General features: G+C 73.6%; 106 protein-coding genes and 2 pseudogenes (1 of these 108 only partly in view). 53 read left to right on the forward strand and 55 right to left on the reverse strand.

What is annotated here, in order from left to right; all coding sequences use genetic code 11:
* Together ligA and ACIQFX_RS19965 are read right to left on the reverse strand one after the other, a co-directional pair.
* On the reverse strand, window positions 1-478 hold the 5' portion of the coding sequence (gene ligA, locus ACIQFX_RS19960; protein WP_402464855.1) for an NAD-dependent DNA ligase LigA. Its footprint begins 1598 nt before the window's first position; the window shows 478 of its 2076 coding nt (coding positions 1-478); its start codon is at window positions 476-478; the stop codon falls past the left edge of the window.
* A 51-nt stretch (window positions 479-529) separates the two neighbouring features.
* Window positions 530-1528, reverse strand: coding sequence for a TSUP family transporter (locus ACIQFX_RS19965; protein ID WP_402465618.1), 999 nt, complete (start codon window positions 1526-1528; stop codon window positions 530-532).
* A gap of 91 nt (window positions 1529-1619) precedes the next feature.
* On the opposite strand from ACIQFX_RS19965, the gene ACIQFX_RS19970 reads away from it, so the two are divergent.
* Window positions 1620-2402 (forward strand): AraC family transcriptional regulator, encoded by a 783-nt coding sequence (locus ACIQFX_RS19970; protein WP_402464858.1) that lies wholly within the window; start codon window positions 1620-1622, stop codon window positions 2400-2402.
* A 14-nt stretch (window positions 2403-2416) separates the two neighbouring features.
* Here ACIQFX_RS19970 and ACIQFX_RS19975 read toward each other — a convergent pair whose 3' ends face one another.
* Window positions 2417-3085, reverse strand: coding sequence for a maleylpyruvate isomerase family mycothiol-dependent enzyme (locus ACIQFX_RS19975; RefSeq protein ID WP_402464861.1), 669 nt, complete (start codon window positions 3083-3085; stop codon window positions 2417-2419).
* A gap of 70 nt (window positions 3086-3155) precedes the next feature.
* Between ACIQFX_RS19975 and ACIQFX_RS19980 the strand changes: the two genes are divergently transcribed.
* Window positions 3156-4118, forward strand: coding sequence for a LysR family transcriptional regulator (locus ACIQFX_RS19980; RefSeq protein WP_402464865.1), 963 nt, complete (start codon window positions 3156-3158; stop codon window positions 4116-4118).
* A 15-nt stretch (window positions 4119-4133) separates the two neighbouring features.
* On the opposite strand, the gene ACIQFX_RS19985 is transcribed toward ACIQFX_RS19980, so the two are convergent.
* Both ACIQFX_RS19985 and ACIQFX_RS19990 read right to left on the reverse strand, forming a co-directional pair.
* Window positions 4134-4601, reverse strand: coding sequence for a DUF6004 family protein (locus ACIQFX_RS19985; RefSeq protein ID WP_402464868.1), 468 nt, complete (start codon window positions 4599-4601; stop codon window positions 4134-4136).
* A gap of 134 nt (window positions 4602-4735) precedes the next feature.
* Window positions 4736-4996, reverse strand: a complete 261-nt coding sequence (locus ACIQFX_RS19990; protein WP_402464871.1) for a hypothetical protein — start codon at window positions 4994-4996, stop codon at window positions 4736-4738.
* A 237-nt stretch (window positions 4997-5233) separates the two neighbouring features.
* On the opposite strand from ACIQFX_RS19990, the gene tpx reads away from it, so the two are divergent.
* Window positions 5234-5734 carry a thiol peroxidase gene (gene tpx, locus ACIQFX_RS19995; RefSeq protein WP_376490871.1) on the forward strand — a complete coding sequence of 167 codons (501 nt, stop codon included), beginning with the start codon at window positions 5234-5236 and terminating at the stop codon, window positions 5732-5734.
* 131 nt (window positions 5735-5865) lie between these two features.
* Here tpx and ACIQFX_RS20000 read toward each other — a convergent pair whose 3' ends face one another.
* Window positions 5866-6276, reverse strand: a complete 411-nt coding sequence (locus tag ACIQFX_RS20000) for a Fur family transcriptional regulator (RefSeq protein ID WP_402464873.1) — start codon at window positions 6274-6276, stop codon at window positions 5866-5868.
* A gap of 268 nt (window positions 6277-6544) precedes the next feature.
* Here ACIQFX_RS20000 and katG point away from each other — a divergent pair, with 268 nt between their 5' ends.
* Both katG and thpR read left to right on the forward strand, forming a co-directional pair.
* Window positions 6545-8779: a catalase/peroxidase HPI gene (gene katG, locus ACIQFX_RS20005; protein ID WP_402464876.1), complete on the forward strand. Its 2235-nt coding sequence runs from the start codon at window positions 6545-6547 to the stop codon at window positions 8777-8779.
* Window positions 8780-8950: 171 nt separating this feature from the next.
* A complete protein-coding gene (gene thpR / locus ACIQFX_RS20010; RefSeq protein WP_402464878.1) occupies window positions 8951-9679 on the forward strand; it encodes an RNA 2',3'-cyclic phosphodiesterase in 729 nt (242 codons plus the stop codon).
* Between the two features lie 127 nt (window positions 9680-9806).
* Here the strand turns inward: thpR and ACIQFX_RS20015 are convergent, their stop codons facing one another.
* Together ACIQFX_RS20015 and ACIQFX_RS20020 are read right to left on the reverse strand one after the other, a co-directional pair.
* Window positions 9807-10424: a hypothetical protein gene (locus ACIQFX_RS20015; RefSeq protein ID WP_402464881.1), complete on the reverse strand. Its 618-nt coding sequence runs from the start codon at window positions 10422-10424 to the stop codon at window positions 9807-9809.
* 36 nt (window positions 10425-10460) lie between these two features.
* The gene (locus tag ACIQFX_RS20020) at window positions 10461-11030 is read right to left on the reverse strand and encodes a DinB family protein (RefSeq protein WP_402464883.1); all 570 of its coding nucleotides are present in this window, start codon (window positions 11028-11030) and stop codon (window positions 10461-10463) included.
* A 160-nt stretch (window positions 11031-11190) separates the two neighbouring features.
* On the opposite strand from ACIQFX_RS20020, the gene ACIQFX_RS20025 reads away from it, so the two are divergent.
* Entirely contained in the window at window positions 11191-12501 is a 1311-nt protein-coding gene (locus ACIQFX_RS20025) for a hypothetical protein (RefSeq protein WP_402464885.1), read from the forward strand.
* 62 nt (window positions 12502-12563) lie between these two features.
* Here the strand turns inward: ACIQFX_RS20025 and ACIQFX_RS20030 are convergent, their stop codons facing one another.
* From ACIQFX_RS20030 to ACIQFX_RS20040, 3 genes are all read right to left on the reverse strand, one after another.
* The gene (locus ACIQFX_RS20030; RefSeq protein ID WP_402464888.1) at window positions 12564-13352 is read right to left on the reverse strand and encodes a class I SAM-dependent methyltransferase; all 789 of its coding nucleotides are present in this window, start codon (window positions 13350-13352) and stop codon (window positions 12564-12566) included.
* Between the two features lie 121 nt (window positions 13353-13473).
* Entirely contained in the window at window positions 13474-14607 is a 1134-nt protein-coding gene (locus ACIQFX_RS20035) for an FAD-dependent monooxygenase (RefSeq protein WP_402464890.1), read from the reverse strand.
* 116 nt (window positions 14608-14723) lie between these two features.
* A complete protein-coding gene (locus ACIQFX_RS20040) occupies window positions 14724-14909 on the reverse strand; it encodes a DUF4396 domain-containing protein (protein ID WP_402464893.1) in 186 nt (61 codons plus the stop codon).
* A gap of 202 nt (window positions 14910-15111) precedes the next feature.
* Between ACIQFX_RS20040 and ACIQFX_RS20045 the strand changes: the two are divergent.
* The 4 genes and pseudogenes from ACIQFX_RS20045 to ACIQFX_RS20060 all read left to right on the forward strand — a co-directional run.
* Window positions 15112-16400: pseudogene (locus ACIQFX_RS20045) on the forward strand (Na+/H+ antiporter NhaA); the annotation flags it as partial.
* A gap of 194 nt (window positions 16401-16594) precedes the next feature.
* Entirely contained in the window at window positions 16595-17488 is an 894-nt protein-coding gene (locus ACIQFX_RS20050) for an alpha/beta hydrolase family protein (protein ID WP_402464896.1), read from the forward strand.
* 99 nt (window positions 17489-17587) lie between these two features.
* Window positions 17588-20365 (forward strand): LuxR C-terminal-related transcriptional regulator, encoded by a 2778-nt coding sequence (locus tag ACIQFX_RS20055; RefSeq protein ID WP_402464898.1) that lies wholly within the window; start codon window positions 17588-17590, stop codon window positions 20363-20365.
* Between the two features lie 117 nt (window positions 20366-20482).
* Window positions 20483-21250, forward strand: coding sequence for a class I SAM-dependent methyltransferase (locus ACIQFX_RS20060; protein WP_402464901.1), 768 nt, complete (start codon window positions 20483-20485; stop codon window positions 21248-21250).
* A gap of 32 nt (window positions 21251-21282) precedes the next feature.
* Here ACIQFX_RS20060 and ACIQFX_RS20065 read toward each other — a convergent pair whose 3' ends face one another.
* From ACIQFX_RS20065 to ACIQFX_RS20075, 3 genes are all read right to left on the reverse strand, one after another.
* Window positions 21283-23382 carry a pectinesterase family protein gene (locus ACIQFX_RS20065; protein WP_402464903.1) on the reverse strand — a complete coding sequence of 700 codons (2100 nt, stop codon included), beginning with the start codon at window positions 23380-23382 and terminating at the stop codon, window positions 21283-21285.
* A gap of 168 nt (window positions 23383-23550) precedes the next feature.
* On the reverse strand, window positions 23551-25590 hold the full coding sequence (locus ACIQFX_RS20070; RefSeq protein ID WP_402464908.1) for an NAD-binding lipoprotein: 2040 nt from the start codon (window positions 25588-25590) through the stop codon (window positions 23551-23553).
* 84 nt (window positions 25591-25674) lie between these two features.
* Window positions 25675-26466 (reverse strand): NPP1 family protein, encoded by a 792-nt coding sequence (locus tag ACIQFX_RS20075; protein WP_402464911.1) that lies wholly within the window; start codon window positions 26464-26466, stop codon window positions 25675-25677.
* A gap of 87 nt (window positions 26467-26553) precedes the next feature.
* On the opposite strand from ACIQFX_RS20075, the pseudogene ACIQFX_RS20080 reads away from it, so the two are divergent.
* Both ACIQFX_RS20080 and mgt read left to right on the forward strand, forming a co-directional pair.
* Window positions 26554-26697 (forward strand): annotated as a pseudogene (locus ACIQFX_RS20080) (carbohydrate-binding protein); the annotation flags it as partial.
* Window positions 26698-26816: 119 nt separating this feature from the next.
* Window positions 26817-28049, forward strand: a complete 1233-nt coding sequence (gene mgt, locus ACIQFX_RS20085; protein ID WP_402464914.1) for a macrolide-inactivating glycosyltransferase — start codon at window positions 26817-26819, stop codon at window positions 28047-28049.
* 106 nt (window positions 28050-28155) lie between these two features.
* Here mgt and secD read toward each other — a convergent pair whose 3' ends face one another.
* On the reverse strand, window positions 28156-30453 hold the full coding sequence (secD, locus tag ACIQFX_RS20090) for a protein translocase subunit SecD (RefSeq protein WP_402464917.1): 2298 nt from the start codon (window positions 30451-30453) through the stop codon (window positions 28156-28158).
* 144 nt (window positions 30454-30597) lie between these two features.
* Entirely contained in the window at window positions 30598-31014 is a 417-nt protein-coding gene (locus ACIQFX_RS20095; protein ID WP_402464919.1) for a hypothetical protein, read from the reverse strand.
* Between the two features lie 199 nt (window positions 31015-31213).
* On the opposite strand from ACIQFX_RS20095, the gene ACIQFX_RS20100 reads away from it, so the two are divergent.
* Complete coding sequence (locus ACIQFX_RS20100) at window positions 31214-31939, forward strand: lysophospholipid acyltransferase family protein (RefSeq protein WP_402464921.1); 726 nt, start codon at window positions 31214-31216, stop codon at window positions 31937-31939.
* A gap of 145 nt (window positions 31940-32084) precedes the next feature.
* Window positions 32085-32696, forward strand: coding sequence for a TetR/AcrR family transcriptional regulator (locus ACIQFX_RS20105; protein ID WP_402464924.1), 612 nt, complete (start codon window positions 32085-32087; stop codon window positions 32694-32696).
* 40 nt (window positions 32697-32736) lie between these two features.
* Here ACIQFX_RS20105 and ACIQFX_RS20110 read toward each other — a convergent pair whose 3' ends face one another.
* The 6 genes from ACIQFX_RS20110 to ACIQFX_RS20135 all read right to left on the reverse strand — a co-directional run bounded on the left by ACIQFX_RS20110 (window position 32737) and on the right by ACIQFX_RS20135 (window position 38965).
* Window positions 32737-33660, reverse strand: coding sequence for a glutaminase (locus ACIQFX_RS20110; protein ID WP_402464926.1), 924 nt, complete (start codon window positions 33658-33660; stop codon window positions 32737-32739).
* Window positions 33657-34745, reverse strand: coding sequence for an enoyl-CoA hydratase/isomerase family protein (locus ACIQFX_RS20115; RefSeq protein ID WP_402464929.1), 1089 nt, complete (start codon window positions 34743-34745; stop codon window positions 33657-33659). The genes ACIQFX_RS20110 and ACIQFX_RS20115 overlap by 4 nt, the downstream gene beginning before the upstream one ends.
* Window positions 34746-35098: 353 nt before the next feature.
* Window positions 35099-35782 carry a GNAT family N-acetyltransferase gene (locus ACIQFX_RS20120; RefSeq protein ID WP_402464932.1) on the reverse strand — a complete coding sequence of 228 codons (684 nt, stop codon included), beginning with the start codon at window positions 35780-35782 and terminating at the stop codon, window positions 35099-35101.
* 289 nt (window positions 35783-36071) lie between these two features.
* The gene (locus ACIQFX_RS20125) at window positions 36072-36773 is read right to left on the reverse strand and encodes a ribonuclease H (RefSeq protein ID WP_402464935.1); all 702 of its coding nucleotides are present in this window, start codon (window positions 36771-36773) and stop codon (window positions 36072-36074) included.
* 66 nt (window positions 36774-36839) lie between these two features.
* Complete coding sequence (locus ACIQFX_RS20130; protein WP_402464938.1) at window positions 36840-37754, reverse strand: AAA family ATPase; 915 nt, start codon at window positions 37752-37754, stop codon at window positions 36840-36842.
* 2 nt (window positions 37755-37756) lie between these two features.
* Entirely contained in the window at window positions 37757-38965 is a 1209-nt protein-coding gene (locus ACIQFX_RS20135) for an RNA ligase (RefSeq protein ID WP_402464941.1), read from the reverse strand.
* A gap of 202 nt (window positions 38966-39167) precedes the next feature.
* Between ACIQFX_RS20135 and ACIQFX_RS20140 the strand changes: the two genes are divergently transcribed.
* The 4 genes from ACIQFX_RS20140 (at window position 39168) to ACIQFX_RS20155 (ending at window position 43126) form a co-directional block, all read left to right on the forward strand.
* Window positions 39168-39548 carry a hypothetical protein gene (locus tag ACIQFX_RS20140; RefSeq protein ID WP_402464944.1) on the forward strand — a complete coding sequence of 127 codons (381 nt, stop codon included), beginning with the start codon at window positions 39168-39170 and terminating at the stop codon, window positions 39546-39548.
* Window positions 39549-39644: 96 nt separating this feature from the next.
* Window positions 39645-40226, forward strand: a complete 582-nt coding sequence (locus ACIQFX_RS20145; RefSeq protein ID WP_402464946.1) for a dienelactone hydrolase family protein — start codon at window positions 39645-39647, stop codon at window positions 40224-40226.
* A 172-nt stretch (window positions 40227-40398) separates the two neighbouring features.
* Window positions 40399-41601: a YncE family protein gene (locus ACIQFX_RS20150; RefSeq protein WP_402464948.1), complete on the forward strand. Its 1203-nt coding sequence runs from the start codon at window positions 40399-40401 to the stop codon at window positions 41599-41601.
* A gap of 145 nt (window positions 41602-41746) precedes the next feature.
* Window positions 41747-43126: an NAD(P)/FAD-dependent oxidoreductase gene (locus ACIQFX_RS20155; protein WP_402464951.1), complete on the forward strand. Its 1380-nt coding sequence runs from the start codon at window positions 41747-41749 to the stop codon at window positions 43124-43126.
* A gap of 125 nt (window positions 43127-43251) precedes the next feature.
* Here ACIQFX_RS20155 and ACIQFX_RS20160 read toward each other — a convergent pair whose 3' ends face one another.
* Entirely contained in the window at window positions 43252-44043 is a 792-nt protein-coding gene (locus ACIQFX_RS20160; RefSeq protein WP_402464953.1) for a hypothetical protein, read from the reverse strand.
* A 188-nt stretch (window positions 44044-44231) separates the two neighbouring features.
* Between ACIQFX_RS20160 and ACIQFX_RS20165 the strand changes: the two genes are divergently transcribed.
* The 4 genes from ACIQFX_RS20165 (at window position 44232) to ACIQFX_RS20180 (ending at window position 47867) form a co-directional block, all read left to right on the forward strand.
* The gene (locus tag ACIQFX_RS20165) at window positions 44232-45644 is read left to right on the forward strand and encodes a pyridoxal phosphate-dependent decarboxylase family protein (RefSeq protein ID WP_402464956.1); all 1413 of its coding nucleotides are present in this window, start codon (window positions 44232-44234) and stop codon (window positions 45642-45644) included.
* Between the two features lie 137 nt (window positions 45645-45781).
* Window positions 45782-46222, forward strand: coding sequence for a GNAT family N-acetyltransferase (locus tag ACIQFX_RS20170; protein ID WP_402464958.1), 441 nt, complete (start codon window positions 45782-45784; stop codon window positions 46220-46222).
* Between the two features lie 80 nt (window positions 46223-46302).
* Window positions 46303-47382: a dihydrodipicolinate reductase gene (locus ACIQFX_RS20175; protein ID WP_402464961.1), complete on the forward strand. Its 1080-nt coding sequence runs from the start codon at window positions 46303-46305 to the stop codon at window positions 47380-47382.
* A complete protein-coding gene (locus ACIQFX_RS20180) occupies window positions 47379-47867 on the forward strand; it encodes a carboxymuconolactone decarboxylase family protein (RefSeq protein ID WP_376489570.1) in 489 nt (162 codons plus the stop codon). The genes ACIQFX_RS20175 and ACIQFX_RS20180 overlap by 4 nt, the downstream gene beginning before the upstream one ends.
* A 129-nt stretch (window positions 47868-47996) precedes the next feature.
* Here ACIQFX_RS20180 and ACIQFX_RS20185 read toward each other — a convergent pair whose 3' ends face one another.
* From ACIQFX_RS20185 to ACIQFX_RS20195, 3 genes are all read right to left on the reverse strand, one after another.
* Window positions 47997-49646 carry a GMC oxidoreductase gene (locus ACIQFX_RS20185; protein ID WP_402464964.1) on the reverse strand — a complete coding sequence of 550 codons (1650 nt, stop codon included), beginning with the start codon at window positions 49644-49646 and terminating at the stop codon, window positions 47997-47999.
* A gap of 171 nt (window positions 49647-49817) precedes the next feature.
* Window positions 49818-51251, reverse strand: coding sequence for an aspartate ammonia-lyase (aspA, locus tag ACIQFX_RS20190; RefSeq protein ID WP_402464967.1), 1434 nt, complete (start codon window positions 51249-51251; stop codon window positions 49818-49820).
* Window positions 51252-51587: 336 nt separating this feature from the next.
* Complete coding sequence (locus ACIQFX_RS20195; protein WP_402464969.1) at window positions 51588-52703, reverse strand: asparaginase; 1116 nt, start codon at window positions 52701-52703, stop codon at window positions 51588-51590.
* A 119-nt stretch (window positions 52704-52822) separates the two neighbouring features.
* Between ACIQFX_RS20195 and ACIQFX_RS20200 the strand changes: the two genes are divergently transcribed.
* Together ACIQFX_RS20200 and ACIQFX_RS20205 are read left to right on the forward strand one after the other, a co-directional pair.
* Window positions 52823-53287 carry an Lrp/AsnC family transcriptional regulator gene (locus ACIQFX_RS20200; RefSeq protein WP_376481277.1) on the forward strand — a complete coding sequence of 155 codons (465 nt, stop codon included), beginning with the start codon at window positions 52823-52825 and terminating at the stop codon, window positions 53285-53287.
* A gap of 187 nt (window positions 53288-53474) precedes the next feature.
* Window positions 53475-54278, forward strand: coding sequence for an endonuclease I family protein (locus tag ACIQFX_RS20205; protein ID WP_402464972.1), 804 nt, complete (start codon window positions 53475-53477; stop codon window positions 54276-54278).
* A gap of 57 nt (window positions 54279-54335) precedes the next feature.
* Here ACIQFX_RS20205 and ACIQFX_RS20210 read toward each other — a convergent pair whose 3' ends face one another.
* Window positions 54336-54791, reverse strand: a complete 456-nt coding sequence (locus ACIQFX_RS20210; RefSeq protein WP_402464974.1) for a serine hydrolase — start codon at window positions 54789-54791, stop codon at window positions 54336-54338.
* Window positions 54792-55114: 323 nt separating this feature from the next.
* Here ACIQFX_RS20210 and ectA point away from each other — a divergent pair, with 323 nt between their 5' ends.
* The 8 genes from ectA (at window position 55115) to ehuA (ending at window position 61526) form a co-directional block, all read left to right on the forward strand.
* The gene (gene ectA / locus ACIQFX_RS20215; RefSeq protein ID WP_402464977.1) at window positions 55115-55645 is read left to right on the forward strand and encodes a diaminobutyrate acetyltransferase; all 531 of its coding nucleotides are present in this window, start codon (window positions 55115-55117) and stop codon (window positions 55643-55645) included.
* Between the two features lie 100 nt (window positions 55646-55745).
* The gene (ectB, locus tag ACIQFX_RS20220; RefSeq protein ID WP_402464979.1) at window positions 55746-57029 is read left to right on the forward strand and encodes a diaminobutyrate--2-oxoglutarate transaminase; all 1284 of its coding nucleotides are present in this window, start codon (window positions 55746-55748) and stop codon (window positions 57027-57029) included.
* Window positions 57030-57089: 60 nt separating this feature from the next.
* Window positions 57090-57494 (forward strand): ectoine synthase, encoded by a 405-nt coding sequence (locus ACIQFX_RS20225; protein ID WP_402464982.1) that lies wholly within the window; start codon window positions 57090-57092, stop codon window positions 57492-57494.
* A 130-nt stretch (window positions 57495-57624) separates the two neighbouring features.
* Window positions 57625-58521: an ectoine hydroxylase gene (gene thpD, locus ACIQFX_RS20230; RefSeq protein WP_402464985.1), complete on the forward strand. Its 897-nt coding sequence runs from the start codon at window positions 57625-57627 to the stop codon at window positions 58519-58521.
* A complete protein-coding gene (gene ehuB, locus ACIQFX_RS20235) occupies window positions 58518-59435 on the forward strand; it encodes an ectoine/hydroxyectoine ABC transporter substrate-binding protein EhuB (protein ID WP_402464988.1) in 918 nt (305 codons plus the stop codon). Before thpD ends, ehuB begins: the two co-directional genes overlap by 4 nt.
* A 12-nt stretch (window positions 59436-59447) precedes the next feature.
* Window positions 59448-60122: an ectoine/hydroxyectoine ABC transporter permease subunit EhuC gene (gene ehuC, locus ACIQFX_RS20240; protein WP_402464991.1), complete on the forward strand. Its 675-nt coding sequence runs from the start codon at window positions 59448-59450 to the stop codon at window positions 60120-60122.
* Window positions 60122-60757: an ectoine/hydroxyectoine ABC transporter permease subunit EhuD gene (ehuD, locus tag ACIQFX_RS20245; RefSeq protein WP_402464994.1), complete on the forward strand. Its 636-nt coding sequence runs from the start codon at window positions 60122-60124 to the stop codon at window positions 60755-60757. The genes ehuC and ehuD overlap by 1 nt, the downstream gene beginning before the upstream one ends.
* Entirely contained in the window at window positions 60747-61526 is a 780-nt protein-coding gene (ehuA, locus tag ACIQFX_RS20250; protein ID WP_402464997.1) for an ectoine/hydroxyectoine ABC transporter ATP-binding protein EhuA, read from the forward strand. Before ehuD ends, ehuA begins: the two co-directional genes overlap by 11 nt.
* Window positions 61527-61530: 4 nt before the next feature.
* Here the strand turns inward: ehuA and ACIQFX_RS20255 are convergent, their stop codons facing one another.
* The gene (locus ACIQFX_RS20255; RefSeq protein ID WP_402465000.1) at window positions 61531-62994 is read right to left on the reverse strand and encodes a SulP family inorganic anion transporter; all 1464 of its coding nucleotides are present in this window, start codon (window positions 62992-62994) and stop codon (window positions 61531-61533) included.
* A 250-nt stretch (window positions 62995-63244) separates the two neighbouring features.
* Window positions 63245-63790 carry an HPP family protein gene (locus ACIQFX_RS20260; RefSeq protein ID WP_402465003.1) on the reverse strand — a complete coding sequence of 182 codons (546 nt, stop codon included), beginning with the start codon at window positions 63788-63790 and terminating at the stop codon, window positions 63245-63247.
* 383 nt (window positions 63791-64173) lie between these two features.
* Here ACIQFX_RS20260 and ACIQFX_RS20265 point away from each other — a divergent pair, with 383 nt between their 5' ends.
* Window positions 64174-64965 carry an N-formylglutamate amidohydrolase gene (locus ACIQFX_RS20265; RefSeq protein WP_402465006.1) on the forward strand — a complete coding sequence of 264 codons (792 nt, stop codon included), beginning with the start codon at window positions 64174-64176 and terminating at the stop codon, window positions 64963-64965.
* 137 nt (window positions 64966-65102) lie between these two features.
* Window positions 65103-65384, forward strand: a complete 282-nt coding sequence (locus ACIQFX_RS20270; protein WP_402465009.1) for a DUF6296 family protein — start codon at window positions 65103-65105, stop codon at window positions 65382-65384.
* A gap of 206 nt (window positions 65385-65590) precedes the next feature.
* On the opposite strand, the gene ACIQFX_RS20275 is transcribed toward ACIQFX_RS20270, so the two are convergent.
* Complete coding sequence (locus tag ACIQFX_RS20275) at window positions 65591-66046, reverse strand: hypothetical protein (protein ID WP_402465011.1); 456 nt, start codon at window positions 66044-66046, stop codon at window positions 65591-65593.
* Between the two features lie 609 nt (window positions 66047-66655).
* On the opposite strand from ACIQFX_RS20275, the gene ACIQFX_RS20280 reads away from it, so the two are divergent.
* Complete coding sequence (locus ACIQFX_RS20280) at window positions 66656-67372, forward strand: flavodoxin family protein (protein ID WP_402465014.1); 717 nt, start codon at window positions 66656-66658, stop codon at window positions 67370-67372.
* A gap of 100 nt (window positions 67373-67472) precedes the next feature.
* Here ACIQFX_RS20280 and ACIQFX_RS20285 read toward each other — a convergent pair whose 3' ends face one another.
* A complete protein-coding gene (locus tag ACIQFX_RS20285) occupies window positions 67473-67988 on the reverse strand; it encodes an RICIN domain-containing protein (RefSeq protein ID WP_402465017.1) in 516 nt (171 codons plus the stop codon).
* 627 nt (window positions 67989-68615) lie between these two features.
* Between ACIQFX_RS20285 and ACIQFX_RS20290 the strand changes: the two genes are divergently transcribed.
* From ACIQFX_RS20290 to ACIQFX_RS20310, 5 genes are all read left to right on the forward strand, one after another.
* Window positions 68616-69038 carry a hypothetical protein gene (locus tag ACIQFX_RS20290; RefSeq protein WP_402465021.1) on the forward strand — a complete coding sequence of 141 codons (423 nt, stop codon included), beginning with the start codon at window positions 68616-68618 and terminating at the stop codon, window positions 69036-69038.
* Window positions 69039-69123: 85 nt separating this feature from the next.
* A complete protein-coding gene (locus ACIQFX_RS20295) occupies window positions 69124-69534 on the forward strand; it encodes a hypothetical protein (protein WP_402465024.1) in 411 nt (136 codons plus the stop codon).
* Between the two features lie 123 nt (window positions 69535-69657).
* Window positions 69658-70398, forward strand: coding sequence for an ATP-binding cassette domain-containing protein (locus ACIQFX_RS20300; protein WP_402465026.1), 741 nt, complete (start codon window positions 69658-69660; stop codon window positions 70396-70398).
* A 3-nt stretch (window positions 70399-70401) separates the two neighbouring features.
* Window positions 70402-71661 carry a hypothetical protein gene (locus ACIQFX_RS20305; protein ID WP_402465029.1) on the forward strand — a complete coding sequence of 420 codons (1260 nt, stop codon included), beginning with the start codon at window positions 70402-70404 and terminating at the stop codon, window positions 71659-71661.
* The gene (locus ACIQFX_RS20310) at window positions 71658-72251 is read left to right on the forward strand and encodes a hypothetical protein (protein WP_402465032.1); all 594 of its coding nucleotides are present in this window, start codon (window positions 71658-71660) and stop codon (window positions 72249-72251) included. The genes ACIQFX_RS20305 and ACIQFX_RS20310 overlap by 4 nt, the downstream gene beginning before the upstream one ends.
* A 275-nt stretch (window positions 72252-72526) precedes the next feature.
* Here ACIQFX_RS20310 and ACIQFX_RS20315 read toward each other — a convergent pair whose 3' ends face one another.
* Both ACIQFX_RS20315 and ACIQFX_RS20320 read right to left on the reverse strand, forming a co-directional pair.
* Window positions 72527-72880 carry a hypothetical protein gene (locus ACIQFX_RS20315; protein ID WP_402465034.1) on the reverse strand — a complete coding sequence of 118 codons (354 nt, stop codon included), beginning with the start codon at window positions 72878-72880 and terminating at the stop codon, window positions 72527-72529.
* Between the two features lie 73 nt (window positions 72881-72953).
* Complete coding sequence (locus ACIQFX_RS20320; RefSeq protein WP_402465037.1) at window positions 72954-74084, reverse strand: helix-turn-helix domain-containing protein; 1131 nt, start codon at window positions 74082-74084, stop codon at window positions 72954-72956.
* Between the two features lie 414 nt (window positions 74085-74498).
* On the opposite strand from ACIQFX_RS20320, the gene ACIQFX_RS20325 reads away from it, so the two are divergent.
* Both ACIQFX_RS20325 and ACIQFX_RS20330 read left to right on the forward strand, forming a co-directional pair.
* The gene (locus ACIQFX_RS20325) at window positions 74499-75770 is read left to right on the forward strand and encodes a VWA domain-containing protein (RefSeq protein WP_402465040.1); all 1272 of its coding nucleotides are present in this window, start codon (window positions 74499-74501) and stop codon (window positions 75768-75770) included.
* Window positions 75770-76609, forward strand: a complete 840-nt coding sequence (locus tag ACIQFX_RS20330) for a hypothetical protein (protein ID WP_402465043.1) — start codon at window positions 75770-75772, stop codon at window positions 76607-76609. Before ACIQFX_RS20325 ends, ACIQFX_RS20330 begins: the two co-directional genes overlap by 1 nt.
* 269 nt (window positions 76610-76878) lie before the next feature.
* Here ACIQFX_RS20330 and ACIQFX_RS20335 read toward each other — a convergent pair whose 3' ends face one another.
* On the reverse strand, window positions 76879-78114 hold the full coding sequence (locus tag ACIQFX_RS20335; RefSeq protein WP_402465046.1) for an MFS transporter: 1236 nt from the start codon (window positions 78112-78114) through the stop codon (window positions 76879-76881).
* A 64-nt stretch (window positions 78115-78178) separates the two neighbouring features.
* Between ACIQFX_RS20335 and ACIQFX_RS20340 the strand changes: the two genes are divergently transcribed.
* Entirely contained in the window at window positions 78179-78556 is a 378-nt protein-coding gene (locus ACIQFX_RS20340; RefSeq protein WP_402465049.1) for a MerR family transcriptional regulator, read from the forward strand.
* Window positions 78557-78720: 164 nt separating this feature from the next.
* On the opposite strand, the gene ACIQFX_RS20345 is transcribed toward ACIQFX_RS20340, so the two are convergent.
* From ACIQFX_RS20345 to ACIQFX_RS20360, 4 genes are all read right to left on the reverse strand, one after another.
* Window positions 78721-79152, reverse strand: coding sequence for a MarR family winged helix-turn-helix transcriptional regulator (locus ACIQFX_RS20345; protein WP_402465621.1), 432 nt, complete (start codon window positions 79150-79152; stop codon window positions 78721-78723).
* Window positions 79153-79232: 80 nt separating this feature from the next.
* Window positions 79233-79712: a (2Fe-2S)-binding protein gene (locus tag ACIQFX_RS20350; RefSeq protein WP_402465052.1), complete on the reverse strand. Its 480-nt coding sequence runs from the start codon at window positions 79710-79712 to the stop codon at window positions 79233-79235.
* A 14-nt stretch (window positions 79713-79726) separates the two neighbouring features.
* On the reverse strand, window positions 79727-82111 hold the full coding sequence (locus ACIQFX_RS20355) for a molybdopterin cofactor-binding domain-containing protein (protein WP_402465054.1): 2385 nt from the start codon (window positions 82109-82111) through the stop codon (window positions 79727-79729).
* 58 nt (window positions 82112-82169) lie between these two features.
* Window positions 82170-82496: a hypothetical protein gene (locus ACIQFX_RS20360; protein ID WP_402465057.1), complete on the reverse strand. Its 327-nt coding sequence runs from the start codon at window positions 82494-82496 to the stop codon at window positions 82170-82172.
* A 396-nt stretch (window positions 82497-82892) separates the two neighbouring features.
* Here ACIQFX_RS20360 and ACIQFX_RS20365 point away from each other — a divergent pair, with 396 nt between their 5' ends.
* Together ACIQFX_RS20365 and ACIQFX_RS20370 are read left to right on the forward strand one after the other, a co-directional pair.
* Window positions 82893-83621 carry a type 1 glutamine amidotransferase gene (locus ACIQFX_RS20365; protein ID WP_402465060.1) on the forward strand — a complete coding sequence of 243 codons (729 nt, stop codon included), beginning with the start codon at window positions 82893-82895 and terminating at the stop codon, window positions 83619-83621.
* Window positions 83622-83722: 101 nt separating this feature from the next.
* A complete protein-coding gene (locus ACIQFX_RS20370; RefSeq protein ID WP_402465063.1) occupies window positions 83723-84160 on the forward strand; it encodes an OsmC family protein in 438 nt (145 codons plus the stop codon).
* 123 nt (window positions 84161-84283) lie between these two features.
* Here the strand turns inward: ACIQFX_RS20370 and ACIQFX_RS20375 are convergent, their stop codons facing one another.
* The 4 genes from ACIQFX_RS20375 to ACIQFX_RS20390 form a co-directional block, all read right to left on the reverse strand.
* Window positions 84284-84976, reverse strand: a complete 693-nt coding sequence (locus ACIQFX_RS20375) for an RraA family protein (RefSeq protein ID WP_402465065.1) — start codon at window positions 84974-84976, stop codon at window positions 84284-84286.
* A gap of 38 nt (window positions 84977-85014) precedes the next feature.
* A complete protein-coding gene (locus ACIQFX_RS20380; RefSeq protein WP_402465068.1) occupies window positions 85015-85281 on the reverse strand; it encodes an NPCBM/NEW2 domain-containing protein in 267 nt (88 codons plus the stop codon).
* Between the two features lie 314 nt (window positions 85282-85595).
* The gene (locus ACIQFX_RS20385) at window positions 85596-87038 is read right to left on the reverse strand and encodes a carboxylesterase/lipase family protein (RefSeq protein WP_402465070.1); all 1443 of its coding nucleotides are present in this window, start codon (window positions 87036-87038) and stop codon (window positions 85596-85598) included.
* 90 nt (window positions 87039-87128) lie between these two features.
* Entirely contained in the window at window positions 87129-88427 is a 1299-nt protein-coding gene (locus tag ACIQFX_RS20390; protein ID WP_402465073.1) for an MFS transporter, read from the reverse strand.
* Window positions 88428-88562: 135 nt separating this feature from the next.
* Between ACIQFX_RS20390 and ACIQFX_RS20395 the strand changes: the two genes are divergently transcribed.
* From ACIQFX_RS20395 to ACIQFX_RS20405, 3 genes are all read left to right on the forward strand, one after another.
* Window positions 88563-89525, forward strand: a complete 963-nt coding sequence (locus tag ACIQFX_RS20395; RefSeq protein ID WP_402465076.1) for a LysR family transcriptional regulator — start codon at window positions 88563-88565, stop codon at window positions 89523-89525.
* Window positions 89526-89766: 241 nt separating this feature from the next.
* Window positions 89767-90132, forward strand: a complete 366-nt coding sequence (locus ACIQFX_RS20400; protein ID WP_402465078.1) for a hypothetical protein — start codon at window positions 89767-89769, stop codon at window positions 90130-90132.
* A gap of 137 nt (window positions 90133-90269) precedes the next feature.
* Window positions 90270-91475, forward strand: a complete 1206-nt coding sequence (locus ACIQFX_RS20405) for a serine hydrolase domain-containing protein (protein ID WP_402465081.1) — start codon at window positions 90270-90272, stop codon at window positions 91473-91475.
* Here ACIQFX_RS20405 and ACIQFX_RS20410 read toward each other — a convergent pair.
* The 10 genes from ACIQFX_RS20410 to ACIQFX_RS20455 form a co-directional block, all read right to left on the reverse strand.
* Window positions 91472-92194 carry a GNAT family N-acetyltransferase gene (locus tag ACIQFX_RS20410; RefSeq protein ID WP_402465084.1) on the reverse strand — a complete coding sequence of 241 codons (723 nt, stop codon included), beginning with the start codon at window positions 92192-92194 and terminating at the stop codon, window positions 91472-91474. The genes ACIQFX_RS20405 and ACIQFX_RS20410 overlap by 4 nt on opposite strands.
* Window positions 92195-92197: 3 nt before the next feature.
* Window positions 92198-92620: a DUF4440 domain-containing protein gene (locus tag ACIQFX_RS20415; protein WP_402465087.1), complete on the reverse strand. Its 423-nt coding sequence runs from the start codon at window positions 92618-92620 to the stop codon at window positions 92198-92200.
* Between the two features lie 77 nt (window positions 92621-92697).
* Window positions 92698-95037: an arylsulfatase gene (locus ACIQFX_RS20420; RefSeq protein ID WP_402465090.1), complete on the reverse strand. Its 2340-nt coding sequence runs from the start codon at window positions 95035-95037 to the stop codon at window positions 92698-92700.
* Entirely contained in the window at window positions 95034-95852 is an 819-nt protein-coding gene (locus ACIQFX_RS20425) for a formylglycine-generating enzyme family protein (RefSeq protein WP_402465623.1), read from the reverse strand. Before ACIQFX_RS20425 ends, ACIQFX_RS20420 begins: the two co-directional genes overlap by 4 nt.
* A 107-nt stretch (window positions 95853-95959) precedes the next feature.
* Window positions 95960-97795, reverse strand: coding sequence for an ABC transporter ATP-binding protein (locus ACIQFX_RS20430; RefSeq protein ID WP_402465092.1), 1836 nt, complete (start codon window positions 97793-97795; stop codon window positions 95960-95962).
* Entirely contained in the window at window positions 97792-98649 is an 858-nt protein-coding gene (locus ACIQFX_RS20435; RefSeq protein ID WP_402465095.1) for an ABC transporter permease, read from the reverse strand. The genes ACIQFX_RS20430 and ACIQFX_RS20435 overlap by 4 nt, the downstream gene beginning before the upstream one ends.
* Window positions 98650-98654: 5 nt before the next feature.
* Window positions 98655-99599, reverse strand: coding sequence for an ABC transporter permease (locus ACIQFX_RS20440; RefSeq protein WP_402465098.1), 945 nt, complete (start codon window positions 99597-99599; stop codon window positions 98655-98657).
* Between the two features lies 1 nt (window position 99600).
* A complete protein-coding gene (locus tag ACIQFX_RS20445) occupies window positions 99601-101193 on the reverse strand; it encodes an ABC transporter substrate-binding protein (protein WP_402465101.1) in 1593 nt (530 codons plus the stop codon).
* 419 nt (window positions 101194-101612) lie between these two features.
* Window positions 101613-101684 carry a putative leader peptide gene (locus ACIQFX_RS20450; RefSeq protein ID WP_329625827.1) on the reverse strand — a complete coding sequence of 24 codons (72 nt, stop codon included), beginning with the start codon at window positions 101682-101684 and terminating at the stop codon, window positions 101613-101615.
* A gap of 76 nt (window positions 101685-101760) precedes the next feature.
* The gene (locus ACIQFX_RS20455) at window positions 101761-102990 is read right to left on the reverse strand and encodes an ROK family protein (protein ID WP_402465104.1); all 1230 of its coding nucleotides are present in this window, start codon (window positions 102988-102990) and stop codon (window positions 101761-101763) included.
* Window positions 102991-103494: 504 nt separating this feature from the next.
* Here ACIQFX_RS20455 and ACIQFX_RS20460 point away from each other — a divergent pair.
* Window positions 103495-104493, forward strand: coding sequence for a TauD/TfdA dioxygenase family protein (locus ACIQFX_RS20460; protein WP_402465107.1), 999 nt, complete (start codon window positions 103495-103497; stop codon window positions 104491-104493).
* Between the two features lie 187 nt (window positions 104494-104680).
* Here ACIQFX_RS20460 and ACIQFX_RS20465 read toward each other — a convergent pair whose 3' ends face one another.
* Window positions 104681-105052, reverse strand: coding sequence for a cupin domain-containing protein (locus tag ACIQFX_RS20465; RefSeq protein WP_402465109.1), 372 nt, complete (start codon window positions 105050-105052; stop codon window positions 104681-104683).
* Between the two features lie 372 nt (window positions 105053-105424).
* Here ACIQFX_RS20465 and ACIQFX_RS20470 point away from each other — a divergent pair, with 372 nt between their 5' ends.
* From ACIQFX_RS20470 to ACIQFX_RS20480, 3 genes are all read left to right on the forward strand, one after another.
* Entirely contained in the window at window positions 105425-105787 is a 363-nt protein-coding gene (locus ACIQFX_RS20470; protein WP_402465112.1) for an SPW repeat protein, read from the forward strand.
* Window positions 105788-106048: 261 nt separating this feature from the next.
* Window positions 106049-106405: a DUF805 domain-containing protein gene (locus ACIQFX_RS20475; RefSeq protein ID WP_402465115.1), complete on the forward strand. Its 357-nt coding sequence runs from the start codon at window positions 106049-106051 to the stop codon at window positions 106403-106405.
* Between the two features lie 188 nt (window positions 106406-106593).
* Window positions 106594-107883, forward strand: coding sequence for an ATP-binding protein (locus ACIQFX_RS20480; RefSeq protein WP_402465118.1), 1290 nt, complete (start codon window positions 106594-106596; stop codon window positions 107881-107883).
* Here ACIQFX_RS20480 and ACIQFX_RS20485 read toward each other — a convergent pair.
* Window positions 107861-108799, reverse strand: coding sequence for a carbohydrate kinase (locus ACIQFX_RS20485; protein ID WP_402465121.1), 939 nt, complete (start codon window positions 108797-108799; stop codon window positions 107861-107863). The two genes, ACIQFX_RS20480 and ACIQFX_RS20485, sit on opposite strands and share 23 nt — an antisense overlap.
* Before the next feature lie 283 nt (window positions 108800-109082).
* On the opposite strand from ACIQFX_RS20485, the gene ACIQFX_RS20490 reads away from it, so the two are divergent.
* A complete protein-coding gene (locus ACIQFX_RS20490; protein WP_402465627.1) occupies window positions 109083-109634 on the forward strand; it encodes a YdeI family protein in 552 nt (183 codons plus the stop codon).
* An 88-nt stretch (window positions 109635-109722) separates the two neighbouring features.
* Here ACIQFX_RS20490 and ACIQFX_RS20495 read toward each other — a convergent pair whose 3' ends face one another.
* The gene (locus ACIQFX_RS20495; protein ID WP_402465123.1) at window positions 109723-110238 is read right to left on the reverse strand and encodes a GNAT family N-acetyltransferase; all 516 of its coding nucleotides are present in this window, start codon (window positions 110236-110238) and stop codon (window positions 109723-109725) included.
* Window positions 110239-110408: the final 170 nt, after the last annotated feature.

The raw sequence follows: 110408 nt of genomic DNA on the forward strand, positions 1-110408 counted from the left end.
GGCTGACGTCCTCGCCCTGCGTGCCGTCGCCCCGGGTGATGATCTGCACGAGTCGGCCGTCGCGGTAGCGGGCGGCGACGGCCGCGCCGTCCATCTTCGGCTCGACGGTGAACCCGCCCGTCGGCTCCTGTCCGAGGCGGCGCCGGAAGGAGGCGCCCCAGGCCTCCAGTTCCCCGGGCGTGAAGACGTTGTCGAGGCTGAGCAGGCGCGTGGTGTGGGCGACGTCGCCCACCGGCGCGGCGCCGTCGGCCACGCGAGCCGTCGGCGAACCCTCGACGACGGCGTCGGGGTGCTCCGCCTCCCAGGTCCTCACCGCCACCAGCAGCCGGTCGTAGGTCGCGTCGTCCATCAGGCTGTAGCCCGCGCCGAAGTAGGTGCGGGACGCCTCCCGCAGCCGCTCGACGGCGGCCTCGTACGCGGCGGGGCTGGTGATGCCGGGCAGGCCGGAGCGCGCCTCATCGGCGGTGGTGATCGTCATGGGGATCATCCTTGCCCACCCCACTGACAACGCCCCCTGGACGGGCCCCGCTCAGTCGGCGGCGCCCGCGTGGGGCGTCAGGTCCGGCAGCAGCATCGCGAGCGCCACGACGGCGAGCAGGCCGATGTACGACCAGGCGTGGACGCGGTCCGGGATGCGGGGCGGGCGGCGGCGGAGGAGCGCGATGACGGGGACGGCGCCGAGGAGCAGCGCGCCCGCGGCGTACGGGTCGACCAGGCCCACGAGGCCGGCGTCCGTCGTCGCGGCGGCGAGGGGCGGGGAGCCCGCGAGGGAGACGAGGGCGGCCGGGAGCGCGATGGCGAGGGTGAGGGGGTTGGCCAGGGCCGTGGCGTGCCGCATGGGGTGACCCGCCCTGCGCAGGGCGGGGACGGTCATGACACTGCCTCCCACCCCGAGGAAGGCGGCGACGGCGCCGATGGGCAGTCCGGCGGTGGCGGGCAGCGCCCGACCGGCGTCCGCGTCGCCCGCCCCGGGCCGCGTCACGGAGTCCGCCCGGCCGACTCCGGATCGCATCGCGGAGACCTCCCCGCCCGCCTCGGGCCGTGTCACGGAAACCGCCTCGCCCACCCCGGATCGCATCGCGGAGACCGCCCGGCCCGCCCCCGGTCGCGTCGCCGTGTTCCCCGCGGTCGACTCGGGGCGTGCGGTGGGGCGCAGGAAGCCAGGGCGGAGCAGCAGGTCGAGGGCGGTGAGGGCAAGGTAGCCGACGAAGGCCCAGCGGGCGAGGGAGGGTGGGGCGAAGCGGGTGGCGCAGGCGCCGAGGCAGGCGCCGGCCGCGAGCAGGGGCAGGAGAGGGCCGGTGCCGCGCAGGGCGCGCAGGACGTGCCGCGGGGTGACGGCCGTGGCGAAGGCGGCGTTGACCAGCATGACCAGGGCGGAGGTGGCCGTGGCCACGCGGATCGCGTCCGTGCCGAGCGCGGTGTCCGCCCACACCACGACGGGGACGGCGACGAAGCCGCCGCCGAAGCCGAACAGCACGGTCGTCGCCCCGGTGAGGAGCCCGATCGCGATCAGCACCACCATGTTCATGTCCATGGGGCCAAGCCCATCAGCCCACCGGTCGTGCCTGCATGCGATGGTCGGCGGAGTTCCTTCGCGTCTCGGCCGGTACGGTGGGCCGGTGAGGAACATCCCGCTGGACGAGGTCGACCACGTCGACCGGGCTGTCCTGCCGATCGGCACCGACTACCCGGCCGGGCACGTCCTCGACTGGCACGAGCACCGGCGCGCGCAGTTCCTGTACGGGGCGACCGGCGTGATGGTCGTCGACACCGCCGACGGCACCTGGACCGTCCCGCCCGAGCGGGCCGTGCTCATCCCGGCCGCCACCCTCCACCGGGTGCGGATGCTGGGCGTGAGCACCCGCAGTCTGTACGTGGAGCCCGGCGCCGTTCCGTGGTGGCCGGCCCGCTGCACGGTCGTGGACGTCCCGCCGCTCCTGCGGGAACTGCTGCTCGCCGCCGCCGAGTTCCCGGCGGAGTACAGCGTCGCCGGGCGGGAGGGCGCCGTCGCGACGCTGCTGCTGCACGAGATCGCCGCGCGCTCCCCGCTGCCCTTCCACGTCGGCATCCCCGCCTCCGAGGACCTCGCGGAGCTGTGCCGCGCGTACCTCGCCGCCCCGGACGCCGCCGTCACCAACACCGACTGGGCCGCCCGTACCGCCCGGAGCGAGCGGGCCTTCACCCGGCGCTTCCGCGCGGAGACCGGCGAGAGTCCCGCCGTCTGGCGGGCCCGTGCCCGGCTCCTCGCCGCCGTCCCCCTGCTCCGTACCGCGTCGGTGACCGAGGTCGCCGGGCGCCTCGGCTACGCCTCCCCCGCCGCCTTCACGGCCGCGTTCACGCGCACCTTCGGCCTCCCCCCGTCCCGCTTCGGCGCGGGTCGCACAGCTCACCGGGGAGGGTGAGGCACGGTCGCCGTTCAGCGCCGGACGGCCTCGAAGCGGGCGTGCGGTTCGCCGTGCAGGCGCCCCGGCGGGAGGCGCCGGCCGAACGCGAGCAGGAGGAGGTCCTGCGCGGTGCCGGACAGCGGTGTTCCGCTGCCGAAGGTCCAGTCGAGGTCGTCGGCGCGGAGGGCGACACCCGCGAGGTCGACCCGGAAGAACCTGAGGCTCCTCGCGTCGACGCTCTCCAGGAGGGGGCGGAGCCGGTCCCGGGGCACCCGTCGGCCGAGGCCCAGGGCGACCGTGATGTCCAGGCCGTGCACGACGTCGTGGCCGAGCGCGGCCGTGAAACCGCCGACCGGCGGCTTCCACGGGTGGTGCGCGTGCGCGCGCAGCAGCGCGGCGAGCTCGCGCGTCGAGTGCGCGGCGGCGTCCTCGCGGGCGCACCGGTCGGTCATCCGGTGGAGGCTGCCCCGCGATCTGGCGAGTTCCCGGAGCGTCCTGGGCAGCGAGTGGCGGAACCCCATCGACATGTGGGCCGCCACCTCCCGCACCCGCCATCCCTCGCACAGGCTGGGCGCGTCCCACTCCTCGGCCGAAAGGCCGTCCAACAGGTCGGCCAGCTCCCGGCGTTCGGCCGCGATGGCCGCCCTGACCTCCGCCGTCCGTCGTCCGTGTGCCGTGTTTCCGTGTGTCGTGTCGCCCATGGGTCAAGGCTCTCGGGAGCCTTGCCATAAGTCCAAGAGATCGTGTGTCTCGGATCTAGAATCAGCGGTTATGGAACTGCGCCAGCTCCGGTACTTCGTCACGGTCGTGGAGGAAGCCAACTTCACCCGCGCCGCCGCCCGGCTGCACCTGGCGCAGCCCGGTGTCAGCGCGCAGATCAGGCAGTTGGAGAAGGAGCTCGGGCACCCGCTCCTGGACCGCTCGGGACGGTCGGTGACGCCGACGGAGGTGGGCGAGGCCGTGCTGCCGTACGCGCGGGCCGCGCTCGGCGCGGCCGAGGCCGTACGCCGGACGGCCGACGAGTTCACCGGACTCCTCCGCGGCCAGGTCACCCTCGGTCTCGTCGCCGGCGCGGGCGCGGCGGCCCAGGCGTTCGACCTGCCCGCGCTGCTGGCCGGATTCCACCGGGACCACCCCCGGGTGGAGATCTCGCTCGCGGAGGACTCCTCGGAGCGGATGCTCGCCGCCCTCCACCGCGGCGGCCTCGACATCGCCGTCATCGGGCTCTCGGAGGAGGAGCCTCCCCCCGGCGTCTCCCTCCAGGTCCTGGTCGACGCGCCCGTGGTCGCCGCCGTGGCCGCCGACGACCCGGTCCTCACTCCCCCGGACCGTACGACCGTCCCGCTGGCGGAGCTCCGCGAACGCGCCCTGATCAGCCTGCCGCGGGGGACGGGACTGCGGGGCGTCCTCGACCGCGCCTGCGCCCGCGCGGGCTTCCCTCCCCGCATCGCCTTCGAGGCCGCCGCGCCCCCGTTCCTCGCCCAACTCGCCGCGCGCGGCCTCGGCATCGCCGTACTCCCCGGCCTCCCCGGCGAGGCGGACACGGCCCACGGCCTGCGGACCCTGGAGATCGTCGAACCGAGACTGCGCGCCCGCGTCGCCCTGGCCTGGCGCTCCAGCGGCCCGTCCGGTCCGGCGGCCACCGCCCTCCTGGACCTGCTGCGGAAGCGACTCGCCGCGCCGGAGACCGACTGGAGCGGGGCGAGCGGGTCAGTCGGCGTTGACGGCCGCTAGAGCGGGGCGAGCCGATCAGTCGGTGTTGACGGTCGCCGTCTCGCCGACGGACGTGTCGCGCATGACAAGCTTCACGTCGGCGAGCCGTGCCTTGGCGGTGCCGTCCTCCGCGACCAGCGGGACGTCGCTCTCGGCGCGCAGTTCGGTGCCCTTGGACTCCAGGTCCGCCGCCCGGCCCGCGAGCGGGACCGCCGCGTCGGCGTAGAGGGCGCCGCGGGGCGTGACGAGTTCGAGGTACGTGTCGAGGTGCAGGTCCGCCGGGAAGCGGAGGCGTGCGAGGGAGTCCTCGTCGCCCTTGCCGAAGGCGCCGCCCGAGGGCCGCGCCCAGCTCGCCCGCAGCATCACGCGCCCGCCCGGTTCGGCGCACTCGTCGTCGGCCGGGTACCAGGCCTCGGGCAGGTTGGTGCCGCGCAGGACACCGGGCGCCGGAACGACCTCCGGCGCGTACCCCTGGTCGTCGACCCGGTGCTCGAAGCCGGGCATGGGCCACTTGTCGAACTGGCGACGGAGAGCCTGGCGTGCCCGGCCGCGGGTTCACGCGGACACGCCAGGCGGAGCACCGGAACGAGTGATTCGGGGGCGGGTGTTGACCGGTCGGGCCGGGGTGCGTCAGGGGGTCAACGCGTCACGGTCCACTTCTGGTTGGCGCCGCCCCCGCAGGTCCAGATCTGCCAGCGGGTGCCGTCCACGGCGGAGCCGGCCGGTCCGTCGAAGTCGTCGGAGAAGGTGACGGCGGCCGCCTCGGCGGCGGGGGCGGCCGCCCGGGCGGGGGCGGCGTCGCCTGCCGGGCCCGGGCCGAGCACCGCGACGGCGAGGGCCAGGGCGAGGGCCGTGACAGCGGTGGCCAGCGGTCGCGGGCGTGAGCGGGAGAAAGGCATGGCTCTCTCTTCCGTGGGGTGTGGGGGACGGGTGGAGCCCCTTCATCGCGTCCATGATTTAAGGAGTGAATTAAAGGGGCGTCAAGGCTTGCGACACCCCGCCGCCCCGGCGGGGTGGCACCTCTCCGTGCGCATCCGTGACTCTCCGACGGCGCCCGTTTCGTTTCCGCAGGTCCGTACGCCGTACGATTCCCCCGATTGCCACGCTGCGCTTTACACCGTCCGAAGGAGATTTCCATGGCCCAGGTCACGCTGAAGGGCAACCCGGTTCAGGTCAACGGCGCCCTGCCCGCCCCCGGCAGCCAGGCCCCCGACTTCACGCTCGTCGCCGAGGGGCTGGCGGACAAGTCGCTGAAGGACTTCGCGGGCCTGCGCAAGGTCCTCAACATCTTCCCGAGCGTCGACACCCCGACGTGCGCCTCCTCGGTCCGCGCGTTCAACGAGAAGGCCGGCGAGCTGGACAACACGGTGGTGCTCTGCATCTCCGCCGACCTGCCCTTCGCCCAGGCGCGCTTCTGCGGTGCCGAGGGCCTCGAGAACGTCAAGAACCTCTCGACCCTCCGCGGCCGCGAGTTCCACACCAACTACGGCGTGGAGATCGCGGACGGCCCGCTGGCCGGCCTGACCGCCCGCGCCGTCGTCGTCCTCGACGAGAACGACCAGGTCCTGCACGCCGAGCTGGTCGGCGAGATCGCCGAGGAGCCCAGCTACGACGCCGCCCTCGCGGTCCTGAAGTAGTCACCCGCGGCCACGGCCGCGACGCACGCGAGGAGCCCCTCCACCGGCACACGGTGGAGGGGCTCCTCGCGTCACGGAGGGGCTCCTCCCTTCACGGCGGCCCCCTCCGCCGCGGCGGGACTCCGCGCCCGTCAGACGCAGGCCGGGCACAGCCCCCGGTACGTCACGTCGGCCTTCGAGACGGCGAAGCCGAACCGCGCGGCGGGCGGCAGCGCGTCCAGCGGGTCCCCCGTCGGGTGGACGTCCCGGATGATCCCGCAGCCGGAGCAGACCAGGTGCTGGTGCGGGCGGTGCGCGTTCGGGTCGTAGCGCTTGGCGCGCCCGTCCATGGAGAGTTCGACGACCTCGCCGAGGGCGACCAGTTCACCGAGGGTGTTGTAGACGGTCGCCCGCGCGATCTCCGGGAGGCGGGCCACCGCGCGCGCGTGGACCTCGTCGGCGGTGAGGTGCACATGGTCACCGGCGAGCACCTCCGCGACGACACGCCGCTGGGACGTCATCCGCCAGCCCCGCGCGCGCAGTCGCTCCAGCAGGTCGCTCACGTCGTTCACCTCTTCGGCTCGTCGGATCCGGACAGACGTTTGGCGTGGTTCTTGACTTGGACAACGTCCATCGTAGGATCGGTTTTGTTGATGGCCAAGGGACAGGAAGACTCCAGCACGGCGGGAGACGGAGACGTGAGGGACCGATCCTGCGGAGTGGCCCCCGCCCGCGCGACGGGTCGTCCCCCCGTGTCTCGCCATACGACTGGTCCCACCCCTATGACCGGTCCCGCGTCGACGAGGCCGCGGCTGGTCCGGAAGGATTCCCATGTCTGAGAACGCTGAGAACCACGACGCGATCGTCGTAGACGCGAAGACGGAGGGCGGGGGCGGCTGCCCGGTCGCGCACGACCGCGCCGCCCATCCGACCCAGGGCGGCGGCAACAGCCAGTGGTGGCCCAACCGGCTCAATCTGAAGATCCTTGCGAAGAACCCCGCCGTGGCCAACCCGCTGGGCGAGGACTTCGACTACGCCGCGGCGTTCGAGAGCCTCGACCTCCCGGCCGTGAAGCGGGACATCGAGGAGGTCCTCACCACGTCGCAGGACTGGTGGCCCGCCGACTTCGGCCACTACGGCCCGTTCATGATCCGGATGGCCTGGCACAGCGCGGGCACGTACCGCATCAGCGACGGCCGCGGTGGAGCCGGTGCCGGCCAGCAGCGCTTCGCGCCGCTGAACAGCTGGCCGGACAACGGCAACCTGGACAAGGCCCGCCGTCTGCTGTGGCCGGTGAAGAAGAAGTACGGCCGGAACCTCTCCTGGGCCGACCTCATGATCCTCACCGGCAACGTCGCCCTGGAGTCGATGGGCTTCGAGACCTTCGGCTTCGCCGGTGGCCGCGCGGACGTGTGGGAGCCCGACGAGGACGTCTACTGGGGCCCCGAGACCACCTGGCTCGGCGACGAGCGCTACACCGGCGACCGCGAGCTGGAGAACCCGCTCGGCGCGGTCCAGATGGGCCTCATCTACGTCAACCCCGAGGGCCCGAACGGCAATCCGGACCCGATCGCCGCGGCCCGCGACATCCGCGAGACGTTCCGCCGCATGGCGATGAACGACGAGGAGACCGTCGCCCTGATCGCGGGCGGCCACACCTTCGGCAAGACCCACGGCGCCGGCCCCGCCGAGAACGTGGGCGACGACCCGGAGGCGGCGCCGCTGGAGCAGCAGGGCCTCGGCTGGAAGAGCACCTACCGCACCGGCAAGGGCCCCGACGCCATCACCAGCGGCCTGGAGGTCACCTGGACCACCACGCCGACCCAGTGGGGCAACGGCTTCTTCAAGAACCTCTTCGAGTACGAGTACGAGCTCTCCAAGAGCCCGGCGGGCGCGCACCAGTGGGTGGCGAAGAACGCCGAGGCGATCATCCCGGACGCGTACGACCCGTCCGTGAAGCACCTCCCGACGATGCTCACCACGGACCTGTCGCTGCGCTTCGACCCGGTCTACGAGCCCATCTCTCGGCGCTTCTACGAGAACCCGGCCGAGTTCGCGGACGCGTTCGCCCGCGCCTGGTACAAGCTCACCCACCGCGACATGGGCCCGGTCGCGCGCTACCTCGGCCCCGAGGTGCCGTCCGAGGAGCTCCTCTGGCAGGACCCGCTGCCGGCGCGCACGTACGGCCTCGTCGACGCCGCCGACATCGCCTCCCTCAAGGAGAAGGTCCTCGCCTCCGACCTCACGGTCACGCAGCTGGTCTCCGCGGCCTGGGCCGCGGCCTCCTCCTTCCGCGGCAGCGACAAGCGGGGCGGCGCCAACGGCGGCCGCATCCGCCTGGAGCCGCAGCGCACCTGGGAGGTCAACAACCCGGACGAGCTGGCGCAGGTGCTGCGCGTCCTCGAAGGCGTCAAGGAGTCCTTCGACTCCGCCCAGACCGGCGACAAGCGGGTCTCCCTCGCCGACCTCGTCGTCCTCGCGGGCGTCGCGGCCGTCGAGAAGGCCGCCGCGGACGCCGGCCACGCCGTCGAGGTCCCGTTCACCCCGGGCCGCGTGGACGCCGCCCAGGAGCAGACGGACGTCGAGTCCTTCGCCGCCCTGGAGCCGGCCGCGGACGGCTTCCGCAACTACCTGGGCAAGGGCAACCGCCTCCCGGCCGAGTACCTGCTCATCGACCGGGCGAACCTGCTCACCCTGAGCGCCCCCGAGCTGACGGTCCTCGTCGGCGGCCTGCGCGCCCTCGGCGTCACGCAGCAGCAGTCCTCGCTCGGTGTCCTCACCGAGACGCCCGGCAGGCTGACGAACGACTTCTTCGCCAACCTGCTCGACCTGGGCACGGAGTGGACCCCCACCTCCGAGGACCAGAGCACCTTCGAGGGCCGCGACTCCGCCACGGGCGCGGTCAAGTGGACGGGCACCCGCGCCGACCTCGTGTTCGGCTCCAACAGCGAGCTCCGCGCGGTCGCCGAGGTCTACGCGAGCGACGACGCGAAGGAGAAGTTCGTGAAGGACTTCGTGTCGGCGTGGGACAAGGTGATGAACCTGGACCGGTTCGACATCGCCTGAAGGCGCACCGGGCGCTGACACCCCGGCGCCCGCTCCGCGCATCGGCCGGCCGGCCCCGTCGGCCGGCCGATGCGCGCCCCGGCTCACGGCCCGTTCCGACCACGTCATACGCTCGCCTCATCACGGCTCACCGCACCCGGTGCCGGTGGCACCGCGAGTAGGGAACGGACGATGACCGATCTGCCGGGCAGCAGCGACGCGGAACGCCGCACGGACCTCAGCCCGGACGTCCGCCGGGACTTCCCGTCCGACGACCGCCCGGACGTCCAGCCCGATGCCCGCCGGGATCTCCGGTCCGACGACCGTCCGGACGTCCGCCCGGACGCGGACCCCCGGGCGTCGACCGTGCGCGTGTTCATCGCCCTCGCCCCGCCCGACGAGGCCAAGGACGAGCTGGCACGGGCGCTGCGCCCCGCCTACGACGCGTACCCCCGCATGCGGTGGAACCGCATCGAGGACTGGCACATCACCCTGGCGTTCCTCGGGGAGCTCCCGGTCGAGGTCGTTCCGCCGCTCCAGGCACCGCTGGCGGACCTCGCCGCGTCCCTGCCCCCGGTCGAACTGTCGCTGCGCGGCGGCGGGCACTTCGACGAGCGGGTGCTGTGGAGCGGGATCGACGGAGAGCTCGACGCACTGCACCGGCTCGCCGGCGGTGTGCGCGCCGTGGTCAGGGAGTGCGGCATCGCCCTCGAGGATCGCCCCCTGCGGCCCCACCTCACGCTGGCCCGCGCCCGCCGCGACGACCCGACCAGCGTGGTGGAGGCCGCCGCCGGTCTCTCCGCCTTCACGGGCCGCCGCTGGCCGACCGAGCGCCTCCACCTGGTCGGCAGCAACTTCGGCCGCGGGCCGGGGCCGATCCGCTACCGGGACATCCGTTCCTGGAGCTTCACCGGGGGCTGAGCACGGCGGTCCGAGGGGCCGGCCGGATCCGAGGTGCCGGCCGGATCCGAGGTACCGACGGGGTCCGAGGTACCGACGGAAGCAGCGCGGTCGAAGGGGACGGCAGGAGGCGGCGAGGTCCGAGAGGTCAGCGGCCGTACATCCCCCGGCAGAGGTCGGCGGCGCCCATGGGCGCCCGGATGCCCTCGGCCTCACGGCAGAGTCGGCGCATCTCGGGCGGCAGACCCGGCGTCCGCTGCTGGCGGCCCGAGGGAACGGTGCGGTTCCGCTTCGGTGGCCGGGGTGTGGCCGTCCGCTTCCCGGACGTTCCGGAGGCGGGCTTCCCGGCCCGGTTCGGCGCGGTGTGCGGGTGGTTCGGGGCCACCCGGCGAGCGGGCGGGCGGACGGCTGTCCCTCCGGGCGCCCGGTCGGCAGCCGGTGCCGCGGGGCGGGCGGGTCGCGTGGTCTCGCGGGCGCCGGGCCCGGATCCGGATCCGGTGGCGGCGTCCGTGTCGGCGAGGGCCTCGCGGGCGGCGGCGGGTGTGGGCACGGGCCGGGCCGGGAGGGGTGCGGGCGCGCGCTCGGCGTCCGGTGCGAGGTCGGCGTGCCGGGCCGGTGGAGCCGGTGCGGCGGGACGCGGGACGGCCACGCATCCGCTGGTGAGGAGTACGGCGAGCAGGGCTAGCGTGGTGCGACGGGGCAGCATGGCGCCCACGCTGCCCGAGTCGCCCCGCCCGTCGCGGGCGGCACGGCCCGGGTCCACCATGACGAGTGAAACCGGCCCGGCGGGTGGACGGTCCCGCTACTGGCCGACGCGGCCGTCGACGCACTCGCGGAGCAGGTCCGCGTGTCCGCAGTGGCGGGCGTACTCGTCGATCATGTGCACCATCAGCTCGCGTATCGCCATGTCGTCCTTGCCGACGCGCTCGCCCAGGTCCGGGAAGCCGGCGATCGCGGCGTCGGTGGCGGCCTGTTCGCGTGCGAGGTCGGCGTACGCGGCGTCGACGACGGCCTGTTCGGCGACGGCTCCGTGGAAGTCGGCGTCGCGCTTGCCGTACAGCTTCGGCAGCGGGTCGCCGTCGGTGATCCAGTTGCGCCAGTCGCGCTCGACCTCGGCGAGGTGGCGGAGGAGGCCGAGCAGGGACATCGTCGACGGCGGAACGGAGCGGCGGGCCAGCTGCTCCGCGTCCAGGCCCTCGCACTTGAGCCGGAGGGTGATGCGGTAGTCCGCCAGGAAGTCGAGCAGCGTGGCCCGTTCGCCGTCCGGGCTGCTGCCGTCCCTGTTGCGGGGGTCGTCGTCGGGGTCGGCCCACATGTCGGGGTACACGGTCGCCTGGGTCCAGCGTGCGGGTTCGTCATTCATGCCGTGCATGATCGTCCAGCCGTGGCGGGTCTGCCAGCGAGTTTCACACGGTCTTCCCGAACGGGCTTCACCGGGTGGGAAAGTGATCTTGCGTCGTCACGGGAGTCGTGATCGGATGACATGTCTTTCACATGATCATTACTTTTGGGGGCAAGCAATGACCGGAAGCATGGACCGGCGTTCCGTCATCCGCGGGATGGCGACGGCCGGTGCGGGGGTCGCGGCGGGGGCCGTGGTGACCGGCGGCGGGACCGCGTACGCGGCCGGCGGCGGTGACGACCCGTACAGCGTGGACGTCATCAGCAAGGGCGCGGACCCGACGGGCGCCACGGCCAGCGACGCCGCCTTCCGCGCGGCCGCCGCCGAGGTCCTCGCCTCGTACCAGCCGGACCCGATCTCGGGCGCGATCCCGAAGAAGGTCCTGGTCGTCCCGCCGGGCACGTACCTGCTGACGCAGCCCGACTCGCTGCTGCCGAACGTCAACGGCGAGGGCAACGGCGGGATCGTCGACGGCCTCTCGATCACCGGCTACGGCAAGCGCCTCTCCCGGATCGTGTACGCGCCGACCGCCGACGACACGACGCTGTGGACGAACTACCAGCGCTACAAGAACATCCGGATCTCCGGCCTGACCTTCACCAGCACCAACGCCACGTCGAGCTTCTGCTACGCGTACTCCTCGGCCACGTACGGCGTCCAGGACACCTGGTACACGGACGTGGAGTGGCGCGGCAGCTGGAAGCGCGGCATCGGCCTGGACGGTCCGGCCACGACGTCCAACCTCAACAGCGAGATGGGCTGGGACCACTGCCAGGTGGGCGGCTCCTACTCCGACGCGTTCCTCGTCATCGGCATGACCCCGACCGCGAGCCAGCAGGACCAGTTCCTCAACTACTGGTTCCGCGACTGCAAGGTGGAGTACCAGTCGGGCGTTTTCGTGAAGAACACCCGGGGCGGCTCGATGAACTTCACCGGCGGCTCCTACATCCTCACGGACACCGCGTCGACCGGCACCTTCTTCCAGCTCACCGCCGACGCCGGCACCCGCGCCGACTCCGTGATGCGCCTGTACGCGCAGGGCATCCGCTTCGAGCTGCGCGGCACGGGCCACAAGGTGATCGACTCCCGCTGGTACAAGGGCAACGTCACCTTCGTGTCCTGCGACGACACCGCCCACAGCTTCAAGTCCTGGGCCCCGAACGCCGTCACGCACGTGTACGACTTCGAGGCGAACGGCTCGCGCGGCCCGATGGTCCGCTACGTCGACTGCGCCCTCATGGGCTCGCACCAGGTGACGACGGGAGGCACCGCGACCACGTACGGCAAGGTCCTCTACGAAGGCTGCCGCTTCATGGACATGAGCACCGCGACCGGCCCCACCGGCTTCCTCCGCTGGACCGGAGCGGTCGCTCCCCGCTACGAGGTGCGCGACTGCGTCGGCGCCTCGACCTACCTCGGCGACGTGAAGAACCCCGCCTGATCCGACGGGGCCCCGGCCCTTGGTGAGCTTCCCCGGGCCCCGGTCACGGGGCCCGGGGAAGCTCACAGCCGCCGCGTCCGCAGCACAGCGGTCAGCAGGGGCAGGGTGGACTCGCCCCGCTCCGTCTCCGGTCGACCCGCGAGGAAGGCACGGATCCGGCCCAGCGCGGCCTCCCGCTCGTGCTCCGGCATGACCAGGAGGCCCGCGCGCGTCGCCAGGGTCGCGACGAGCGAGTCGGCCGTGCGGCGCTGACCGTGCGGGAACCCGGCCCGCCCGGCCGACCCGAACCGGGCCGCGCCCCCGGACCTCGGAAGGTGCATGCCGGCCGTCTCGGCGCGCCAGGCGGCGGGCGTGTCACGCGGGCCGACGACCGCGCCGCCGGCGACGCCGGCCAGCCCGGCGACCCGGTCGACGCCGTCGTCCATGACGTTCCACAGTCCGGCCAGGACACCGCCGGGCGCGAGGACCCGGGCGATCTCGGGACCCGCGACGGCCATGTCGAACCAGTGCATGGCGTTGCCGGCCACCACGGCGTCCACGGACCCGTCCGGCAGCGGGATCGCCTCCGCGCTGCCCGGGAGCGCGCGGACCGCGGGCAGCGAGCGGCGCAGCCGGGCGAGCATCTCCGGGTCCGGCTCGACCGCGACGACGTCGGCGCCCCGAGCGGCCCGCGCGGCCAGCACCGCCGTCGACTTGCCCGTTCCGGCGCCGAGGTCGAGCACGCGCGGCCCGGGTGCGGGGTCGAGCGCCCAGCGCACCGCGGCCCGCGCGTAGTCCGGGCGGTGCTCGGCGTACGCGACGGCCGCGGTGCCGAACGAGGAAGCGTGCAGCAGTCGTTCGTCGGCGTCCATCCGGGCACCGTACCGATGCCGGAGGCGGTCGCCCCCGCCTCGACGACGTCCCGGCCGCGCCCGCCACGCGCCCCCGGACGCACCCGGGAACACCGCGGGGCCCGGTGAGGCCCGGCAGAGCTCAGTACGGCTTCGCCAGCACGTGGGCCGCGCCGGGGATGCCGACCTCCAGGAGGGCGTCCTCCTCGGGGGTGGTCGGTGCGCCCATCTCCTGCTTCAGGACCGCGCGGGACATGGCCTGCACCCACATCGCCCGGGGCCTGCGGCGGGCCTCCCAGGCTTCCAGGGCGGTCGGCACCGAGTCGGCGGCGTCCAGGGACTCGGCGAGCACGAGCGCGTCCTCGACGGCCATCGCCGCGCCCTGGGCGAGGTGCGGGGTGGAGGCGTGGGCGGCGTCGCCGGCGAGGACGACCCGGCCCACGTGCCACGGCTCGTCCACCGTGACCTGGGAGATGCGGGAGTACACGACGGCCGACGGGTCGGTGACCGCGGCGAGCGCCTCCGCGACGGGGCCGGAGAACGGAGCGAGCCGCTTCGCGAGCTCCTCGTGCGCCCGCTCCGGGTCCGGACGGAAGTCCTCGGCCTCGGCGAACACGGCGCCCAGGTACATCAGTTCGTCCGTGATCGGGGTGAGCAGCGCCTTCGCCTCCTGCCCGGCCGTCGCCATCACCACACCGCGCACGTCGGGGTGTCGCGGCACGGTGGCGCGCCAGTTGGCGAAGCCGGTGTACGCGGGCGTGTACCGGTCCCCGTACAGCCGGGTGCGCAGCGGGGATCCGATGCCGTCGAAGCCGACGACCAGGTCCCAGCGCCCGGTGGATCCGTCGGAGAGCGTGACCGTGACGCCCGCTCCGTCGTCGTCGAGCTCGGTGACGGTCGTGCCGGACCGCACCCGCGCACCGGCCGCCGCGGCGGCGCCCCCGAGGATCGTCGCGAGCGCCGCCCGCGGAATGCCGTTGCTCGGCGGCGCGTCGCCCATGCGCGGCTGCGGTATCCGCGCCAGCGTGTTCCCCGCCGGGTCCGCGATCGTCAGGAACTCCCAGGCGAACCCCGCCGCAAGGCACTCGTCGAGCACCCCCAGCTCCCCCATGACGTGCAGCGCGTTCGACGGCTGGATGATGCCGACGCCGAGCGCGGTCGCCTCCGCGCGGATCTCGGCGACCTCCACGGTGTGGCCGCGCCGGGCCAGGGCGGTGGCGAGCGCGAGCCCGCCGATTCCTCCGCCGTTGATGAGGACGCGCAGGGCTGATGCCATCGGTGAGGTCTCCAAAGCGTGAACGGGGATACGGTTCCGATCACTTCATGATCACACCCCGCCCGCCCCGCCCCGTATGGGCCCGGCACCTGCACCCGTGCCCCGCGCTCACACGGTCAGGTGCCCGAAGATTCCGGTCGCGGTAGGTGCCGAACCTGCTCTTCATGAAAGAGGGCCTGGAAGACCGTCCAGCCGAAGAGGAAGCCCAGGACGTACTCGACGAGGATCTCCGTCCACAGTTGGACACCGAGGTTGTACGTGATCACGGCGGCGACGAGGAAGCCGACGCCGTCGAGCAGCACGCACGCCTCCCGGTGATCGTTTCGAACAGCCTCGCAGCCGTCCCGGGAACCGGCCACTCGGACGGGACCGGACCGACGGGGCGCATGCCCCGCATGTCTGGTCAGGTGGGGTTCGTCATGGAGGACCGGGAGGCGGACGATGCCCTTGGAGGCCACCGATCACACCGGGCGGACCGCGTGCAGCGGGAACGCGCCGCTGCGCGCCTTCCTGCGGACCGAGACCGGCAGCACCACGGTCCTGCTGGCCGCCGTCGGGAGTCGTCCGCCACCGGCGCTGCGCATGTTCACCCTCGCGATCACCGTCGTGGACGACTTCTTCTCCCTGGGGGTCATCGCGTTCGCCTACAGCGACGGCGTCGCGGTGCCGGCGCTGCTCGCCGCCGTCGGCACCCTGGCCGTTCTCGTGCTCCTGCGGAGGCTCGGCGTGCGGTACGGCGCCGGGGACGCGGTGCTGGGCGTCGTCGGATGGCTCGCGCTGCTCGAATCCGGGGTGGAGCCGGTGGTGATCGGCCTCGCCCTCGGTCTGCTCACCTCGGCGTCGCCGGCCACGCGGGCCGACCTGGAGCACGCCACCGGTCCGTTCCTGCGGTTCCGGGAGCAGCCGACGCCCGAGTCCGAGCGGAGCGTGCGGGCCGGCATCGCCTCCGCCGTATCGCCGAACGACCGTCTTCAGCGGGTGTACCACCCCTGGACGAGCTATGTGATCGTCCCGCTGTTCGCCCTGGCCAACGCGGGCATCGAGGTGAGCGGCGCGCGGCTGGCCGACGCCTTCACCTCACCGGTCACCGTGGGCGTCCTCCTCTCGTACGCCGTGGGGAAGCCGCTCGGCATCGTCGGCGGCGCCGCGCTGGTCACCCTCGCCTCCCGCGGGCGGGTCCGCCTGCCCGTCGGCTGGGGCTCCGCGGTCGCCGGCGGCACGCTGTCCGGGGGCGGGTTCACGGTGTCGCTGCTCATCGCGTCGCTCGCCCTCGACGGTCCGCGGCTGGACGAGGCCAAGATCGGCGTCCTCAGCACGCTGCTCGTCTCCCTGGCGACCTCGTGGTCGTCACCGCCGTGATCGGCACGCTGCCGCCCGGTCGGCGACGGCGGGCCCTGTTCGGCAGGGCGGAGACGATCACCGACCTCGCCGTGCCCGTCGACCCCGACCGCGACCACCTGCGCGGGCCCCGGCACGCGGCGGTGACAGTGGTGGAGTACGGCGACTACGAGTGCACCCATTGCGGGAAGGCCGAGGCGGTGGTCCGGGAGCTCCTCGCCGACTTCGGGGACGTGCGGTACGTGTGGCGCCACCTGCCGCCGGCCGACGTCCACGTCCATGCCCTGCTCGGTGCCGCCCGGGTCGCCGAGGACGTCGAGTCCGCCGATCTGAGCAGCGTGGCCGGCACGCCCACGTTCTTCGTCAACGGCCGTCTGCACCAGGGTGCCTACGACGTCGCGACCCTGTCCGCCGCCGTGCGCACCGCCCGCGAACGCGCCGAGGCGTCGGTCTGACCGCAGGGCTCCCGGTCGCTGCGGACCCCGGGCCGCACCGAGCGCCGCGACGCGACGAGCCCACGCGAACGCCGGTGGTTCTGCCGATGCCCTCGTGCCGTCCTGCCCGGACAGTGGCCGGGCCAGTTCACGGTGCGGCCCGGTGTCCGAGGTCGGGGCAAGGGCCGCCCACGACACGAGAGGACGACTCCGTCGTGACACGACACATCGGCGCGGCCGTGGCCGCTGCCTGTCTGACCCTGCTGCTCGCACCCGGCGCCCAGGCCGCCGAGACGGCTCCTGCGGGCGTTTCCGGGGCCGCGGGGAATCCGTACGAGCGCGGACCCGCGCCGACCGACGCGAGCACCGAGGCGCTGCGGGGCTCGTACGCGGTCGGCGAGACGAGCGTCTCGTCGTTGGCCGTCAGCGGGTTCGGCGGGGGCACGATCTACTACCCGACGTCGACGAGCGACGGCACGTTCGGGGCGGTGGTGATCGCGCCGGGGTTCACCGCGTACCAGTCGTCGATGGCGTGGCTCGGGCCGCGGCTCGCCTCGCAGGGCTTCGTGGTGTTCACCATCGACACGCTGACGACGCTCGACCAGCCCGACAGCCGCGGGCGGCAACTCCTGTCCGCGCTCGACTACCTGACCCAGCGGAGCTCCGTGCGGGGGCGGGTCGACGCGACCCGGCTCGGTGTGATGGGGCACTCGATGGGCGGCGGCGGGACCCTCGAAGCGGCCAAGAGCCGGCCGTCGCTCAAGGCCGCCGTCCCGCTCACCCCGTGGAACACGGACAAGACCTGGCCCGAGATCACCACGCCCACGCTCGTCATCGGTGCCGACGGCGACACGATCGCGCCCGTCGCCACCCACTCCGAGCCCTTCTACGAGAGCCTCCCCGGCACGTTGGACAAGGCGTACCTGGAGCTCAACGGCGCCACGCACTTCACCCCGAACTCGTCCGACACGACGATCGCGAAGTACAGCCTCTCGTGGCTGAAGCGCTTCATCGACGACGACACCCGCTACGAGCAGTTCCTCTGCCCGCTGCCGCGGCCGAGCCTCACGATCGAGGAGTACCGGGGCACCTGCCCGCACGGCTCCTGACGCTCTGTGCGGCGTCACAGGGCCCAGTTCCCGGTTCTGGGCCACTGCCCAGGACCGGGAACCTTCCGCCGCCCCCTACGGGTCGGTAACCTGACCGCCGTGAGCGGATCGACACCAGCCGCCGCCCCCGGCCCGCGGCTCCACGACCGTACGGCCGAACTCGCTGCCGTGGCGCGCCTGTCGGCCCGTGCCGCCGCCGGATCCCGCGCCGTCCTGTTCGTCACCGGAAGCCCCGGCGAGGGGCGCACCGCCCTCCTCGCCCACGCGGCCCGCACCTTCCCCGGCCCCGCGTACCGGGTCTCCGCGCCCCCGCACCGGGGGCCGTGGGGCGCGGCCCGCGCGCTGTTCGCGGCCCTCGCACCCACCCCGGCGGCCGGACGCCGGGCACTCCGCCGGGCGCGGGACGAGGGCGGACTCGGCCGGGCCTTGGGGACCCTCGTGGCCGAGGCGGACGCGGAGGGCACCGCCTTCGGCCGCTCCCCCGCCGGTGGGCCCGGCCCCGTACTGGTCTGCGTCGACGACCTCCACCTCTGGGACGCGCATTCCCGGGCCGCGCTCGCCGCGACCTGGCGGGAGACCGGTGGACGCGGGCCGGGTCCGCACTCCCCGGTGGGATGGCTCGTGTCGGCGGCCCGGCACCACCGGCTCCCGGACGCGCCGGGGGCGGAGACCGTACGGCTGGGCAGGCTGACCGCGGCCGGTGCGCGGGCCCTGCTGCGTGACCTGTGCCCGGAGGGCGGTGCGGCGGCGGCGGTCGAGGAGCGGTTGGTCGACGAGGCGGCCGGGCATCCGGGCCTCCTCGCCGCGACGGTCCGGCGCCTGACCCCCGCTCAGCTCGCGGGAGCGGTACCCCTGCCGCTGCCCGCCGTCGACGACGACGTCCTCTCCGAGGTGTACGGAGGACTTCTGGCCGGTCTCCCGTCGGCCTCCCGCCGTCTGCTCGCCACGGTCGCCGTGCTGACCCTCGTCGGCCGCGCCGGGGTCGGTGCGTCGAACGCGGGGGCGTACCGGGCGGATGCCGGGGCCCTCCCCTCCGGGGCCCGTGGGACGCGCACGCCGGTGGAGCCGCTGGAGGGGCTGGTCGCGGACGGGCTGCTGTGCCGCAGGGGCGGGGTGATCGGCTTCCACGACGCGTTCCTCGGGCGCGCCGCGCTCGCCTCGACCCGGCCGAGCCGGGGCGAGGAGGACGCTGTCGCGCGTACGGCGGCCTCGACGGCCGGTCCCACGCCTGGCGTGGCAGGCGGCCCGCCGGCCGACGGGGCAGACGGGGCAGACGGGGCAGACGGGGCAGACGGGGCAGACGGGGCGATCGTGGGGCGGGCTCTCACGGCGTCCGGCTCCGCGCCGGGACCTGCCCTCGCCCGTGGCGAGGGCCATCGGGTGGACCGGCTGGGGGCGTCCGCCGCCGTGCGGGCGCTGTCGCCGCTGGTTCGGGGGCGCGCGCAGTTGGTGCGGGGGCTCGCGGCGCTGGCCGGAGGGCCGGTGGGGGACGCGTACGAGGCGCTGCTCCAGGCGGCGGAGCTGTTGCGGGGGCGGGCGCCGGTGGAGGCGTCCGACGCGCGGTTCCTGGCGATGGAGGCGGCGTGGGCGGGGGGTGACGTGGCGGGGTGTCTGGAGGCCCTCGACGGCGGGGAGGACGTGCGGGGTACGGAGCGGGACTTCGCCGACGGGTTGAGCGCCGCGCTGTCGGTACGGCTCGACGAGGGGCGGACGGCGCTGGCGCGGGTGGTCGCGCGGGACGGCGCGGCGGAGGATCCGCGGCTGCTGCTGCGGGCCGGTTCGGCGGCGCTGGTCCTCGGGGACACCGCCGCGGCGGCGCGGGTGCACGCGCGGGCGCTGGCCCGGGCCAGGGCGGAGCGCCGTACGGGCCTGCTGCCGCGGGCGCTCGAGCAGCTCGCGTACGCCGAGCTGCGGGCCGGGCGGTACAGCCGGGCCGCGCGCACGGCACGGGAGGGGCTGCGGGCGGCGGAGGCGACGGGGCAGCACAATGTGGCCGCGCATCAGCACGCGGTGCTGGCCCTGGTGGCGTCGGTGGCGGGGGACGGGCCCGCGGTGGCCGAGCACGCGGGGCGGGCGCTCGCGACGGCGGGCCCGCACGGTCTGGTGCAGGCGTCGACGCTCGCCGAGTGGGCGCTGGCCCGGGCCGAGTTGGGCCGGGGTTTGGCCGACCAGGCCGCCGCACGGCTGGTGCCGCTGGTGCGGCCCGGTCCCCGTGGCGGCCACTTCGCGCTGCGCATGCTGGCGGTCCCGTGCTTCGTCGAGGCCGCCGTCGCGGCGGGCCGGAGGGCGGAGGCCCTGGAGGCGGCCGAGGAGTACGCGGCGTGGGCCGCCCTGGGCGTCGACGGCCCGGCGCCGGCCCAGCTGGCCCGCTGCCGGGCCCTGCTCGCGAAGGGCGAGGGGCCGGCGTACTGGTTCGGTGAGGCCGTGCGCCGCCACGACGGGTGCGGCAACGACTTCGAGCGGGCCCGTACCCTCCTCGCCTACGGCACGTGGCTGAGGCGCCGCCGCCGTCCGGGGGACGCGCGCGGTCCGCTGCGCGACGCCCTCGTCACCTTCGAGCGGGCGGCGGCCGGAGGCTGGGCCGAGCACGCCCGCTCCGAACTGCGCGCGACGGGCGGTGCGTCCGGCGGCGCCACGGGCCCGGGCGGGCGGTGCGCGCTCACCCCCCAGCAGCAGCGCATCGCCCGCCTCGTCGCGCGCGGCGCCACCAACCGGGAGGTCGCCGACCACCTCTCGCTCAGTCCCCGCACCGTCGACCACCACCTCCGCGGCGTCTTCGCCCGGCTCGGCATCCGCTCCCGGGTCGAACTGCCCGCCGTGGTGGGCGGGTGGGACGCGGAGGAGGACGCGCGGGCGACGGGGCCCGGCGGGAGGTAGCCCGCCGACGGGCGACACCCGCCGCGCCGCCCACTCGCCGCGCCCGCCGTGCCGCCCACCCGCCGCGCCGCGTTCAAATCGGTCGCCGACGGGGACCCCCGGGCGGATGATCGGGGAATGACACGCTCCTTCGAAGAACTCGTCGCGGAAGCCTCCGAGGCGTCGGTCGACGGCTGGGACTTCTCCTGGCTCGACGGACGCGCGACGGAGGAACGGCCCTCCTGGGGCTACCGGCGACTGCTCGGCGAGCGGCTGGCGCGGGCTTCGGCCGGTCTCGACCTCCAGACGGGCGGCGGGGAGGTCCTGGGCGGGGTCCCGGTGCTGCCGCCGACGATGGCGGCGACGGAGGCGTGGCCGCCGAACCTCGCCCGGGCCACCCGGCTGCTCCACCCGCGGGGGGTGGTCGTCGTCGCCGATCCCGACAGGCCGCCGCTGCCGTTCGGGGACGCCGCCTTCGACCTCGTCACCAGCCGGCACCCGGTGACCGTGTGGTGGGCGGAGATCGCCCGGGTGCTGCGGCCCGGCGGCACGTACCTGGCCCAGCACGTCGGGCCGGCCAGCGTGTGGGAGCTCGTCGAGCACTTCCTCGGGCCGCAGCCCGAGGCGGCCCGGGCCCGGCGTCCCGACGCCGAGGCGGCGGGGGCGCGTGCGGCCGGTCTGGACGTCGCGGACGTGCGGAGCGAGCGGCTGCGGATGGAGTTCCACGACATCGGCGCCGTCGTCTGGTTCCTGCGCAAGGTCGTCTGGATCGTGCCGGGGTTCACGGTCGAGGGGGAGCTGCCCCGGCTGCGCGAGCTGGACGCGCGGATCCGCGCGGAGGGGCCGTTCGTGGCCCACTCCGCGCGGACCCTGATCGAGGCGCGCAAGCCGGACGCCCCCGCCTAGCCGCCGGGGCGGGGTCAGGTGGTGTGCGGCCGTCAGCCGTTCGTCGGGGTCCAGCCGCCGAGCCAGTGCGCGGTGTCCTGGACGGCGGCCTGAGCGTCCGTCAGGTGGGGGCGGTCGCCGCCGGCGGGGCCCGCGCCGGGGCCGGTGTTGCGGTATTCGGCGAAGCGGTCGGACTTCCAGGAGAAGCCGCCCATGTCCGTCCACGGCGTGGTCTTCACGGCGGCGCCGAGGACGCTGTCGCGGACGGTGGTCTGGGGGTCGAGGGTCGCGTCGCCGCCGGCGTGCCAGGGGCGGCCGAGGTGGAAGCTGCGGGCGGCCACGTCACCGTTCACGGTGGAGCGGGTGATGAGGAAGCCGTTGCGGCCGGCGGCGGTGCTCGGTGCGGTGAGGTAGCCGGCAGAGGTGCCGTCCCAGCGCTTCTTGAGCGTGAGGACGGAGCGGTCGATGACGGCCGTGGCGCGGCCGAAGACGAAGTCGACGTTGCCGATGACGTAGGAGTTGGTCAGGTACACGCGGCCGATCCGGTCGCGGGCGGCGGTGTCGAGGAGGAGGGTGTCCTGGTCGCCGCTGACGATGAGGCCGTCGAGGACGATCCGGTCGCCGGCCGTCCGGAGGGCGACCGCCTGGTGGCCGTTCAGCGTCTGATGGGCCGCTTCGTCGAAGTCGTTGGAGATGCTGAGGTTGCGGGCCTGGAAGTCGTCGGCCTCGACCGCGACGGTGGCGCTGCCGCCGGTGCCGTACGTGCCCGAGCCGTCGGGCCTGGGCGTCCCCGAGGCGTGGCCCTCGACGATGAGGGTGTCCTTGCGGCTGCCTCCGGTGCCCTCGATGGTGACGTGGGGCTTGTTCGCGGGGACCTTCACGGTCTCGCGGTAGATGCCGGGGGCGACGCGGATCACGACCCGGGAGGTGTTGCCCGCCGGGACGGCGTCGACGGCCTTCTGGACGCTCGTGAAGCGGCCGCTGCCGTCCTTGGCGACGGTCAGGGTGGTGGTCGCGGCGGCCGCCGCCGTGGTCGTCGCCGCAGGCGTGGTCGCCGCCGGTGCCTTCGCCGTGGTGCCGAGGGAGGTACGGGGTCCCGCACCGGACTTGACCAGCGCGGGAACGTCGGCCGCCGGGTCGGCGGTGTAAGGGTAGAAGGTCCTCGGGTCGAAGGCGGTGCCGCCGCTCTCGTTGCGGCCGGTGGTGCCGGAGAAGAGGTTGCCGCGCTGGACGAGGCCGGCCGTCGCGTCCTTGATCACCGGGTTGTTCACGCCCTGGAAGTAGCTGTTCTCCAGCAGCATCCGGGTCCTCCCGCGGGCGTAGTTGCCGTAGGCCGAGGCGATCGCCGTGCCGGCGTCGTCCTGGAGGAGGTTGTTGTAGAGGTGCGCGTGGGCGGCGTTGTCGGCCGACGGGTTGCGCTGCCCGGTCTCCCGGAACCAGTTGTGGTGGAGGGTGAGGTCGGCCGTGACGTTCTCGGTCCAACCGATCCCGAAGGTCTTGTTGTTGCTGCTCAGCCTGTTCCAGGACACGGTGACGTACGTCGTGTCCTTGCGGCTGTCGATGAGGCCGTCGGCCATGTTCCGCAGGTCGTTGTGGTCGATCCACACGTGGTGCGCGCCGTCCATCTGCACGGCGTCGAAGTCGTGCTCCTTGTCGTTCCAGACGCCCTGGTACGCATCACGGATCGTCAGGTTCCGGATGATGACGTTGTGGACGCCGGGGCCGAGGAAGAATCCCCCGCCCACGAGGTGGCCGGCGGTGCCCGAGCCGACGATCGTCTTGTCGGAGGCGACCTTGATCTCCCTGCCGACGGGGTTCATCGTGATCGTCCCGGCGACGACGATGACGTACGGCTCCGCCGCGGTGGCGTACTTCTCCAGGTCGGCGAGGGTCCGCACGGTGACCGTCGCCCCGTCCCGCCCTCCGTACGTCCCGTTCTGCCCGAGGGCGTTCACCGAGGCGAACCCGTCGGCGGCGGCCCGCGCCCACGCCGGCGCGTCGGCGGCCGTGGCCCGGGGGCCCGCGCCCTCGCCGAACGCTCCGAAGGCCGCGCCGTACGCCAGCAGTCCGGCCGCCGCGAGGGCCGCCGGGGTTCCGATCGCCCACGCTCTTCCGCGCCGCCTGTGCCTCGCCCTGCCGCGGGTCTCGCTCACTTCGTGGTCCTTCCGTCCGTGGGGGGGGTGCGGCTCTGCCCCGGAGGGGCGGCCGGTGAGTGAGTCGCCGCCGTGACGGGAAAGGTTGCCGCCCCCTCGTGGTCGGTTCCGTGATCGGCTCCGTGGCAGGTTCCCGACCGGTGCCGGACCCGTACGCCCCGCCCCCGGTCAGTCGTCCGGGGCGATGACGACGACCTGGTCGGCGGGGTCCCAGTGGCGTACGTGGGCCTTCGGGGGGTTGAGGCGTACGCCGTGGTGGGGGGCGGTCGTGGCGTGGCGGTGGGAGCGGTAGCCGATGGCGGTGGCGCCTTGGCGGGCGGCGGATTCGACGACGGTGGCGAAGGAGGTGGGGCGGCCGGTGGCGACGTAGCGGTCGGCGGGGCGGAGGTGGAGGGAGTTGCCGTCGGCGGCGAAGAGCTCCTGGAAGACGGCGGCCAAGTGGGGGTTCTGGGAGATCTGGGTCATGAGGAGGCCGATGGTCCTGCCGCTGACGAGGAAGTCGGTCGCCGCGGTGCGGGGGGCGATGAAATGGCTGCGGTCGTCGGTGAGTTCGGCGACGACGGGGACGGGGTGCGCGCTGTGGCGCTGCAGTTCCCGTAAGTGGAGGAGGGTGACGAGGGTGTGGTCGTCCGGGTCGTCGCGGCCTCGGCGGCGGTCGGGGCCGAGGACGATGACGGCGTCGTAGCCGGTGAGGTCCCCTGCCGCCGTGGTCTCGGGGCGGCTGGGGTCGCCCCGGTGGTGGCGGAGCGGGAGGCGGTGGCCGACGGCTTCGGTGGCGGTGCGGACGGCGGTGAGGGTCGTCGCGGTGGGTTCGGCGACGACGTCGAGGGTGGAGCCCGGCGGTGTGGCCCGTGCCAGTCGGTGGGCGATGCGGGGCGCGCGGCGGTTCCAGCCGAGGAGGAGGTAGCGCTCGGGTGGGGCGGGTGCCGGGGGCGGGGGTGTGGCGACGGCGGTCGGGTCGTAGGGCACCGGAGGGTCGGCGGGGTGGGTCGTGTCGGTGTCCTCGGCGACGACGAGGAGGCGGTCGCCGGGGTCGAGCGGGGTGTCGGCGGGCGGGTTGAGGAGGACGGTTCCGTCGCCGCGGACCAGGCCGACCCCGCATGACTCCGGGCAGCGGGCGGAGGCCTTCTTGAACGTCAGGCCGGCCGGGCCGGGTGCGGGCAGGGTGTGGAACTCGTGGCCGGCGAAGTCGAGCAGTTCCCGGTGGACGGGGGAGAGTCCGGGGGTGCGCGCGTACTGGACGAGGAGCCGGGCGGCGATGTCGTCGGTGTGCAGGACGGTGGCCCGGGGTCCGCCGGCGAGGCGGGCGGCGGCGAGGTGGCGGTCGCCCCGTACGGCGGCGATGACGCGGACCGGGTGTTCGTCCCCGGCGGCGGCGGTGAGGGACAGCAGGGTCTTCACGGTCTCGGCGTCGTCGCGGGGGCTGTCCCGGGGCAGGACGAGTACGGACTCCGCGGCGGTCGGGCTCACCCGGGCGAGCGCGGTGGGGTCGGCGGGCCGGCCGGTGCGGACGATGACCCGGGTGCGGCCCGTGGTGCCGACGGCGGCGCGGAGTTCGTCCTCCATCGCGGTCTTGACCCGGTCGGCGAGGACGGTGACGACGCTCCGGCCGCGCCGGGCGGCGGCGGCCCGGGCGGTGACGAGTTCGGCGACGACGGTGGGGATCTGCTCGGACCAGCCGAGCACGACGGTGTGTCCGCGTTCCAGGACGGTGGAGTGGCCCCGGTTGAGGGCGATGAGCTTGTCGGTGATGCCGGTGGTGATGAGGCTGACGAGGGTGGAGACGTAGAGGAGGGCGATGAGGGCGAGGAGGACGGAGAGGGCGACGCGCAGCGGCGGGCCGACCTCGCCGCCGAGTCGGAGGGTCTGTCCGGTGCTCCGCCAGACCGCCGCGATGCGGGAGCCCAGGGAGGCGGGGGCGCGGTCGTCGGTCCACACCAGCAGGGCGCTGACGGGGACGACGAGCAGCAGGCAGGCGAGGGCCAGCCAGCCGACGAGCGCGGGTGTCCCGCGGGTCAGGACGGTGTCGAACCAGTAGCGGAGACGCGCCTCGGTGGTGTCGAACCAGTGGCGGAGGCGTGCCTCGGTGGTGCCGGTCCGGGACGGGGGCCGTCCGGGGGGTGCGGGTGGTGTGACGGTCCTGCCCGTGTCGGATCCCGGTGCGTGGTTCCGCTGCTGTGGAACCACCTTGCTGCCTTCTGTGCGCACGTCAGCAGCGTGGCGCCCGGCCGTGGCCGGCGGGGCGCCATCGCCGCAGGTTCATCCCTTCGTGATCAGTGTCCGGGGTGCTGGTCAGGCGTACGGGTCGAAGGTGATCCCGGCCGGTTTGGCCTTGGCGAGGTGGGCGGCGAAGTTGGCGTCCTTGAGGCCGAAGTGGGCGCTGCCGAAGTCGGCCCGGCTGAGCTTGTCGCGGAGGCCTGCGGGGTAGCCGTTCCAGCCGACGAGGCTCGGGAACTGCCAGGTGTGCTGGTGGTTCTCGGGCGGTTCGTCGTTGGTGTTGGCGGGGCGGAAGCAGTGGGTTCCGATGCCGTCCTTGTGGTAGACGACCTTGGGGTGGGTGCCGTCCCAGCGGATGCGGTCGCGGGCGTTGGTGACGAAGTCGCCGTGGGCCGAGGTGGAGACGTACTGGGCCTGGTTGTCCCGGACCCAGACGACGACGTGTTCCCAGTCATGGCGGTGGCCGCCGAGGCTGCTGCCGGGTACGGCCTGGTCCTTCTCGAAGTAGAGGCCGTAGAGGATCGCGCACCAGCCGTTGTTGCACTTGTAGCGCGCGTAGCCGTTGGTGTTGGTGAGGTCCCAGGAGTCGCGGCACTGGCCGTTGAGGGCGCCCGACGGGTTGAGGCCGCCGTTGAGGGTGCCGTCGGGGCCGATGGCGGGGGTGGGGTAGCAGCCGTCCGTGTCGTAGTCGAAGGCCGGTTGGAAGGTCTGTTCCAGGCCGTCGGCGTTGGCGGGCAGGGCGGTGGGCGGGGCTGCGAGGGCGCTGTTCGGCAGGGCGATGAGCAGGGCGAGGGCGCCGGTGAGGGCGAGGGCGCCCCTGGTGACGTACGCCGGTGTCTTCACTACGTCCCCTTGGGTCGGAGGCATGGTGCGGGCAGCCCATGTTGGCATGGACAGCTCACACCTGTGGCTCACCGGACCAAACCGGGAGTCCCGGCGCATCACATGCACGGCGCCCCCTGGGCCGGCACCGCCGTCCACACCGGCGGCCGGCAGGTCTCCCCCAAGGGCCGCGCCTGGAAGGCCAAGTGGTGGACGACCGGCGAAGAGCCCGGCACCACCGGCCAGTGGGGCGTCCGGCAGGACCTCGGCGCCTGCCGACCCCCCGCCCCCGCCCGGCCAGGGGCGTGCCCGACGGATCCCGTCGGGCGCACCCCTTCGGCGTTCGGCGACCGAATCGACTAGACGATACGGTTCGTCTCGCTTAAGGTGGCGTCATGACCACCACCTCCCCCGCGCACATCGCCATGTTCTCCATCGCCGCCCACGGACACGTGAACCCCAGCCTGGAGGTCATCCGCGAGCTCGTCGCGCGCGGCCACCGGGTCAGCTACGCCGTCCCCGCCTCCTTCGCCGAGAAGGTCGCCGCGACCGGAGCCACCCCCGTCGTCTACGGGTCCGTCCTGCCGACCGACGACGACCCGGACGCCTGGGGCACGGAACTCATCGACAACATCGAACCCTTCCTGGCCGACGCGGTGCAGGCGCTGCCGCAGCTCGCGAAGGCCTTCGAGGAGGACCGGCCCGACCTCGTCCTGCACGACATCACCTCGTACCCGGCGCCCGTGCTCGCCCACGGATGGGGCGTGCCCGCGCTGTCCCTGTGGCCCAACCTGGTGCCGTGGGAGGGATACGAGGAGGAGGTCGCCGAGCCCATGTACGCCGAGCTCAAGGCGTCGGAGCGCGGCAAGGCGTACTACGCGCGCTTCGAGGAGTGGCTCGCCGGCCACGGGATCGACACGGAGCCCGACCGGTTCGTGGCGCGGCCGCGCCGTGCGGTCGTGCTCATCCCGAAGGCGCTCCAGCCCCACGCCGACCGGGTGGACGAGTCCGTGTACACGTTCGTCGGCGCCTGCCAGGGCGCCCGCGCCGAGCAGGGCGGGTGGCGGCGGCCCGAAGGCGCCCGGAAGGTGCTCCTCGTCTCCCTGGGGTCCTCCTTCACCAAGCAGCCCGGCTTCTACCGGGACTGCGTGGAGGCGTTCCGCGACCTTCCCGACTGGCATGTCGTCCTGCAGATCGGGAAGTTCGTCGACCCGGCCGAACTCGGCGACCTGCCCGCCCACGTCGAGGCGCACGCCTGGGTTCCCCAGCTCGCGATCCTCCGCGAGGCCGACGCGTTCGTCACGCACGCGGGCGCGGGCGGGAGCCAGGAAGGCCTCGCCACCGCCACCCCGATGGTCGCCGTGCCCCAGGCCGTCGACCAGTTCGGGAACGCCGCCGTGCTGGAGTCGCTGGGCGTCGCCCGTCACCTGCCGATGGAGGAGGTCACCCCGGAGCGCCTGCGCGAGGCCGTGCTCGCCCTGGCCGACGACCCCGAAGTGGCCCGCCGCGCAGGGGAGATCCAGGAATCGATGACCCGCGAGGGCGGCACGCGCCGCGCCGCCGACCTCGTCGAGGCGGAACTCGCCGGACTCCCGCGCCGGGCGGCGGACCGGCCGGCCCGCGCGTAGGGTCGCACCCTGGTCGGCCGGCCTGCTACGGGACGCTCCCGTACCGCCGTCCCCGGGCAGGCGGCCCGTCGCTCCGGGCGGAGGGACGGGCCGCCGAGGGGCGGGGTCAGACCACGGCACCCGCCCGCCGCCGGGGCACGGCCGTGGGTGCGGGCTTGGGCGCCGGGTGCCGTCCCTCCAGGACCACCGCCAGCGGCAGGGCCGTGAACACGGTGGAGGCCATGCCCAGGACGACGCCCGCGAGGAGCGCGACGGAGAAGTCGGTGAGCGAGTCGCCGCCCAGGACCGCCAGCGCCACGAGGACGAAGAGCGCCCCCATGCCGGTGTTGACCGTACGGGGCAGGGTCTGAGCGACGGCCCGGTCGGCGAGGTCCGCCAGCGGAACACCGCCGCCTCGGCGGCGCAGCTCCCGCAGCCGGTCGAGGACGACGACCGAGTCGTTGACGGAGTAGCCCACGACGGTCAGCAGCGCGGCCAGGAAGACGCTGTCGAACGGCTTGCCCAGCCAGGCGAAGAGGCCGACGACGAGCAGCACGTCCTGGGTCATCGCGGCCACCGCCGCCGTCGCGTACGTCCAGCGGAACCGCACGGTCAGATAGAGGAGTTGGGCGGCCACGGCCAGCCCGAGGGCGAGCAGGGCATGGGTGCGCAGCTCGCCGCCGAGGCTCGGTCCGATCAGGTCGTCGCGCTCCACGGAGACCGGGCCCGCGACCCCGGTGAGCGCCTCGCGGATCTCCCGCTGCTCGCCGTCGCCGGTCTCACGGACCCGGACCGACACGTCGGCGCCGCCGTCACCGGCCGTCTGGACGACGGCGTCCGGGAAGCCGGCCGCGGCGATCGCCTCGCGGGCCTCGTCGGCGTCGACCGGGCGCTCCGCCGCGTACCGCACGACCCGGCCGCCGGTGAACTCCACGCCGAACTCCACGCCCCGGACGCCGATCCCGGCCAGCGCCACGAGGAGGAGCCCCACGCAGCCGGTGAGCCAGCGGCGCCGGTACGCCGTCACGCGGGGGGCCCGGCGGGCCAGCCGCGTCCGCAGCCGGCCGAGCGACGCGATGCCGGTCAGCGCCGGACGGCGGCGCACCGCCGGAACGCGCAGGGCGACGTCGGCGAGCAGCCGGGTGATCACCATCGCGGTGAGGACCGAGGTGGCGACGCCGATCGCCAGCGTCACCCCGAAGCCCTTGACCGGGCCCGTGGCGAAGGCGAACAGCAGGCCGGCCGCGAGCAGGGTCGTGACGTGGGAGTCGGCGACCGCGCTCCACACCTTGCCGAACGCCGCCGTCACCGGCCGCCGCAGATCGCGTCCGGCGGCCCGGCCCAGGGCCGCGTACTCCTCCCTGGCCCGTTCGAAGACCAGCACGTTGGCGTCCACGGCGATCCCGACGGCCAGGACGAACCCGGCGAGCCCGGGCAGGGTGAGGGTGGCGCCCAGGGCGACCACCGCGGCGTACGAGATGAGCCCGTACAGCAGGAGGGCGGCGGTGGCGAGCACCCCCAGGAGGCGGTAGACGACGATGACGAAGAGTCCGGTGCAAGCCAGGCCGATCGCCGCCGCCAGCGCGCTGGCCCTGATCGCCTCGGCGCCCAGCGTCGGTCCCACGGTGCTCTGCTCGACCGTCGTCACCGGCACGGGCAGCGCGCCGCCCTGGACGAGCGCCGCGAGGTCACGCGCCTCCCCCGCCGAGAACCCCCCGGTGATCTGCGCGGAGCCGCCCCCGATGCCCGACCCGCAGGGGACACCGGCCTGCATGGCCGGAGCGGAGACGATCCGGTCGTCGAGCACGATCGCGACCCGGCGCGCCGGGTCCGCGGGTCCCGCGCAGGCCGCCTCGCCGGTCAGCCGCGCCCAGCCGCCCGCGGCGCGGTCGCGGAAGGACAGGTCGACCGTCCACCCGCGGCCGCCGGTCGTGTCGAGCACGGCCTCGGCGCTCTCGACGCCGTCGCCGGAGAGGGCGGGTGCGGCCAGGGCGAGGAAGCGGCCCGGCGCGTCCGGGTCGGCCAGGACGCGCGTCCCGGCCGCGCCGGCGGGACCGGCCGGCCCCCGGGCCTCGCCGGTGACCGCGTGGAAGGTGAGCTGCGCCGTCCGGCCGATCACCTCGGCCGCCCGCTGCGGATCGCGGAGGCCGGGCAGTTCGACGACGATCCGCCGCTCACCGGCACGGGCGAGCGAGGGCTCCGCGACACCGAGGCCGTCGACACGCTTGCGGAGCACCTCCAGGGCACGGTCGGTGGCCGCGGCGTCGGCGCGGGTCGTGGGTCCGTCCTCGGTCTCGAGGACGATGCGCGTCCCGCCGCGGAGGTCGAGTCCTAGGCGGGGCGAGGTGGTCAGGGCGATCCACAGGGCGAGCGCGACGACGGCGCACGCGAGGAGCGCGCGCCGGAGCGCGGAACGAGCTGGCATGGGTACTCCACAGGCAGCGCACGGATCCGGCGGGCGTCACCCTTCACGGGGAGCCCTGGCCGGCCGTGCCGGACGTACGGTCGGATGCGCGTCGCCGACCGGTCCGGGGCATGCCGAAGACCCGGACGGCGACGCGGGAGAGCGTCAGTCGTGCCGGGGAGAAGGAGGCCCGCGGGGATCCCGCGGACCGTGCGAACCGCCGGGCGGCGCCCGCTCACGGCGCGGATCGCCCACCACGACGCCCCGTGCCGGTACGGGAACGTCGGCGATCGCCGGGGCCGGGGCGGCGGGGGCTCCGGGGAACCGCACCGGGTTCTCCACGGCCGCCGTCACCCGTACGCCGGCGGAGGCCCCGAAGTGCGGCTCCGGCGAGGCGACCTGGCGGGAGGCCGGCGCGGCCGGGGCCTCCGGGACCGCCGGGCCGTGCGGGGCCGACACCGCGCTCACGGGCGCCGCGGCGCCCACGGCCGTCGCACCGGACGGAGAGAGCAGGAGGAGGGACGAGATCGCCCAGAGCAGCACGGGCAGGAGGGTCGCGAGCCGTCGGGGGGAGAACCTCACCGCCCCGCACCTCCCCTCGTCCGTCGTGTCGGCCGACCCGTCGCGCTCAGCCTAGCCCGGGGGCGGGACGCGCGGGCCACCCGGCCCCGTACACAGTGCGGTTGGGTACGCGGGTGAGTACGCGTGCTCATCCCCGTACCCCCACGGCAGGGCGACGATGGTCCGGTCAGCGCATCCTTCCCGGAGTCAGGGGTCGTCCGTGCTCAGTCGTCTCGCCGCCCGCGTCGTGCCGTTGTTCGGCCGGCTGACCGTCACCGCGGACGCCGGAGCCTCCATCGAGCCCGGCAGCATCCTGGTCGTGAACCACACGTCGACGGCCGACCCCGCCCTGGTCCTCGCCGCGCTCCGCAAGCGCCTCGCCCTGGAGCCGGTGGTGCTCGCCACGGCGGGTCTGTGGCGCGTCCCGGTGCTCGGCCGGGCGTTGACCCGCGAAGGCCACGTGCCGGTCCACCGGAACTCGGCACGGGCCGCCGCCGCGCTCGACGCCGCCGCGGTCGCCCTCGCCTCGGGACGGCACGTGATGCTGTACGCCGAGGGCCGCATCCCGCCCCGCCTCGACGCCGCCGAGAACCCGCCCGAGATGTTCCGCACCGGGCTCGCCCGGCTCGCCGGCGCCACCGGGGCGCAGGTCGTGCCGATCGGGCAGGCGGGGGCCCGGCGCATCACCTCCGGCGGTCGCGCGAAGCAGATCGCCGGAGTCCTCACGGCGCCCGTCCGCCGACCCGGCCTCCACGTCCACATCGGGACCCCGCTCCGGCTGCCCGCCGACGTGGCCGCCGCGACGCGGCTCGCCCACGGCGCCGTGACCGAGGCCTGGCGCACGGCGGCGGGAGCCCTGGGCGAACCGGCGGCCTTCGCCGACGAGTCACCCGCCGTGCCGCCGCGCGCGGGCCGGCGGGGGCGGCCTGACCGGCGCCGCGGCTGATCCACCGGCGTTCTTCGGCGCGGCGCCACAAGCCGATCCGCCGACGGTCCGTCAGGCCGTGTCGTCCTGGGCGCGCGGCGCCGAGTGCCCCTCGGCGTCCGCCCGTACGGCCGCTTACTAGACGCGTGTCAAGTAACATGGCGGAGTGCCTCCCCGACGACGCCTCAGCCCCGCCGAACGCCGCGCCCAGCTCCTGGACGTCGCCGCGGTCCTCTTCGCGGCGCAGCCGTACGACGAGGTGCGGATGGAGGCGGTCGCCGAGCGCGCCGGCGTCTCCCGCGCGCTGCTCTACCAGCACTTCCCGAGCAAGCGCGACCTGTTCGCCGCGCTCTACCAGGCGGTCTCCGAGGACCTGTTGGCGAAGACACGGCTCGACCCCGCCGACACGCTCGTCGAGCAACTGGTCGAGGGGCTGGACGCGCACATCGCGTACTTCGCGGAGAACCGGAACACGGTCCTCGCGGCGAACCGCGTGCTGGCCGGCGACCGTCTCGTCCAGACGATCATCGCCGAGGAACTCGACGCCCTGCGCGAGCGTCTGCTCGGGGTGCTGCCGCTCGCCGACGAGCGGACCCGGGCGGCCGTTTCGGGGGTGCTGAAGAGCTGGCTGGTCTTCGTGCAGGCGCTGTGCGTCGACTGGCTGACCCACGAGACCTGTACCCGTACCGAACTGCGGGACGTGTGCGTCGGGGCGGTCGTCGGGGCCCTGCGGCCCCTGCTCGACGAGGACCCGGCCCCGGACTGGCCGCCGCGCTGAACGAAGGCCCGCGCGGGCGCGCCCGGGGTCGGGGCGGGGGTCAGAACACGGACAGGCCGGTGATGGTGGTGAAGCGGTCGAGGGCGGTCACGCCGGCGACCGAGTTGCCGCGGGCGTCGAGGCCGGGGCTCCAGACGCAGAGGGTGCAGCGGCCGGGGACGACGGCGACGACGGCTCCGCCGACGCCGCTCTTGCCGGGGAGGCCGACGCGGTAGGCGAAGTCGCCGGCGGCGTCGTAGGTGCCGCAGGTGAGCATGACGGCGTTGACCTGCTTGGCCTGACTGCGGGTCAGCAGGCGGCTGCCGTCGGCGCGGAGGCCGTGCCGGGCGAGGAAGCCGGTGGCGAGAGCCAGGTCGGCGCAGGACGCTTCGAGCGAGCACTGCCGGAAGTACTCGCGCAGCAGGTCGGGAACGGGGCCCGTGATGTTCCCGTAGGAGGCCATGAAGTGGGCGAGGGCGGCGTTCCGGTCGCCGTGCGCCGCCTCCGACGCGGCGACGCCGGGGTCGAAGGCGAGGTCGGGGTTGCCGCTCTCGGCCCGGAGGAAGGCGAGCAGGCTGCCGGAGGCGTCGCCGGTGAGGCGGTGCAGGCGGTCGGTGACGACGAGGGCGCCGGCGTTGATGAACGGGTTGCGCGGGATGCCGTGCTCGTACTCCAGCTGGACGAGGGAGTTGAACGGGTCGCCGGAGGGCTCCCTGCCGACGTGGGTCCACAACTCCTCGCCCTCCCCGGCGAGGGCGAGCGCGAGGGTGAAGACCTTGGTCACGGACTGCGTGGAGAAGGGGTGCCGCCAGTCGCCCACCCCGTAGACCGTGCCGTCGAGTTCCGCCACGGCCATGCCGAAGCGCCGCGGGTCGCCCGCGGCGAGGGCGGGGATGTAGTCGGCCGGGGTGCCCCGCTCGGCGAGCTCCGCGACTTCCTCGGCGATCCGGTCGAGGACGGGCTGGAAGGAGGTGTTCGCGGTCATGCCCGGTCTCGGGCATCCCGGTCGGCGTCCGCCGGCGTGCCCGCGAGCCCGAGGTCCCCGCCGGGCGGCGCGGTGAAGTACCGGGCGACGTCCGCGTCGGTGACCTCGGCGAGGGTCGGCGGGGTCCACCGGGGGTTCCGGTCCTTGTCGACCACCTGGGCGCGGATGCCCTCGACGAGGTCGGGGGTGGTCAGGGCTGCGCAGGAGGCGCGGAACTCCAGGTCAAGGACCTCTTCCAGGGTCCCGAGGAGGCGGGCGCGGCGGACGGCCGCCAGCGTGGCCTTGAGGGCCGTCGGCGACTTCGCGAGGAGGGTGGTGGCGGCTTCCTTGGCGGCCGGGACGCCGGCGTCGAAGAGCAGCTCGACGACGGTCTCGACGTCCGCGGCGCCGTAGCAGGCGTCGATCCACTCCCGCTGCTCGGCGAGGACGCCGGCCGGGGCCGCGACGGCGTGGCGGGCGACGGCCTCCGCGGCGGGCAGCCGCTTCAGGTCCTCGACCAGGGCGGGCAGTTCGGCGGCGGGGACGAAGTGGTCGGCGAGGCCCGCGAGGAGCGCGTCGGCCGCGCCGACGGCCCCGCCGGTGAGGGCGAGGTGGGTGCCGAGTTCGCCGGGGGCTCGCCCGAGGAGGTAGGTGCCGCCGACGTCGGGGACGAAGCCGATGCCGGTCTCCGGCATGGCGACCCGGGAGCGCTCCGTGACGACGCGGACGGAGCCGTGCGCGGAGACGCCGACGCCGCCGCCCATGACGATGCCGTCCATGAGGGCGACGTACGGCTTCGGGTAGCGGGCGATCCGGGCGTTGAGCCGGTACTCGTCCCGCCAGAAGGCCGCGGACGCGGAGCCTCCGGCGCGGGCGTCCTCGTGGATGGCGCGGATGTCGCCGCCGGCGCACAGGCCCCGCTCGCCGGCCCCCTCGACGACCACCGTGGTGACCTCGGGGTCGTGCTCCCACGCGGTGAGCGCGCCGTCGACGGCGAGGACCATGGCATGGGTGAGCGCGTTGATGGCACGGGGCCGGTTCAGGGTGATGAAACCGGCACGCCCCTCCGTCCGGAGAAGCACGTCGGGGGTTCCGGTCGGCACCATCACTCGGTCCTTTCGGGTCGCGCGGCTCGCTGTTTTCGATCACGGTACCGGGCGGGCGCGGGCCGATCGGGGCGAGGGCCGGTGACGGCGGAGGAGAGCGGCGGGCGGGACGGCGCGACGGCGGGCCCCGGGGCCGGGACGTCCCGGCCGGCGGCCCGGGAGGCGGCCGGGCAGATCAGGGGCGGGAAGGACTCATCCGCTTCTCGCGGATCCTGATTGCACGGTGCGCGGCCCGGTTGCGACCGCTCCTCCGCATCCTCATGCCGGGTCCTTCCCGTCCCTTCCATGGAACCACCCGTCCGACGGGCGCGCGAGCGCCCGTCGGACGGGTGGAAGGCCGGTTTCCCGGGGGCTCAGGCCGGGAGCAGGTCCTGGGGGACGCGGACCTGGCGGGGGGTGGACATGCGGAGCTCGATGATGTCCCGGACGGTGGGCCACTCGTCGTCGAGGATCGAGTAGAAGGCCGTGTCGCGGACGGCTCCGTCGAGGCCCCGGGAGTGGGCCCGGCGGACACCTTCGCAGGTGGCGCCGAGGCGTTCGATGGCGACCCGGGAGCGGGTGTTGCGGGCGTCGGCGCGCAGGGTGATGCGGCGGACGCCCCAGGCCTCGAAGGCGTGCCGGAGCATGAGGTACTTGGCCTCGGTGTTGATGCCGGTCCCCCGGGCGGCACCGGAGATCCACGTGTTCCCGATCTCGGCGGCGTCCGGGACGGCGGTCAGCGGATCGCCGTGGGGCATGCCGGGGACCGGGGGCCAGACCAGCGGTCCGCGCCAGTAGTCGAGTTCGAGGAATCGGGTGGACCCGATGACTCGTTCGTCGGCCGTACTGACCAGGGCGAAGGGCAGGCACCGGCCTGCCGCCTGATCGGAGAGGGCGCGGGCGATGTAGTCGAGGGCCGATTCGAGGCCGTCGGGTACGGGGGTGAAGGCGTAGGCCGATCGGTCCGCCCCGCCGGCCCGCGCGAGGGCTTCGGCGTGCCGCATCGCCAGCGGCTCCAGGCGCACGGAGCGCCCGGTCAGGAGAACAGGTACTGGCACGGAACCTCGGGTCTTTCACGGGCAGGGAAGGCTACCGCCGAGGAGTGGCCGCGGCGGCAGCAGGAGGGAGGTTCTCGCCGGGTGACGGATCACGTCGTGAAAGCGACGAAATCGCAGGTAAAACGGTTCGTCACCAGGTGCGAGGAGGAACAGTATGCAGCCACAACCGCTCCGAGAACAGAACCCGGGAAGAACCCGTGCCCACACGTGGGTGAAGCCTGCCGCGCACCCCGTTTCGGCAGTCTCACGAGCCGGACAGGGCCGCCCGCCAGTCGGACGGCCCCCGCCTTCAGACGCAGGTCGGATGGCCCCAGCCGTCCGGGTTCTTGGCGATGGACTCACCCTTGTCGTAGGCCTTGCCGCAGCGACAGCGGCCGGGAAATCTCGCTTTGAGGGTGCCGCCGGACGGGCGACTCCGCCGCGTGGACGAGGCCGCGGACGACGACCCCGTGGAGGAGGCGGCGGAGGCGCGCGCCCGGGGCGCGGAGGCGCGCGACGGGGCTTCCGGCGGGGGCAGCGGCGCGCCGGTCGCGGAGCCCGTGGGCTCCTGGGTGCGGGCGGTGTGGCTGGCCGCGCGGTCGGCGGCGTCGTTGAGCGGGTCGCCGTCCACCTGGTGGGCGGGCACGTAGACGAAGGCGACGTCCCGGCCGGTGAGCAGCGCGTCGATGCGCACGACGAGCTCCTTGTTGGCGACGGGAGAGCCCGACGAGGTCTTCCAGCCCTTGCGGCGCCAGCCCGGCAGCCACGTCGTGACGGCCTTCATGGCGTACTGCGAGTCCATGCGGACCTCGGCGGGCACGCCCGGGTCGAGGGCCTCCAGGAGCCGTTCCAGGGCCGTGAGTTCCGCCACGTTGTTGGTCGCCCGGCCCAGGGGCCCCGCCTCCCAGCGGTCGACCCCGCCGTCGGAGCGGCCGATGACCCATGCCCAGGCCGCGGGGCCGGGGTTTCCCTTCGACGCGCCGTCGCACGCCGCGATGATCTTTTCCACCATCCCACGATCCTGACACGGTCACGGGGGTGGGTGGCCCCACCCCCGTGACCGCGCGGGGGACGGTCGTCAGAAGGCCCCGTAGTTGACCTGCCAGGTGGGCAGGCCCATCCGGCGCCAGAGGGCGACGACGCGGTCGCGGTCGTCGAGGGAGACGCGGACGGCGTAGCGGTGGCGCACGTGGGCGTCGAAGAGCTCCGCCTTCACGATGTCGTCGCCGCGGCCGTCGCCGGAGGCCCGCATCCACAGCTCGTCGTACGGCACCTCGTGCCGGTCGAGCCAGGTCTCGGTGAGGGCGCGGTGGTCCTCGCTGCGGCCGGACAGCAGGACGATCCGGTCGCTCTCGGCGTGCCGGAAGGCCCGCAGGGCGTCCCGGACGGAGGGGTTGACCAGGTCCTCGTCGCAGCGCGTGAAGTCGTACGGGCCGCGGTCGCCGCGCAGGGCGAGGGTGCCGTCGATGTCGCACATGACGGCCGAGGGGAGGGCCGGGTCGGCGACGTAGGGCAGGCCGGCGGGCCGGTCGTTGAGCCATTCCGCGGTGAGGCGCCAGCCGCCGCGGGTGGCCTTGGCGTGCTTGTCGGCGAGCAGGCGGATGATCTCCTCGCCGACGGACCGGTCGCGGGCGGCGTCGCGGCGGACGCACTCGTCGACGGGGACGTCGGTGAAGTCGTGGACGACGAAGGTGGCGGCCCGGCCGGCGACGGCGGCCTTGAGCCGCTTGGGGATGTGCGGGGTCAGGTGGGTGTTGTCGACGACGACGTCGAAGCCGTCGTCCACGGCCGCGCGGACGGCGGCGTCCTGGATGCCCAGCACGGTCTGCTCGTGCGTGTGGGAGCGCCGGTCGGTCGCGGGGAGGTCGAGCATGGAGCGCAGGTCGTCGAGGTTGACGCGGCGGACGCGTCCCTCGGCGGCGGCCTGGAGGGCGCGGGCGGCCGTCGTCTTCCCGGAGGCCGGGAGGCCGGTCATGACGTGGACGACAGGCACGTTCAGTTCTCCTCGTCGTGCGTGAAGGGGTCGGTGGCCTCGGGGCGTATCTGACGCCACACGAGGAGGTCGGTGGGGCGCCCGTCGAGGCGCAGGAAGAGGGCGGCTCGCACCCCCCGGTCGGTCACCTCGGCGGCGGCGCGGGCGAAGGCGGCCCGGTCGCCGGCGAGGTGTGCCAGGCGAGTGTAGGCCTCGTCGACGGCGCGCTCGCGCCGGTCGGCGGCCTCTTCGAGGCCCGCGACGACCTCGCGCACCCAGGCGTCGAACTCGTCGGGGACCTGTTCGAGGAGGGCGTCGAGGGGCTTGCCCCCGGAGGCCTCCACCTCGGCGACGGAGCAGCCGATGCCCTTGGCCAGCAGGGCGGCGGGCACGGCGGCGAAGCGCTGGATGCCGTGGCCGCGCCAGATGTCGCGTTCGGTGACGCCGGTGAGCACCTTGTGGAGGCGTACGTACTCGGTGAGCTTGGCCTTGGCGCGCAGGCCGGAGGCGAAGCGCAGCACGAAGCCCTCGGCGTCGGTGCCGGTGGCGGGGAGGCCGCCGGGCAGGGTGTTGGCCTCGGTGTGGGCGGTGAGCTCGGCGAGGGTCATGGCGGGCCAGGTGCGGACGACCGAGCCGACGGCCTTCCAGGAGCCGGCGGCCTCGGCGAGCGGGACCTCCGTGCCGTCGCGGTCGAAGGCGGCCAGGAGGACCAGGTCGCGCCGGTCGCCGTAGTTCACGACGATGCGGTTCTGCGGGTGGAGGATCTCGGCGAGGTACGTGACGCCCGGGGTCAGGCCCGAGGTGTCGGCGGCGTCCAGCCGGCGCTGGGCCCAGGTGGCCTGGGCGCTGCTGAAGGAGCCCTTGGAGGCGGCGTGCCAGCGGTCCCCGTAGTGGAAGACCACGCCGAGGCTGCCGTCGACCTTGTCGTAGACCTCGAAGGGTTCGTCGGGCAGCGGCGGCGCGTAGGGGCGGCCGCCGGCGTGTTCCGACAGGTTGAAGAACTTGGGGAGGGGGAGGGCGACGATCCGTCCGGTGGCGTCGTCGGCGACGAGGCCGCGGCAGCGTGTGGTCGCCCGGTTCCAGTGCTGGGCGTACTGGCACGCGCGCGTGTACGTGTAGATCGACAGCGGCAGCTCGGGGTGCCGCTTGCGTGTGACATGCCCCTCGTCGAGTGCGGTGGCGAGCTCGTCGGACGGCATCAGGTCGTGCAGAGTCAGGGTCGCCTGGCTCATGTGGTCCCTCCCGGTTGTTCGGTGATCCATTCTCGGCGGGGAGGGCCGGGGAGGACAGCGAATATCGGGTGGCGGGGGCCCCCTCGGGGGCTCGTTCCGGAGGCGGCGCCCTGGCTCCCGAGCCCGGCGTGTCGGTGGTGCCCCGTAGACTCGCCGTCGCCCGTCGGTGACGGAACCGGCGCAGTCGAAGGAAGCGAGCCCCATGAACCACGCGGACGGCACGGCACCGATCTACGCCGAGCTCATACGGGAGCGAGGGGATGTTCCGGGTGACGTCCGCCAGGTCGCCGAGGAGGTTCTGCGGGACCTGAGCCGGGTCATCCAGATGCCGCCGCAGGGTGTTCCGGGGCCGCAGGCGCAGGTCGCGCACGCGGGCGTCGGCGCGCAGGTCGCCGTCGCGGGCCACCAGGGCGGCATGGGCGTCCCGAACGGCATGGGGCAGAACGGCATGGTCCAGGGCGGGATGGGCCCGGGTGGTCTCGGCCCCGGCGGTCTCGGTCCGAACGGCATGGGTCAGGGCGCCGCGGTGATGGCCCACCCCCAGCCGGGCGCCGCCGTCATGCCGCACCGGCCCCAGCTGTAGTCGGCCCCGTTGTCGGTGCCGTACGCGATGCTGTCCCCGCAATGGCCCGTGCCGTGCGTCGGGGCGGGCCGCGTACGGTGATCAGGGGATGACGACATGGCCGAGGTTCTGCTGTTCCACCACTCGCTCGGACTGACCGAGGGGGTCGCCGCGTTCGCCGGCGAGCTGCGACGGTCGGGGCACACGGTGCACACCCCCGACCTGTACGAGGGGCGCACGTTCACCGACGTGGAGGCCGGGGTCGGGTACGCGCGGGAGGTCGGCTTCGCCACGCTCCTGGAGCGTGGCGTGCGGGCCGCCGACGGACTGCCGGAGGAGATCGTGTACGCCGGGTTCTCGCTCGGCGCGCTCCCCGCGCAGAAGCTGGCGCAGACCCGGGCCGGGGCGCTCGGTGCCGTACTGCTGAGCGCCTGCGTGCCCGTCGACTCCTTCGGCACGGCCTGGCCGGCCGGCGTGCCCGCGCAGGTGCACGGCATGGACGCCGACCCGTTCTTCGTCGACGAGGGCGACGTCGACGCGGCGCGGGCGCTCGTGGCGGACTCCGAGGACCGCCGGCTGTTCCTGTATCCGGGGACCTCGCACCTCTTCGCGGAGCGCGGGGCGCCGTCCTTCGTGCCGGAGGCGGCCGCCCTGTGCGTCGAGCGCGTGCTGTGCTTCCTGGGCGGCGTCGGGCGCTGAGCCGGCTCCGCCGCGGGCTCCGGGTCAACCGATCGGTGGACCCGCGGGTCGTCCGTCCCGCCGCGGGCCGGGGGCCGGGCGGCGGACCGTGCCGGGCGCGGCGCGGGCGGAGGATCGGTACAGGGCGCGGACCCTTCCGGGCCGTGTGGTCCCCCGTAGCGAGGAGTCCGTCATGACAGCGTTCCGCCGTTCGCCCCGTTCCGTCCGGGTGCTCGTGCCCGCGGCGGTGGCCGTCGTCCTGCTCGCGGGGTGCGCGCAGGGGGCCGGAGGGGCGGCCTCCGCCGCGGACTCGACGCCGCGCGCCGGAGGCTCCTCCCCGGCCGCGCCGTCGTCCCCCGGGGCGGCTTCGCCGGGCGGGTCCGTCACCGTGACCCCGGCGCCGAAGGGCTCGGCGGGTGCGCCGGCCCCGGGCACCCTCCTGGTCGGCGACTTCGGTTCCGACACCGTCACCTTCGTCGACCCGACGCGCGGGGCGACGGGCTCCGTGAAGGTCGGCACCGCCCCGTACGGGCTGGTCGTCGGCGAGGACGGGCGCGCGTGGGTGGCGACCGCCGAGGGGGTGGCCGTGGTGGACACGGCGGCCAGGGAGCGCCTCGCGCTCGTCCCGTACCGGACGGACACCGGACCGGTGACGACGGGCGAGTACCGGGGCGGGGGCATGGGCATCGCGCTCTCGCCGGACGGGCGCCGGGTGTACGTGGGGGTGAACGTGCCCGGCGGCAACGGCACCCTGGAGGTCGTCGACACGGCGGCCCTGCAGGTCACGGACGCGGTCGAGGTGGGTCGGCGCCCCTTCGACGTGGACGTGTCGCGGGACGGCGCCGAGGTGTACGCGACCAACCACGACTCCTTCGACGTCACGGTCGTCGCCGCGGACACCCTGCGGACGCGGCGCGTGGAGGTCGCCCCGTACGGCACGGAGGGCGGCCTCGGTTCCTGGCTCAAGCCGCACTACACGGCCGTCCGTCCCTCGGACGGCAAGCTGCTGCTCCCGTTCGAGGGCGAGCGGCTCGCGGTGGTCGACCCGCGGACCGGGCGGACGACGATCGAGCCGATGACCGCGAACACCCACCAGCACGGCGCCACCGTCACCGCCGACGGCACCCTGTTCACGGTCGGCACCGGCCCGATCGACCCCTCCGTGGACCGCGGTCCCTCCCTCACCGTCCGCACCCCCGCCGGGGCCGAGCGGGTCCACCCCCTGGAAGGGCCGCACGAGAGCGTGGCCGTCTCCCGCGACGGGCGGACCGCGTACGTGACCGGCGGATTCACCCGCGACGGCTACTGGGACGGCCTGAGCGTCGTCGACCTCGCCTCGGGCGACACCCGGCGCCTCGCCGCCGGGTCGCGCCCCCTCGGGATCGCCGTCCTCTGATCCCGCCGAGGAGCGATACACCGACAATGGGGATAAAAAGGGTGAATTACGGATAGCCGACGGACAGCCGGCGGCACATCGCCGAATCGGCTCGTTCAGCCACAGGCGAGGGCGTATCGCACGCCCGTACGGAAGGGCGGACAGCGTGACTCGACCGAGGATTCTCGTGGTGGGCGCGGGATTCGCCGGAGTGGGCTGTGTGCGGAGGCTCGAACGGCGGCTCACGGAGCGGGAGGCGCTGATCACACTCCTGTCGCCGTTCTCGTACCAGCTGTACCTGCCCCTGCTCCCCCAGGTGGCGGCGGGGGTGCTGACCCCGCAGTCGGTCGCCCTGTCGCTGCGGCGCAGCCAGCGGCACCGCACCCGGATCGTCCCCGGCGGCGTGGTGGGCATCGACACGGCGGCGAAGGTCTGCGTGGTGCGCACGATCTCCGGCGAGTACGTGACCGAGCCCTACGACCACCTCGTCCTCGCGCCCGGCAGCGTGACCCGCAGCTTCGACATCCCCGGGCTCGCCGAGCACGCGCGGGGCATGAAGACGCTGGCGGAGGCCGTCTACATCCGCGACCACGTCATCGCCCAGCTGGACCTGGCCGACGCGAGCAACGACGACGAGGAGCGGGCCGCGCGCCTGCGGTTCGTGGTGGTCGGCGGCGGCTACGCGGGCACGGAGACGGCGGCCTGCCTCCAGCTGCTCACCCACAACGCGGTCAAGCGGTATCCGCGGCTCGACCCGAACCTCATCAAGTGGCACCTGGTCGACATCGCGCCGAAGCTGATGCCGGAGCTGGGCGAGAAGCTCGGCTCGGCGGCGACGGACATCCTGACCAAGCGCGGCATCGAGGTGTCGCTCGGCGTCTCGGTGGCCTCGGTCGACGAGGAGGCGGTGACGCTCACCGACGGTCGGGTGCTGCCGAGCCGCACGCTGATCTGGACGGCCGGCGTCGCCGCGAGTCCGCTGATCGGCACCCTCGGCGCGGAGACCCTCCGCGGCCGGCTCGTCGTCTCGGCCGAGATGGACGTGCCGGGCCTCGAAGGCGTGTGGGCCCTCGGCGACGCGGCGGCGGTGCCCGACCTCGCCAAGGGCGAGGAGGGGGCGATCTGCCCGCCGACCGCGCAGCACGCGATGCGGCAGGGCAAGGCCGTCGCCGACAACCTGGTCGCCACGCTGCGCGGGGAGCCCACTCACCCGTACGTCCACAAGGACCTGGGGCTCGTGGTGGACCTCGGCGGCATGGACGGCGTCTCGAAGCCGCTCGGCGTCGAGCTGCACGGCATGCCGGCGCAGGCCGTGGCCCGGGCCTACCACTGGGCCGCGCTGCGGACCAACGTGGCCAAGACCCGGGTGATGACGAACTGGCTGCTCAACGCCGCCGCGGGCGACGACTACGTACGGACCGGGTTCCTGGCCTCGAAGTCGGGGACGCTGCGGGACTTCGAGTACAGCGACGCCTATCTGACGCCGGAGCAGGTCCGCGAGCACACGGCCTCCTTCCGCGGGGCGGTCGGAGCCGGCGGGAACTGACGGCCCGGCACGCGGTGGCCGACCAGCGGGACGCGGTACTCGGTACCGGGGACCCGAAACCCGCCGGCAGGCACCCGGCACCGCCGCCAGGCACCCGGCCCTCGAACTCGCGCGCGAGACCGCCGTCAGCGCGCGAGTTCGGGGGCCGGCCCCATGACCACGACGGGCTCCCTCGCCGGGTCGAGGGCGCGCAGGAGTGCGCGGAGCGCCTCGCGTTCCAGGGTCACACAGGCCTGGGTGGGCCCGCCGTGGTCGACGTGGATCCAGACCCCGCCGCCCTTCTCGGCGCCGAGCGGGCGCTCCTTGTCGAGCGGGGTGCGGCCGGGGACCCGGTTGTAGTCGATGGCGACGACGTGGTCGAAGGAGCCTTCGAGGGATTCGCCGGAGAAGCCCGTACCGCTGATCGCGAACTCCGGGTCCTGGTCGTACGGGAGGCGGGAGCCGGGGTCGGGCAGCCGGCCGCCCGCGTCGCCGAGCCGGAACACGCCGATCGGCGTGCGCAGGTCTCCCGCGACGTGGTCGGAGGTCCAGCCCCGCAACGCGTTGTGCGCGGGCCACGGCCCGGCTTCCTCGGCCCATCGGCCGGCCCGGTCCCGCGTGTACAGCGTCACGGTGGACCTGTCGGAGTCCGGGCCCGCGCCGGTGACGACGAGCACCTGGGACGTGCCGTCCGGGACGAAGGCCCGGGTGGCGGGGCCGATGCCGGGGATGCGGGAGACGGGCGCGGACGCGAGGCTGTTGGCGGCGGTGTCCGGCCGAACCACTTCGGGCCGGGCGTCACCCGCGGCGGGCTCGCTCGCGGGGGTCCGCGCGGCGGCGGGGTTCGCGGGTGCGGTGCTCGCGCAGCCGCTGAGCAGCAGGGCCGCGCACAGTGCGCCGGCGCTCAGCAGCGCGGGGGCGCCCTTGCGTACGGACATGGGACGACATCCTCCTGGCCGGGGGCAATGCAGCGATGCGTACCCGTTCGGCGGTCCGCCGTCGCGCCGTTCCCGCGCCCTCACCCGTACGGACGCCTCCGGCACGGCAGACGGGCAGGTAGACCGGCAGGCCACTCTCTCCGGATTGGCCCCCGCGTCCGCGCACCGGGCCTGCCTAGGGTGGGGCCATGCATCCCGTGCTCGCCGCTGACCTCGCGCGGCTTCCCGAACTCCTGCAGTCCGCACGTGACTTCGCGGCCCGTGAGCTGTCCGTGCTCGCGGAGCGGCCGGTCGTCGGCGCGGCGAAGGCGCCCGCACCCGACGGGCTGCCGTCGGCGGGCGTGGGCGCGCAGGGTGCGCTGGAGCGGTTCGCGCGGCGCTGGGAGCCGGGCTTCTCGGGTTCTGCGGGGCCGCGCTATCTGGGGTTCGTGACGGGTGGTGTCACTCCGGCGGCGCTCACCGGGGACTGGCTGACCGGCGCGTACGACCAGAACGGCTCCAGCGGCGGCGGGTCGACCGCCGACGCACTGGAGCGCGAGACGGTCGGGTGGCTGCGGGAACTGTTCGGGCTGGGCGGGGCGCACCGGGGCGCGTTCGTCAGCGGGGCGACGATGTCGAACACCGTGGGTCTCGCCGTGGCCCGGGAGTGGCTGGGCGAGCGCCGGGGCGTGTCGGTGGCGAGGGAGGGCGTGGGCGCGCTCGGCCCGGTGCACGTGCTGTCCGGCAGTCCGCACTCCAGCGTCACGAAGGCGCTGTCCGTCCTGGGGCTGGGCCGCGACCGGCTGCGGTCGGTGCCGCTGCTGGGCGGGGCGCGCGAGGCGGTGGACGTGGCGCGGCTGGCCGAGGCGCTGGAGTCGCTGGACGGGGAGCCCGCCGTGGTGGTCGCGAACGCCGGGACGGTGAACACGGTCGACTTCGACGACCTGCGGGCGATCGCCGCCCTGAAGGAGCGGTACGACTTCTGGCTGCACGTGGACGCCGCGTTCGGCGCGTTCGCGGCCCTCTCCCCCGCGCACGCCCCGCTCGTCGACGGGCTCGACGCCGCCGACTCGATCTGCGTGGACCTGCACAAGTGGCTGAACGTGCCGTACGACGCCGCCGTGCAGTTCACCCGCCGCCAGGACCTCCAGGTGCGGGTCTTCCACAACGAGTCGCCGTACCTCGGACTCCCGACCGGCACCCCCGACTTCCTGCACCTGACCCCGGAGAACTCCCGGCGGCTGCGCGCGCTGGCGACCTGGTTCTCGCTGACGGCGTACGGGCGCGAGGGACATGCCGAGATCGTCGGGCGCTGTGTCGCGCTGGCCCGGCGGCTGGGCGAGGGGATCGGCGCCGTCCCCGGGCTCCGCCTGCTCGCGCCGGTGCACCTGAACGTCGTCTGCTTCACCCTCGCCGACGGGCCGACGCCCGAGCGGCTGGCCGCCCTGGCCGGGGCGGTCGCCGGTTCCGGCGAGGCGTTCCTCACCCCGACCGTGCTGCACGGGACGCCCGCGCTGCGGGCCGCGTTCAGCAACTGGCGTACGACGGAGGCGGACGCGGACCGGGTGCGGGAGGCGCTGGCGCGGGCGGTCCGGGGGCTGTCCGGCGGGGCGGGGGTCTGAGTGTCGGCCGGCGGGGACGGGGGCGGGAGGCGGCGGGGCGGTGGCGTGAGTGTCGGCCGGCGGGGACGGGGAGCGGGCGGCGGGGGCGGGCCCGAAAGCGGTTGACCCGGCCGCCGGGGGCGCGGTTTGCTGCGGCGATGAGCGATCTTCACATCGAGCGGGCGCGGACTCCCGAGCAGCTCGCCGACTGGCGGGCCGTGCACAACACGGTCATCCCGACGGCGGTGCTCTCCGCCGACGAGGTGCGGGAGCGGGCCGGCCGCAACCGGCTGGACGTCGCCTATCTCGGGGACGTGGCGGTGGGCTGTTCGACGGTGCGTCCGCCGGACGGGGAGGCTCCCGCGGCGACCGTCATCGCCCGGACGCTGCCGGGGTTCCGGGGCCGCGGCTTCGGGACGGCGCTGTACGAGCGGGGGCTCGCGCACGCCCGGACGCTGAGCGGCGAGGGAGTGGAGACGGTGGTCCTCGCCTCGAACGAGGAGGGGCTGAGGTTCGCCCTGGCGCGCGGTTTCGTCGAGGTGGAGCGGTACCTCCTGCCGGGCGACACGGTTCCGTTCGTCACCCTGCGACTGGCCTGACCCCGAAAAGATCTGACGATTCGTCAGGTCATGCTGTCGCGGGTCTGGGAACCTTCGGGGCCCGGCGCTACCCTCCGCGCATGATTCGGACGGTGGTGTGGGGTACCGGAAATGTCGGGCGCGCGGCCATTCGGGCCGTGGACGCCCATCCAGGGCTCGAACTCGCGGCCGTGCTGGTGTCCGACCCGGCGAAGGTCGGCCGTGACGCGGGCCTGCTCGCGGGGCTGGGGCGCGAACTCGGCGTGCCGGCGGGCGACGACGTGGCGGCGGTGCTCGGCGGGCGGCCGGGGGCGGTGGTGTACGCGGCCTCCGGCGACACCCGGCCCGACGGGGCCCTCGCCGACGTGGCCCGGGCGGTGGCGGCCGGCGCGGTGGTGGTGACGCCCGCGCTCTATCCGCTGTACGACCAGCGCAACGCGCCGCCGGAGTTCCGCGATCCGGTGCTCGCGGCGGTGGCCGAGGGAGGCGGATCGCTCTTCGTGTCGGGCGTGGACCCGGGCTGGGGCAACGACGTGCTGCCGCTGCTCGTCAGCGGTCTCGCCGCCACCGTGGACGTGATCCGGTGCCAGGAGATCTTCGACTACTCGACGTACGAGCAGGAGGAGTCGGTCAGGGAACTGGTGGGCATGGGCAAGCCGTTGGAGTACGAGCCGCCGATGCTGTGGCCCTCGGTGCCGACGATGATCTGGGGCGGCCAGATCCGGCTGATGGCCCGCGCCCTGGGCGCCGAGGTCGACGAGATCCGCGAGACGACGGAGCGCCGCCCCCTGGAGTCCACGGTCAAGACGCGGACGATGGGCGTCTTCGAGGCCGGGACGCAGGGCGCGATCCGCTTCGAGGTGCAGGGCATCGTCGGCGGAGAGCCCCGCATCGTGATCGAGCACGTCACCCGCATCCACCCCTCCTGCGCGCCGGACTGGCCGGTGCCGCCGGACGGCGCCGGCGCCCACCGGGTGATCGTCGAGGGAAGCCCCCGGATCGAGGTGACCGTGGCGGCCACCGACGAGGGCGAGAACCGGTCGGCGGGCGGGAACGCCACGGCCGTGGGCCGGCTGGTCGGGGCCATCGACTGGCTGGTGGCGGCGGAACCGGGACTGTACGACGCGCTGGACGTACCGCTGCGGCCGGCGGTCGGGAAGCTGGGAAGGAGAGCACGGTGATCATCGACATCCCCGAGGGCCAGGAGCCCATCGGGTACGTGTGGGGCGACATGGTTCCGGAGATCGGGACGGCGGCGGCGAACTTCTCGTTGTCGGTGTACGCCCACACGACCCTGGGCCTGCGCGAGTTCGAGGCGGCGCGGCTGCGCATCGCGCAGATCAACGGGTGCGGGTTCTGCCTGGACTGGCGTACCGACCGGGACGGTGTGAAGGTCGAGGAGGGCTTCGACGAGGTCGTCGCGGCCTGGCGGACGACGGAGGTCTCGGAGTCCTTCGACGAGCGGACCCGGCTCGCGGCCGAGTACGCGGAGCGGTACGCACTGGACCACCACGGTCTCGACGAGGAGTTCTGGGCGCGCATGACGGCCCGGTACAGCCAGGCCGAGATCGTGGAGCTGACCATGAGCCTGGGCTCCTGGCTGGCCTTCGGGCGGCTCAACCGGGTGCTCGGGCTCGACACGGTGTGCGTGCTGCCGACGGGCTGAGCCCGGCGCGCGAAGGGGCCGGCCGGTTCGAGAACCGGTCGGCCCCTTCGGCGTGCGGGGCGGGAGCCCGGCGGGGCGCTCGCGCGGGCGGGGCCCCAGTCGGGCGAACGCTCGCGCGGGCGGGTCCGCTCAGAAGTCCTCGGCGATGATGCGCTCGATGTTGCGCTCGGCGAGGGCCGTGATGGTGACGAACGGGTTGACGCTGGTGTTGCCCGGGATGAGGGAGCCGTCGATGGCGTAGAGGCCGGAGTAGCCGCGGAGGCGGCCGTAGTTGTCGGTCGCGCTGCCGAGGACCGCGCCGCCGAGCGGGTGGTAGGTGAGGTGGTCGCCCCAGATCTTGTACGCGCCGAAGAGGTCGGTGCGGTAGATCGTGCCCTCCTTGCTGTTGATCTTGTCGAAGATGGACTTGGCCATGTCGATGGACGTCTGCTTCCAGGCCCGGTCCCAGCTCAGGTCGACCTTGCCGGTGGACGGGTTCCAGGAGAACTCGGCACGGCGCGGGGTGCGGGTGATGGAGAGGTAGAAGGAGGCGTAGGTCTCGATGCCGGTGGGCAGCGGGGCGACCTCGGCGAACGCGCCGCCGGCGTCCCAGTTGTCGATGCCCGCGGTGGGCATGGCGGACTGGAGCTTCCCGGTCGGGTCCCACATGTGGTTGGCGCGGCCGCACATGACGTTGCCGTTGTCGCCCCAGCCCTTGCCGATGTGCTCGTTGAGCGCCGGCAGGGCGCCGGTCGCCTTGAGGCGGGTGAGGAGCTTGCTGGTGCCGACGCTGCCGGCGGCGAAGAACACCCGGTCGGCGCGGACGGTCTTGGTGGCGAGGGTGGCGCCGGTGGTGTCGATCTGGTCGATGACGACCGTGTAGCCCCCGGCGGCCGCCGGACTGACGGAGGTCACCCGGTGGAGCGGGGAGACGCTCACCCGGCCGGTGGCGGCGGCCTGGGCGAGGTACGTCTTCTGGAGGCTCTTCTTGCCGGCGTTGTTGCCGTAGATGACCTCGCCCGCCAGGGCGGACTTCTGGACGGCGCCTGCGGCCTCCTGCTTCATGTAGTCCCAGTCGTAGACGTTGGGCACGAAGACGAAGGGGAAGCCGGAGCGCTGGGCGTGCTTGCGGCCGACGCGGGCGTACTGGTAGCAGTCCGCGTTCTCCCACCAGTTCACGTCCACCGAGGTGACGCCGAGGCCCGCGTTGGCGCGCGGGTAGTAGGTGGCGTACATCTCGGCGGGGTCGACGGTCGGGAGGATCGCCGGGAAGCGCTCCCGGAGCGGGGTGACGGCCATGCCGCCGTTGACGAGGGACCCTCCGCCGACGCCGCGCCCCTGGTAGACGGTGATCCCGGCGAAGTCCTCGGCGTCGAGGATGCCGGTGTGGACGGGCACGTCCTTGTCGAGCGGGAAGCCGAGGAACTGGCTCAGCGGCTGCTTGGTGCGGGTGCGCAGCCAGAAGGAGCGGTAGTCGGGGGTGGTGGTGTTGGCGAAGATCTTGCCGTCGGGGCCCGGGGTGTCCCAGGCCATGCCCATCTCGATCATGTGGACGTCCACGCCCGCGCGGGCGAGCCGGAGGGCGGCGACGGAGCCGCCGTAGCCGGTGCCGATGACGAGGGCGCGCACCTGGGAACCGTCGGTGATGGGGGTGCAGTTCAGGCCGGGGACCTCGGCGCGGGCGGGGGTCGCGATCGTGCCGGCGAGGGCGGCGGCGCCGAGAACGGAACCTGTTCCCGCGAGGAATCCCCGACGGCTGACTCGGCGACTTCCCTGGACGGACAGGGGGTGTTCACTCATGTGATCTTCCTCACTCGCGAGTGAATGGGAACACGTTCTACGACTGGCCGTCGAGGAAGTCACGAGAAACTGCCGGGTAACTTCGGGCCGGACAGGCCCTCTTGATCGCCTCTGCTAGGGGCGCGGCACGGGGCCGCCCGTCGCCGTGGCAGAGGCGTGGGGGTGCGGCGGTCAGGCCAGGGACGGTCCCGGAGCACCGGTGAGGCGCTCGGGGGTGAGGAGTTCGGCGAGCCGATGGGCGGGCAGCAGGCCCTTCTCCAGGGTGAGTTCGACGACTCCGCGGCCGGTGGCGAGCGCCTCCTGGGCGATGGCGGTGGCCGCGGTGTACCCGAGGTGCGGGTTGAGGGCGGTGGCGAGGCCGATGGAGTTCTCCACGGCGGCGCGGAGCGCCTCGGTGTTGGCGGTGATGCCGGTGACGCAGCGCTCGGCGAGGGTCAGGCAGGCGGCGCGGAGCGAGAGGATGCTCTTGGACAGGGCGTGGAAGATGACCGGCTCGAAGGCGTTGAGCTGGAGCTGTCCGGCCTCGGCGGCCATGGTGATGGTGATGTCGTTGCCGATCACCTCGAAGGCGACCTGGTTGACGACCTCGGGGATCACCGGGTTGACCTTGCCGGGCATGATGCTCGAACCGGCCTGGACGGGCGGCAGGTTGATCTCGTTGAGGCCGGCGCGCGGCCCGGAGGAGAGCAGCCGCAGGTCGTTGCAGGTCTTGGAGAGCTTGACCGCGATGCGCTTGAGGACACCGGAGAGCTGGACGAAGGCGCCGCAGTCCTGGGTGGCCTCGATCAGGTTGGCCGAGGTGACGAGCGGCAGCCCGGTCAGCCCGGCGAGGTGGCGGCGGGCGGTCTCCGCGTAGCCGGGAGCGGCGTTGAGGCCGGTTCCGATGGCGGTGGCGCCGAGGTTGATCTCGTGGATCAGCTCGATCGCCTCGGCGAGCCGGCCGCGGTCCTCCTCCAGCATCACGGCGTACGTGGAGAACTCCTGGCCCAGCGTCATGGGCACCGCGTCCTGGAGCTGGGTGCGGCCCATCTTGACGACCTCGCGGAACTCCAGGGCCTTGGCTGCGAAGGCGTCCTGGAGGACGGCCATGGCCTTCAGGAGTTCGCGGGCGGCGCCGATCGCGGCGATGCGGATCGCGGTCGGGTAGACGTCGTTGGTGGACTGGCCGAGGTTGACGTCCTCGTTGGGGTGCAGGTGCGCGTAGTCGCCCTTGGCGTGGCCGAGGAGTTCGAGGGCGCGGTTGGCGACGACCTCGTTGGCGTTCATGTTGGTGGAGGTGCCGGCGCCGCCCTGGACGACGTCCACGACGAACTGGTCGTGGAGGCGTCCGGCGCGGATCTCCCGGCAGGCGCCGGCGATGGCCGCGGCCTTGTCGGCGGGGAGCAGGCCGAGCTCCTCGTTGGCCCGGGCGGCCGCCTCCTTGACGGCGGCCAGCGCCTCGATCAGCAGCGGGTAGACCGAGATCGGGGTGCCGGTGATGGCGAAGTTCTCGGTGGCGCGCAGGGTGTGCACGCCCCAGTAGGCGTCGGCCGGGACCTCCCGGTCGCCGAGCAGGTCGTGCTCGCTGCGGACGGGTGCGTCGTACGGGGCCGGTGCGGGAACCATGGAGGGCGTCCTTGAGGGGGTGCGGGCATGCGAAAGGGCGGGGCCGCCGGCGCGGACGCGCCGGAGGGCCCCTCGGCGGGGAAGTGGGCGCCGGCTCGCGGGCGGGCCGGGGGGGGCGCCGCCCGCGAGCCGGGGGTTCAGGGGGCGTGTCGATCGGGCCGGGTCAGGCCGGGTCGGGTCGGGTCGGGTCGGGGAGCCCGCCCCGGGCGCCGCGCGCCCGGCCTGGTCGACGAGACCCTCGGGGACGACGGTCAGGCGCGGCCGGCGACGGTCAGGCGCGGCCGGCTCGATCGACAAATCCTCCGGCCGGCGATGGTCAGGCGCGGCTAGCGATGGTCAGGCGCGGCCGGCGACGGCCGTGGCCGAGCGGGAGCCGCCGGTGGCGAGCGCGGGCTCGGCGCGGACCGGGCCCTCCAGGAGCCGGCGCAGCAGGGCGGAGCTGCGGGCGGGGTCGCCGGTGCCGCCGCCGGAGAGGAGCGTGGCGAGGAGGGCGATCCGGGCCTGGGCGGAGCGGAGCGTGCCGGTGAGCACCGCGCCGGCGGCGACGAGGTCGACGGCGCCGCCGCCGGTGTAGATCTCGGCGAGCGGTCCGGCGGGGACCCGGGTGCTGACGGCGACGAGGACGCCCTGGGCGACGGCGTCCGCGACGGCGGCGGCGATCTCGGGGGTGGCGTTGCCCGCCCCGGTCGCTTCGAGGACGATGCCCCGGGCGCCGGCGGCGACGGCGGCCTCGAAGAGGAACGGGTCGCCGTCGGAGTGGTGGCTCACGATGTCGACGCGGGGCAGCGGGGTGGCGTCGGGGCCGGTCGCGCCGGGTGTCGCGGTCCGGGCGGCGGCGGGGAGCGGCAGCGGCGCGGGGCGCTCGGGCCGGCGCTCGATGTCGACGCGGGAGAAGCCGACGCGGCCGAGGCGGTCGGCGGAGGGGTCGGAGAAGGCGTCGGCGGCGAGGGTCTGGGTCTTGACGGTGCCGCGCGCGGCGTGGACGCGGCCGTCGAAGACGACGAGGACGCCGAGTTCGCGGACGGTGGCGGCGACCTGGAGCGCGTCGTACAGGTTGCCGGGGCCGTCGCCGTCGCCGGTGCCGAAGGGGCGCTGGGCGCCGGTGAGGACGACCGGGCGGGCGTCGGCGTGGTGGAGGTCGAGGAAGAAGGCCGTCTCCTCCAGCGTGTCGGTGCCGTGGGTGACCACGATGCCGTCGACGCCGGGGTCGGCGAACGTCTCGTGGACGGTCCGCAGCAGGGTCAGCTGGTGGGCGGCGGTCATGCGGGAGCTGTTGACGTTGAAGAGGTCGACGACCTCGACGGTGACGCCTTCGGGGAGGGGGGCGGTGGCCAGGACGTCGTTCCCGGAGGCGTCGGCCGCGTATCCGGTGCCCTGCCAGCGGCTGGCGATCGTGCCGCCGGTGCTGATCACGACGATCCGGCGCGCTCCCCCGTCGTTCGTCCGCTTCATGCCTGCCGTCCTTACTCCGTACCGATATCGCCCTGCTGCCGCAACGATAGGTCAGGGGGTGCGCAAGACGATTGCGAAATCACCCGGGGTGACGTTTCATCGTGGTAGATAATTGCGCCATGGACCGAATCGACCTCCACATCTTGCGCGAGCTCCAGAGCGACGGCCGGCTGAGCAACCAGGAGCTGGCCCAGCGGGTCGGACTCAGCCCGTCCCCCTGCCTGCGGCGGGTGCGCCAGCTGGAGCAGGACGGGGTGATCCAGGGCTACCGGGCGATCATCGACCCGGCGGCGGTGGGGCGCGGCTTCGAGGTGCTCGTCTCGGTGGAGGTGCGCCGGGACCGGGAGACGGTGGAGGCCTTCGAGGAGGCGCTCCAGGACGTCCCGGACGTCATCGAGGCGTACCGGCTCTTCGGCAGCCCCGGCTGCCTGCTGCGGATCGCGGTGGCGGACCTCGCGGCGTACGAGCGGCTGTGGATCGAGCGGCTGACGACCCTGGCCGGGGTCACGGAGGTCAACTCGCAGATCATCATGAAGCGGATCAAGGAGCCGAAGGGGATGCCGGTGGACGTCCGGGGCGTCTGAGCATCCCTGGGACGGTTCGGTTGCGCGAGATGCGAGAACGTCACGCAACAGCCTCCTTCTCGTTACATGACAGGTACCTGTCTTGTGCCACGCTCCCGGCTGACACGAAGTCAACACGCGTAGAACGCGGAACCCTTGAGCCGGGCCGCGTTCCGGCGCGTGACGCACCCGGGAAAGGGCACCCCCCATGTCCGTTGCACAGACAGGCCGCTGGAAGGCCCGGGCGGCCTCGATAGCCGCCGCCCTCGTCACCCTCACCGTGCCGACGGTCGCCGCGACCCCCGCGAGCGCCACGACCACGGCGTACGACAGCACGTACTACAAGAACGCGATCGGCAAGACCGGCACCAGCCTCAAGTCCTCGCTGCACACCATCATCAGCAGCCAGAGCAAGATCTCGTACGACGCGGTCTGGAACGCCCTGAAGGCCACCGACCAGGACCCGAACAACACCGCCAACGTGATCCTGCTCTACAGCGGCACCTCGCGGAGCAAGTCCCTCAACGGCGGCGACGTCGGCGACTGGAACCGCGAGCACACCTGGGCCCAGTCCCACGGCAACTTCGGCACCTCCGCCGGTCCCGGCACCGACCTCCACCACCTGCGCGCGGCGGACGTCCAGGTCAACAGCATCCGCGGCAACAAGGACTTCGACAACGGCGGCAGCGCGGTCAGCGGCGCTCCCGGCAGCTACACGGACAGCAACTCGTTCGAGCCCCGCGACGCCGACAAGGGCGACGTGGCCCGCATGATCCTCTACATGGCCGTCCGCTACGAGGGCGACGACGCCTGGGCGGACCTGGAGCCCAACGACTCGACCACGAACGGCAGCGTCCCCTTCCACGGCCGCCTCTCGGTCCTGAAGCAGTGGAACGAGCAGGACCCGCCGAGCGCGTTCGAGGAGCGCCGCAACGACATCATCTTCAACACCTACCAGCACAACCGGAACCCGTTCATCGACCACCCGGAGTGGATCGAGGCGATCTGGTAGACCCGGCACACCGGACCGGGCACCGGCGGGTGCCCGGTCCGGCGCGCACCGGCCGCGTCACCGCCGCGGCAGGGGCACGCCCGCGGAGCGGAGCCCGGCCTCGGTGAGCGCGGTCAGCCGGGCCGCGACGGGCACCCGGCCCTCCCGGTGGTTGCCGATCAGCTCGTACCGGGCCGAAGCCCCGGCCCGGGTGCGCCGACCGGCGGGCAGGAGCCTGCCGTCGTTCAGCGCGGAGAAGTACGTGTGCAGGTCCCGCGTGGTCGAGATCATGTCGCCGCCGGCTCCGACCCGGGACGGGTTCCGGCGGGTGACGTCGACCGCCCGCTCCCGCTCGTCGTCCTCGGAGCGGCAGTAGCCGTGGTCGTGCGGCTCGGAGATCTCGGGCGAGGCACCCGGCGCCACGGTGCCGGTCATCCCCAGCGGTGCCGGGATCAGTTGCCGCAGCTCGTCGGCGAACGGACGGCCGGTGGCCTTCTCGACGACCAGCCGGGCCAGCACGTAGTGGGTGTTCACGTAGCTCCAGCCGTACGAGGTCAACCTGAAGCGTGATCCAGGCCACAGGGTCGCGGAGTCGACCCGTACACATCACCGCTCCCGGCACCTTCAAACGCGAAGCGCCGGATTTTCTCACGGTGTTGAGGATTCGGACCCCTCCTCCAAAAGGCGTTATCCATCCGTGACAAACGGGCATTTTGCCCCAGTATCATGCGATTCGCCGTGCACAGGGAGATCGATTCCTCCCTTCCGAGACTTCGGTGCATATATCACGCAAGGAAGCCTCGAACAAGACCTTCGGGCCAGGAAGTTCCTTCATTCGCTCGGTAACTTCGGCGCCCATGACCACTGCCCCTCTGACCTCCCCGGTCGACGGCGTCTCCATCGGACCGGCCCGCCTCGCGGACGGTGCCGAGCTCTGGCGGATCGCACGCGGCTCGGGGGAACTCGACCTCAACTCGCCGTACAGCTACCTGCTGTGGTGCCGTGACTTCGCCGACACCACCGCCGTCGCCCGTGACGCCTCCGGACGGCCGATCGGCTTCGTCACCGGCTACCTGCGCCCGGACGCGCCGGGGACGCTCTTCGTCTGGCAGGTCGCCGTGGAGGGTTCGCACCGCGGAAGCGGGGTAGCCGGGAACCTGCTCGACGCCCTGTCCGACCGCGTGGCCGCCGAGCACGGACTCCGCGGGATCGAGGCGACCGTCACGCCGGGGAACCTGGCGTCCGACCGGCTCTTCCGGTCCTACGCGCGGCGGCACGGGGCGGACCTGACCCAGGAGGTCCTGTTCCCGTCCGCCGCCTTCCCCACGACGGGGCACGAGTCCGAAGTGCTGTACCGCATCGGCCCCCTCGACCACCCGGCCCCGTGAACCTCCCCGCCCCGTGAACCGCCACGGCAGCCCGAACCGGCCCGCCGCCCGAACCGTCCCGCAGCTCCCACGCCGAACCAGACCCTGGAGAAGACACTCCGTGACCCTCACCGACATCGCCCCCTCCGTCTTCGAGACCGTCGAATCGGAGGTCCGCAGCTACTGCCGCGCCTGGCCGGTGGTGTTCGAGCGGGCCAGCGGGAGCCGGCTCCACGACGAGCAGGGGCGGCCGTACCTCGACTTCTTCGCCGGGGCGGGCTCGCTGAACTACGGCCACAACCATCCGGTGCTCAAGCGCGCCCTGCTCGACTACCTCGCCGACGACGGCGTCACCCACGGCCTCGACATGTCGACCACGGCCAAACGCGACTTCCTGGAGACCTTCCGCTCGACGATCCTGGAACCCCGCGCGCTGCCCTACAAGGTGATGTTCCCCGGCCCCACGGGCACCAACGCGGTCGAGGCCGCGCTGAAGCTCGCCCGCAAGGTGACCGGGCGCGAGACCGTCGTCTCGTTCACCAACGCCTTCCACGGCATGTCCCTCGGCTCGCTCGCCGTCACCGGCAACGCCGCCAAACGCGCCGGAGCGGGCGTCCCCCTCCCCCACGCCACCCGGATGCCCTTCGACCACTACCTGGGCGGGCGGGTCCCGGACTTCCTCTGGTTCGAGCGGCTCCTCGACGACCCCGGCTCCGGCCTCGACCAGCCCGCGGCCGTGATCGTCGAGACGGTCCAGGGCGAGGGCGGCGTCAACGTCGCCCGCGCCGAGTGGCTGCGCGCGCTCTCGGAGCTCTGCCGCCGGCACGGCATGCTCCTCGTCGTGGACGACGTCCAGATGGGCTGCGGGCGCACCGGCGACTTCTTCTCCTTCGAGGAGGCGGGCATCACGCCCGACATCGTCACCCTCTCCAAGTCCATCAGCGGCTACGGCCTGCCCCTGGCCCTGTGCCTGTTCAAACCGGAGCTCGACGTCTGGGAGCCGGGCGAGCACAACGGGACCTTCCGCGGCAACAACCCCGCCTTCGTCACCGCCACCGCCGCCCTGGACGCGTACTGGCGCGACGGCGTCCTGCGCGAGCGCACCCTCGGCCGGGCCGGCCGGGTGGAGAGCGCCCTGCTCGACCTCTGCGGCAGCGACGGGCGCGCCGGCGTCGCCGTCCGGGGCCGCGGTCTGGTCTGGGGCCTGGAGTTCGCCGACGGGGAGCGCGCCGAGGCCGTCTGCCGGCGGGCCTTCGAACTCGGGCTGCTCCTGGAGACGTCGGGGCCGCACGGCGAGGTGGTCAAACTGCTGCCGCCGCTGACCGCCACGGACGACGAACTCGACGAGGGCCTCGGCATCCTGGCCCGCTCCGTGCGCCACGCCGCCGGCCGCCTCGCCGCCTGATCACGCCCCGGGCCCGCCGCCCCGGGCACCCGAGCACCCTCCACCGAAAGGTCATCGCCCATGATCGTCCGTTCCTTCGACGAGCTGGAGAACACCGAGCGGCACGTGCGGGCCGCCTCCGGGACCTGGGAGAGCAAGCGCATCGTGCTGGCCCGCGAGCGGGTCGGCTTCTCCCTCCACGAGACGGTGCTGTACGCCGGCACCGAGACGTCCATGTGGTACGCGCACCACGTCGAGGCCGTCGTCTGCACCGCCGGCGAGGCCGAACTCACCGACCACGAGACGGGCCGGACGTACACCATCCTGCCCGGGACGATGTACCTGCTCGACCGGCACGAGCGCCACACTCTCAAGGTCAAGCGGGACTTCCGCTGCCTCTGCGTGTTCAACCCGCCCGTCACCGGCCGCGAGGACCACGACGCGAACGGCGTCTACCCGCTCCTCACCGAGCCCGGCCCGGCCTGACCCTCCCGACCCGCCCGGCCCGGCCGCACCCGGCCGTCCGGGCGGGCGGGCGGCTCCGCATCACAGGCCCGCCGCCCGTCGTCACGCGCCCGCACCCCCGTCCGTACGCGAAAGGAAGGCACTCCAGCCCATGACCTCCGCCCCCGCCCGTCCCGTCGACCTCTACCCCACCCGCGGCGCCGAGGAGGTGCTCATCGGCCGCAAGGACCCCGTCGTGTGGTGCGAGCCCGGCACCGCGGGACCGTTCTGGGCCCGTGAACTGGAGGAGTACGACCGCGACGGGTTCGTCACGGTGGACGAGCTCGTCACGGCCGACGAAGTGGACGAGCTCCGGGCCGAGCTCGACCGGCTCGTCGCCGACCCCGCCGTGCGGTCGGACGAGCGGGCGGTCGTCGAACCCCGCTCCCAGGAGATCCGCTCCGTCTTCGAGGTCCACCGGATCAGCGAGGTCTTCGCCCGGCTCGCGGCGGACCCGCGGGTCGTGGGCCGCGCCCGCCAGATCCTCGGCTCCGACGTCTACGTCCACCAGTCCAGGGTCAACGTCAAGCCTGGCTTCGGCGCCAGCGGCTTCTACTGGCACTCCGACTTCGAGACCTGGCACGCGGAGGACGGCCTGCCGCAGATGCGGACGGTGTCGGTGTCGATCGCGCTGACCCCGAACCGCACCACCAACGGCAGCCTGATGATCATGCCGGGCTCGCACCGCACCTTCCTGGGCTGCGCGGGCGAGACGCCCCGGGACAACTACAAGAAGTCGCTCCGGATGCAGGACGCCGGGACACCGTCCCACGAGGCGCTGACGACCTTCGCGGACGCCTGCGGGATCCGCCACTTCACGGGTCCGGCGGGCTCCGCCACCTGGTTCGACTGCAACGCGCTGCACGGTTCGGGCGACAACATCACCCCGTACCCGCGGAGCAACGTGTTCCTGGTCTTCAACAGCGTCGAGAACCTCCCCGAGCTGCCCTTCGCCGCCCCGGTCCGGCGCCCCTCGTTCATCGCAGCCCGCCCCGGGGACCGGTCGTGACGGCCGGCAGCGGACTCGACCGCCGCCGGTTCCTCACCCGGACGTCGCTCGCCGCCGGCCTCGCCCTGACGGCCGGCCCCCTGGCCGCGTGCACCCGCACCGAGCCGGGGACGGGCGCGCCCCGCGGCGACGGCGGCCTGCTCACCGAGCTGCGCCGGCAGGGCTTCGTACGGGTGGGGTTCGCCGGCGAGGCACCGTACGGCTTCCAGGAAGGCGGTGAACTCGCGGGCGAGGCACCGACGTTGCACCGCGAGATCTTCTCCGCCCTCGGCGTGCGCGAACTACGGCCGACGCTGACGGAGTTCGGGGCGCTCATCCCCGGGCTGCTCGCCGACCGGTTCGACGTCGTCAGCGCGGGCATGTCGATCACGCCGGAGCGGTGCGCCAAAGTGCTCTTCTCCGAGCCGGAGTTCGTCTCGCCCACCGCCCTCATGGTCCGCTCCGACGACCCGAAGGGGCTGAGCGACCTGGAGTCCTGCGCGGCGGCGGGCGCCACCGTGGGCGTGCTGACGGCCGCCGTCGAGGCCTCGTACGCGAAGGCGGCGGGCGTGCCCGACGGGCGGGTGAAGACGCTGGCCCGGCAGCAGGACGGGCTCGACGCCCTGCTGGCCGGCCGGATCGACGCCTTCGCGCTGACCGCGATCTCACTGCGCTGGCTGGCCCGGACGAACCGCGGCGCCCCGGTACGGGTGACCGAGCCGTTCGTCCCCGTCGTCGACGGGGTGCACCAACTGGGCGCGGGCGGCGCGGTGTTCCGGTCGGGGGCGACCGAGCTGCGCGACGCCTTCAACCGCGAGCTGCGGAAGATCACGGGCTCGCCCGACCGGTTCGTCGGGCTCATCGGCCGCTACGGCTTCACCGCACGCGAGGTGCCGCCGCGCACCCTGCGCACGGCGGACCTGTGCGCCGGATGAGGGGCCGCCGCCGTGGCTGACTTCCTCTCCGAGGTCCGCGGCGCGCTCCCCAGGATCGCCGACGGGCTGCTCGTCACGGTGGAGGCCACCGTGCTCGGGGCCGCGCTCGCCCTCGTCCTCGCCTACGCGCTCGGGCCGGCATCCGGTTCGGCGCGGCTGCCGGTGCGGGGCGGGGCGCGGCTCGTCGTCGAGTTCTTCCGCGGCACCTCGCTGTACGTCCAGCTGTTCTGGCTGTTCTTCGCGCTGCCGATGCTCGGGTTCCGGCTCGAACCGCTGGCCTGCGGCGTCCTCGCGCTCGGCCTCAACTTCGGGGCGTACGGCGCCGAGGTGGTGCGGGGCGCGGTGGCCGCCGTGCCCCGCGCCCAGACCGAGGCGGGGATCGCGCTGTCCATGGGGCCGGGGCTGCGGCTGCGCCGGATCGTCCTGCCGCAGGCGCACGCCCTGATGGTCGCCCCGTTCAAGAACCTGCTCGTACAGCTCCTGAAGGCGACGCCGCTGCTGTCCCTGGTCACGGTCCCCGACCTCACCTTCCAGATCGACCAGGTGCGTTCCGCGACGGGCGCGACGGCCGCCTCGTACCTGCTGCTCCTCGGGGTCTACGGCGCCATGGCCGCGGTGCTCGCCGTCCTCATGAACGCCCTGGAGCGGGCGGCGAAGGCCCGGCTCGGGCAGGAAGGCGGTGTCTGATGTGGGACGGGGAGGCGGCCGGCGACGCGCTGCCGACGGTCCTCGAAGGGTTCGGCGTCACGCTGCTCGCGACCGCCCTCGGCTTCGCCGTGGCGGTGGTGCTCGGCCTCGTGCTCGCCGTGGCCGGGCGGGCGGGCCCGCGCTGGGTGGCCGTTCCGCTGGCCGGCGCCGCCGGCTTCGTCCGCTCGACACCGCTCCTCGTGCAGCTCTTCGCGGCCTGGGTGCTGATCCCCTCCCTCGATGCGCTCGCGCTGGGCGTCCTCGTCCTGGGCGTGCACTACGCCACGTACCTCTCCGAGGTGTACCGGACGGGCATCGACGCCGTTCCGCGCGGCCAGTGGGAGGCGTGCACGGCGCTGTCGCTGCCGCGCCGGCGGGTGTGGCGGACGGTGGTGCTGCCGCAGGCCGTCCGCAACGTCCTGCCGCCGCTGGGCAACTACGCGGTCTCGCTGTTCAAGGAGACTCCCCTGCTGTCGGTGATCACGGTGCACGAGATGGTCCACGAGGCGAACACGTTCGGCAGCACGCACTTCGCCTATCTGGAGAGCTTCACCCTGGCCGGCGCGGTGTTCCTGCTCGCGAGCTGGCCCACGTCCCTGCTGGTACGACGACTGGAGGCACGCCTTGCCCACTGAGGACCCGGCGGTCCGCTTCGAGCGGGTCACGAAGCGGTACGGGGACCACACGGTGCTCGACGCGCTCGACCTGGAGGTCGGCCGCGGTGAACGGGTGACGCTGATCGGCCCGAGCGGCTCGGGGAAGACCACCATCCTGCGGCTGCTCATGACGCTGGAGCGGGTGACCGACGGCGTCATCCACGTCGACGGGGAGCCCTACTCCCACATGCCCGGCAGGACGCCGGGGACGCTGGTGCCGGCGAGCGAGCGGCGGCTCGCCGAGCGGCGGCGCCGGATCGGCATGGTCTTCCAGCAGTTCAACCTGTTCCCCCACATGAGCGTGCTGGAGAACGTCGTCGAGGCGCCCGTGCACGTGCTCGGCGAGAGCCGGGAGGCGGCGGACCGCACGGCCAGGGACCTGCTGGACCTGGTCGGCCTCGCCGACAAGGTCGACGCCCGCCCCACCCGGCTCTCCGGCGGCCAGCAGCAGCGCGTCGCCATCGCCCGCGCGCTGGCCATGCGCCCGGAGATCCTGCTCCTCGACGAGGTGACCTCGGCCCTCGACCCGGAGCTGGTCGCCGAGGTCCTCGACGTGCTGCGGGACATCGCCCGCGGCACGGACATCACCTTGCTGTGCGTGACGCACGAGATGGGCTTCGCGCGGGACGTCTCCGACCGGGTCCTCATGTTCGACCAGGGCCGCGTCGTCGAATCCGGCCCGGCGGACGAGCTCCTGGACTCGCCCGCGCACGAGCGCACCCGGGCGTTCCTCGGCGCGGTGCGCTGAGCCGTCAGGGGTGCCCGTGGACGAGGACGGAGACGGTGCCGGCCGTGCGGTGGCGCTCCGCCCATGCGTCCAGCGCCGCACGGCAGGCGTGGTCGAGGTGGTGGATCCCGGCGAGGTCGAGTTCCACCGGGCGGTCGCCCGGCAGTGATTCGAGCGTGTCGAGGATCTTCGGCAGCCGCAGGAAGTTGGCGTTCCCGGACAGCCGCACCCGCACCGGGCCATGGCCGTCGTCGGTGTGCTCGACCCGGAGGTGCGAGACGTCCCAGGCCGCCTTGGCGACGGAGAGGACGAGGCCGATCAGGACGCCTTCGAGCATGCTGACGGTGACGATGGCGCCGGCCGTCACGACCAGGACGAGGGCCTCGCCCCGGTGTCCGCGCCACAGGGCGACCACTCCCCGGAAGGGGATGAGCTTCCAGCCGGCGTGGACGAGGATCCCGGCGAGCGCCGCGAGCGGCACGTGGGCGAGGGTGGCGGGCAGCAGCGCGGCGAAGACCAGCAGCCACACGCCGTGGAGCACCCGGGACGCCTTGGTCCTGGCGCCGGCCTGGACGTTGGCCGAACTGCGGACGATCACGGCGGTCATGGGCAGCGCGCCGAGCACGCCGCACACGGTGTTGCCGACGCCCTGGGCGACGAGTTCCCTGTCGTAGTCGGTGCGCGGCCCGTCGTGCAGCCGGTCCACCGCCGCCGCGCCGAACAGCGACTCGGCGGAGGCGATCAGCGCGAAGGCGAGGACCGTTCCGAGCAGGGCGACGTCGGTCAGCGCGGCGAAGGCGTCCGGGCCGGGCGTCCGGACGGCGTCGAGGACCCCGCCGACCCGCACGGTGGCCACGGGCAGGTCGAACAGCGCGGTCGCGAGGGCCGCGAGCAGGACCGCGACGAGCGCTCCGGGGACGGCCCGCAGCGGTTTCGGGGCGTGCCGCCAGCCCACGATCACCACCACGGTGGCGGCCGCGACGGCGAGCGGCGCCAGGGTGCCGGCGGCGCCGGTCAGCGCCCGCCAGAGCGTGGCGGGCAGTCCGACGATCCTGTCCGTGCCCGACGCCGGGGCGCTGATGCCGAGGGCCGCGTAGAGCTGGCCGGCCACGATGACGAGGCCGATGCCGGCGAGCATCCCCTCGACGACCGAGACGGAGATGGCACGGAACCAGCGGCCCCACTTCAACAGGCCCACCACGACCTGGAGCAGACCCGCGAGCAGCACGATGACGCCGAGCGCGGGCAGCCCGAAGCTGCTGACCGCCTCGAAGACGAGCACGGTGAGCCCCGCGGCCGGTCCGGAGACCTGGAGGCTGCTGCCCCGCATGAGGCCGGTGACGATTCCGCCGACGATGCCGGTGACCAGGCCGAGTTCGGCGGGGACGCCGGAGGCGACGGCCACGCCGACGCACAGCGGGAGTGCCACGAGGAAGACGACGAGGGACGCGGCGAAGTCCTGCCGGAGATCGGGCCAGGAGGACGGCATGCGGTTCTCTCCCCTCACTGCGCGACACACGTTCGGGCATCGCAGGGAAGGGAATACGCCCTCGGGGACCCTCGCCGGGGGCGCTTCCGGGCGTCACCGGGGTTTCCGACCGGAAGCGGCCGCAACGTGACCCGATCACCTACGGGAACGGCGCCCGGGAGCGCGGCACGGCGGGGCGCACCGGCCGCAGGCGCCCCGCTCACCCGCGCCGGGGAGGGCGTACGGGCTCACGCGGGGCGCAGGGACCCGCTCACCACCAGTACGCGGGGTACCTCGGTGCACGGCGGCGGATGCGGGACGCGCAGTACGCGGTGAGGACGAGGAGGACCGTGGCCCCGAAGAGGAGCGGCACGAAGCGGGCCGGCTCGGGCGCCTGGAGCACGATGACGACGGGGGTCGCACAGGCCGGGGAGTGCGGGGTCCTCGCGAGCGTGGTGAGCGCGAGGGTCACGCCGGCCGCCACGGCGGCGGCCCACGCGCTGCCGCCGGCGGCGGCCGCCACCGCGTATCCGGCGGCGGCGCCCAGGAGATGGCCGACGACCACGCTGCGGGGCCGGGCCGGCGGCAGCGCGGGCGCGCAGTGCACCAGGGCCGCGCTGGCGGCGAGCGGCGGTATCAGCACCGGCTCGTGGATCAGGGCGCCGAGGGCGACGAGCCCGAGCAGGGCGGCGGTCGCCGCGCTGACGTTGTGGAAGGCCGCGCCGGGTGCGGGGCGGGCCGGGGCCCGGCCGCTCATCCTCGGTCGGCGGGGGCTCCCCGAGGGGGCTTCGGTACGCAGGGCGGTGTGGGTGCTCATGTGATGCGGTGTTTCCGGGCAGGCGGCCGTGGGCGGGACGAGACAGGGGGCGGGACGGTCGTACGGGACCCTGTGGTCGACAGTCGGCCCGGTCATGCGCCCGCTCCTGGTCCGGCGGCGTGACCTCCCACCACTCCAACCAGCGGTTTCGCGGCGGGAGAGGGCGGGCGGGATGAGCGGCTCTCGGGCGGCCGGGCGGGGGCAGGCGGGTCTCGGGCGCCCAGGTGCGGGGGAGGCGAGCGGCGCTCTCGGGCGCGGGGGCGGACGGCTCTCGGGTGGAAGGGCGGCCGCCGGTCCGTGGAAGGGTGGACCGCCGGTCCGTGGAAGGGTGGACCGCCGGTCCGTGGAAGGGTGGGCCGCCGGTCTGTGGAAGGGTGGGCCGAATGACCCAGGACTCCTTCGCACTTCTCGCCGGGGCCGCGGACTCCCCCGTCCTCCTCCACGTACCGCACTCGTCGCCCGTGGTGCCGCCGGACGTGCGCGAGGGCATCGTGCTCGGCGACGGGGAACTCGCCGCCGAGCTGGCCCACATCACCGACGCGCACACCGCGGAGATCGCCGCCGTCGCGGCGGGCGCGGCAGGGACGGCGCCCTGGCGGTTCGTCAACCGGCTGTCCCGGCTCGTCGTCGACCCGGAGCGCTTCCCCGACGAGCGCGAGGAGATGCTCGCCGTGGGCATGGGCGCGGTGTACACGCGCACGACGCACCGCGCCGCGCTGCGGCCCGCCGGGTTCGACCCGGAGCCGCTGATCGACCGGTACTTCACCCCGTACGCCGAGGGCATGACCGAGGCCGTGGCGGGGCGGCTGACGGCGACCGGCCGGGCGGTGATCGTGGACGTCCACTCGTACCCGACGGAGCCGCTGCCGTACGAGCTCCACGGCGACGGGCCCCGTCCGCCGGTCTGCCTCGGCACGGACGCGTTCCACACGCCGCCCGCGCTGCTCGCCGCGGCGCGGGAGGCGTTCGGCGGGTTCGGGGGCGTCGCGACGGACACCCCGTTCGCCGGGACGTACGTGCCGCTGCGGTACTACGGCCGCGATCCCCGGGTCTCCGCGCTGATGGTCGAGATCCGCCGCGATCTCTACATGACCGAGCCCGGCGGCCCCGCGGGCCCGGGGGCCGAGGCCCTCGGGACCGCCCTGGCCGCCCTGGTCGACGCGGTGGTCCGGTAGGAGCGCGCGCCCGGCGCCCCTTCGGGCAGCGGCACCTGTCCGCGGAGCTGCACCCCGGGCCCTTCCGGCCTCCCGGCGGCGCCCAGGGCAGCACCTCGTAACAGGTCAAGTCGACCGAACGGCGTAAAATCGTGCACATGAGCCCACTCAGGTACGAGCTGGTGTTCTCCGATGCCACGGGTGCGGCCCAGGACGCCGTGGTCGTGGAGCGGACGCACTCCACGGGGTCCGGGGGCCATCCCGTGTACACCGACACGACCGGCATCATCCGTGCGGAGATCAGCGACCGCGGCGAGGTCCGCGTCCTCGCCTCGGGCGGCCATCAGCAACCCGCACAGAGCGTGGTGGCCCGGCCGCTCCCGGACGCCGATCCGAAGGCTCCGGGCACTCCGGGGGATCCCGCCGGCTCCGCCGCCTGACGCCCCTCGCCGTTCTCGTCGTTCCTTCAGTTCTCGTCATTCCTTCATTCCTTCAGTTCTCGTCATTCCTTCATGCGTGCGGTCGGCCCGAGCGGCCCGGGGATCCGGCGCGGTTCGCATCCCGACGAACAGCGAGGCCCCCCACCTGTCCTGGTAGGGGGTCTCGTCCGGTAGCGGCGCGGGCGGAGTTGCCGCCCTTCGCGGGCTCAACGGCTCTTGTACATCGGGACCGTGAAGCTGACCTTCTTACCGTTGTGGTAGGTGGTGCTGTCCCACACCGAGATGTGAGACCTGTCCTGCATCCGCAGGTGCAGCACCTCATCGGCGTTGCTCCAGTTGTATCCGACGAACTGGAAGTTCGGCTCGGGGCTGTCTCCCATTCTCCTGCTTCCCCAGCTGCAGATACGCGACGAGTCGTGCTCGCAGACGGACCAGGCTTTGGCGTACAGGTGGCAGTCTCCTCCCTGCCATACGTCGATACGCTTCAGCCTCGCGTCGGACGAGCGCCACGTTCCGTTGAACCGGTTGGCGGAGCACGAAGCGGCTGCTTCTTTCGTCGAGGTGACGGTGAGCACCACAGAGAGGGAGAACGTCAGGGCGGCCGTCAAGAGCACGGCCATGATCTGGCGTAGCGGAATGCGGGCATAAGAGATCTGTGTCATCGTGAACCTCCGATAGCGGGTCGCAGCGGATGGCGGGTCGCAGCGCGAGGCATCCCGTCGTCACACGACGCGTTGTCCCCCTGCTGCGGCTGAACGCCACGCATTCGGGCCCGGATCATTTCGCCCTTTACTCCCCGCCTATTCCAGATCAGCACTCCGCAATCCTGATCGCAAGTCGGCAGAATTTCGCATTTCGCGCACTATTCAATGATGAATGCGATCCAAAGTGGATCAGTCAATGAATGTGAATGCGCGGGCGACAAGGCGCTCTGCGATCAGGGTGAGGGCGCGTCCGCCGTCCAGATCTTCGAGGCGTCGCTCCGGCCCGGACACCGCGCAGAGCGCCGTACTCGGCCGAGCGGCGGACGGACCCCCAGCCGTTGCAGACAAGTAGCCGTGGAGAGGTTCGGGGATACGTGTCATCGGTGCGGGCCACGCGGGTGATCGGGGCGCGACTTCACTGGCGTTGGCGCGGCGTTCGGTCATTCCGCTCGACGAGGCGAGACAGTGGACGGGATTTTCGGCCGGACCACCCCGGGGCCCATCGACGTCGGCAGCCGGGCGTGGTTGGTCGTCCGGCCGCCGACTCGCTCGCAAGGGGATGCATCGATGACCGACGCCGACTCGCCCTACCGTGATCTCCGCGCGCTGGTGATCAACTGCACGCTCAAGCGGTCGCCGGAGCGCAGCCACACCCAAGGGCTGATCGACATCAGCACCGGCATCATGGAGCGCCAGGGTGTCGGGGTCGAAGTGCTGCGGGCGGTGGATCTCGACCTCGCGACCGGTGTGTGGCCGGACATGACCGAGCACGGGTGGGAAACCGACGAGTGGCCCGTCATCTACTCGAAGGTGATGGCCGCGGACATCCTCACCTTGGCTGGACCTGTATGGCTGGGAGACAACTCCTCGGTCATGAAGCAAGTGATCGAGCGCCTGTACTCATGCTCGTCGATCCTCAACGATCGTGGCCAGTACGCATATTACGGGCGGGTCGGGGGTTGCTTGATCACCGGCAACGAGGACGGCGCCAAGCACTGCGCGATGAACGTGATCTACAGCCTGCAGCACCTGGGGTACGTGATCCCTCCGCAGGCGGACGCCGGCTGGGTCGGCCCGGCCGGGCCGGGCCCGTCGTACCTGGACGAGGGCTCGGGTGGCCCGGAGAACGACTTCACCAACCGCAACACCACGTTCATGACGTGGAACCTGCTGCACCTCGCCCGGATGCTCAAGGACGCCGGCGGCATCCCGGCGTACGGCAACCAGCGCTCCGGGTGGGATGCCGGCTGCCGATTCGACTTCGAGAACCCCGAGCACCGTTGAGCGATGAGCGCGGACCACGGCGCGGGTCCCGTCGTCGCTGCCGGCCCTGGACGGTCGATCACGGCCGGGTGGTGGGGGACGCGTCTCGTGCGCGAGCTCGTCAGGCCCAGACCTGGTTGTCGCCGCCGTGGCAGTCCCACTGGGTGGCCGGGGCGCCGTTGTCGGTGCGCCAGCCACCGATCTCCAGGCACTTGCCACTGTTCACGTTGATCAGGCGGAGGACGCCTTCGCCCAGGACGTCGGTCCTCCACTGCTGGTTGGCGCCGCCGTGGCAGTCCCACTGACCGATCTGGGCTCCGTTGGCGGTGGACCAGCCCTTGACCTCAAGGCACTTGCCGCTGTGGGCGTTGTAGATCAGTCTTCCCTCGCCGTGGGGGACCCCGAGCCACTTCTGGTTGTTTCCGTCGTGGCAGGTCCACTGGCCGACGCCGGCTCCGTTGGCCGTGGACCAGCCGCCCACCTCCAGGCACTTGGCGCTGTTCCAGTTGGCCAGCCAGTACCACTCGGACAGGTCGGCGGCGGAGGCGGGTGAGGGGGGCAGGGCCATCGCGATGAGCAGGGCACCGCCGGCGGCGCTCAGCACGCGGCGGACGGTCTTGATGGCGTTCAGGCACACGAAGGTTCTCCTCACATGGACGGTCGAACTTGCTTTTCGCCCGCGTCGGGCGCATGGGCGAGATGTCAATCGCGTCGCCGAGGCGACGATTGCGCGGACCGGAAGCAGACCTGATTGCAGGAATGCGATCCCGGGCGCGGCGCACCGCTACTGACGGTCCGGCACTCGATTAGACACTTTCGGGAGATGGCCGCAATGTGCGACCGATGCACGGCCGCTCCATATTCCGTGCAGGGTTCGGCCCGCCCCTCCGTGCAGCTCCCCCTACGCGCCGTACCGGCTGTCCAGTGCTCGCCTGTCCGCTGGTCAAACCCGCTCCGTGTCCGTCACGCATCCATTCGGCGCAAGCGCCGCCGATTGCGGATCCTCCCCTGCGAAGCGCAGGTTCTCGGCCAACACCGCGGCGAGTTGGCGAGCAGTGAACCGGGCTGCTGGCTGCGGAAACGACCTGTCTCGAGCGGGGAGGGAAAGAGAGGGTTTCATTTGAGCCACAGAAGAATCCCCCTTTACAAACCGGGGTGTTCGACAGTTAGCGTTCGGGGCGCCTCAGGGGGGAGGTAACGCATCACGTCTCCTTCCTCCGGCATGCCCTCACTCGGGGCGAACGAACAGGGAAAGGAGAATCTGATGAGCACCCGGCGCAAGAAAGTGGCCGGTCTGATGGCAGGTGTCGCGCTCCTCGGGGTCGGCGGCGTCACGCCGGCGAACGCGGGCGTCACCGCGGAAGGCCAGTTCGAGTCCCACATCTCGTGGTGGACGGCTCCGACGGAGTCCCGCCGCTGGTGGGACAACAACGACACCTGGGACTACACCGGCATCTACTTCTCGGGATGCCGGTCGGATGACGACTACCGGGGCTACGACTACGCGTCACTGCGCCTGTGGAAGGACATCTCCGGCGCCCCGGACCGCAGCAAGGGCACCCGGGACAACTACTGCGGGTGGGTTGACTACGGCGATCCGGACGACGCGGGCAACTACTACTTCGCGCTGACGGACGTCGGTAACGGCGACTACATCGACATCAACTACGTCAAGGTCGCCTGGTAGTCGCAGGCCGGATCGGGGTCGGATCTCCGACCCGCGAGGGTGCCGCCCGGTGTGGGCGGTGCCGGACACACGGAAGAGGGATCAAGTGAAGATCGGTTTGAAGCCGTTGGCCGGGGTGATGGCCGGTGCCGCGCTGCTGGGTGCGGTGTCGGTGGTTCCGGCGCACGCGGCGGAAGGTCAGTTCGAGTCGTACATGACCGGATGGCGGGTGGGTGACGAGTCGCGCCGCTGGTGGGACAACAACGACACCTGGGACTACACGGGCATCTACTTCTCGGACTGCATCTCGGACGGCGGTAGTGGGTTCAACCAGGCCTCGCTGCGGCTGTGGAAGGACGTCTCTTCCGCTCCGGACCGTTCCAAGGGGACCCGGGTGAACTACTGCGGGTGGGTCGACTACGGCGACCCGGACGACGCGGGCAACTACTACTTCCAGCTGACGGACATCCACAGCGGCACGTTCCTCACCGTCAATTACGTGAAGGTCGCCTGGTAGTGCGGTTGTTGAACCAGTAGTGCGAGGGTCCCGGTGGATTCAGCACCGGGACCCTCTCCTGTCAACTGTCCCACGACCAAAGCCATCCCGCCGGCAGTGGGGTGGCGGATTGCGCATCCGTCCATGACTCTGGTTTTTGATCATGTTTCGTTCCGGTACGGGAGGAAGGCGCCCGTTTTCCACGAGTTCAGCCTCCGGATCGACGCGCGGGCAACGGTCCTCCTCGGGCCGAACGGAGCCGGCAAGTCCACACTGATGGGCATCGCCGCCTCGCACCTGACCCCCGCCTCCGGGTCGGTCACCTTCGACGGAGCCACGGCGAAGGGCCGCCATCGGGCCGCCTACCGCGAACGCGTGGCGTGGATCCCCCAACGGATCGATCCCGTGCCCGGGTTGACCGTGCGCGAGCAGGTCGCCTACGCGGGTTGGCTCAAAGGCATGCCGAAGGACGCGGCGTGGAGAGCGTCCGAGGACGCGCTGCGCCGCGTCGACCTCACCCGCCTCGCCGAGCGAAAGAGCAACCAGGTGTCCGGCGGGCAGCTCCGCCGCATGGGAATCGCGGGGGCGCTGACCCACCGCAGTGAACTGATCTTGATGGACGAGCCGACCGCCGGCCTCGACCCCACGCAGCGCCTGGTGTTCCGAAAGCTCGTCGACGACCTCGCCGGCAGCGTGCGGGTGGTCGTCTCCACGCACCAGACCGAAGACCTCGCCGACCTGTACACGCAGGTGGTCGTCCTCGCCCACGGCGAGATCTCCTTCCAGGGCAGCCCCGCCGACTTCCACGCCCTCGCACCGGCCGCCACAGGCGGGCGCGAGCAGGCCGAAGCCGCCTACGCGACACTCGTCGGACGGGAGATCTGACCGATGCGTACCACCACCCTCCTGCGGTCCTCCTCCGCCGGACTCATGCTCGTCTTTCTTGCCGGCTACGTCCTGCTGCTCCTCTCGGAGCCGATCACCCTGGGCACCGTCCCCGGTTACGGGCCGTCCGTCCTGGGCAACGCCTCCTACACGATCCCGTTCGCCGCGGCCGCGTGCGCGGCGAGCGGCGCGTGGGAGAGCGCACGCCTCCGCCGGGGCAACGTCTTCGGGCAGGCTCCCTCCCGCGGCCGCCTCGCCGTCGCGCTGCCGCTTCTGGTCCCGGTGTGGGCCATGGGCGTTGTCGGGATGCTCATCGCGGTCGGTGTCGCGGTCTCGGCCGCGGGAACGCTTCCGTCGTTCTCCCACCTGGGCATGTTCGTGGTGTACGCGCTGTTGATGGCGGCCGCCACGCTGGCCGGGTACCTCCTGGGCGGGCGTCTTCCGCAGCTCGCGGCCGCACCGTTGGCGATGGTCGCCGGGTTCTGCCTGACCGCGTTCCCCGGATCCTGGGACACCCCGTGGCCCCGCCACCTCGTGGCCGGCGCCTACGACAGCTGCTGCTCGGTCGGCTCGGTCATCGACCCCACGGCCGTGTGGGCCCCGCTCCTGTTCGCCGGCGGGATCATCACCGCGTGCCTCCTCGCGATCGCCCGGTCCAGCCTCTGGAAGCCCGTGACCGTCCTGGTCGCCGCGTCCGTGGCCTCGGGCTTCCTGGTCGTGGACATGGACTACGACCCGGTCCTCGACCGGAACCCCGACGCTTTGGTCTGCGACGGCGCCGGCGTCCCGGAAGTGTGCCTGTGGCCCGAGACTCCGGGACGCGCCGGGATCGCCGCGACCACCCGCACCTACAGCGAACGACTGAAGGACGCCGGCCTTCCCGTGCCGTCCTCCCTCACCCAGAACCGCGTCCTCAGGCCCGGACAAGCCGGCTTCGGAGGCAGGGGTCAGGTGCGCGAGCAGGACATCACCGTCAACCTCGCCAACACCCTGCTGCCCCCCATCCCCACGTGCGCCCGGATCAGTCACAGGTACCCGGCGTTCCCTGCACGGGGACCGCTCACCGCATGGCTGACCGGCATCGCCACCCAAGCGCCTCCGGCACCGATCCCGGGCCGGGTCTCCCCCGACGACGCCAGACTCGCCGGGATGGTCCTCACGCTGCCCTCCGATCGTCAGCGCGCCTGGTACGACACGAACCGGGCCGCACTCACCGGCTGCGACCGGAAGCCGACCCTGAACCCTGAAGGAGCAGGCCGGTGAACTGGTGGGCCGCATCCCGTGACGTGCCCGTCCTCGCCGCCGTCACCGCCGTGACGGCCGGCGCGGGCCTGGCATTCGGGCAGAGCCTCATCCCCGTACCCGCGATGGTGGGCGGGGCCGGCCACTTCCTTCTCGCGGCGCTGATCACCGTCGTCCCCGCCGTGACATGGCTCGCCTTCACCGGCCGTGCCCGGGGCGCCACCGAATCGGTCGCCGTGCGGGCGGTCCACCGCCTCGACACCTCACTCGCCGTCGGCTGCGCGACCCTCACCCTGAGCACGGCCGTCCTCGGACACTTCGCGGGCGCCGAGTCGGTGGCCCTGTCGATCGGCCGGAACACCGCCTTCTACCTCGGCCTGGCACTCCTCCTCAACCCGCTCACCGGCGCGCGGATCGCAGCCCCGGTCCTCACCGCCGTGCCACTGGTCCTCGCCGTCGGAGGGTGGAAGAGCGGCGGCGGCATCGCGCAGCCGTGGGCTGTCGTCCTGCACCCGGCAGCCAGCACGGCCGCCCTCCTGGCCGGCGTCGCGGTCCTGGTCGCCGGGGCCACGTTCAGCAGCCTCAAGCCGCCGCGCGACACTTCCGGCTGACCGGTTCAACGGGTGGGGTGACAGGTGGTGTGACAGCTGGAGTGTCACCACCGGCAGATCGATCGACGAGATTCTCCACCCGGTGCGTACCCGCGGTCACAGGGGATCTCGGGCCGGGCGGACCCGCCGGAAGTCCGACGGGTCACCGCGGACAAGGCCCGTGAGCAACGGACCCGTCCGCGAGACCTGTGCGGCAGTCGGCGGCCCGGGCGCGGGGGTGGGGGCCCAGTGCCTCCCCCGTGCCCACCCGCTCGGCGCGGCCGCACAACGGACGGTCAGGAGTAGACGGTCGTCCAGTTTCCGCTCTGCTCCGCGGGCACCGACGCGATCGTGTCACCGTAATACGTGGCGAAGGAGCAGGAGTTGTTCCTGTAGAAGGTGACCCTGGCCTCGCCCCTCCACCACCAGCCGCTGATCCAGGTGTCCCGGCTCGGCGTGAGGAAGCAGCCCGACACCGATTCGCCGTTCTGGTTGTAGCCCTCGATGCGGATGGAGTAGACGACGGTGCTGGTGTCGTGGAAGTGGATCTGCTGACCGCTCGATCCGGCGACCGACTGACCTGCGGAACCCAACACCCCGGCGACGGCCAGAGCAGCGGCCCCGACGGTGGTGGCAACCTTCTTGCGCAAGCTCATACATCCCCCATGAGGACAGATCTCGGATACCTCCTCGCGGAAAGCGAGGGGCGTGGAGACTCGGCTGTCACGGGCCGCTGCCACTGTCGGTGGCGCGCGGAGAGGCCGACGCGCCTTGCCGGATCGTCGTCCCGTGGCTCCGTTCGCACTGTGACGCCGTCTCCAGCGGAGAATTTAGGCCCGCGCAGTCCGTGGTGGTGTGCGTGGCGTGCAGGGTTTCCGTCCCCTGCGTGCCGCTGCCCCCCAGGGAGAACGTGCGGTGTTCGGTGGGGGTGATCCCGTAGACCTCACGGAACGCCCGGCTGAAACCGGTGGGGCTGGGGAAACCCCAGCGGGCCGCGATCACTTGAACGGGCCGACTGCTCAGTTCTCCGCACGCGAGGTCGGCACGGGCGCGCTCCAGCCGGCTTCGGCGGATGTGGGCCGCGAGGGTCAGGGGCTGGTCGGCGTAGAGGTTGTACAGATGCCGCAGGGACATGTTGTGCCGGTCGGCGATCATCTGGGGCGTCAGTCCGGGGTCGCCGAGATTGTTCTCGATGAAGCGGTGGATCCGCTGCAGCGTCTCCTGCGCACGGGCCTCGGCAGGCGCCTCGCCAGGGTCACCGAGCTGCCGCGCGAGGAACGCGGTGGCCAGTTCGAGAGCGACGGAACCCATCCCGTTCAGCTCCTCCGGACGACAGCCCGGGCCGTACGAGAGCAGCGTCTTCAGGAAGTCGGCGAGGATCGCCCCGGACCCCTCGTGTGCGGCCAGGCCCTGCGCGAGGAGGCGGTCCAGACGATCCGATCGCAGTGGCAGTGCCTGACGGGGAATCTGCAGGACCACCGACTCGATCCGTTCGCCGGTGCACTCCCCCTTGCTCGGCCGCGAGGTGTCGGTCAGCACAAATCCTCCCGCGACGACCGATTCGTTGCGTCGCTGGGAGATGCGTAAGCCACCTTGCGTGATGAGCGCCAGCTGCAAGTGCTCGGGATCGCCGCGCCGGACGTGAGCCGAGGTACGGCGCGAGAACACCGGCGAAGAAGAAACAGCGGACAGCCGCACCACGCCGAGATCCAGATAGGTGATGCCCGCCCGGAAGTCGGCCGCATGCCGGGTACTGAGCATGATGGGCATCACTTCGGTGGACACCGTTTCACAGAACCAGTCGAACCTGTCCTCACGCGCCGCGACAGCACCTGACGCAACCAGCCATTCCATGCGATCCCCCGTACTTCGATTCAGCAGCGCTCCGGTCCCCTGCCGGGTTGTCGCACTGCCGTGCTTCACCCCGACCGCGCCGTGATCATTATCAAGCACCCGCATTCGAACACGCGCTCTTATATGTCGAATGGGGACTTCGTACGGAGCCCGTCGGTTCCCAGCCCGTCGGCCCGGACACGGGCCTGCTCCGCCGGCCGTCCGCCAGACCTCGCACGGTCCCCCGCTCGGTGGGGGTGCGCAGCGGGCCGCTCGCCGGCGTCTTCGGCACCACCGTTCCCCGGCGCCCGTCCGCCCGTTCGGGCCTGGCGGCGGCCGTCGGGCAGACCGGTTGGCGGGGCGCTTGCATGATCGATTTCTTCAACGGTCAGACGTGATTTGGGTTTGTCGGAGAATCATCAATACGATCCGGCGATGATCACGAGAAAACGGCTGGCGACCGGGGCCTGCGCGCTGCTCGCCGCCCTGAGCGTCGCGCTCCTGCCGACGGGCGCGGCCGCCGACGAGCCGGCGAAGGAATCACCCAAGGTCGAGCTGGTGCTCGACGTCAGCGGCTCGATGCGGGCCAAGGACATCGACGGCCAGTCGCGCATGGCCGCGGCCAAGCAGGCCTTCAACGAGGTCCTCGACGCGGTCCCCGAGGAGGTCAGGCTCGGCATACGCACCCTCGGCGCCGACTATCCGGGCCAGGACCGCAAGCGGGGCTGCAAGGACACCCGGCAGCTGTACCCGGTCGGGCCGCTCGACCGGACCGAGGCCAAGACCGCGGTGGCCACCCTGGCCCCGACGGGCTGGACGCCGATAGGCCCGGCACTGCTCGGCGCGGCCGACGACCTCGGCGACGACGGGGCGACCAAGCGGATCGTGCTCATCACCGACGGCGAGGACACCTGCGCTCCGCTCGACCCCTGCCAGGTGGCACGGGAGATCGCGGCGAAGGGCATCCACCTCGTCATCGACACGCTGGGCCTGGTGCCGGACGCCAAGACCCGGCAGCAGCTCACCTGCATCGCGGAGGCGACCGGAGGCACGTACACCTCCATCCACCGCACCGAGGACCTCTCGCGCCGCGTCCGCCAGCTGGTGGACCGCGCGGCCGACCCGGTCGTCACCCCGGTGGCCACGCAGGGCGCGGTGCGGTGCGACAAGGCCCCGCAGCTCAAGCCCGGCCTGTACACGGACCGCGAGTCCTTCGGCGAGCACCGCTGGTACCGGGTGGACCTGCTGCCCGGCCAGGAGCTGCGCGCCTCCGTCAGCGTGTCCGCCGACCGGGCCGTCAACAACGACTACGGCGTGCTGCTGCGGGCCGTCACCCTCCACGGTCGGGAGATCGTCCGCGGTTCCGAGGCGGGCGACGGGCGGACGGACGTCGTCTCGACCGGTCTGCGCTACCCGAAGCCGGACCTCGACGACGGCCCCGGGGACGCCAAGCCGGCGGCCGAGACCGTCTGCCTCCAGGTCAGCAACTCCTTCTCCGCCCCGCCGTCGGTGAAGACCGTGCCGGGCATGCCCATCGAGCTGACGGTGGACGTCGTCGACGGTCCGTCGAGCGCCTCGGACGTGGCCTCGTTCGGTCTCGGCCGCGGCTGGTGGCTGCTCGGCGCGCTGGTGCTCGTCGGGTTCCTGGCCGGTCTGGTCTGGGGCTGGCTGTCCCGCTGGCGCGTCGCTGTCTGGAGGACCCACTGATGCGTACCGTACGCATGCTCGCCACGGCCGCGCTCGCGGGCGCCGCCCTGCTCGGTCTCGCGGCTCCCGCCGCCCTGGCCGACTCCCCCTCCGCCACCCCGGACCCGAGCGCGAGCGCGGGCTCGGGGGCGGGACCGACGGAGGCCGGGACCACGTTCCGTACCGCCGCCCGGTTCCTCCCGGGGCAGGAGGCCACCGCGCAGGCCGCGACGGGTGACTACCTGTACTGGGTGTTCCCGGCGGACACCGGTCAGCGGTCCACCGTCCGCGCGACGGTGACCCTGCCCGAGGCCGCCCTGCGGCACGGGGCCGCCACCTGGCGGATCGACGTGTACGACGGGCTGCGGCGGCGGCAGCCGTGCATGTACGGGATGCAGTCCCGTGCTGCGGCGCCGGAGGCCGCGACCGCCGAGCTGGCCTGTGTGCTGCGGCCGGTGCGCGCGTCGGCCGACGCGTGGGCGAACGACCCGCTGCCCGGCAGCTACTACGTCCGGCTGACCGTCACCGGGCTGCCGGAGGAGGACCTCGGGCAGCCGTTCACGGCACGGATCGGGGTCGACACGCTCGACAAGGGCGGCGCCTACGCGAGCGACGGTTCGCTCGGCGCGCCGCTCGTGCCCGGGGCGACCACCGCCGACCAGGCGAAGGCGGACGAGGACGCGGGCCGGCGCACCGCCGTCGAGGCCGCGGCCCCGGAGGACGGCTGGTCCTCCGGCTGGTGGTCCGACCGCTGGCTCTGGACGGCCGCGGGCGGCGTCCTCGCCGCGCTGGCCGGCATCGGCGGATACGTGCTGACGCGCGGCACCGGCCGCCCGCCCCGCGTCCCGCCGGCCGTCTGACCGGTCCCGTACGCGGCGCAGGCCCTCACCGTGCACGGTGGGGGCCTGCGCCTTTTCCGCCGGGTCCCGCCCGGGCGGCCGGGTTCCGCCCGGGCGGAACCGGCGCCGGTCCGGCCGGGCGGTGTCGGGGAGGGAAGCCGGTCTGGACGAACGGCGCCGGGCGGGGAAGCCGGTCTAGCCGGACGGCGCCCGGCAGGGAAGCCGCTCGGGTCGGGCCGCGCCGGGCGGGGAAGCCGGTCCGGCCGAACCGCGCCGGGCAGGGGAGCCGTTCAGGCCGGACCGCGCCGGGCGGGGAAGCCGTGGGTCCGGGCGCCGGCCACCACGGCCACCACCGGCACGAGCAGGAGGAGTACGCCCCACGGCAGGGCGCCCGCGCCGAGCAGGTCGAGGAGGAGGCCGCCCGCGAGGCCGCCGGCAGCCATGGCCGCGTTCCAGAGGCTGACCAGCATCGTCTGGGCGGTGTCGGCGGCGGCCCCGCCCGCTTCGGCGACGGCCGTCTGCAGCAGGGTCGGCGCCCCGCCCCAGCCGAGCCCCCACAGGGCGGCGGCGACGAGGACCAGGGCGGTGCTTCCGGCCGGTGCGGCGAGGGCGGCGGCCGCGACGGCGACGAGGAGCGTGCCGGCGAGGGTCAGGGCACGGAGCCTGCGGTCGATGTGACGGCCGGTCACCCCGATGCCGGCGAGCGAGGCGGCGCCGAAGACGAGCAGGACGAGTCCGGTGGAGCCGCCGAGGCCGAGGTGGCCGAGGGAGGCGGCGACGTAGGTGTGGAGCACGGTGTGGGCGAGGACGAGGGCGAAGGTGACGGCGAGGACGGGGAGGACGCCGGGGACCTTGAGGGTCCGCGCGGCGGGGGCGCGGGCGCCGCGCGGTTCGCCGGGCAGGTCGGGGACGGCGAGGGCGATCCAGCCGAGGAGCCCGGCGGCGATCACGGTCATCGCGGCGAAGGCGGTCCGCCAGCCGACGGCCTCGCCGAGGAAGGTGCCGGCCGGCACGCCGAGGGAGAGCGCGAGGGGGATGCCGGTCATCGCGACGGCGACCGCGCGGCCTCGGAGGTGGGCGGGCGCGATCCGGCGGGCGTATCCGGCGAGCAGGGCCCAGGCGACGCCCGCGGCGACGCCGGCGAGGAACCGGGCGCCCAGGGTGAGGGCGTACGAGGAGGAGGCGGCGGTGACCGTGTTGGCGGCGGCGAAGCCGGCGACCGAGGTGAGGAGCAGCCGCTTGCGGCGCCATCCGGCGGTCCGGGCGGCGAGCGGGACGGCGGTGAGGGCCGTGCCGAGGGCGTAGACGGTGACCGACTGGCCCGCCGCGGCCTCGCCGACTCCCAGTCCGGTGCTCAGGGCGGGCAGGAGGCCGGCGGGGAGGGTCTCGGTGAGGCTGGTGACGAAGACTGCGGTGGCGAGGGCGAGCAGGGCGGGGAGCGGCAACCGGCCGGAGGGCGGGCGGTGTTCGTCGTGTGCGGGCGCGCGGGTCGCCGGACCGGCCGCCGCTGTCGTGTCGTGGCTCATGCTCCGTATGCTCGAACCCTCACATCGATGTCAAGGTCAAGCGATTGCCCGGAGGGGGCTTCCCATGCGGATCGGCGAGCTGTCCGAGCGGACCGGGACACCGCGCAGGCTCCTGCGCTACTACGAGGAGCAGGGTCTCATCGTCGCGGACCGGCTTCCGAACGGCTACCGCGTCTACGACCCGTCGAACGTCGACCGGGTGGCGCAGATCCGGGGACTGCTCGACGCCGGTCTGCCGACCCGGATCATCAAGCAGATCCTGCCCTGCCTGAACAAGCCGAGGACCATCCACTTCCCCGACGCGACCCCGGAGATGCTGGCGACGCTGGAGGGCGAGCGGGACCGGATGACCGCCCGGATCCGCTGCCTGACCCGGAACAGGGACGCGGTGGCCGAGTACCTGGACGCGGTGCGGGAGAAGCCGGCGGCGGGGTCGCCGTAGCCGACGTCCACGGCGTCACCCTGGCCTCGGGCCGCCGGACCGACGCGGACCACGTCGTCGTCGCGACCGGTCTGCGGGGGCGGCGACCCCGGCCGGGCGGCTCCGGGTCGACGAGCTGCTGCGGCACGGGCGTGCCCGCCCCGGCACAAGGCGCCCGGGCCGCCTCAGGCCGGGTCGACGAAGACGACGGGCACCTCGTTGTCCTGGACGACCCGGCCGAGCAGCACGGCCAACTGCGCGCGCTCGGGGGCGGCGAGCCCCGCGGGAAGCTCCTCCACGCGGCGGCAGGTCTCCGTGTAGAAGTCCTCGGCGATCCGCACGCCCTCCTCGGTGAGCGCCACCCGCACGGCCCTGCGGTCCTCCGGGTCGGGCTCGCGGTGGACGAAGCCGAGGCGGGAGGTGCGGTCCACCAGGCCCGTCAGGCTGGACTTGGCGAGCCCCAGCTTGGTGCCGAGCTCGCCCATCCCGGACGGGCCGGGCATCAGTACGCAGAGCAACTGGCCCTGCTGCGGCGTCAGGCCGTACTCCCGGCCCGCGTCCGCGTAGACCGCGTTCACCAGGAAGGCGCCGCGCACCAGCGCGGCCACCACGCTCATCGTCCCGCCGTCGTCCTTCGCCATGCGAACAGAATACCTTCGTACCACGAACAGAACGCCTTCGTGGTGCGAACCACCGGTCAGGTCATCCGCCGGGCGCCCTCCAGAACGGCCTGCCGGATGCGGTGGTAGGTGCCGCACCGGCAGATGTTCCGGATGGCGTCGAGGTCGGCCTCGGTGATCTCCCGGCCGGCCTCGCGCGCCTTGCGGACGGTCGCCACCGCGGTCATGATCTGGCCCGGCTGGCAGTAGCCGCACTGGGCGACGTCCAGGTCGAGCCAGGCCTCCTGCATGGGGTGGAGCTCGCTGCCGACGGTGTCGGGCAGGCCCTCGATGGTGGTGACCTCGTCGGTCGCGGCCACGTCGTCGACGCGCACGGCGCACGGTGTGAACGCCTTGCCGTTGAGGTGGCTCGTACAGGCCCGGCAGACGCCGACCCCGCAGCCGTACTTGGGGCCGGTGACGCCGAGGACGTCACGGAGGACCCACAGGAGCCGGACGTCGCCCTCGACGTCGGCGGTGACGGCCTTGCCGTTCAGGATGAAGGTGTGCTGCGGCACGGGGACTCCAGCTCTCAGATGGTGCGGTCGCGGCCGTCGGTGGGCGAGGCCGGGACGGGCGGGACGGTCGGCAGGGGGGTGAACGCGAGCGGCTCCGCGTGGTTGACCGGGAAGACCGTCGGCATCGTGCCGGTCGCCCGGCCGTACGCGCAGGCGACGGCGGCCATCGCGCCGGCGACGGCCAGCTCGCCCGCGCCGCCCGGCTTGTCGCCGGTCGGCGGCATCACGATGATCTCCAGCTCGGGCGGGGTGTTCCACTGCCGGGTGTAGAAGTACTGGTCCCAGCTGCCTTCGAGGAAGTGCCCGTCCCGCAGGTGGAGGCCCGACGTCAGGGTGATCGCGATGCCGTCGGCGATCCCGCCCATCATCTGGGCCTCGAGGCCGCGCGGGTTGACCGCCAGGCCGACGTCGACGGCGCAGACCACCTTGGTCACCCGCGGTCCGGTGTACGCGTTCGGGACCTTCCGGCCGGTGGTCTCCGGCCGGCAGTCGATCTCGGCGAGGATCGCGACCGCGGAGTGGTACTCGGTGTGGACGGCGATGCCCTGGGCCGTGCCGGCCGCCATGCTCCGGCCCCACTCCCCCACCTCGGCGACCTTGTCCAGGACGGCACGGGCCCGCGCGTCCTTGACGAGCCGGCGCCGCAGCGCGTACCCGTCCTGGCCCATCCGCTTCGCCAGTTCGTCCATGACGAGTTCCTGGGCGCAGCGGACGTTCGGCGAGTAGATGTTGCGCATGGAGCCGGTGTTGAAGCCCTTGTCCGTCTCGGCGAGGAGCTGGGTGGTGACGCCGAGGTGGTAGGGGCTGATCTGGGTGAGCTGGAACATGGTCTGGGAGAAGGCGGCGTCGGCGACCGGCAGCCGGGCCGCCTCCGCCGTCAGGACCTCGCCGATGCCGTGCCCGAAGTCGGTGGCGACGGACGTGTGCCGCTGCTCGTACGTGAGGACCTCGCCGAGCGAGTACGTGGCCCGCACCCGGGACGTGGACATCGGGTGCGTACGCCCCTGCCGGAAGTCGTCCGTGCGGTGCCACATCAGCTTGACGGGCTTGCCGAGGGCCTTGGAGATCTCGGCGGCCTCCTGGGCGGCGTCGGAGAACAGCTTGCGGCCGAAGGAGCCGCCGCCCTCGGTGACGTGGACGCGGACGGCTGTGGGCGGCAGGCCCAGCTTGAGGGCGATCTGCTCCTGGGCGACGATCGGAGCCTTCAGCGAGGCCCAGATCTCCGCGGAGTCCGCGCGGACGTCCGCGACGGCGCAGTTGGTCTCCAGGGCCGCGTTGCTGGCGAAGTGGAAGGTGAAGCGGGCGTCGACCGCCTTCGTCAGGAGCGGCAGGGCCGGCACGACCAGCGGGAGTTCGGCCCTGCGCAGCTTCTCCAGGACGGTGGCGTCGGACGCGCCCTCGGCGGTGCCGGGTCCCCAGGTGACGCTCAGCGCCCGTACGGCGTCGACGCACTGGCCGAAGGTGCGGGCGCGGACGGCCACGCCGGTGGAGACGGCGACGACGTCGGTGACCCCGGGCATCGCCCGGACCTCGGCGAGGTTGGCCACCGAGCGGACCGTGCCGTTGATGGTGGGCGGTCGGCACACCATGGTGGGCAGGGCGTCCGGAACCTGGAGGTCCATCGCGAACTTCTTGCGCCCGGTGACCGCTTCGAGCGCGTCCACCCGTCGCTGACCGGTGCCGACGACGCGGAAGCGGGCCGGGTCCTTGAGGGTGACCTCCACCGCGGAGTCGGTCACGGCGGCCGCCTTCGCGGCGAGTTCGCCGTAGCCGAGCAGCGCGCCCGCCGGGGAGACGACGGCGCCCGCCTTCGTGGTGAGGGTGGAGACGGCCTCGCCGAGGACGAGGGAGGCGGCGTGCAGGAGGCGGCCGCGCGCGACGGCGGCGGCGACCCGGATCGGGGTGTAGGTGGAGTAGGTCGTGTTGGAGCCGCCGGTCAGCTGGTTGAAGAGCAGTTCGGGACGCGCGTCGGCGAGGGTGACCTTCACCTTGTCCAGCGGCAGGTCGAGCTCCTCGGCGACGATCATGGCGCTGGAGGTGGTGACGCCCTGGCCGACCTCGGCCCGGGGCAGGGCGAAGCGGGCCGTGCCGTCCTCGTCGATCCGGATCGTGATGAGGTTGCTGGTGGGCAGCGCCGCGAGCGTCAGCAGCTCGTTCAGGTCGAGGAGTTCGGCCGGTCCCGGCAGCGACGGCACGAGCGCGGGAACCGCCGCCTGCGCCTGGCGGGGCACGAGCGCCTCGGCGCCGATCTGGGCCGCCACGGTGAGGGTGGGCGCGGCCAGCACGTACCCGAGGAACCGGCGCCGGCCGATGCCGGTTCCACCCCCGCCGGCCGGGCTCGCGGCACCGTCCCCGGCATCGCTCGTGTGGTCGTCCCCCGCGGGGTGCCGCCTCGCCATTCGGTGTGCCCTTTCGCCGTGGCCCCGGCCTGCTACTGCCGAGTATCGTCAGCGAGGATCATCGCTCATCCGACGTAGCTCCGGGAGCCCTTCGGAGAGGTCGGCGCCGTACCGTCGCGCCCCGCGTCCCGGGACCGGGCGCCACCCACCGGAGCCGCGGCCTCCGCCGGGCGCCGATCCGCGCGCCCGAGCGGAGCTGCGCCCGGGAGATCCGGGCCCGCTGACCGCCGCCCGCGATCAGGGCGTTGACGGAGACCATCGGGTCCCCTCCCACCGACCGGGCGAGCAGCGCACCGATCACCAGCGGGCCGAGGGCCACCGCGAGGGCCGTACCGGTGGCGGTGACGTGCTGGAGGGAGCGGGTGCGCCGGGCGTCCGAAGTCATGACCCCAGTCCACCAGCGGGCGGCGGTCGGCACATCGGTCGGCGTACTCAGGCGCGTTCGGCGGACTACTCATCCGCGCGGGACGGCGACGGGGGGTCCCGCGGCGGAGGTTCATCGGAGATCCTCGGTGAGGTCGAACGGACGAGGCGTTCCGGGTGACGACGAGGGAGGGGCACGACGATGACGACCGAGGCGATCGAGACGACTGGGATTACTACGACGGCTGCGACGGTCGGGGCAGCCCACGCGACTGCCACAGACCAGACGGCCGGGACAGCCGGAACAGCCGGAACAGCCGGGACAGCCGGGACAGCCGGGACAGCCGGGACAGTACGAACGACGGCGGACACCCCGGCCGCCCCGGCCGCCCTGGGCGCCGCTCCCGCCGTCCTCGTCGTGGAGCACGAGGGGGAGGCCGGGCCCGGCCTCGTCGGCGAGCGCCTCGCGGGGGCCGGGCTCCGTCTCGACGTGGTGCGGGCCTGGCGGGGCGAGGCGCTCCCCGGGTCGCTGGGCGGTCACGCGGGGCTGCTGGTCCTGGGCGGGTCCGCCAACTGCCAGGACGACCTGGCCGCGCCGTGGCTCCCCCGGGTCCGCGAGCTGGTCCGGGAGGCAGTGGCCGACGGGGTCCCGCTGCTCGGGATATGCCTCGGCGGCCAGATCCTCGCCCATGCCCTGGGCGGTTCGGTCGCCCGCCGGGCCCAGGGGCCCGAGGTGGGGGCCGTACCCGTGCGCCGGTTGTCCGGCATCGCCGCGGACCCGGTCCTCGGCGGCGTACCGGACGGTGCTCCGGCCGCGCAGTGGCACTGGGACGAGATAGCCGCGCTGCCGCCCGGCGCCGTACCGCTCCTGGGCGGCGACGACTGCCCGGTCCAGGCCTTCCGCGTCGGGAGCGCGGGGTGGGGGGTGCAGTTCCATCCCGAGGTCGGCGCGGAGACGGTGGCGGAGTGGGCGGCGGGCGACGGCGAGGACGTCCGCGCGGCGGGCGGTTCGCCGGAGGCCGCGGTGGATTCCGTGCGGCGTGCCGAGCCCGTGCTCCGCGCGGTCTGGGGCGCGGTGGCGGAGGCGTGGGGCGCGGTCGTACGGGCTCGTGCCGGTACGGCCGGCGTCCGCGACCACGGATACTGACGGGGCCGCCGCGCGCGTCCGGCGCTTCCGCTCGGCGGGGCTCGGGCGGTGGGGTTGCGGGGCGGCGACCGTACCGTACGAGCACGAGGAGCACCGCCGTCATGGCCGACTACCGCATCGAGACCGTCCGCACCGGGTACCGCAACTGGACCGCCCGCAACGACCGGGGCGCCGAGGTGCGGATGGCCGCCGCGGACGACGCGGACGCCCAGCCCTCCTTCACCCCGGTCGAGTTGCTGCTCGCCGCGATGGGCGGCTGCGGCGGTCTCGTCGTGGACCGGACCGCGCGGGCCGTGGACCACGACGACCTGCGGATCGTGGTGGAGTCGGTGTCGGGGCCCGAGGACGACGGCCGCATCGGGCGCATCAGGGTCAGCTACGAGTTCGACCTCCCGGACAACAACCCGCGGGCGGCGGAGGTGTTCGCCCGCGGCGTGCGCCTCACGCACGAGAAGTTCTGCACGGTGAGCCGGACCGTCGAGCACGGCGCCCGGGTCGAGGCGGTCCTGCCCGACGGCACGGTCGGCTTCGAGGGCTGACGCCCGCCCCCGCCGGCCGCCTCCCGGGGCGTGCCCGGCCGGCCGCCTCCGGGGAGCCGGTCGCGTCGGCCGCCCGACGGGGCCGGTCCGGCCGCGCGGACGCGGCCGGCCGGCGTCCCGCGGTCACTCCTCGATCGCGCCGCCGATCCGGCGCAGATGGCGCCGGAAGGTGTACGCGGGGTCCTCGGCCCGGCCCTTCAGGTAGTCGTCGAACCGGGTCTGCGCGCGCAGGCTCTCGCCGGCCCTGATGCGGCGCGCCTGTTCGCGCTCGGTGCGGAGGATGGCCCGCGCGGTCTCCAGGACGGCCTCCGCGCGGTCGGCCGCCACGAAGAGGACCCCGTCGTCGTCGGCGAGGACCACGTCGTCCGCGGTCACCAGGTGGTCGCCGCACCGCGCGGTGCGGAGCGCGTCCGGGTCGCGCGGGTCGAGGCGGACGGGGCCGGGCGCGTGGCGCCCGTACGAGAAGACGGGCAGGCCGATCTCCACGAGGTCCGGCGTGTCCCGGTGCAGGCCCCACACGACGACGCCGGCGACACCGGCCGCCTCGGCCTCCAGGACGGCGAGGTCGCCGACGCAGGCCTCGTCGCGGCGCCCGGCGTTGTCGATGACGAGGACGTCCCCCGGTTCGGCGTGGGTGAACGCCTCCAGGAACACGTCGACGCTGCCGTGGTGCCGTACGGGCAGGGCCCTTCCGGCGACGCGCTGACCGGCGGCGACGGGCAGGATCCCGGCGGGCGCGGCGCGGAGCGGTTCGCCGAGCCGCACGCAGGCGTCGGCGACGAGGGGGGTGGCGAGGCCGGTGAAGTCGGTCGGCATCGGTGGTCCGTTCTGGGAGGGGACGCTTCGCGCTCTCCCTACCCGACCGTGACGCGGGCCAAGACCCAGGAGGTGCGGTCGAAGGACGTCCTGGCGTTGGCGTCCGTGACTTCCGGGCGCAGGACGCGGACGCCCCGGACGTCGACGTCGACCGGGACGGGGCCGGTGGCGGCGGTCAGGACGGGGGTGGTGAGGAGGACGCGGTCGTCGCCGCGGACGGTGGCGCGGGTGGCGCCGGTGGCGGGCGGGGCGCCGAGGCCGGTCGTGGCGGCGGATCCGGTGAGGAAGCTGCGGCGGCCGGGCATGGCGGGGCTCCTCGGGGCGGCGGGTGCGGGTGGCGGTGCGCCCCGCGAGGTCCCGGGCCGGTCGTGGCGTACGGTCCGGGACCTCGCGGGGCGCACGATCGATCGTCGTGGCGCCCGCCCGGGCGGACCATGCACGGCGCATGAAGAACCTGTGACACGGTCCGGGCGCGCCCGGACGGGTGACACGGTCCGGGCCCGCCCGGCCCCAGGGTCGGGCGCCCGCGCACCGTGCCTTCGGGCGCCCACTCCTCGCCGAGCGCCCGCCCCTCGCCGTGCGCCCGCTCCCCCGGCTGCGGGTGCCCCCGCTTCCGCCGTCAGTCGAGCCAGAGTTCGCGGACGCGGCGCACCGGGTCGGAGACGATCCGGGGCTCGGCGTCCCAGATCATGGTGGCGCGTTCGCCGGCGGTGTAGCGCGGCCAGTCGGTGCCGGGGTCCTGGTCGGTGACGAAGGCGACCCAGGCACGGTGCAGGGCGTCGGCGAGCGCCCGCGGGGGTGCGTCGCCGGCGACGGCGCGTACCCCTTCGGCGTCGAGCAGGTCGAAGGCGAAGGGCAGGTCCAGGCAGTGGAAGGCCAGCCCGGTGGCCGGCGAGCGCCAGGTGAACTCGTAGAACCAGGTGGGCCGTTCGCGGGCGGCGCGCGCGTCGGCGACGGCGAGGTTCGGGGCGCGGAAGGTCGCGTCGGTCAGCGCCTGGCCGAAGAGCAGGTCCTCGCCGCCGGCCGCGTACGCCTCGGTGAAGGCGGCGGTGCGGGCGGGGTCGAGGCCGAGTCCGCCGAGCAGGACGGGCAGCGGCGGGCCCTTGGGGCCGGGCGCCGGGATCATGGTGAACTCGTGCTCGGTGAAGCCGAGCATCAGCGGGACGTCGGCGGCCGCGTCCCCCCGGGTCAGGGCGTCCCGTACGGGTACGGGGATCAGCTCGCCGTCCGCGAAGGGGGCGAGGGCCAGCAGCGGCGGCAGGCCCTCGCGGTCGGGGCCCGGCTCCGCCAGGAGGTCCTGGAAGTCGAGGAGTTCGTCGTCGGTCAGGTCGCGCAGGGCGGCGGCGGTGGCCGGCACTCCGGTGCGCGTGGTGAAGAGGCGGGCGGCGGCGCGGGCCACCTCGGGGCCGTCGGGCGTCAGGACCGCGCCGGAGACGGAGATCCCGCCCCGGAAGAGGCCGTCGGCCGCGGGCACGGCCAGCAGCGTCTGCACGGCGCCGCCGCCCGCCGACTGGCCCGCGATCGTCACCTTCGCCGGATCGCCGCCGAAGGCCGCGATGTTGTCCCGCACCCACTCCAGGGCCGCGATCCAGTCCCGCACACCGCGGTTGTCGGGAGCGCCCTCCAGGTGCAGGAAGCCCTCGATGCCCAGCCGGTAGCCGAACGACACGACGACGACCCCGTCGCGGTTGAACGCCGCGCCGTCGTACCAGGGGCTGGCGGCCGAGCCCGCGACGTAGCCGCCGCCGTGGATCCACACCAGGACCGGCAGTCCCGCCGCCGGAGCGGTGTCGGGGGTGAACACGTTGAGGTTCAGGACGCCGGCGCCCGGGATCGACGGCTCCGGGATCGTCGTCACCTCGGCGAACGGCCGGCGCTGGGCCGTCGGCCCGTACGCCGTGGCGTCCAGTGGCTCCGACCACGGCTCCGGCGGCACGGGCGCCGCGAACCGCAGGTCGCCGACCGGCGGCTGCGCATACGGGATGCCCAGGAAGCGCGAGCTGCCGTCGGCACGGCGCTCGCCGCGGACGGGACCTCGGGTGGTGAGGACGGTGGTGCTCATGGAGTGCTGCTCCTTCTGCGCGGGGCGCCACGGGGCCGGGGAAGGAACCGGGAGCCGGGAAGCGAGCGTGCCACCGCCTGCTTACACGTGTCAATCCTGGTGATCGGTCCGCTCCCGCTCCTTCCGCCCCTCCTCGCCCCCCGCCGCCGCCAGGAGGCGGTCGGCACGCGGGAGCAGCAGCGGGGTCGCGAGGAGCAGGAGGCCCGCGAGGGCGATCGCCGCCCGCGGACCGGTGACCGCCGCGAGGAGGCCCCAGAGGGCGGTCAGCGCCGCGACGGACGCCTTGGCGGTGACCGACCAGGCGGTCAGCGTGCGGGCGACGCGGTCGGTCGCGGTGAGACCGAGGCGGTGGGCCGCGAGCACCGGGTTGAACACCCCCGAGCAGGTGATCAGCGCGAACTCGACCCCCATGACGAGCAGCAGCCCGGTGACCCCGGGGCGGACGAAGGCCAGCCCGACCGGCCAGCACACGCGCAGCACGCCCGCGACCCGCAGCACCCGGTGCCCGCCGTACCGCGCCGCCAGCGGCCGCGCCAGCCGCGACCCGACGAGCCCGCCGACGCAGGGGACGGCGAAGGCCAGGCCGTACTGCCACGGCGCGAACCCCAGCGGCCCCAGCATGAGCACGGCCAGCAGCGGCGCGGTCGCCATGATCAGCCCGTTCACCAGCACCGTGTTGAGGAAGAGCGGGCGCAGCAGCGGGTGGCCGAGGATGTGGCGCCAGCCCTCGACGAGGTCCGCGGGACGCAGGCGGCCCGGCTCGTCCGCGCCGCCCCGCGCCGCCGCCCACGGGGCACGCGCCGGTACGGGTTCGGGGCGCCCGATCGCGCGGATCCCGGCCGCCGAGAGCAGATGGCTCACGGCGTCGGCCAGCACGGTCGCGACCGGGCCGACCAGGGCGAACAGGGCTCCGCCGAGCGGTGGGCCGAGGACGGTCGCGGTCCAGGTGGTGGACTCCAGGCGGGCCTGCGCGCGGAGCAGGTCCTCGGGGCGCAGGAGCGCCTTGAGGCAGGCGCCGGAGGCGGCCCCGAACGTGATGTCGGCCCCGGCGACGACGACGGAGACGACCAGGAGCTGGACGAAGCCCAGCCGGTCGAGCGCGAACGCGCCGGCGACGCTCAGGAGCGCCGCGCACCGCGCGAGGTCCGTCGCGATCATCACCGGCCGCTTGCGGCGGAACTCCACCCACGGCCCGAGCGGCACCGCGACCGCCGCACCCACCGCGGCGCCCACGGCGGCGAGCGCCGCGACCTCGGCCGCGCCCTCGTGCAGCACGGTGATCGCGAGGAGCGGGAAGGCGTTGAACGCGATCCAGGTGCCCAGGGTGCTCGCCGCGAACGCCGCCCAGAGCCACCCGAAGTCCCGCCCGAGTGACGACCCGCCCGCCATTCCCGTACCCCTCTCGCCGACCGGCGCGACAACCGCTTGTCGACCACCGACATCAAAGCCAGCCGGGGAGACCCGGATCAAACAACCACAGGTCGGTCACGCGACAACCCTTGGTTGTCGGCCTACTGTGTGGGCGTGGACCTCGAAGCCGTGCGCACCTTTCTCGCCGTCGTGGACTCGGGCAGGTTCCGGCAGGCCGCCGACGAGCTGTCGATCACCCAGCAGGCCGTCTCCAAGCGGGTCGCCGCGCTGGAGAAGGAACTCGGGGTGCGCCTGCTGACGCGCACCCCGCGCGGGGCCGAGGTCACGATCGACGGACAGGCCTTCCTGCCGCACGCCCGGGCCCTGCTCCGGGCCGAGGCGCGCGCGGTCGCGTCCGTGCGGCCGGGCCGGCGCGCCCTGCGCGTGGACGTGCTCGGACGGCGGCTCGCGCCGGCGGCCCTGCTGCGCGACTTCCACGAGGCGCACCCGGAGGTCGAGCTCGACGTGGTGACCCTCTTCGACGCCGAGGCCGCGGTCGCCGCCCTCCGGGTCGGCACGATCGACGCGTCCTTCCGGGCGGTCACCATGCCCGGCAGCCGGCTTCCCGAGGGAATCGAGGCCGTACCCGTCCTGGACGAGCCGCTCCAGCTCCTCACCGGCCCGGCGCACGCGCTCGCGGGGGCCCGCTCGGTGACGCCCGCCCGGCTCGTCGGGCACCGGATCTGGGTGCCCGGGATCGTCAGCGGGACGGAGTGGGCCGCGTACTACGCCGACCTCGCCGCCGAGTTCGGCCTCGCCGTCGAGGTGGCCGGCCCCGACTTCGGCACCGAGCCGCTCCTCGACACCGTGGCCGACTCCCCCGAACTCGCCACGTTCGTCGGCGCGCGGACCCGCCTCGTCTGGCCCGAGGGCCACGACCTGCGCCGGGTCGCCGTCCACGGCCCCACCCCCGCCTACCCCCACTCGCTGCTGTGGGCCGTCGACAACCCCCATCCCGCCCTGGTGGCCCTCCGCGAGCACCTCTCCGCGGCACGGCGCCACCGGCCGCCGGACGCCGACATCTGGACACCGTCCTGGGCGCGCCCACGGGAGCGGCGCCCCGCGAGCCCGGCCTGACCGACAGGACACCCGCTAGTGCTGGCCGGAAAGGTCTGCCGGTTCGCGGCGTCCGGTGCACGGGGCCTCCCCCGGGCCGAGGGGGCGCATCGCAAGGCGGAGGGCCGCGGCTCGTACTGGACGTACGTGCGCGGTCCGACAACGCGGCGAGGTGCCGCGCCGGGCGTCGTGAGGCGGTGAACCCTTCCGGTCACAGCACTAGACTCGTACGGCCCAAACGACTTGGGGAGGGAGGCCCGTCATGAGGTGGAACCTGGACACCGTCATCGGGGTGCTCGTCGGCCTCACCGGCGTCGGGCTCATCACGGCGGGACTCCTGTGGAAGGGCCGGGCCGTGCGACCGTTCGCGGCCGGGCGCGCGCGCCGGGTCGCCCAGCGCGAGTACGCCCGTGACCTCCAGCGCGCGTCCGACCAGGTGATCGCCGCGGCCCGCAGGTCCGCCGGCGAGGGCGAGCCGGCGATCGTCACGGTGGCGGCCGTCCTGCGCGTCACCCGTGAGCACTACGGCTACGACGGGGTCGACCGGCAGCACGCGGCGGCGGCGCTGCGCCGGCGGTTCGAGCACTGGCGGTGCGCCGCCGACTGCGTCACGGACGCGTACGGCTGACCAGGTCCTTCATCCGCCCGCCCCGTGCGGCGCCGAACGAGTGGACTCGTCGCGCCCCGTGGCGGACCGGGGCTCCCGACGCGGGGCGGGATGGTGATGTGGCCGTCCGTTCCCTGCTCCGGAGAAGGCGCCCCGAGATGCGACGTACCCCCACCCGACGTCTGTTCGCCGCGACGCTGCTCGTGGCGTCCGTACTTGCTCCGACGGCGGTGGCCCCGGCCCCGGCCGTCCACGCGGCGGTCTCCGACCGGCACGGGTCGGACGAGTGCCCGCCGGGCGGTCTCGGCCCGGAGATCGAGGCCAGGCTGGACAAGGCGATCGAGGAGGTCCGCGAGCAGGCGCAGATCCCCGGCGTGGTCGCCGGGGTGTGGATGCCGGGGAAGGGCAGCTACGTCCGGGCGACCGGGGTCGCGGACACGGCCACCGGCGCACCGATGCGGAAGGACTCGCTCGTCCGGATCGGCAGCGAGACCAAGACCTTCACCGTCACCGCGCTGCTCCAGCTCGTGGACGACGGCCGGATCGGCCTCGACGACCCGATCGCCCAGTACGTCAAGGGCGTCCGCAACGGCAGGAACATCACCCTGCGCCACCTCGCCGAGATGCGCAGCGGACTGTTCCCGTACACCTCCGACCCGGACTTCATCCACGACCTGCTGAGCGACCCGCAGCGCTCCTTCACGCCGGAGGAGTCGCTCGCGTACGGCATGAAGCACGAGAACACCTTCAAGCCCGGCGCGAAGTTCGAGTACTCCAACTCCAACCTCGTCCTGCTCGGCCTCGTGATCGAGAAGGTCACCGGCCAGCGCCTCCAGGACGTGATCCGCAACCGGGTGCTGCGCCCGTCGCACCTCCGCCGCACCCTCTTCCCGTCCGGGCCCGAGTTCCCCCAGCCGCACCCGCGCGGCTACACCGACCAGACGCTGAACGGCACCATCGCGGACGCCACGGACTGGAACCCCAGTTGGGCCTGGGCCGCCGGCGCGATGATCTCCGACCTCCACGACCTCCGCCGCTGGGCCAAGATCCTCGCCACCGGCGAGCTCCTCAGCCCCGAGACCCAGGCGCAGCGCCTCAAGACCCTGCCGACCGGCTTCCCCGGCACCACCTACGGCCTCGGCATCCTGAACACCGACGGCTGGATCGGGCACAACGGCTCCATCCCCGGCTACGAGACCGTCACCGTCTACCTGCCGTCGAAGAAGGCCACCCTGGTCCTCATGCTCAACACCGACGCCCGCCACGTCGACAACCAGGAGCCGTCGACCCTGCTCGCCCGTGCGGTCACGCAGATCATCACCCCGGACAACGTCTACGCCGGCAGCGTCACCCCCAGCCGCTAGCCGGGGCGCCCCGGCCCGCAATCGACCGAGAGCTGCGCACCGAGCTCCTCGAATCCCAGCGCGGCGGCCACCCGCCGCGAGGCCTCGGGGCGGGCGCGCCACTGGGGCAGGAGCCCGTCGGCGAGGGCGTGGGCGACGGCTGCCGACGCCGTGCGGCGGGCGAGTCCGCGCCCCCGTGCGGCCGGTGCGGTCAGGACGCCGAGGTGGGCCGTCCGGTGGGGCCAGGTCCGGTACCCGGCGGCGGCCACGACCTCACCGCGCTCCCGGACCGCGAAGGCGGGCGAGGTGATCTCCGCCAGGGAGGCCTCCCCCGCGTCGTCGTCACCGGCCGCGCCCTCCAAGGCGCGCAGGGCCGGGTGGTCGCCGGGCAGCCGTTCCACCGTCGGCGGGGCGGCTGCCGGGCGGAAGCGGTCCGGGGACAGGTACGCCAGTGCGGCGGGACCGAGCACGCCCGTCGCGGGCAGTGCGTCGCGGATCGCGTCGACGTCCGCCGGCAGCCCCCTCAGGACGTCGCGCACCGAGGTGGCGGTGTCCTCGCCGGGCACGGTCACGAGCGCGGAGCCGTCCAGGACGACGACTCCGGTCCAGCCGGCCGGGCACAGCCCTGACCGCGGGGACACGACCACGCGTATGCCGCCGGCCGGCGGGAACGAGGCCGGTGGCCCGGCCAGCGCTTCCCACAGGGCGCGGGCTCGTGTCCGGGTCTCCTCGCTCGGCACGCCCTAGGCCATCGACTCGGGTACGGGCGTGGCCTGGTGGTAGTACATCCGCAGGGGCTGGTCGTCGGCCGCGCCGGGTTCGCGGCGCCAGAGGGAGGTGCGGCGGGCGCGGTGGCCGTCGTGGCGGGTCTCGAAGGTGAGGTGGACGAGGCCGGGGGCGAGGAGGACGCCGGTGACGGGGCCCGGCTCGTAGGGGGTGCCGGTCCCGGTGCTGCCGGACATCTCGGGGAGGGAGGCGAGCATCTCGGCGTGGGTCCAGCGGCGGCCGGAGGCGCCGACCTCGACGAACTCGGGGTCGAGGAGCTCGGCGGAGAGGGTGCGGGAGGCGCGTACGGCGGGTTCCAGGAGGCGGAGTTCACCCGCGATGGCCTCGACGACGTCGGGGTGCCGGGAGTCGGACGCGGGGGTGCTCTGCTGATCGGTCATGGGTGGCATTCTGCCCGCGGGGCGAGCCGGGGGCCCGGGATTTTCCCTGGTCGGACGGCTCGCCCCGCCGTATGTCGCTACTCGAAGGCCGCCGCGGCCTCCTTCAGCGCGGCGGCGACCGTCTCGGGCGCGTCGGGGCCGGGGGCGCCGGGGCGGTAGGTGACGGAGTGGAGGCGGCCGGTGAAGCGGAAGGAGCGGTGGCGTTCGAACAGGGGCCAGGAGACGGGGGACTTGCGGTCGATGCCGACGCTGATGCCCTGGAAGGGTGCCATGCCGATGAGCTGGTGGACGCTGCCCGGGGCGGCCCGGTGCTCGCCGTCGACGGTGACGGTGAACCGCCAGCGGAGTCCTTCCTCGGCCGTGGCGGTGAGGAGGATCGCGTGGGGGCCGGGGGTGAGGGGGCCCGCGTCGGTCTCGTGGAGGGTGCCGTACTCGTTGTAGGCGAAGGCGAGTCGGCCGTCCTCGACGTAGAGGCTGTAGCCGCCGCCCTGGTCGCCGTGGGAGACGAGGACGCCGTCGCCGGTCTCGTCGACGGCCACGGCGATCTCGAAGGAGCGCAGGGAGACGAGGCGGGAGGAGCGGTAGCGCTCCAGTTCCGGGGTGCCGGGGAGGAGGGTGAGGGGGCGGGTGAGGCGCTGCTCGGCGGGGTTGCGGCGGGCGAGGGCGCCGCTGTGGTCGGGCAGCGGGAACACGCCGTTGCGCCAGGCTGCTTCCTCCCAGGCGGCTGACAACTCCTTGACGAATTCGGGCTGTTCGGCCGCGAGGTCGTGGATCTCGGTGGGGTCGGCGCGGATGTCGTAGAGGGCCCATTCGGAGTCGTCGTAGGGCGTTCCGGGCCGGTGGAGGGTGACGAGTTTGCGGCCGTCGCGGTAGTGGCTGCGGTTGCCGGTCGTCTCGCAGTACTGCTCGGGGTGGGTGGAGGCGTGGGCGGGGTCGGCGAGGACGGGGGTGAAGGCGGTGCCGTCGAGCTCCTGGAGGGGGACGCCGCCGCGGGTCTCGGGCCGGGTGAGGCCGGCGAGTTCGAGGAGGGTGGGGGTGAGGTCGGTGACGTACTGGTACTGGGGCCGGAGTCCGGTGGCGAGTCTGCCGTCGCGGACGCCCCGGGGCCAGGAGAGGACGAAGGGCACGCGGACTCCGCCGGCGTGGGTGTGGCCCTTGTAGAGGCGGAAGGGGGTGTTGGAGGCCATGCCCCAGCCGCGCGGGTAGTGGACGAGGCTGCGGGGGCCGCCGATGAGGTCGGGGTCGCGGTCGACGTCGGGATCCCAGTCGCCGGGGAGGCGGGGGTGGTGGACGAAGCGGCTGAAGTAGGAGCGGGTGCCTTCGGCGCCGCCTTCGCCGGTTCCGCCGTTGTCGGAGGTGAAGACGATGACGGTGTTGTCGAGTTCGCCCAGGGCGGCGAGGGTGTCGGTGAGCCGGCCGAGGTTCTGGTCGATGTTGTCGACGAGGGCCGCGTAGACCTCCATGTAGCGGGCGTAGAGCTGCTGTTGCCCTTCGGTGAGGGAGTCCCAGGCGGGGACGTCGAGTCCGGCCTCGCTGTTGCGTGCGGGCAGTTCGGTGCCGGGCGGGAAGAGTCCGTCGGCGAGCTGGGCGGCGAAGCGCCGCTCGCGCAGGGCGTCCCAGCCTTCGTCGTAGCGGCCCCGGTGGCGGGCGATGTCCTCGGCCTTGGCCTGGAGGGGGCCGTGGACGGCGTTGTGGGCGAGGTAGAGGAAGAAGGGCTTGTCGGGGTCGTGGGCGCGCAGCGACTTCACCATGGAGATCGCCTGGTCGGTGATGTCGTCGGTGTAGTAGTAGTCGTCGGGGAACTCGTCGATGTCGAGGGGGCTGTTGTCCCGGACGAGCTGGTGCGGGTGGAAGAGGCTGGTGAGTCCTTCCAGGACGCCGTAGTACTGGTCGAAGCCCTTCTGGAGGGGCCAGTTGCCGCGGTGGTCGGCCGCGTGGGAGGCGGAGTCGCGGACGAGGTGCCACTTGCCGACGGCGTAGGTGGCGTAGCCGGCGTCGTGGAGGAGTTCGGCGAGGGTGGGGATGTCGTCGGCGACCTCCATGCCGTAACCGGGGAAGCCGGGGTCGGAGTTGGCGACCATGGCGTAGCCGACGCGGTGCGGGTTGAGGCCGGTGAGGAGGGCGGCTCGGGCCGGTGAGCAGAGCGGCATGGTGTGGTAGTTGGTGAGCCGTACGCCCGCGTCGGCCAGCCCGTCGAGGACCGGGGTGGGGATCTCGGAGCCGAAGGGGCCGATGTCGCTGAATCCCATGTCGTCGACGAGGACGACGACGATGTTGGGGGCTTTGGCGGGCGGGGCGGTACGGGTGGGCCAGGCGGGTTCGGACTCGGCGAAGGTGCGGCCGACGCGGCCGGCGAAGCCCTCGTAGGGGTCGCGGCGGGTGGGCGTGGACCGGGTGGCGGGGTTGCCGGTGGTCATGCGGGGGCGGTTCCTTCCGGGAGGAGCGTGCGGGCGGTGCGGAAGCCGCCGTGGCCGGTCGAGGAGTCGGGGGTGTTGTGGGAGCGGGCGGCGACCCGGTAGCGGTTGCAGTAGGAGGCGTGGCAGAGGTACGAGCCGCCGCGGATGACGCGCTCCGTCGGGCCGAAGGCGTCCGCGCACCACTCCCAGACGTTGCCGGAGGTGTTGTGGAGGCCGTGGCCGTTGGGCTCGTACGCGGTGACGGGGACGGTGCCGGTGCGGCCGCCGGGCCGCTCGGAGCGGTACGGGAAGTCGCCGGTCCAGGTGTTGCACATCTCCCGCCCGCCCGGGGTGAGTTCGTCGCCCCACGGGTAGCGGGCGCCGTCGAGGCCGCCGCGGGCCGCGTACTCCCACTCGGCCTCGGTGGGGAGCCGGACGCCGGCCCAGGCGCAGTAGGCGAGGGCGTCGTCGTGGGAGACGTGGACGACGGGGTGGTCGGCGCGGCCTTCGAGGTCGGAGCCGGGGCCTTCGGGCGCGTGCCAGGAGGCGCCGGTGACGCCGAGCCACCACGGGGCCTGCGGGACCCGGCCGAGGACGTGCCGTTCGGCGGCGGGGTGGAGCAGGAGGTGGAAGACGAAGGAGGAGCCGAAGCGTTCCGCGTCGGTGCGGTGTCCGGTGGCCGTCACGAAGGCGGCGAACCGGGCGTTGGTGACGGCGGTGGCGTCGACCGCGAACGGGGCGACGGTCACCTCCCGGACGGGTCCCTCATGGTCGGCGGGGTAGCCCTCGTCGAAGGCGTCGCCCATCCGGAAGGTGCCGCCCGGCAGCTCCACCATGGGGTGGGGCGGCGGGGCGGTCCGTACGGTCGGCAGGGGCAGGAGTTCACGGGTCGCCGCGTGGCCGGCGGAGCCGGCGCAGGACCGGCCCGGGGTGCAGCAGGCGCTCACGCGGACACCGCCTCGGGTGCGGCGGCCACCGGGACGGGCTCGGGCGCGGCGGCGAGCAGGGCGCGGGTGTACGGGTCGCGGGGGTGCTCGCACAGCTCGTCGGCGTCGCCGGTCTCCACGACGCGGCCCTCGTGCATGACGGCGATGCGGTGGCTGACCTGGCGGACGACGGCCAGGTCGTGGGCGATGAAGACGAGGGCGAGACCCAGGTCGCGCTGGAGGTCGGTGAGCAGGCCGACGATCTGGGCCTGGACGGAGACGTCGAGCGCGGAGACGGGTTCGTCGCAGATGAGGACGTCCGGCGCGGGGGCGAGGGCGCGGGCGATGCCGACGCGCTGGCGCTGGCCGCCGGAGAAGGAGCGCGGGTGCCGGTCGGCGACGGCCGGGTCGAGGCCGACGAGCCGCAGCAGTTCCGCGACCCGCCCGGCGCGCTCGCCGGGGGTGCCGATCCCGAAGGCGCGCAGCGGTTCGGCGACGATCTCCCCCACGGTCATCCGGGGGTTGAGGGAGGCGTACGGGTCCTGGAAGACCATCTGGACGCGGCGGCGCACGGCGTGCAGTTCGGCGCGGCCGGGCCGGGTGACGTCCTCGCCGTCGAGGAGGATCCGGCCGCCGTCGGACGGGTGGGCGTGGGCGAGGACCCGGGCGAGGGTCGACTTGCCGGAGCCGGACTCGCCGACGATGCCGAGGGTCTCCCCCGCCGCGAGGGTGAGGGAGACGCCGTCGAGGGCGGCGAGGGAGCGGCGGCCGCGGCCCCGATAGGTCTTGCGGAGCCCTTCGGCGCGCAGGACGACGGCGCCGGGCGCGGGCCGGTCGACGCGTGCGGACGGCGGGGGCGGGGGCAGCGGTGTGCCGTGCTCGGCGGCGGGCAGGCAGGCGGTGCGGACGGTGTCGGTGACGGCGGTGAGCGGCGGGGCGGTGGTGTGGCAGCGGTCCTCGGCGAGCGCGCACCGGGCGGCGAAGGCGCAGCCGGCGAGCGGCAGGCGGAGGTCGGGCGGCGTGCCGGGGATGCCGGTGAGGCGGGTGCCCGAGGGGGCGGAAAGCCGGGGCACGGCGGCGAGGAGGCCGGCGGTGTACGGGTGCCGGGGGCGGGTGAGGACGTCGGCGGTCGGGCCGTCCTCGACGACGGTGCCGCCGTACATGACGAGGACGCGGTCGCAGGCGCGGGCGACGACGCCCATGTTGTGGGTGATGAGGACGAGCGCGGTGCCGGTGGTGCGGGTGAGGTCGCCGAGGAGGGTGAGGATCTGGTCCTGGACGGTCGCGTCGAGGGCGGTGGTGGGTTCGTCGGCGAGGAGGACGTCGGGTTCGCCGGCGAGGGCCATGGCGATGAGGACGCGCTGGCGCTGGCCGCCGGAGAACTGGTGGGGATGGTCGTCGAGGCGGCGCTCGGGGTCGGGGATGCCGACGAGGCGGAGCAGTTCGACGGCGCGGGCGCGGCGGGCCTTCCGGTCGCGCCCGCCGTGCGCCCGCAGCACCTCGTCGAGGTGGCGGCCGACGGTGAGGACGGGGTTGAGGGCGGTCATCGGGTCCTGGAAGACCGTGCCGACGCGGGCGCCGCGGACGGCCCGCAGCCGCTCCTCCCCCGCCGTGGTCAGTTCCTCGCCGTCGAGGCGGACGGAGCCGCCGGTGATCCGGCCGGTGCCGGGGAGCATCCGGAGCAGGGCGAGGGCGGTGGTGGACTTCCCCGAGCCGGACTCGCCGACGACGGCGAGGGTCTCGCCCCGGCGCAGGGTGAAGGACACGTCCCGGACGGCGTGCAGGGCGGTGCCGTCGGTGGTGGTGAACTCCACTTCCAGGCCCTGGACTTCGAGGAGGGGCGGGGTGGTCATCGGCGTATCTCCCGGTTCAGCGCCTCGGCGGTCAGGGAGAGGCCGAGGACGAGCACGGTCACGGTCACGAGCGGTCCCGCGGCGAAGTGCGGGGCCTGCGCCAGGTAGGGCATCGACTGGCTGAGGACGGCGCCGAGGGTGGGTTCGGGCGGCCGGACGCCGACGCCGAGGAAGCTCATGGCGCCTTCCAGGAAGACGGCGACGGTGAGGGAGACGGCGATCTGGACGACGAGCGGGTCGGCGGCGTTGGGCAGGACGTGGCGGGTGAGGATCCGGCCGCCGGACGTGCCGCCGACGCGGGCGGCCGTCACGTACTCCCGGCCGCTCTGGACGAGGATGCCGGTGCGCAGGAGCCGCCCGAAGGCGGGGATCTCGGCGAGCGCGATGACGAGGATCACGGGCAGTCGGCCGGGGCCGAGGACCGCGGTGACGGCGAGCGCGAGGATCAGTCCGGGGAAGGCCAGGATCAGGTCGAAGGTGCGCTGGACGACGGTGTCGGCGACCGGGTGGGTCGCGGCGGCCAGGGCGAGGAGGCAGCCGAGGACCGCGCCGAGCGGCACGGCGACGGCGATGATGCCGAGGTCGGCGCGGATGCCGTACAGCAGTCGGGAGAGGAGGTCGCGGCCCAGGTCGTCGGTGCCGAGCGGGTGCCCGGGCGTGCCGGGTCCGGCGAGCGCCAGGGCGCTCTGGTCGGTGGGTCCGTGGGCGGCGAGGACCGGGGCGAGGAGTCCGGCGAGGACGACGAGCCCGACGAGGGCGAGGCCGGTCCGGCCGCGCGCCGTGGTGAGGGCGGCCCGGTAGGGGTGGCGGGGCCTGCGGGCGGGGGCCGGTTCGGTGGCGGCGAGGGTGGTCATGGCGGTCACTCCCACCTGATCCGGGGGTCGAGCCAGGCGTGGACGAGGTCGGTGAGCAGCTGGACGAGGACGAAGACGGCGACGAGGAGCAGCAGGAGGTCCTGGACGACGGGGTAGTCGCGGCGGACCAGGGCCTGTTCGGCGAGCTGGCCGAGGCCCGGCCAGGCGAAGATCGCCTCGACGAGGACGGCGCCGCCGAGGAGGTGGCCGGTCTGCATGCCCAGGAGGGTGACGACGGGCGGGAGGGCGTTCGGCAGGGCGTGCCGCCAGAGGAGGCGGCGGGGCGCGATGCCGGCGGCGGTGGCGGTGCGGATGTGGTCCTCGGCGAGGGTCCGCTCGATGCCGTCCTTGAGGTAGCGGCCGAGCACGGCGGCGCTGGGCAGCGCGAGGCAGAGGGCGGGCAGCAGCAGGTACTGGACGCCGAGGTCGGGTGCGTTGAGGAGCGGGACGCGTCCGCCGGGGGGCAGGACGCCGAGGACGACGGCGAAGACCAGGACGAGGAGGACGCCGGTGACGAAGGGGGGTACGGCGAGCGCTCCGGTGGTGAGGACCCGTACGGTGCCGCTGGCCCAGGGGTTGCGGGAGGTCGCGCCGAGGATGCCGAGGGCGGCTCCGATGACGACGACGAACAGCAGAGCTCCGAGGGTGAGTTCGACCGTCGCGCCGAGTCCGTCGGCGATCAGGTCGGCGGTCTGCCCGCCGATCGCGTAGGACGGCCCGAGGTCTCCGGTGAGCAGGTCGCCGATCCACCGCGCGTACTGGGCGGGCAGCGGCGCGTCGAGTCCGAGCCGGGCGCGGATGGCGGCCTCGGTGTCGGGGCTCGCGTCGGGTCCGGCGAGGACGGCGGCGGGGTCGCCCGGGACGAGCCGCAGGAGGGCGAAGGCGACGAAGGAGGCGACGAGGAGGACGAGGAGGGCGGAGGGGATTCTCCGCAGCAGGTAGCCGCGCACCTCAGTTCACCAGGTGGGCGTCGTCGAGCACGAGGGAGGAGAACTTGTTGAGGGTGACTCCGCGCAGCTTCTCCGAGGAGACCTGGACGGAGCCGCGGATGACGAGGTCGATGATGAACGCCTCGTCGAGCAGGGTGTCGGTGATCCGCTGCCGCAGGGTGTTGGCGCGGGCGCCGGTGGCGGGGCCGGTCCACGCCTCCCGGACGGCCTTCGTGTAAGCGGCGGAGCGGAACTTCGAGGTGTTCTTGGCCTCGTTGAAGGGGTAGGCGCTCACGGCGAGCGTGGCGGGCTGGACCTGGGCGAAGCCGTGACCCATGGTCCACAGGCCGGGCATGGTCTGGGCGATCAGGTGCTTCTGCGCGGTCGCGGGGTCGGTGGGCTGGAGGGTGACCCGCACACCGATCTGCTTCAGGTCGTACTGGACGGCCTCGGCGACCGCCGTCTCGCCGGGCAGGTTCACGTGGAGCAGCGGCAGGTCGAGCCTGGTGTGCCCGGCGGACTTGAGGAGTTCGCGGGCCTTGCCGGGGTCGTACGTGTAGTGGGTGCGGCCGGCTTCGGTGAAGGCGGGCGACGACCTGGGCCAGGGGGTGGCGGAGGCGAGTCCGTATCCGCCGAGGACCTGTTCGAGGATCCGCTCGCGGTCGACGGCCCGGGCGAGGGCCTGCCGGACGGTCTTGTCGTCCAGCGGGGCGACCGTGGTGTTGACGCCGAGGTAGTAGGCGCCGCCGCCGGTCGCGTACTCGCTGACGGTGAGCCCGGGGGTGGCCTTGACGACCCCGAGGTTCTTGCCGGGGACGCCGAAGGAGAGCTGGGACTGGCCGGTGCGGAGGGAGGACAGCAGGGCGTCGGCCTGGGGCACCACGCGGAACTCGACGGCGTCGAGGTAGGGGCGGCCGGGCCGCCAGTACCCGTCGTTGCGCGTGAAGCCGAGCCCGGCGCCGGGGCTCCACTTGGTGAGCCGGAAGGGCCCGGTGCCGTTCAGCTTCTTGCCCTTGACCGCGTCCTCGACGCTGTGGCGGTCAGCGATGATCATGAATTCGAAGAGGTCGAAGAGGTTGTTCACCGGGTGGGCGAGCTTGAGGACGAGCTCGTGGTCGCCGCGCTTCTCGAATCCGGTCACGGCCGCCGCGGTGCTCCTCAACTGGGCCGCACGCAGCGGGTTCTGGAGGTTCTTCACGGCGAAGATCACGTCGTCTGCGGTGAACGGCCGACCGTCGTGATAGGCGACGTCGGTGCGCAGCTTCAGGGTGATCGCCTTGCCGTCCGCGGCGGGCTGCCAGGACGTGGCGAGTTCCGGCTGGGGCTCCAGGCGGTCGTCGTAGCGGGTGAGGGTGTTGTAGACCAGCCGCTGCTGGAGCGACTGGGCGCTCTGCGCGAAGAGCAGGCTGGGCGTGAAGTCCGCGTTGACGGCGACCGTGAGGGTGCCGCCGCGCTTGGGCTCCGCCCCCGCCTTCCCGGCGGGCGCCTCGGCCTCGGAGACCGCCGAGCGGCAGCCCGCGAGGCCGAGTCCGAGCAGCAGGGTGCCGCCGCCCGCGGCGCGCAGGGTGGTGCGCCGGGAGAGTGCGGTGGGCGTGGAGGAGTACAGCTCGGTCATCGATGCCTGCCTGTGAAGGGGTGGAGGCCGCAGGGTGAGCGGATTCGTTCCGCTGCGGAAGGAAGAAAGGGAGGAGGGGAAGGGTGCGGTGCGGGCCTCGCGAGGCCGCGACCGCACGGCCCGGACGTACGCGGGTACATGGGTACGGAGGTACGCGGTTCGGCGATGCGGGGGTACGCGGGTACGGAGGTATGCGGGCCCGGAGTTACGCGGGTACGGAGGTACGGGCGACCGCTCGGTCACCGCGTGGCGCGGCCACGGGAGCGCGGACCGGCCGGCGACGGTGGGCGGGACGCGCCGACCTCAGGCGCCACGGGGCGGGGTCGGCGGAACGGCCGCGTTCGGCGGGGCCGGGGTGGTGTCAGCGGGGCCGGTGCGACGACCGGCGCCGGAGTCGGGCGTCGGGAGGGACGCCGGGATCAGACGCGGACGGCACAGACCGCGCTGGCCTGTCGACAGAGGTCGACGTGCCTGCGGGAGATGAGGCGCATGTCCGGATTCACGGGAGCAATATGACAGCGGGTTCGCGGGGCGGTCAACCAGGGTTGACCGCATTCTGAGACGACATCAGCCACCGGCCACCCCGCCCGTCAGCTCGTCGACCGTCTCAAAAGGCCTTCTGAACAGGGGATTCAGCAGAACCGTGCCCGCCGCGACGGGCAGTGTGGCCGGTCCGGCATGTGGACTGACGATCCGTTCGGGGTCGTCGCAGACGTGCGAGAGGTCGATCGCGGCGCCCCGGATCTCCTCCAGGTACTCCGGTTCGAGCACGCTGGACTGCTCGGTCACGACGACCAGATCGGGGTTGAGGACGTCCAGGAGCAGGGCCACGGCGCGGCCGACCGACCGGGCCCGTTCCCTCAGCAACCGGTCGGCGCGCCGGTCCCCGGCCGCCGCCGCGTCCACGACCAGGGAGGTGTCGGGCTCGGGCACGATGCCGCGGCGCACGGCGGTGAGCCCGACGGCGGTGTTCGACGCGGTCGCCTCCAGGCAGCCGGAACGCCCGCACGCGCAGGGGACGGTGGAGTCCGGGACGGGCAGATGGGCCACGTCGCCGGCCGCCGCCCCCGGCCCCTGGTGCACGACCCCGGCGAGCCCGACGGCCGCGTCGACGACGTTGCCGACGAAGAGGTGCACGAGGCTGCGACGGGCGGCGGGCCGCCCGAAGAGGATCTCCGACTGGGCGATGGAGCGGGCGTGGTTGTCGACGCGCACGGTGTGTCCGCCGAGGCCGCGGGCGAGTTCGGCGGCGAGCGGCCGGCGGCGCCAGCCGAAGGCGTCGTGGCGCACCACCACCCCCTCGGCGGGGTCGACCCAGCCGCCGACCGCGGCACCGACCCCGAGCAGCGGCCGTCCCCGGGTGTGCTCGTCGAGGAATCCGCGCAGTCCGCGGGCGACGGCCTCGGGCAGGACGTCCGGCGCGATGCCGTCGTGAGGGTGGGTCCGGCGCGCCAGGACCCGTCCGCGCAGGTCGACGAGGGCGAACGTCGAGGCGGGCACGCCGAGGTGGACACCGCCCGCGACGGGGCCGCCGGTGGCGCCGATGTGCAGGTCGACGGGGATCTGGGGCCGGCCCACTCCCCCGCCGCCCGCGAGTTCGGGCAGTTCGCGCAGGAGGCCGAGCCGCGTGAGGTCGGTGGCCTGCCGGGAGACGGCGGCGGGGCTGAGGCCGGAGAGCCGTGCGACGGCGCTGCGGGCGACCGGTCCGTGGTCGAGGACGGTCCGCAGCACGCTGGCGGCGTTGGCCTCGCGCCGGCCGTCGCCCGCCCTCCGGGGGCCGTGCGAAGTGGTCGTCATGGGGGCCTCTCTGGTCGCTTGCGTGGGGGAGCTCTGGTCACTGTTGCGGCGGTGTGAATTCCCGCGGCCGCCGGCGACACGGCCGCCGTCCGCGCTTCCGGCCCGGCCGCCGTCACTCACCGATGAGGCATCACCGCCGGTCAGGGGCGGTTCGATGAGGTACGGGGACGAGGCGCGGGGTCACCGGGCAGGCGCCGATTCAACCACCGGGGGCGGGGGTTCGGGGCGCGGACGGTCGCTTGACGTGCGGCGGCGGCCGCTGCGAGGCTCCGGGACATGTTCGCGACCTCCTCCTGTCCCGCCCTCCACGGCGCCTGATCCTCGCGACCTCCCGCGTGGCCGGTTCGCCGCCCGCGCTTCCGCCTTCCTCTCCCTGAGGGCACCTCTCCGCATTCGACGCGCCTCGCCCGTACCTCTCGTACGGGTGACGCGGCTTGGCTTCCCCTCATTACTTCCGCTCCGGAATTAATTCCGCACGGGCTCGGCCCCATGAAAGGAACCACCATGTCCACCGCCACCGCCACCGCCACCGCCACCGCCACCGCCAGCACGGTCACCGTCCAGAAGGTCGGCGGCCGGCTCGGCGCCGTCATCTCCGGCGTCCGTCTCGGCGGCGACCTCCCCGCCGAGGCGGTCGCCGAGATCCGAGCCGCCCTGCTGGCGCACAAGGTCGTCTTCTTCCGCGGCCAGGACCACCTGGACGAGGAGGCCCACGAGGCCTTCGGCCGACTCCTCGGCACGCCCGTCGCCCACCCCACCGTCCCCTCGGCCGACGGCCGCTACTCCTTCCCGATCGACTCGGACTACGGCGGCCGGGCCAACCAGTGGCACACCGACGTCACCTTCGTCCCCGCCTACCCCGCGTTCTCGATCCTGCGCGCGGTGGTCATCCCGCCCTACGGCGGCAACACCCTGTGGGCCAACACGGCGACGGCGTACGAGAAGCTCCCCGAGCCGCTGCGCGCCCTCGCCGACGGCCTGCGCGCCGTGCACTCCAACGACTACGACTACGCGGCCCTGCGCCCCGGCGTCCTGCCCGAGCAGCTCGAGCGCTTCCGTGAGGTCTTCGCGTCGACGAAGTACCTCACCGAGCACCCGGTGGTGCGGGTCCACCCCGAGACCGGCGAACGCACCCTGCTGCTGGGCAACTTCGTGCAGCGGATCAGCGGTCTGACCGGTGCCGACTCCCGCGCGCTGCTCGGCCTCTTCCAGGCGCACGTCGAGCGTCCGGAGAACACCGTGCGCTGGCAGTGGCAGGTCGGCGACGTGGCGATCTGGGACAACCGCGCCACCCAGCACTACGGCGTGGACGACTCCGACGAGCACGACCGCAAGCTGCGCCGGGTGACCATCGACGGCGACGTCCCGGTCGGCGTGGACGGCCGCGCCTCGGTGCTGCTCGCGCCCGAGACCGTCCCGGAGCCGGCCTTCGGGATCACCTCCGGCGCCTCGACGACCCCGGCAGACCCGTCGGCCGCGGCGACGGAGTCCGCCACCGCCTGACGGGCGCCCCGCCCCGGCCGATCGTGGTCCGCCGCGGGTTCCGGGGCGCACTCCGGAACCCGCGGCACCGAAAGGTGGTCGCGCGTCAGGAAGGCGGCCGCGTCAGGAGAGCAGCCTTACCAGGAGGACGGCCGTGTCAGGAGAGCAGCCGTACCAGAAGGACGGCCGTATCAGGAGAGCGGCCGTGTCAGGAGGGCGGCGGCAGCGCGTAGTCGGTGAAGCCCACCCAGTCCAGGGCCATGCAGGGTTCGTCGCCGAGGACCCAGGCGTCGTGTCCGGGGGTGACCCGCATGAAGTCGCCGGCGCCGAACTCCATCGTTTCGCCGTCGTCCATGACGACCTTCATGCGGCCGCTGATGACGTATCCGACGTGCGACGCCTGACAGCTGTCGGTGCCGGCGAGCGGCTTGACGTGCTTGGACCACTGCCAGCCCGGCTCGAAGACCGCCCGGCCGACCGCACCGTCCTCACTGGTGAGCAGATCGAGCCTGCCCTTGCCGTCCTCGAAGGGGCGGGTCTCGTCCGCTTCGTCGAAGCTCTTCCGTACGATGCCGGCCATCACACACTCCCGGCGGGGCGAAGGCGGGTCCCCGAGTCCTCTTCCAGGCTACGCCGGGACGGTCCCGGCCACCCTGCGCAGCCGTACGGGGCGGATGGTTCGCTTTTACATCGAATTCCGGGCGGAGGGAATCCGTTCTTGGTGGTTCCGGGCATATCCGCGGCCCGGATTCTGTGCACATCACTTACCGGTCAGATCTACACATAAAGGCCAGATAAGCGCACAATGAAAACAGCGGCGCGCAATGCCGCAACTGCGGTCGGACGTGCATGACGCCAGAAGGAGGCGAGTCGTATGGCCGACGTCTCTCACCGTCCTGGTGATATCGCGGGACACCCCGACGCGTCGGAAATGCGGGACAGGTATGCCCGTATGCTCCAGACCCGAGGTGTCGCGGCGGTCGAGGAACTCGTGATCCTCGCCGGCATCTACGCCGCGATCTCCGGGTGGACGGTCCATTTCTCCGCCGCCCAGCCGGAACTCGCCATCAGCAACCTGGTCGTCGGCATCGCCCTCGCAGCCCTCGGCCTGTGCATGTCGATGGCCCCCGAGCGGTCTCAGGACCTGAACTTCGTCGTCCTGCTCATGGGCGCGTGGCTCATCGTCGCCCCGTGGGTGGTCTCGCGGAACCCCGACACCGGCATGATCCTCAGCAACGTGATCACCGGTGCGTGCGTCTGTCTGTTCTCGCTGACGGCCGGCGGACTGCTCATGAGCAAGCGAAGGATGACGTGACGGGCTGATTCCCCCTCACGCATCCCCTCCCCCATCCATCCGTTGGTCCTCTCCCTGAACGGCGGCACCTCCATCCCCCGGAGGTGCCGCCTTTCACCGCTTCGGTCCGGGAACGGTCCGGGAACGGCCAATACCGCGTAACGAATCGACGCGTGCGGTTTCGGTCACCGCCTGTCGCGAAAAACTGCTCCTCAGACACAGACACAGACACAGACACAGACACAGGCTCCCGCTCGCTTACCGAGTCCTTGGGGGGACAAAGTGAACTGGTACCTCGACGTCCTCAAGAAGTACGCGGTGTTCACCGGCCGTGCGCGTCGCCAGGAATTCTGGATGTTCGCGCTCTTCAACGTGATCGCGGCGATCGTCCTCTTCGCCGTCGACATGGCGCTCGGCACCTATCCGCTGCTGTACGTGATCTACGCCCTGGCCGTCCTGCTGCCCGGCCTCGGAGTGACCGTCCGCCGCCTGCACGACACCGGCCGGTCCGGCTGGTGGATCCTCATCGACCTGATCCCGTTCGTCGGCGCCATCGTCCTGATCGTCTTCCTCGCCACCGAGGGCGACCGGCACCAGAACGCCCACGGCCCGAACCCGAAGGCGGCACCCGCCCAGTGACGGGCCGCTCCCCCGCACGGGACGGAAACCCCCGGAAGGCCCCTTCCGGGGGTTTCCCCCGCGCATAGAGCCGGTACGGAGCGTTTACCCCCGCCGCCTTGTGCACGGTGGCGCACGACCCGCCCCCACCGCCCCGCCTAGCCTCGCCGAACGGGACGCGACGGCACCAACGAGGGGCGGAACCACCGGTGAACTGGCACATCCACGACTACCGCGAGAGCGATCTCGCCGCGGTCGTCCATCTGATCGACACCACCGCCGAGCTCGGGCAGGAGTCCGTGTTCTCGCTCGCCGAGTGCATCGGCGCCCTCACCGGCCGGGAGCCGGCCGTGGTCGCCGTCCACCAGGGCGTTCCCATCGGGGCCGCGCTCGCCTGCGTCTCCGGCGAGCGGGCCTGGGTGATGCGCGTCGCGATCTCGTCCGCGTGGCGCGGCCGCGGCCTCGCGAGCGCCCTGCTCGTGGAGCTGGAGCGGCGCCTGGTGGCGGCCCGCGTCGGGCGGATCGCGTACGTCCTGCCGGAGGAGGAACTCCTCGGCGAGGGACTCCTGAACGCCGGGTACACCCGGCAGCCGGCCGTCGCGTACTTCGAGAAGGTGGAGCCGCTGCACGGTCCGGCCGCCGGACTCCTCGACGACCTGGGCGGCCGGGTGCTGCCGAGCGACCTGTGGGTCAAGGTGGCCGGGATGGAGCGCGAGAAGGACCTGATCGAGCGGCGGGTGGTGCTTCCGCTCGCCGAACCGGAGCGGGCCACCCGGCACGGGGTGCGGCCGCCACGCGCGGTCTGCCTCTTCGGTCCGCCGGGCACCGGCAAGACGACGTTCGCCCGCGGGATCGCCTCCCGGCTCGGCTGGCCGTTCGTGGAGATCCTGCCCTCCCGGCTCGCCGACGAGGGGAACCTCGCCGCCGCCCTCCGCTCCGCGTTCGCGCGGATCGCGGAGCTGGAGCGGGTCCTCGTCTTCATCGACGAGGTCGAGGAGATCGCCCCGGTCCGCTCGGAGCCCGCGCAGCCCGGGGGCATGCACGGCGTGACGAACGAACTCCTCAAGCTGATACCGGGCTTCCGCGAGGGGGACGAGCGGCTGCTGGTCTGCGCCACCAACTCGATCCGCTCCCTCGACCCGGCATTCCTGCGCCCCGGCCGGTTCGACTACCTGATCCCGATCGGTACGCCCGACAAGGCGGCCCGCGCGGCGATCTGGGCCCGCTACACCGACGGGCGCATCGACGTCGACATCGAGGAACTCGTGCTGGCGAGCGACCAGTTCACGCCCGCCGACATCGAGCACGCGGCCCGGATCGCCGCTCAGGCCTCCTTCGAGCGGGACCTGCTCGCCATCGGCGGGCGCGGCGGCGACGGCACCGCCCCCGGAGCGAGCACGGCGGACTACCTGGCGGCCATCGGGCAGTGCAGGCCGACCGTCACGCCGGACATGATCGAGCAGTTCGCCTCCGACATCACGACCCACGCACGGGTGTGATCACGAAGGCCAACTCCTCCCGTGCCGCTTTCAGTTCGTCCCGGTCCGGCGGCTGCGCCCCGGCCCGGGACACGGTGACGGCCGCGGCCGCGGCCGCCGTCCCCAGCAGCCCGGCCAGGTACTCGGCACCGAGCCCGGCCAGGTCGGCCGCGGCACGGGAGGCGAGGACGTCGAGCACGGCGGACATGAACGAGTCTCCCGCACCGACGGTGTCCACGACGGAGACCGACGGCGCGTTCGCGGCGACCGTCGCCCGCCGGGTGACGGCGAGCGAGCCGTCGGCGCCTCTGGTGAGCAGCACGACGGCGGGACCGAGGCCGAGCCAGCGGGCGGCGACCGCACACGGGTCCTCGCCCGGATACAGCCAGGCTAGGTCCTCGTCGCTGGCCTTCACCAGGTCGCTGAGGGCGACGCAGCGTTCGACGCGCGCGACGGCCTCGGCGTGGTCGCCCATCAGCGCGGGCCGCACGTTCGGGTCGTAGCTGACCGTGGCCCGCCCCTTGAGCCCTTCGACCAGGTCGAGCACCGCCGCCGCGCCGGGCGCGGTGACGGCCCCGATCGACCCGATGTGGACGTGGGCGGGTTCCGGGGCGGGGCGGGCGCCATCCACCTCCAGTGTCCAGGCGATGTCGAAGGCGTACGTGGCCCGGCCGTGGGCGTCGAGGCCCACGACCGCCGACGGGGTGCGGGCGGGCACGCCGCCGATCTCCACCCGTACCCCCGCACCCTCCAGGTGGTCGGCGATCAGCCGCCCGGCAGCATCGTCGGCGAGCTGGGTGAACAGCGTGACCTCCCGGCCCAGCCGGGCGAGACCGTACGCGACGTTGGCGGGGCTGCCCCCCGGGTGGACCCGGTCCTCGGCACCGGGGACCCGGACGATGTCGGCGACGCACTCGCCGATCACCAGGATGGACATGCGGTCAGAGCTCCTCGGCGTAGACGTCCCGATGGCCGGCCCGGCCGCCGCCTGGATGCGGGTGCCCTGCCGGACGACCCGCAGATGGTACGCCCGTTCGGGCCGGTACGCCGCCCCGCCGCCCCGCCCCGAGCACGGCGGCACGCCCGATTTCCGTCCTCCGTCCGACCGTTGTGCCTATCGTGGTCGCCTCGGAGCGCCGCCGGAGTCACCGGCGGCGCCGGACGTACGGGGAAGGGGGCTTCCGGTGGAACCGGTGGACACGGTCGAGGGGCTCGGGGTCATGGCGTTCGCCGACGGGAAGGAGTTGGAGGCCTGGCTGGAGCAGCACCACGGGGACACGCCCGGCATCTGGCTGCTCCTCGCGAAGAAGGGCTCGGAGCTCCCCTCGCCGACCGCGGAGGAGATCCTCGACGGCACGCTCGTCTACGGCTGGATCACCGGCAAGCGCATCACTCGCGACGAGCTGACCTACCTCCAGAAGATCACCCCGCGCCGTCCCCGCAGCCTCTGGTCCCAGGTCAACGTCCGCCAGGTGGAGGCACTCACCGCCGCCGGCCGCATGCGCGAACCGGGCCTCGCCGAGGTGCGGGCCGCCCGGCACGACGGGCGCTGGGAATCCGCGTACCCGTCCCAGAAGGACGCCACCGTCCCCGACGACCTCGCCGCCGCGCTGGCCGCCGACCCGCGTGCGGCGGCAGCCTTCGAGGCACTCGGCAAGACCGACCGCTACCTCGTCGTCCTCAGCCTCTGGCAGGCCCGCACCGCGAAGACCAGGGCCGCCCGCCTGGAGCGGGCAGTGGCGGCGCTGTCGGCGGGCGAGGGGCGCCGCTGAGCCTGCGGAGGCCCCGGGCGGCCCGGAGGCACCGGGGCCGGTGAGGAGGCCTGGGGCCGGTCCGGAGGCTCCGGGGCCGGTCCGGACGTCAGGCGTCGGGCCCCTGGGCCCCGCGCCGCCGGTAGAGGACCTGGTGGGCGTCCCACTCCACGAACGACTCGACGTGCTCCAGGCCCACGGCCTCCAGGAGCCGGCGGGACCTGAGGTTCGCCTCCTGGGTGACCGCGACGACGCTCGGGGCGGTCTCCAGGGCCCGCGCCACCGCCGCGCCGACCGCCTCGCGCGCGTAACCCCGCCCCCAGTGCTCGGGCAGGAACTGGTACGAGACCTCCGTCTCGCCGCGCCGCCCGCCGTCCTCCACCGTGACGAGCCCGAGCAGCACCCCGTCCTCGGCCCGGACCACCGCGTGGAATCCGGCCGCGCCGACGATCCGACGCTGACGGATCCGGACGACGGACTCGATGACGGGACCTCCGAGGTGACGCCGCACCTCGGGATCGGTCCACAGCCGCGTCACGGCCGGCACGTCACCGCTCCGGACAGGGCGCAGCACCAGCCGCTCGGTGACGAGCGGCTGCGGTGCGGGATGCGGAACGGCGGTCACGCCTCGGATCATCTCAGGTGGCTGCGGTGCGATGTGATGCGGTGCGGAGCCGGTGGCGGTCAGCGGCGTTCCGCGCCTCCGCCGCCTACCACGCCCGCTCCGATGGGCTCGCCGTACACGGGTGATCCTTTCGGTCGGAAGGAGTCAGGTGGGGAAAGGGCCGAGGACGT

The organism is Streptomyces sp. NPDC093089 (genome assembly GCF_044754405.1).
Lineage (GTDB): Bacteria > Actinomycetota > Actinomycetes > Streptomycetales > Streptomycetaceae > Streptomyces.

What these genes read in the sequence shown, in the direction of transcription:
- ACIQFX_RS20330 (WP_402465043.1), top strand. Translation starts at nt 75,770, where the DNA reads ATGCGTACCGTACGCATGCTCGCCACGGCCGCGCTCGCGGGCGCCGCC.
- ACIQFX_RS20375 (WP_402465065.1), bottom strand. Translation starts at nt 84,976, where the DNA reads ATGCCGACCGACTTCACCGGCCTCGCCACCCCCCTCGTCGCCGACGCC.
- ACIQFX_RS20360 (WP_402465057.1), bottom strand. Translation starts at nt 82,496, where the DNA reads ATGACTTCGGACGCCCGGCGCACCCGCTCCCTCCAGCACGTCACCGCC.
- ACIQFX_RS20455 (WP_402465104.1), bottom strand. Translation starts at nt 102,990, where the DNA reads ATGACGACCACTTCGCACGGCCCCCGGAGGGCGGGCGACGGCCGGCGC.
- ectA (WP_402464977.1), top strand. Translation starts at nt 55,115, where the DNA reads ATGACCACTGCCCCTCTGACCTCCCCGGTCGACGGCGTCTCCATCGGA.
- ACIQFX_RS20115 (WP_402464929.1), bottom strand. Translation starts at nt 34,745, where the DNA reads ATGGTGCCGACCGGAACCCCCGACGTGCTTCTCCGGACGGAGGGGCGT.
- ACIQFX_RS20025 (WP_402464885.1), top strand. Translation starts at nt 11,191, where the DNA reads ATGGACCGGCGTTCCGTCATCCGCGGGATGGCGACGGCCGGTGCGGGG.
- ACIQFX_RS20290 (WP_402465021.1), top strand. Translation starts at nt 68,616, where the DNA reads ATGAGCACCCGGCGCAAGAAAGTGGCCGGTCTGATGGCAGGTGTCGCG.
- thpR (WP_402464878.1), top strand. Translation starts at nt 8,951, where the DNA reads ATGACCGATCTGCCGGGCAGCAGCGACGCGGAACGCCGCACGGACCTC.
- ACIQFX_RS20280 (WP_402465014.1), top strand. Translation starts at nt 66,656, where the DNA reads ATGACCGACGCCGACTCGCCCTACCGTGATCTCCGCGCGCTGGTGATC.
- ACIQFX_RS20460 (WP_402465107.1), top strand. Translation starts at nt 103,495, where the DNA reads ATGTCCACCGCCACCGCCACCGCCACCGCCACCGCCACCGCCAGCACG.
- ACIQFX_RS20370 (WP_402465063.1), top strand. Translation starts at nt 83,723, where the DNA reads ATGGCCGACTACCGCATCGAGACCGTCCGCACCGGGTACCGCAACTGG.
- ACIQFX_RS20430 (WP_402465092.1), bottom strand. Translation starts at nt 97,795, where the DNA reads ATGACCACCCCGCCCCTCCTCGAAGTCCAGGGCCTGGAAGTGGAGTTC.
- ACIQFX_RS20205 (WP_402464972.1), top strand. Translation starts at nt 53,475, where the DNA reads ATGTCCGTTGCACAGACAGGCCGCTGGAAGGCCCGGGCGGCCTCGATA.
- ACIQFX_RS20075 (WP_402464911.1), bottom strand. Translation starts at nt 26,466, where the DNA reads ATGCCTCCGACCCAAGGGGACGTAGTGAAGACACCGGCGTACGTCACC.
- ACIQFX_RS19985 (WP_402464868.1), bottom strand. Translation starts at nt 4,601, where the DNA reads ATGCCCGGCTTCGAGCACCGGGTCGACGACCAGGGGTACGCGCCGGAG.
- aspA (WP_402464967.1), bottom strand. Translation starts at nt 51,251, where the DNA reads ATGGTTCCCGCACCGGCCCCGTACGACGCACCCGTCCGCAGCGAGCAC.
- ACIQFX_RS20200 (WP_376481277.1), top strand. Translation starts at nt 52,823, where the DNA reads ATGGACCGAATCGACCTCCACATCTTGCGCGAGCTCCAGAGCGACGGC.
- ACIQFX_RS20035 (WP_402464890.1), bottom strand. Translation starts at nt 14,607, where the DNA reads ATGGCATCAGCCCTGCGCGTCCTCATCAACGGCGGAGGAATCGGCGGG.
- ACIQFX_RS20340 (WP_402465049.1), top strand. Translation starts at nt 78,179, where the DNA reads ATGCGGATCGGCGAGCTGTCCGAGCGGACCGGGACACCGCGCAGGCTC.
- ACIQFX_RS20420 (WP_402465090.1), bottom strand. Translation starts at nt 95,037, where the DNA reads ATGACCACCGGCAACCCCGCCACCCGGTCCACGCCCACCCGCCGCGAC.
- ACIQFX_RS20320 (WP_402465037.1), bottom strand. Translation starts at nt 74,084, where the DNA reads ATGGAATGGCTGGTTGCGTCAGGTGCTGTCGCGGCGCGTGAGGACAGG.
- ACIQFX_RS20185 (WP_402464964.1), bottom strand. Translation starts at nt 49,646, where the DNA reads ATGAGTGAACACCCCCTGTCCGTCCAGGGAAGTCGCCGAGTCAGCCGT.
- ACIQFX_RS20140 (WP_402464944.1), top strand. Translation starts at nt 39,168, where the DNA reads ATGAACCACGCGGACGGCACGGCACCGATCTACGCCGAGCTCATACGG.
- ACIQFX_RS20435 (WP_402465095.1), bottom strand. Translation starts at nt 98,649, where the DNA reads ATGACCACCCTCGCCGCCACCGAACCGGCCCCCGCCCGCAGGCCCCGC.
- ACIQFX_RS20485 (WP_402465121.1), bottom strand. Translation starts at nt 108,799, where the DNA reads ATGTCCATCCTGGTGATCGGCGAGTGCGTCGCCGACATCGTCCGGGTC.
- ACIQFX_RS20170 (WP_402464958.1), top strand. Translation starts at nt 45,782, where the DNA reads ATGAGCGATCTTCACATCGAGCGGGCGCGGACTCCCGAGCAGCTCGCC.
- ACIQFX_RS20145 (WP_402464946.1), top strand. Translation starts at nt 39,645, where the DNA reads ATGGCCGAGGTTCTGCTGTTCCACCACTCGCTCGGACTGACCGAGGGG.
- ACIQFX_RS20015 (WP_402464881.1), bottom strand. Translation starts at nt 10,424, where the DNA reads ATGGTGGACCCGGGCCGTGCCGCCCGCGACGGGCGGGGCGACTCGGGC.
- ACIQFX_RS20270 (WP_402465009.1), top strand. Translation starts at nt 65,103, where the DNA reads ATGAGCCCACTCAGGTACGAGCTGGTGTTCTCCGATGCCACGGGTGCG.
- ACIQFX_RS19975 (WP_402464861.1), bottom strand. Translation starts at nt 3,085, where the DNA reads ATGGGCGACACGACACACGGAAACACGGCACACGGACGACGGACGGCG.
- ACIQFX_RS20135 (WP_402464941.1), bottom strand. Translation starts at nt 38,965, where the DNA reads ATGAGCCAGGCGACCCTGACTCTGCACGACCTGATGCCGTCCGACGAG.
- ACIQFX_RS20345 (WP_402465621.1), bottom strand. Translation starts at nt 79,152, where the DNA reads ATGAGCGTGGTGGCCGCGCTGGTGCGCGGCGCCTTCCTGGTGAACGCG.
- ACIQFX_RS20415 (WP_402465087.1), bottom strand. Translation starts at nt 92,620, where the DNA reads ATGACCGATCAGCAGAGCACCCCCGCGTCCGACTCCCGGCACCCCGAC.
- ACIQFX_RS20160 (WP_402464953.1), bottom strand. Translation starts at nt 44,043, where the DNA reads ATGTCCGTACGCAAGGGCGCCCCCGCGCTGCTGAGCGCCGGCGCACTG.
- mgt (WP_402464914.1), top strand. Translation starts at nt 26,817, where the DNA reads ATGACCACCACCTCCCCCGCGCACATCGCCATGTTCTCCATCGCCGCC.
- ACIQFX_RS20405 (WP_402465081.1), top strand. Translation starts at nt 90,270, where the DNA reads ATGCGACGTACCCCCACCCGACGTCTGTTCGCCGCGACGCTGCTCGTG.
- ACIQFX_RS19980 (WP_402464865.1), top strand. Translation starts at nt 3,156, where the DNA reads ATGGAACTGCGCCAGCTCCGGTACTTCGTCACGGTCGTGGAGGAAGCC.
- ACIQFX_RS20470 (WP_402465112.1), top strand. Translation starts at nt 105,425, where the DNA reads ATGCTCCAGACCCGAGGTGTCGCGGCGGTCGAGGAACTCGTGATCCTC.
- ACIQFX_RS20400 (WP_402465078.1), top strand. Translation starts at nt 89,767, where the DNA reads ATGAGGTGGAACCTGGACACCGTCATCGGGGTGCTCGTCGGCCTCACC.
- ACIQFX_RS20165 (WP_402464956.1), top strand. Translation starts at nt 44,232, where the DNA reads ATGCATCCCGTGCTCGCCGCTGACCTCGCGCGGCTTCCCGAACTCCTG.
- ACIQFX_RS19965 (WP_402465618.1), bottom strand. Translation starts at nt 1,528, where the DNA reads ATGAACATGGTGGTGCTGATCGCGATCGGGCTCCTCACCGGGGCGACG.
- ACIQFX_RS20390 (WP_402465073.1), bottom strand. Translation starts at nt 88,427, where the DNA reads ATGGCGGGCGGGTCGTCACTCGGGCGGGACTTCGGGTGGCTCTGGGCG.
- tpx (WP_376490871.1), top strand. Translation starts at nt 5,234, where the DNA reads ATGGCCCAGGTCACGCTGAAGGGCAACCCGGTTCAGGTCAACGGCGCC.
- ACIQFX_RS20060 (WP_402464901.1), top strand. Translation starts at nt 20,483, where the DNA reads ATGACACGCTCCTTCGAAGAACTCGTCGCGGAAGCCTCCGAGGCGTCG.
- ACIQFX_RS20125 (WP_402464935.1), bottom strand. Translation starts at nt 36,773, where the DNA reads ATGGTGGAAAAGATCATCGCGGCGTGCGACGGCGCGTCGAAGGGAAAC.
- ACIQFX_RS20225 (WP_402464982.1), top strand. Translation starts at nt 57,090, where the DNA reads ATGATCGTCCGTTCCTTCGACGAGCTGGAGAACACCGAGCGGCACGTG.
- ACIQFX_RS20490 (WP_402465627.1), top strand. Translation starts at nt 109,083, where the DNA reads ATGGCGTTCGCCGACGGGAAGGAGTTGGAGGCCTGGCTGGAGCAGCAC.
- ACIQFX_RS20255 (WP_402465000.1), bottom strand. Translation starts at nt 62,994, where the DNA reads ATGCCGTCCTCCTGGCCCGATCTCCGGCAGGACTTCGCCGCGTCCCTC.
- thpD (WP_402464985.1), top strand. Translation starts at nt 57,625, where the DNA reads ATGACCTCCGCCCCCGCCCGTCCCGTCGACCTCTACCCCACCCGCGGC.
- ACIQFX_RS20275 (WP_402465011.1), bottom strand. Translation starts at nt 66,046, where the DNA reads ATGACACAGATCTCTTATGCCCGCATTCCGCTACGCCAGATCATGGCC.
- secD (WP_402464917.1), bottom strand. Translation starts at nt 30,453, where the DNA reads ATGCCAGCTCGTTCCGCGCTCCGGCGCGCGCTCCTCGCGTGCGCCGTC.
- ACIQFX_RS20265 (WP_402465006.1), top strand. Translation starts at nt 64,174, where the DNA reads ATGACCCAGGACTCCTTCGCACTTCTCGCCGGGGCCGCGGACTCCCCC.
- ACIQFX_RS20020 (WP_402464883.1), bottom strand. Translation starts at nt 11,030, where the DNA reads ATGCACGGCATGAATGACGAACCCGCACGCTGGACCCAGGCGACCGTG.
- ACIQFX_RS20380 (WP_402465068.1), bottom strand. Translation starts at nt 85,281, where the DNA reads ATGCCCGGCCGCCGCAGCTTCCTCACCGGATCCGCCGCCACGACCGGC.
- ACIQFX_RS19990 (WP_402464871.1), bottom strand. Translation starts at nt 4,996, where the DNA reads ATGCCTTTCTCCCGCTCACGCCCGCGACCGCTGGCCACCGCTGTCACG.
- ACIQFX_RS20300 (WP_402465026.1), top strand. Translation starts at nt 69,658, where the DNA reads ATGACTCTGGTTTTTGATCATGTTTCGTTCCGGTACGGGAGGAAGGCG.
- ACIQFX_RS20355 (WP_402465054.1), bottom strand. Translation starts at nt 82,111, where the DNA reads ATGGCGAGGCGGCACCCCGCGGGGGACGACCACACGAGCGATGCCGGG.
- ACIQFX_RS20260 (WP_402465003.1), bottom strand. Translation starts at nt 63,790, where the DNA reads ATGAGCACCCACACCGCCCTGCGTACCGAAGCCCCCTCGGGGAGCCCC.
- ACIQFX_RS20305 (WP_402465029.1), top strand. Translation starts at nt 70,402, where the DNA reads ATGCGTACCACCACCCTCCTGCGGTCCTCCTCCGCCGGACTCATGCTC.
- ACIQFX_RS20465 (WP_402465109.1), bottom strand. Translation starts at nt 105,052, where the DNA reads ATGGCCGGCATCGTACGGAAGAGCTTCGACGAAGCGGACGAGACCCGC.
- ACIQFX_RS20385 (WP_402465070.1), bottom strand. Translation starts at nt 87,038, where the DNA reads ATGAGCACCACCGTCCTCACCACCCGAGGTCCCGTCCGCGGCGAGCGC.
- ACIQFX_RS20195 (WP_402464969.1), bottom strand. Translation starts at nt 52,703, where the DNA reads ATGAAGCGGACGAACGACGGGGGAGCGCGCCGGATCGTCGTGATCAGC.
- ACIQFX_RS20325 (WP_402465040.1), top strand. Translation starts at nt 74,499, where the DNA reads ATGATCACGAGAAAACGGCTGGCGACCGGGGCCTGCGCGCTGCTCGCC.
- ACIQFX_RS20445 (WP_402465101.1), bottom strand. Translation starts at nt 101,193, where the DNA reads ATGACCGAGCTGTACTCCTCCACGCCCACCGCACTCTCCCGGCGCACC.
- ACIQFX_RS20110 (WP_402464926.1), bottom strand. Translation starts at nt 33,660, where the DNA reads ATGACCGCGAACACCTCCTTCCAGCCCGTCCTCGACCGGATCGCCGAG.
- ACIQFX_RS20335 (WP_402465046.1), bottom strand. Translation starts at nt 78,114, where the DNA reads ATGAGCCACGACACGACAGCGGCGGCCGGTCCGGCGACCCGCGCGCCC.
- ACIQFX_RS20030 (WP_402464888.1), bottom strand. Translation starts at nt 13,352, where the DNA reads ATGGACGCCGACGAACGACTGCTGCACGCTTCCTCGTTCGGCACCGCG.
- ehuD (WP_402464994.1), top strand. Translation starts at nt 60,122, where the DNA reads ATGTGGGACGGGGAGGCGGCCGGCGACGCGCTGCCGACGGTCCTCGAA.
- ACIQFX_RS20425 (WP_402465623.1), bottom strand. Translation starts at nt 95,852, where the DNA reads ATGGTGGAGCTGCCGGGCGGCACCTTCCGGATGGGCGACGCCTTCGAC.
- katG (WP_402464876.1), top strand. Translation starts at nt 6,545, where the DNA reads ATGTCTGAGAACGCTGAGAACCACGACGCGATCGTCGTAGACGCGAAG.
- ACIQFX_RS20150 (WP_402464948.1), top strand. Translation starts at nt 40,399, where the DNA reads ATGACAGCGTTCCGCCGTTCGCCCCGTTCCGTCCGGGTGCTCGTGCCC.
- ACIQFX_RS20175 (WP_402464961.1), top strand. Translation starts at nt 46,303, where the DNA reads ATGATTCGGACGGTGGTGTGGGGTACCGGAAATGTCGGGCGCGCGGCC.